Source organism: Psychroflexus curvus (genome assembly GCF_020164585.1).
In the GTDB taxonomy this organism is placed as follows: domain Bacteria; phylum Bacteroidota; class Bacteroidia; order Flavobacteriales; family Flavobacteriaceae; genus Psychroflexus; species Psychroflexus curvus.
Genome location: NZ_JAIQZF010000009.1, coordinates 1 through 104,563, shown reverse-complemented (window position 1 = coordinate 104,563; position 104,563 = coordinate 1). Strand labels below are relative to the sequence as shown.

Annotated in this window: 106 protein-coding genes, 4 tRNA genes and 3 pseudogenes; 48 read left to right on the top strand and 65 right to left on the bottom strand. The window is 37.7% G+C overall.

The window, feature by feature from the left end:
- Positions 1-206: 206 nt before the first annotated feature.
- From LB450_RS13070 to LB450_RS13060, 3 genes are all read right to left on the bottom strand, one after another.
- Positions 207-1,109: a geranylgeranylglycerol-phosphate geranylgeranyltransferase gene (locus LB450_RS13070; protein WP_224489681.1), complete on the bottom strand. Its 903-nt coding sequence runs from the start codon at positions 1,107-1,109 to the stop codon at positions 207-209.
- Between the two features lie 14 nt (positions 1,110-1,123).
- Entirely contained in the window at positions 1,124-2,062 is a 939-nt protein-coding gene (locus tag LB450_RS13065; protein ID WP_224489680.1) for a mevalonate kinase family protein, read from the bottom strand.
- Between the two features lie 156 nt (positions 2,063-2,218).
- Positions 2,219-3,286 (bottom strand): diphosphomevalonate/mevalonate 3,5-bisphosphate decarboxylase family protein, encoded by a 1,068-nt coding sequence (locus LB450_RS13060; RefSeq protein WP_224489678.1) that lies wholly within the window; start codon positions 3,284-3,286, stop codon positions 2,219-2,221.
- Between the two features lie 99 nt (positions 3,287-3,385).
- On the opposite strand from LB450_RS13060, the gene LB450_RS13055 reads away from it, so the two are divergent.
- Entirely contained in the window at positions 3,386-3,862 is a 477-nt protein-coding gene (locus LB450_RS13055; protein WP_224489676.1) for a TspO/MBR family protein, read from the top strand.
- A 3-nt stretch (positions 3,863-3,865) separates the two neighbouring features.
- Here the strand turns inward: LB450_RS13055 and LB450_RS13050 are convergent, their stop codons facing one another.
- Both LB450_RS13050 and LB450_RS13045 read right to left on the bottom strand, forming a co-directional pair.
- Positions 3,866-4,657, bottom strand: coding sequence for an anti-sigma factor (locus LB450_RS13050; RefSeq protein WP_224489674.1), 792 nt, complete (start codon positions 4,655-4,657; stop codon positions 3,866-3,868).
- A 1-nt stretch (position 4,658) separates the two neighbouring features.
- Positions 4,659-5,186 (bottom strand): RNA polymerase sigma factor, encoded by a 528-nt coding sequence (locus LB450_RS13045; RefSeq protein WP_224489672.1) that lies wholly within the window; start codon positions 5,184-5,186, stop codon positions 4,659-4,661.
- Positions 5,187-5,524: 338 nt separating this feature from the next.
- Here LB450_RS13045 and LB450_RS13040 point away from each other — a divergent pair, with 338 nt between their 5' ends.
- From LB450_RS13040 to LB450_RS13030, 3 genes are read left to right on the top strand one after another with little or no spacing between them, the layout of a single operon-like run.
- The gene (locus tag LB450_RS13040; protein WP_224489670.1) at positions 5,525-6,214 is read left to right on the top strand and encodes a glycosyltransferase family 2 protein; all 690 of its coding nucleotides are present in this window, start codon (positions 5,525-5,527) and stop codon (positions 6,212-6,214) included.
- Positions 6,211-7,677, top strand: a complete 1,467-nt coding sequence (locus LB450_RS13035) for a cellulose synthase family protein (protein WP_224489669.1) — start codon at positions 6,211-6,213, stop codon at positions 7,675-7,677. Before LB450_RS13040 ends, LB450_RS13035 begins: the two co-directional genes overlap by 4 nt.
- Positions 7,677-9,041 (top strand): glycosyltransferase ArnT-like protein, encoded by a 1,365-nt coding sequence (locus tag LB450_RS13030; RefSeq protein ID WP_224489667.1) that lies wholly within the window; start codon positions 7,677-7,679, stop codon positions 9,039-9,041. Before LB450_RS13035 ends, LB450_RS13030 begins: the two co-directional genes overlap by 1 nt.
- On the opposite strand, the gene LB450_RS13025 is transcribed toward LB450_RS13030, so the two are convergent.
- Positions 9,025-9,273 carry a hypothetical protein gene (locus LB450_RS13025; protein ID WP_224489665.1) on the bottom strand — a complete coding sequence of 83 codons (249 nt, stop codon included), beginning with the start codon at positions 9,271-9,273 and terminating at the stop codon, positions 9,025-9,027. The genes LB450_RS13030 and LB450_RS13025 overlap by 17 nt on opposite strands.
- A 522-nt stretch (positions 9,274-9,795) precedes the next feature.
- Here LB450_RS13025 and LB450_RS13020 point away from each other — a divergent pair.
- On the top strand, positions 9,796-12,621 hold the full coding sequence (locus LB450_RS13020) for a T9SS type A sorting domain-containing protein (RefSeq protein WP_224489663.1): 2,826 nt from the start codon (positions 9,796-9,798) through the stop codon (positions 12,619-12,621).
- Between the two features lie 45 nt (positions 12,622-12,666).
- Here the strand turns inward: LB450_RS13020 and LB450_RS13015 are convergent, their stop codons facing one another.
- The 3 genes from LB450_RS13015 to LB450_RS13005 are packed head-to-tail and all read right to left on the bottom strand — an operon-like array spanning position 12,667 to position 15,391.
- A complete protein-coding gene (locus LB450_RS13015) occupies positions 12,667-13,662 on the bottom strand; it encodes a metal-dependent hydrolase (RefSeq protein ID WP_224489661.1) in 996 nt (331 codons plus the stop codon).
- Positions 13,662-14,912 carry an aspartate kinase gene (locus LB450_RS13010; RefSeq protein ID WP_224489659.1) on the bottom strand — a complete coding sequence of 417 codons (1,251 nt, stop codon included), beginning with the start codon at positions 14,910-14,912 and terminating at the stop codon, positions 13,662-13,664. Before LB450_RS13010 ends, LB450_RS13015 begins: the two co-directional genes overlap by 1 nt.
- 5 nt (positions 14,913-14,917) lie before the next feature.
- Positions 14,918-15,391 carry a GNAT family N-acetyltransferase gene (locus LB450_RS13005; protein ID WP_224489657.1) on the bottom strand — a complete coding sequence of 158 codons (474 nt, stop codon included), beginning with the start codon at positions 15,389-15,391 and terminating at the stop codon, positions 14,918-14,920.
- A 106-nt stretch (positions 15,392-15,497) separates the two neighbouring features.
- On the opposite strand from LB450_RS13005, the gene fbp reads away from it, so the two are divergent.
- Positions 15,498-16,514: a class 1 fructose-bisphosphatase gene (gene fbp, locus LB450_RS13000; RefSeq protein ID WP_224489655.1), complete on the top strand. Its 1,017-nt coding sequence runs from the start codon at positions 15,498-15,500 to the stop codon at positions 16,512-16,514.
- A 14-nt stretch (positions 16,515-16,528) separates the two neighbouring features.
- On the opposite strand, the gene LB450_RS12995 is transcribed toward fbp, so the two are convergent.
- Positions 16,529-16,960 carry a tellurite resistance TerB family protein gene (locus LB450_RS12995; RefSeq protein ID WP_224489654.1) on the bottom strand — a complete coding sequence of 144 codons (432 nt, stop codon included), beginning with the start codon at positions 16,958-16,960 and terminating at the stop codon, positions 16,529-16,531.
- A gap of 78 nt (positions 16,961-17,038) precedes the next feature.
- Here LB450_RS12995 and LB450_RS12990 point away from each other — a divergent pair, with 78 nt between their 5' ends.
- Genes LB450_RS12990 through LB450_RS12975 form a run of 4 tightly spaced genes read left to right on the top strand, consistent with a single transcriptional unit; the run spans position 17,039 to position 19,862 of the window.
- Positions 17,039-17,470, top strand: coding sequence for an ATP-dependent zinc protease family protein (locus tag LB450_RS12990; protein ID WP_224489647.1), 432 nt, complete (start codon positions 17,039-17,041; stop codon positions 17,468-17,470).
- Positions 17,460-18,332, top strand: a complete 873-nt coding sequence (gene rimK / locus LB450_RS12985) for a 30S ribosomal protein S6--L-glutamate ligase (protein ID WP_224489645.1) — start codon at positions 17,460-17,462, stop codon at positions 18,330-18,332. The genes LB450_RS12990 and rimK overlap by 11 nt, the downstream gene beginning before the upstream one ends.
- Positions 18,332-19,312 carry a succinylglutamate desuccinylase/aspartoacylase family protein gene (locus LB450_RS12980; RefSeq protein WP_224489643.1) on the top strand — a complete coding sequence of 327 codons (981 nt, stop codon included), beginning with the start codon at positions 18,332-18,334 and terminating at the stop codon, positions 19,310-19,312. Before rimK ends, LB450_RS12980 begins: the two co-directional genes overlap by 1 nt.
- Positions 19,305-19,862: a 5-formyltetrahydrofolate cyclo-ligase gene (locus LB450_RS12975; RefSeq protein WP_224489641.1), complete on the top strand. Its 558-nt coding sequence runs from the start codon at positions 19,305-19,307 to the stop codon at positions 19,860-19,862. Before LB450_RS12980 ends, LB450_RS12975 begins: the two co-directional genes overlap by 8 nt.
- A gap of 7 nt (positions 19,863-19,869) precedes the next feature.
- On the opposite strand, the gene LB450_RS13875 is transcribed toward LB450_RS12975, so the two are convergent.
- From LB450_RS13875 to LB450_RS12960, 3 genes are read right to left on the bottom strand one after another with little or no spacing between them, the layout of a single operon-like run.
- On the bottom strand, positions 19,870-19,998 hold the full coding sequence (locus LB450_RS13875; protein WP_224489683.1) for a FeoB-associated Cys-rich membrane protein: 129 nt from the start codon (positions 19,996-19,998) through the stop codon (positions 19,870-19,872).
- A gap of 4 nt (positions 19,999-20,002) precedes the next feature.
- Positions 20,003-22,105, bottom strand: coding sequence for a ferrous iron transport protein B (feoB, locus tag LB450_RS12965; protein ID WP_224489640.1), 2,103 nt, complete (start codon positions 22,103-22,105; stop codon positions 20,003-20,005).
- Positions 22,098-22,331, bottom strand: a complete 234-nt coding sequence (locus LB450_RS12960) for a FeoA family protein (RefSeq protein WP_224489638.1) — start codon at positions 22,329-22,331, stop codon at positions 22,098-22,100. The genes feoB and LB450_RS12960 overlap by 8 nt, the downstream gene beginning before the upstream one ends.
- Before the next feature lie 509 nt (positions 22,332-22,840).
- Between LB450_RS12960 and asnS the strand changes: the two genes are divergently transcribed.
- The 4 genes from asnS (at position 22,841) to LB450_RS12940 (ending at position 27,278) form a co-directional block, all read left to right on the top strand.
- Entirely contained in the window at positions 22,841-24,283 is a 1,443-nt protein-coding gene (gene asnS / locus LB450_RS12955; protein ID WP_224489631.1) for an asparagine--tRNA ligase, read from the top strand.
- Positions 24,270-25,148: an RluA family pseudouridine synthase gene (locus tag LB450_RS12950; protein ID WP_224489629.1), complete on the top strand. Its 879-nt coding sequence runs from the start codon at positions 24,270-24,272 to the stop codon at positions 25,146-25,148. The genes asnS and LB450_RS12950 overlap by 14 nt, the downstream gene beginning before the upstream one ends.
- Before the next feature lie 73 nt (positions 25,149-25,221).
- On the top strand, positions 25,222-26,667 hold the full coding sequence (rpoN, locus tag LB450_RS12945) for an RNA polymerase factor sigma-54 (RefSeq protein WP_224489627.1): 1,446 nt from the start codon (positions 25,222-25,224) through the stop codon (positions 26,665-26,667).
- Positions 26,664-27,278, top strand: coding sequence for a hypothetical protein (locus LB450_RS12940; RefSeq protein ID WP_224489619.1), 615 nt, complete (start codon positions 26,664-26,666; stop codon positions 27,276-27,278). The genes rpoN and LB450_RS12940 overlap by 4 nt, the downstream gene beginning before the upstream one ends.
- Positions 27,279-27,280: 2 nt before the next feature.
- Here the strand turns inward: LB450_RS12940 and LB450_RS12935 are convergent, their stop codons facing one another.
- The 8 genes from LB450_RS12935 to LB450_RS12900 all read right to left on the bottom strand — a co-directional run bounded on the left by LB450_RS12935 (position 27,281) and on the right by LB450_RS12900 (position 32,436).
- Positions 27,281-27,982 (bottom strand): porin family protein, encoded by a 702-nt coding sequence (locus tag LB450_RS12935; RefSeq protein WP_224489617.1) that lies wholly within the window; start codon positions 27,980-27,982, stop codon positions 27,281-27,283.
- A gap of 94 nt (positions 27,983-28,076) precedes the next feature.
- Positions 28,077-28,559, bottom strand: a complete 483-nt coding sequence (locus tag LB450_RS12930) for an ExbD/TolR family protein (RefSeq protein WP_224489615.1) — start codon at positions 28,557-28,559, stop codon at positions 28,077-28,079.
- Positions 28,560-28,572: 13 nt separating this feature from the next.
- Positions 28,573-29,181, bottom strand: coding sequence for an ExbD/TolR family protein (locus tag LB450_RS12925; RefSeq protein WP_224489613.1), 609 nt, complete (start codon positions 29,179-29,181; stop codon positions 28,573-28,575).
- A 2-nt stretch (positions 29,182-29,183) separates the two neighbouring features.
- The gene (locus LB450_RS12920; RefSeq protein WP_224489611.1) at positions 29,184-29,618 is read right to left on the bottom strand and encodes a hypothetical protein; all 435 of its coding nucleotides are present in this window, start codon (positions 29,616-29,618) and stop codon (positions 29,184-29,186) included.
- Positions 29,619-29,623: 5 nt separating this feature from the next.
- Complete coding sequence (locus LB450_RS12915; protein WP_224489609.1) at positions 29,624-30,406, bottom strand: MotA/TolQ/ExbB proton channel family protein; 783 nt, start codon at positions 30,404-30,406, stop codon at positions 29,624-29,626.
- Between the two features lie 60 nt (positions 30,407-30,466).
- A tRNA-Ser gene (locus LB450_RS12910) sits at positions 30,467-30,556 on the bottom strand.
- 79 nt (positions 30,557-30,635) lie between these two features.
- Positions 30,636-31,655 carry an asparaginase gene (locus tag LB450_RS12905; RefSeq protein WP_224489595.1) on the bottom strand — a complete coding sequence of 340 codons (1,020 nt, stop codon included), beginning with the start codon at positions 31,653-31,655 and terminating at the stop codon, positions 30,636-30,638.
- A gap of 13 nt (positions 31,656-31,668) precedes the next feature.
- Positions 31,669-32,436, bottom strand: a complete 768-nt coding sequence (locus LB450_RS12900) for a TatD family hydrolase (protein WP_224489589.1) — start codon at positions 32,434-32,436, stop codon at positions 31,669-31,671.
- Positions 32,437-32,486: 50 nt separating this feature from the next.
- Here LB450_RS12900 and LB450_RS12895 point away from each other — a divergent pair, with 50 nt between their 5' ends.
- On the top strand, positions 32,487-32,924 hold the full coding sequence (locus LB450_RS12895; protein ID WP_224489587.1) for a retropepsin-like aspartic protease: 438 nt from the start codon (positions 32,487-32,489) through the stop codon (positions 32,922-32,924).
- 82 nt (positions 32,925-33,006) lie between these two features.
- Here the strand turns inward: LB450_RS12895 and LB450_RS12890 are convergent, their stop codons facing one another.
- Entirely contained in the window at positions 33,007-33,309 is a 303-nt protein-coding gene (locus LB450_RS12890) for a helix-turn-helix domain-containing protein (protein WP_224489582.1), read from the bottom strand.
- Positions 33,293-33,567, bottom strand: a pseudogene (locus LB450_RS13870) (type II toxin-antitoxin system RelE/ParE family toxin); the annotation flags it as partial. The pseudogene LB450_RS13870 and the gene LB450_RS12890, both read right to left, overlap by 17 nt.
- A gap of 168 nt (positions 33,568-33,735) precedes the next feature.
- On the opposite strand from LB450_RS13870, the pseudogene LB450_RS13865 reads away from it, so the two are divergent.
- Positions 33,736-33,846: pseudogene (locus LB450_RS13865) on the top strand (acid protease); the annotation flags it as partial.
- A 260-nt stretch (positions 33,847-34,106) separates the two neighbouring features.
- Here the strand turns inward: LB450_RS13865 and LB450_RS12875 are convergent.
- From LB450_RS12875 to LB450_RS12860, 4 genes are all read right to left on the bottom strand, one after another.
- The gene (locus LB450_RS12875; protein WP_224489580.1) at positions 34,107-34,466 is read right to left on the bottom strand and encodes a DUF5615 family PIN-like protein; all 360 of its coding nucleotides are present in this window, start codon (positions 34,464-34,466) and stop codon (positions 34,107-34,109) included.
- The gene (locus LB450_RS12870) at positions 34,466-34,696 is read right to left on the bottom strand and encodes a DUF433 domain-containing protein (RefSeq protein WP_224489578.1); all 231 of its coding nucleotides are present in this window, start codon (positions 34,694-34,696) and stop codon (positions 34,466-34,468) included. The genes LB450_RS12875 and LB450_RS12870 overlap by 1 nt, the downstream gene beginning before the upstream one ends.
- A gap of 300 nt (positions 34,697-34,996) precedes the next feature.
- Positions 34,997-36,289, bottom strand: a complete 1,293-nt coding sequence (gene odhB, locus LB450_RS12865) for a 2-oxoglutarate dehydrogenase complex dihydrolipoyllysine-residue succinyltransferase (protein ID WP_224489576.1) — start codon at positions 36,287-36,289, stop codon at positions 34,997-34,999.
- Positions 36,290-36,309: 20 nt separating this feature from the next.
- The gene (locus LB450_RS12860) at positions 36,310-39,132 is read right to left on the bottom strand and encodes a 2-oxoglutarate dehydrogenase E1 component (protein ID WP_224489574.1); all 2,823 of its coding nucleotides are present in this window, start codon (positions 39,130-39,132) and stop codon (positions 36,310-36,312) included.
- Positions 39,133-39,322: 190 nt separating this feature from the next.
- Between LB450_RS12860 and LB450_RS12855 the strand changes: the two genes are divergently transcribed.
- Both LB450_RS12855 and LB450_RS12850 read left to right on the top strand, forming a co-directional pair.
- Positions 39,323-40,297, top strand: a complete 975-nt coding sequence (locus LB450_RS12855) for a polyprenyl synthetase family protein (protein WP_224489572.1) — start codon at positions 39,323-39,325, stop codon at positions 40,295-40,297.
- Positions 40,298-40,648 carry a hypothetical protein gene (locus tag LB450_RS12850; protein WP_224489570.1) on the top strand — a complete coding sequence of 117 codons (351 nt, stop codon included), beginning with the start codon at positions 40,298-40,300 and terminating at the stop codon, positions 40,646-40,648.
- Positions 40,649-40,712: 64 nt separating this feature from the next.
- Here the strand turns inward: LB450_RS12850 and LB450_RS12845 are convergent, their stop codons facing one another.
- Genes LB450_RS12845 through LB450_RS12835 form a run of 3 tightly spaced genes read right to left on the bottom strand, consistent with a single transcriptional unit; the run spans position 40,713 to position 42,098 of the window.
- Positions 40,713-41,030, bottom strand: coding sequence for a type II toxin-antitoxin system RelE/ParE family toxin (locus LB450_RS12845; RefSeq protein ID WP_224489568.1), 318 nt, complete (start codon positions 41,028-41,030; stop codon positions 40,713-40,715).
- Positions 41,021-41,263 carry a hypothetical protein gene (locus LB450_RS12840; RefSeq protein ID WP_224489566.1) on the bottom strand — a complete coding sequence of 81 codons (243 nt, stop codon included), beginning with the start codon at positions 41,261-41,263 and terminating at the stop codon, positions 41,021-41,023. The genes LB450_RS12845 and LB450_RS12840 overlap by 10 nt, the downstream gene beginning before the upstream one ends.
- A gap of 43 nt (positions 41,264-41,306) precedes the next feature.
- Complete coding sequence (locus LB450_RS12835; protein WP_224489565.1) at positions 41,307-42,098, bottom strand: PhzF family phenazine biosynthesis protein; 792 nt, start codon at positions 42,096-42,098, stop codon at positions 41,307-41,309.
- A gap of 721 nt (positions 42,099-42,819) precedes the next feature.
- On the opposite strand from LB450_RS12835, the gene LB450_RS12830 reads away from it, so the two are divergent.
- The 11 genes from LB450_RS12830 to LB450_RS12780 all read left to right on the top strand — a co-directional run bounded on the left by LB450_RS12830 (position 42,820) and on the right by LB450_RS12780 (position 54,525).
- The gene (locus LB450_RS12830; RefSeq protein WP_224489558.1) at positions 42,820-43,182 is read left to right on the top strand and encodes a BlaI/MecI/CopY family transcriptional regulator; all 363 of its coding nucleotides are present in this window, start codon (positions 42,820-42,822) and stop codon (positions 43,180-43,182) included.
- A complete protein-coding gene (locus LB450_RS12825; RefSeq protein ID WP_224489551.1) occupies positions 43,182-44,576 on the top strand; it encodes a M56 family metallopeptidase in 1,395 nt (464 codons plus the stop codon). The genes LB450_RS12830 and LB450_RS12825 overlap by 1 nt, the downstream gene beginning before the upstream one ends.
- 33 nt (positions 44,577-44,609) lie before the next feature.
- Positions 44,610-44,798, top strand: coding sequence for an energy transducer TonB (locus LB450_RS12820; protein ID WP_224489550.1), 189 nt, complete (start codon positions 44,610-44,612; stop codon positions 44,796-44,798).
- 275 nt (positions 44,799-45,073) lie between these two features.
- On the top strand, positions 45,074-45,679 hold the full coding sequence (locus LB450_RS12815; protein WP_224489548.1) for a TetR/AcrR family transcriptional regulator: 606 nt from the start codon (positions 45,074-45,076) through the stop codon (positions 45,677-45,679).
- The gene (locus tag LB450_RS12810; protein WP_224489546.1) at positions 45,676-47,043 is read left to right on the top strand and encodes a TolC family protein; all 1,368 of its coding nucleotides are present in this window, start codon (positions 45,676-45,678) and stop codon (positions 47,041-47,043) included. Before LB450_RS12815 ends, LB450_RS12810 begins: the two co-directional genes overlap by 4 nt.
- A 4-nt stretch (positions 47,044-47,047) precedes the next feature.
- Positions 47,048-48,226 (top strand): efflux RND transporter periplasmic adaptor subunit, encoded by a 1,179-nt coding sequence (locus LB450_RS12805; RefSeq protein ID WP_224489538.1) that lies wholly within the window; start codon positions 47,048-47,050, stop codon positions 48,224-48,226.
- Positions 48,226-51,690, top strand: coding sequence for an efflux RND transporter permease subunit (locus LB450_RS12800; protein WP_224489536.1), 3,465 nt, complete (start codon positions 48,226-48,228; stop codon positions 51,688-51,690). The genes LB450_RS12805 and LB450_RS12800 overlap by 1 nt, the downstream gene beginning before the upstream one ends.
- Positions 51,691-51,743: 53 nt before the next feature.
- Positions 51,744-52,040: a thioredoxin family protein gene (locus LB450_RS12795; protein WP_224489534.1), complete on the top strand. Its 297-nt coding sequence runs from the start codon at positions 51,744-51,746 to the stop codon at positions 52,038-52,040.
- 102 nt (positions 52,041-52,142) lie between these two features.
- Positions 52,143-52,226: transfer RNA gene (locus LB450_RS12790), tRNA-Ser, on the top strand.
- A gap of 161 nt (positions 52,227-52,387) precedes the next feature.
- Positions 52,388-52,465, top strand: a tRNA-Pro gene (locus LB450_RS12785).
- Between the two features lie 872 nt (positions 52,466-53,337).
- The gene (locus LB450_RS12780; RefSeq protein WP_224489532.1) at positions 53,338-54,525 is read left to right on the top strand and encodes a hypothetical protein; all 1,188 of its coding nucleotides are present in this window, start codon (positions 53,338-53,340) and stop codon (positions 54,523-54,525) included.
- 113 nt (positions 54,526-54,638) lie between these two features.
- Here LB450_RS12780 and LB450_RS12775 read toward each other — a convergent pair whose 3' ends face one another.
- From LB450_RS12775 to LB450_RS12765, 3 genes are all read right to left on the bottom strand, one after another.
- On the bottom strand, positions 54,639-55,280 hold the full coding sequence (locus LB450_RS12775; RefSeq protein WP_224489530.1) for a hypothetical protein: 642 nt from the start codon (positions 55,278-55,280) through the stop codon (positions 54,639-54,641).
- An 89-nt stretch (positions 55,281-55,369) separates the two neighbouring features.
- A complete protein-coding gene (locus LB450_RS12770) occupies positions 55,370-57,859 on the bottom strand; it encodes a zinc-dependent metalloprotease (protein WP_224489528.1) in 2,490 nt (829 codons plus the stop codon).
- 362 nt (positions 57,860-58,221) lie between these two features.
- Positions 58,222-58,407, bottom strand: coding sequence for a YgaP family membrane protein (locus LB450_RS12765; RefSeq protein WP_224489526.1), 186 nt, complete (start codon positions 58,405-58,407; stop codon positions 58,222-58,224).
- Positions 58,408-58,564: 157 nt separating this feature from the next.
- Here LB450_RS12765 and LB450_RS12760 point away from each other — a divergent pair, with 157 nt between their 5' ends.
- Both LB450_RS12760 and LB450_RS12755 read left to right on the top strand, forming a co-directional pair.
- Complete coding sequence (locus LB450_RS12760) at positions 58,565-59,203, top strand: porin family protein (protein ID WP_224489511.1); 639 nt, start codon at positions 58,565-58,567, stop codon at positions 59,201-59,203.
- 420 nt (positions 59,204-59,623) lie between these two features.
- Entirely contained in the window at positions 59,624-61,456 is a 1,833-nt protein-coding gene (locus tag LB450_RS12755) for a T9SS type A sorting domain-containing protein (protein ID WP_224489509.1), read from the top strand.
- A 2-nt stretch (positions 61,457-61,458) separates the two neighbouring features.
- On the opposite strand, the gene bioA is transcribed toward LB450_RS12755, so the two are convergent.
- Positions 61,459-62,775, bottom strand: a complete 1,317-nt coding sequence (gene bioA / locus LB450_RS12750; RefSeq protein ID WP_224489507.1) for an adenosylmethionine--8-amino-7-oxononanoate transaminase — start codon at positions 62,773-62,775, stop codon at positions 61,459-61,461.
- 264 nt (positions 62,776-63,039) lie between these two features.
- Here bioA and LB450_RS13940 point away from each other — a divergent pair, with 264 nt between their 5' ends.
- Genes LB450_RS13940 through LB450_RS12740 form a run of 3 tightly spaced genes read left to right on the top strand, consistent with a single transcriptional unit; the run spans position 63,040 to position 63,707 of the window.
- Positions 63,040-63,180 carry a hypothetical protein gene (locus LB450_RS13940; protein WP_322962792.1) on the top strand — a complete coding sequence of 47 codons (141 nt, stop codon included), beginning with the start codon at positions 63,040-63,042 and terminating at the stop codon, positions 63,178-63,180.
- A gap of 8 nt (positions 63,181-63,188) precedes the next feature.
- Positions 63,189-63,371, top strand: coding sequence for a type II toxin-antitoxin system RelE/ParE family toxin (locus tag LB450_RS13935; RefSeq protein WP_407692578.1), 183 nt, complete (start codon positions 63,189-63,191; stop codon positions 63,369-63,371).
- A 9-nt stretch (positions 63,372-63,380) separates the two neighbouring features.
- Complete coding sequence (locus LB450_RS12740) at positions 63,381-63,707, top strand: helix-turn-helix domain-containing protein (RefSeq protein WP_224489505.1); 327 nt, start codon at positions 63,381-63,383, stop codon at positions 63,705-63,707.
- Between the two features lie 20 nt (positions 63,708-63,727).
- Here LB450_RS12740 and bioD read toward each other — a convergent pair whose 3' ends face one another.
- The 12 genes from bioD to thiL form a co-directional block, all read right to left on the bottom strand.
- A complete protein-coding gene (gene bioD / locus LB450_RS12735) occupies positions 63,728-64,351 on the bottom strand; it encodes a dethiobiotin synthase (RefSeq protein WP_224489504.1) in 624 nt (207 codons plus the stop codon).
- A complete protein-coding gene (locus tag LB450_RS12730) occupies positions 64,344-65,519 on the bottom strand; it encodes an aminotransferase class I/II-fold pyridoxal phosphate-dependent enzyme (RefSeq protein ID WP_224489501.1) in 1,176 nt (391 codons plus the stop codon). The genes bioD and LB450_RS12730 overlap by 8 nt, the downstream gene beginning before the upstream one ends.
- Entirely contained in the window at positions 65,491-65,886 is a 396-nt protein-coding gene (gene mnhG / locus LB450_RS12725; RefSeq protein ID WP_224489499.1) for a monovalent cation/H(+) antiporter subunit G, read from the bottom strand. The genes LB450_RS12730 and mnhG overlap by 29 nt, the downstream gene beginning before the upstream one ends.
- Positions 65,879-66,154 (bottom strand): cation:proton antiporter, encoded by a 276-nt coding sequence (locus LB450_RS12720; RefSeq protein WP_224489498.1) that lies wholly within the window; start codon positions 66,152-66,154, stop codon positions 65,879-65,881. Before LB450_RS12720 ends, mnhG begins: the two co-directional genes overlap by 8 nt.
- Positions 66,151-66,633 carry a Na+/H+ antiporter subunit E gene (locus LB450_RS12715; RefSeq protein ID WP_224489496.1) on the bottom strand — a complete coding sequence of 161 codons (483 nt, stop codon included), beginning with the start codon at positions 66,631-66,633 and terminating at the stop codon, positions 66,151-66,153. The genes LB450_RS12720 and LB450_RS12715 overlap by 4 nt, the downstream gene beginning before the upstream one ends.
- A 6-nt stretch (positions 66,634-66,639) precedes the next feature.
- Positions 66,640-68,148: a proton-conducting transporter transmembrane domain-containing protein gene (locus tag LB450_RS12710; RefSeq protein WP_224489494.1), complete on the bottom strand. Its 1,509-nt coding sequence runs from the start codon at positions 68,146-68,148 to the stop codon at positions 66,640-66,642.
- Positions 68,145-68,498, bottom strand: coding sequence for a Na+/H+ antiporter subunit C (locus tag LB450_RS12705; RefSeq protein WP_224489486.1), 354 nt, complete (start codon positions 68,496-68,498; stop codon positions 68,145-68,147). Before LB450_RS12705 ends, LB450_RS12710 begins: the two co-directional genes overlap by 4 nt.
- Positions 68,499-68,912 (bottom strand): Na+/H+ antiporter subunit B, encoded by a 414-nt coding sequence (locus LB450_RS12700; protein ID WP_224489485.1) that lies wholly within the window; start codon positions 68,910-68,912, stop codon positions 68,499-68,501. It lies immediately after the preceding gene.
- A 1-nt stretch (position 68,913) separates the two neighbouring features.
- On the bottom strand, positions 68,914-71,220 hold the full coding sequence (locus tag LB450_RS12695; RefSeq protein ID WP_224489483.1) for a putative monovalent cation/H+ antiporter subunit A: 2,307 nt from the start codon (positions 71,218-71,220) through the stop codon (positions 68,914-68,916).
- A gap of 155 nt (positions 71,221-71,375) precedes the next feature.
- A complete protein-coding gene (locus LB450_RS12690; RefSeq protein WP_224489482.1) occupies positions 71,376-71,786 on the bottom strand; it encodes an OsmC family peroxiredoxin in 411 nt (136 codons plus the stop codon).
- Between the two features lie 83 nt (positions 71,787-71,869).
- Positions 71,870-72,073, bottom strand: coding sequence for a putative signal transducing protein (locus tag LB450_RS12685; RefSeq protein ID WP_224489480.1), 204 nt, complete (start codon positions 72,071-72,073; stop codon positions 71,870-71,872).
- A 13-nt stretch (positions 72,074-72,086) separates the two neighbouring features.
- Entirely contained in the window at positions 72,087-73,136 is a 1,050-nt protein-coding gene (gene thiL, locus LB450_RS12680; protein ID WP_224489479.1) for a thiamine-phosphate kinase, read from the bottom strand.
- 291 nt (positions 73,137-73,427) lie between these two features.
- Here thiL and LB450_RS12675 point away from each other — a divergent pair, with 291 nt between their 5' ends.
- Entirely contained in the window at positions 73,428-74,807 is a 1,380-nt protein-coding gene (locus LB450_RS12675) for a choice-of-anchor B family protein (protein WP_224489477.1), read from the top strand.
- A 15-nt stretch (positions 74,808-74,822) separates the two neighbouring features.
- Here LB450_RS12675 and LB450_RS12670 read toward each other — a convergent pair whose 3' ends face one another.
- Positions 74,823-76,592, bottom strand: a complete 1,770-nt coding sequence (locus LB450_RS12670) for a glycoside hydrolase family 15 protein (protein ID WP_224489469.1) — start codon at positions 76,590-76,592, stop codon at positions 74,823-74,825.
- An 80-nt stretch (positions 76,593-76,672) separates the two neighbouring features.
- Here LB450_RS12670 and LB450_RS12665 point away from each other — a divergent pair, with 80 nt between their 5' ends.
- From LB450_RS12665 to LB450_RS12645, 5 genes and pseudogenes are all read left to right on the top strand, one after another.
- Positions 76,673-78,880, top strand: a complete 2,208-nt coding sequence (locus LB450_RS12665) for a bifunctional alpha,alpha-trehalose-phosphate synthase (UDP-forming)/trehalose-phosphatase (protein WP_224489467.1) — start codon at positions 76,673-76,675, stop codon at positions 78,878-78,880.
- 7 nt (positions 78,881-78,887) lie between these two features.
- A complete protein-coding gene (locus LB450_RS12660) occupies positions 78,888-79,043 on the top strand; it encodes a hypothetical protein (RefSeq protein WP_224489684.1) in 156 nt (51 codons plus the stop codon).
- 85 nt (positions 79,044-79,128) lie between these two features.
- Positions 79,129-79,731: a DUF1016 N-terminal domain-containing protein gene (locus LB450_RS12655; protein WP_224489465.1), complete on the top strand. Its 603-nt coding sequence runs from the start codon at positions 79,129-79,131 to the stop codon at positions 79,729-79,731.
- 18 nt (positions 79,732-79,749) lie between these two features.
- Positions 79,750-80,175 (top strand): annotated as a pseudogene (locus LB450_RS12650) (PDDEXK nuclease domain-containing protein); the annotation flags it as partial.
- 19 nt (positions 80,176-80,194) lie between these two features.
- A complete protein-coding gene (locus LB450_RS12645; protein ID WP_224489463.1) occupies positions 80,195-80,434 on the top strand; it encodes a hypothetical protein in 240 nt (79 codons plus the stop codon).
- 92 nt (positions 80,435-80,526) lie between these two features.
- Here the strand turns inward: LB450_RS12645 and LB450_RS12640 are convergent, their stop codons facing one another.
- From LB450_RS12640 to LB450_RS12575, 14 genes are all read right to left on the bottom strand, one after another.
- Positions 80,527-81,432, bottom strand: a complete 906-nt coding sequence (locus tag LB450_RS12640; RefSeq protein WP_224489462.1) for a DUF3078 domain-containing protein — start codon at positions 81,430-81,432, stop codon at positions 80,527-80,529.
- Positions 81,433-81,512: 80 nt separating this feature from the next.
- A complete protein-coding gene (locus LB450_RS12635; RefSeq protein WP_224489460.1) occupies positions 81,513-82,022 on the bottom strand; it encodes a DUF2480 family protein in 510 nt (169 codons plus the stop codon).
- A gap of 3 nt (positions 82,023-82,025) precedes the next feature.
- Positions 82,026-82,349, bottom strand: a complete 324-nt coding sequence (locus LB450_RS12630; RefSeq protein ID WP_224453401.1) for a DUF59 domain-containing protein — start codon at positions 82,347-82,349, stop codon at positions 82,026-82,028.
- Between the two features lie 4 nt (positions 82,350-82,353).
- Positions 82,354-82,788 (bottom strand): SufE family protein, encoded by a 435-nt coding sequence (locus LB450_RS12625; RefSeq protein WP_224489458.1) that lies wholly within the window; start codon positions 82,786-82,788, stop codon positions 82,354-82,356.
- Between the two features lies 1 nt (position 82,789).
- Entirely contained in the window at positions 82,790-83,212 is a 423-nt protein-coding gene (locus tag LB450_RS12620) for an META domain-containing protein (protein WP_224489456.1), read from the bottom strand.
- Positions 83,209-84,447, bottom strand: a complete 1,239-nt coding sequence (locus LB450_RS12615; RefSeq protein WP_224489454.1) for an aminotransferase class V-fold PLP-dependent enzyme — start codon at positions 84,445-84,447, stop codon at positions 83,209-83,211. Before LB450_RS12615 ends, LB450_RS12620 begins: the two co-directional genes overlap by 4 nt.
- 48 nt (positions 84,448-84,495) lie before the next feature.
- On the bottom strand, positions 84,496-85,809 hold the full coding sequence (gene sufD / locus LB450_RS12610; RefSeq protein WP_224489446.1) for a Fe-S cluster assembly protein SufD: 1,314 nt from the start codon (positions 85,807-85,809) through the stop codon (positions 84,496-84,498).
- Between the two features lie 21 nt (positions 85,810-85,830).
- On the bottom strand, positions 85,831-86,592 hold the full coding sequence (gene sufC / locus LB450_RS12605; RefSeq protein WP_224489444.1) for a Fe-S cluster assembly ATPase SufC: 762 nt from the start codon (positions 86,590-86,592) through the stop codon (positions 85,831-85,833).
- Between the two features lie 3 nt (positions 86,593-86,595).
- The gene (locus LB450_RS12600) at positions 86,596-86,979 is read right to left on the bottom strand and encodes a hypothetical protein (RefSeq protein WP_224489443.1); all 384 of its coding nucleotides are present in this window, start codon (positions 86,977-86,979) and stop codon (positions 86,596-86,598) included.
- A gap of 6 nt (positions 86,980-86,985) precedes the next feature.
- Entirely contained in the window at positions 86,986-88,431 is a 1,446-nt protein-coding gene (gene sufB / locus LB450_RS12595; RefSeq protein WP_224489441.1) for a Fe-S cluster assembly protein SufB, read from the bottom strand.
- 109 nt (positions 88,432-88,540) lie between these two features.
- Positions 88,541-88,870 carry a HesB/IscA family protein gene (locus tag LB450_RS12590; RefSeq protein WP_224489439.1) on the bottom strand — a complete coding sequence of 110 codons (330 nt, stop codon included), beginning with the start codon at positions 88,868-88,870 and terminating at the stop codon, positions 88,541-88,543.
- Positions 88,871-89,027: 157 nt separating this feature from the next.
- A complete protein-coding gene (locus LB450_RS12585; RefSeq protein ID WP_224489437.1) occupies positions 89,028-89,495 on the bottom strand; it encodes a hypothetical protein in 468 nt (155 codons plus the stop codon).
- Between the two features lie 17 nt (positions 89,496-89,512).
- Positions 89,513-90,613: a DNA-processing protein DprA gene (gene dprA, locus LB450_RS12580; RefSeq protein ID WP_224489436.1), complete on the bottom strand. Its 1,101-nt coding sequence runs from the start codon at positions 90,611-90,613 to the stop codon at positions 89,513-89,515.
- Positions 90,614-90,624: 11 nt separating this feature from the next.
- Complete coding sequence (locus tag LB450_RS12575) at positions 90,625-92,649, bottom strand: cation:proton antiporter domain-containing protein (protein WP_224489433.1); 2,025 nt, start codon at positions 92,647-92,649, stop codon at positions 90,625-90,627.
- 96 nt (positions 92,650-92,745) lie between these two features.
- Between LB450_RS12575 and LB450_RS12570 the strand changes: the two genes are divergently transcribed.
- Genes LB450_RS12570 through LB450_RS12560 form a run of 3 tightly spaced genes read left to right on the top strand, consistent with a single transcriptional unit; the run spans position 92,746 to position 97,127 of the window.
- Positions 92,746-93,606: an MBL fold metallo-hydrolase gene (locus tag LB450_RS12570; RefSeq protein WP_224489431.1), complete on the top strand. Its 861-nt coding sequence runs from the start codon at positions 92,746-92,748 to the stop codon at positions 93,604-93,606.
- Between the two features lie 15 nt (positions 93,607-93,621).
- The gene (locus tag LB450_RS12565) at positions 93,622-95,301 is read left to right on the top strand and encodes a S8 family peptidase (protein ID WP_224489429.1); all 1,680 of its coding nucleotides are present in this window, start codon (positions 93,622-93,624) and stop codon (positions 95,299-95,301) included.
- A 2-nt stretch (positions 95,302-95,303) separates the two neighbouring features.
- On the top strand, positions 95,304-97,127 hold the full coding sequence (locus LB450_RS12560; RefSeq protein WP_224489427.1) for a M1 family metallopeptidase: 1,824 nt from the start codon (positions 95,304-95,306) through the stop codon (positions 97,125-97,127).
- 345 nt (positions 97,128-97,472) lie between these two features.
- Here LB450_RS12560 and LB450_RS12555 read toward each other — a convergent pair whose 3' ends face one another.
- Positions 97,473-98,669 carry an ABC transporter permease gene (locus LB450_RS12555; protein WP_224489426.1) on the bottom strand — a complete coding sequence of 399 codons (1,197 nt, stop codon included), beginning with the start codon at positions 98,667-98,669 and terminating at the stop codon, positions 97,473-97,475.
- Positions 98,666-99,058, bottom strand: a complete 393-nt coding sequence (rbfA, locus tag LB450_RS12550; protein WP_224489424.1) for a 30S ribosome-binding factor RbfA — start codon at positions 99,056-99,058, stop codon at positions 98,666-98,668. Before rbfA ends, LB450_RS12555 begins: the two co-directional genes overlap by 4 nt.
- Before the next feature lie 63 nt (positions 99,059-99,121).
- Here rbfA and mce point away from each other — a divergent pair, with 63 nt between their 5' ends.
- The 5 genes from mce (at position 99,122) to LB450_RS12525 (ending at position 102,296) form a co-directional block, all read left to right on the top strand.
- Complete coding sequence (gene mce / locus LB450_RS12545) at positions 99,122-99,532, top strand: methylmalonyl-CoA epimerase (protein ID WP_224489423.1); 411 nt, start codon at positions 99,122-99,124, stop codon at positions 99,530-99,532.
- Between the two features lie 65 nt (positions 99,533-99,597).
- Positions 99,598-99,671, top strand: a tRNA-Ile gene (locus tag LB450_RS12540).
- A 54-nt stretch (positions 99,672-99,725) separates the two neighbouring features.
- Positions 99,726-100,010 carry a GIY-YIG nuclease family protein gene (locus LB450_RS12535; protein WP_224489421.1) on the top strand — a complete coding sequence of 95 codons (285 nt, stop codon included), beginning with the start codon at positions 99,726-99,728 and terminating at the stop codon, positions 100,008-100,010.
- Between the two features lie 102 nt (positions 100,011-100,112).
- On the top strand, positions 100,113-100,232 hold the full coding sequence (locus tag LB450_RS13930) for a GIY-YIG nuclease family protein (protein ID WP_224489419.1): 120 nt from the start codon (positions 100,113-100,115) through the stop codon (positions 100,230-100,232).
- Positions 100,233-100,883: 651 nt separating this feature from the next.
- Positions 100,884-102,296 carry a hypothetical protein gene (locus LB450_RS12525; RefSeq protein ID WP_224489402.1) on the top strand — a complete coding sequence of 471 codons (1,413 nt, stop codon included), beginning with the start codon at positions 100,884-100,886 and terminating at the stop codon, positions 102,294-102,296.
- 91 nt (positions 102,297-102,387) lie between these two features.
- Here the strand turns inward: LB450_RS12525 and LB450_RS12520 are convergent, their stop codons facing one another.
- Both LB450_RS12520 and LB450_RS12515 read right to left on the bottom strand, forming a co-directional pair.
- Positions 102,388-102,993 (bottom strand): DUF4136 domain-containing protein, encoded by a 606-nt coding sequence (locus LB450_RS12520; RefSeq protein ID WP_224489400.1) that lies wholly within the window; start codon positions 102,991-102,993, stop codon positions 102,388-102,390.
- Positions 102,994-103,555: 562 nt separating this feature from the next.
- The gene (locus LB450_RS12515; protein ID WP_224489393.1) at positions 103,556-104,104 is read right to left on the bottom strand and encodes an HNH endonuclease; all 549 of its coding nucleotides are present in this window, start codon (positions 104,102-104,104) and stop codon (positions 103,556-103,558) included.
- Positions 104,105-104,563 lie beyond the last annotated feature (459 nt).

The window sequence follows — 104,563 nt, the reverse complement described above, 5'->3', positions numbered from 1 at the left end:
TCCAACTTATGATTGGACAAAAAAAAGACGAGACCGTAGCCCCGTCGCAGGATAGTCAGATAACTTCCTAAAGAATAAAAATATGAAAAAAACTTAAGATTGCTTGTGTTTTTACACAGTATCTCTAGGGAAGTTAGGTGGGGAACCATCCCTCCCCTTGAAGGTTCCGATCCCGATAAATATCGGATTATCGTATAGGTGGGGCTTCAAAACAACCTCTTAATAACCGCTTCAATATCGATTAACATGATACTGAACACACCAAGAACCAAAACAAATTTGAGGAGATTATGCAATAAGAGGTAGTGTATCCTTTGCTCTGAGCGCCAGAGTTGGAACAGAAAGATGATGAGTAAAACGACACATAGCAGAAAGTAATAATCCATATAGCCTGAGTCGAAGTAAAGAATCAGAATAAGCGCTGGAATAATGGTGGAAATAACCAGTACAGAGATGAGTCGCTTGGTGTATTTAACATTATACTTTACTGGAATAGTTGAATACTCTAAAGTAAAATCACCTTTTAGATTTTCAAGATCCTTAACGAGTTCTCTTATGAGAATAATGAAAAATAAAAACACGGCATGAACAAAAATCACAGACTCAAAATTCCCGTAGTAAACGAAAATGATAAAAAAAGGTAGGATAGCAACCAGACCTGCCGTAAGTGTCCCCAAAAAAGGATAACGTTTCAATTTGTGAGAATATAACCACAATATGAAAATGTAAAAAGAAAAGAAGAGTACAGCTTTAAAACTGACGTAACTGGCGATGATAACACTTAGAAAGTTGAGGGTGAAATACACACCGAGCTTGGTCTTTTGGCTAACGTAATTGTCCAGCAAGGTCTTTTGAGGCCTGTTGATCAAGTCTTTTTCGGAATCGTAGAAGTTATTGATGAGATAGCCCGAAGCAATCGCCAATGCTGTAGAGAGGACAATTAAAAAAAGATTGGTGTCTAAAACTACTTGCCGCACCGGCAAATGGTGAGCCATGATAAATATAGAAGCTAAATATTGAGCAATTACAATAACGAGAATATTGTAACCGCGAATGACGGAGAACAAACTCAAAAATTTGAGCCAAAGGCGTTTGTTCTCTCGAGACATGCTTTAGATTTTTTTTAAAACGTATAAACCACTTCCAACTTGTGATCTTTTAAAGCCTCCTTGGCTTTATCGAAATCCTGGGTAAAGCCTAAAATATAGCCTCCTCCTCCAGAGCCACAAAGCTTGAGGTAATAGTCGTTGGTTTCGATTCCTTTTCTCCACAATTCGTGAAACTGCTTAGGAATCATAGGTTTGAAATTATCTAAAACCACATTGGATAAATGCTTGATATTCCCGAAAAGCGTTTTGAAATCACCTTCCAGAAAGTTGTCAACGCAGGCATCTGTATGCTTTACGAACTTGTCTTTAATGATATTTCTAAAACCTTCCTGCTTCATATTGTCCATGAATATCTGAACCATAGGTGCTGTTTCTCCTACTATACCACTGTCTAGTAAAAAGACCGCCCCATTACCGTTTTGGGTTTGAGAAGGCAAACCAGCCGGCTCTATATTATCTTTGGAATTGATAAGGATGGGTAAGCTTAAATAACTGTTGAGCGGATCTAAGCCGGAAGATTTGCCATGGAAAAACGATTCCATTTTAGAAAAAATAGTCTTTAACTTGAGGAGTTTATCTTTTGACAAATTCTCCAAAACTGTAATTCTATCGAAGGCATACTTATCGTAAATCGCTGCTACCAAAGCACCACTACTTCCTACACCGTAACCTTGCGGGATGCTGCTATCGAAATACATACCTTCTTCAACATCTGAATTAAGAGATTCTAAATCGAAACGCACTGGAGTGCTTTTCTCCTTGTTGAGCTTTTCCAGGTATGAAGAAAATCGCTTTAATTCTGAATTGGATTTAACAGCTTTTTCATCTGGGTGTTCATCAACTTTCAAAGCTCCATTGTAGAAATTGTAAGGAATTGATAGACCCTTAGAATCTTTGATAATGCCGTATTCACCAAACAATAAGATCTTTGAATAAAATAGTGGTCCTTTCATAAGAGTTAATTTAGGATAAAATTAATCATTTGTGCAAATATTACTGATTATTAGGAGATAAACTATCTCTTTTAAGAAAAGATATCTATCCATCAAATTAATAATTTCAAATTTAAAGTATTTTGTTTACTATTTGTTCGAAAACTTAAAACAAAATTAAAATTGAATTTGATCGTGTATGACTTTTTCTCCTTGACAAAATTGAAGTAAGTGTTCGTCGATAAAGACTCTTATCCTTGTTTCTGAAGCTTCCGGGTATAACAAATGCACGTTGGCTCCGGCATCTAAAGTAAATCCGACCGGCACCTTTTCAGATGTTCTGAATTCCCAGATTTTATTGATGACTTCAAGTGTATTGGGTTTCATCAGGATAAAATAAGGCGAACTGGTCATCATCATGGCATGAAGAGACAAGGCTTCTGACTCCACTAATGCAAAAAACTCATCAAAGTTACCTGACGCTAAGATGGGTTTTAGTTTTGTGATGTTTTGATCTGCCTGTTGAAAGCGCTGTTCTGCAAAAGGATGACCGTGCATCAAATCATGTCCCACACTACTACTCACCTGCTTCTGACCTTCATCGATTAATAAAATAGAATCTCTAAAATTCCTGAAATTGTTGTGAACCTCATCACGATAATCGACGCCATAAAAACCTGAGCTGCCTTTTATGTCCTGGTGCTGTCCCCATACCACCAGTTTACCTCCGGTACTTCTACAGGCACTCCCCGACCCTAATCTTGCTAAAAAGGAAGCTTTTTGAGTCTGAAAAGCCTCGGTCATTTCTGGTTGTACTGATGCTTCCATAGCCACGAAGCATTTGGCCAAAGCTGCCATTCCACTGGCAGATGAAGCTATACCACTGCTATGCGGGAAGGTGTTTTTGGTATGAATTTCGAACTGAAAAGACTTCAAAAATGGAGTATAAACTTCTATGCGTTTTAAAAAGGTATCAATTTTAGATTTAAAAGAAGGCTTGGACTCCCCATCCAAAAACACTTCAAAATAAAACTGATCATCAGCTTCGATGCGTTTTTTAAGAATGACTTCGGTCTGCGTTTTGCATTTCTCAAGCGTGTAACTTATAGAGGTGTTTTTAGGCAGTTGCTCCCCGTATTTTCCCCAGTATTTCACCAGTGCAATATTGCTAGGGGCTTCAGAGGTGTAAATAGCGAGGTCTGGTAAAAGCTGCGGTGTTTTGTATATAAAATCTTTTGGATCCATTTTTTTTTGATTTTCAACAAATATAAGCAAAGCCAAATGTTCTCTTATAGATTGTAGATATTGAAAAATATTAATATTTTGCTTGACCGAAAAAAAGGTATGAAAAAGTCGAACATCTTAAAAATAAGTATAGCCATTGCGATTTGCCTTGGAATTGGATTTGTAGGATCCATGGCAACTCAAACAAGCGTTGACACTTGGTTCACAACCTTAGAGAAGCCGAGCTTCAATCCACCCAGCTGGCTCTTTGCCCCTGTCTGGACGCTGCTTTACATTCTGATGGGTGTTGCTGCGGGACTTGTGTGGAGCAGGGGTTTTCATCATGTTTGGGTAAAAACTGCTCTTTATCACTTTGGCTTTCAGCTTGTCCTTAACGCCTCCTGGTCGATTGCCTTTTTTGGCTATCAATCGCCTCTGTTAGCACTATTTATTATTATTGCACTTATCGTCCTGGTATGGATTACTTATAAATGGTTTAAAATCGTCAATAAGCTTGCTGCTTATTTATTGATACCTTACCTCATCTGGATCATTTTTGCTGCAGCGCTTAATTTTGAAATCTGGAGGCTTAATTGAATCTTATATGGTTCCTAACGCATACAACTGTTCCAGGTTTGGAGATTGGCTTCCTCCTGCGGGCTCCAACGTGATTCCAAAGCCTTCCGACCTGGGGATATCTTGTAGCCTGAAAATCTTATTATCAGGAGAACTGGCGTTCGCTAAAATCCCGATACTATTTGGCGTCAATGGCTCAAAGGTGAGTGACCAGGCCTGATAAACCATGCCTTCCGGTGCCTCAGGCAAACGGTTGATGTCTAAAATCAACTCATTGGCTTCATCATCATAAAAGGCGGCAACTGCAGCATTTGGGGCATTGAGGTCATTTCCTGGAAGAGTTAATTTACGCGTGTTTGGTTGAGCCATTTGCAGCAATAAGTCTTCCAGATGTTGTGCTTTTTGAGTTGAATTCGCCACTTGAATTTCTTTAGATTTCAGCTCTGTAGACACCACCTTTAGTTCTTCCTGAATATCCTGATTTAATTTCAACAACCACAGAATTCCTCCTAAAAGTAAAATCGCTGCAGCCCATCCGAAATAAGAATAGTTGGACGTGATGATTTTCACTTTAGGTTTGGACTGAGTGGCTCTCTGATTAATTTTCTGAAGTAGTTCTTTTTTCACAGAAGCACTCAATCCAGCCGAAGTGGCCTTTGAAAGTTTCAAAAGCGAAACTTCTATCGCGTTGACTTCTGCCTGAAGTTCAGGGTCTTTTGCAACGTCTGCTGCAACCTGAGCCTGTTCCTTCTCCGGAAGTGTTCCATACACATAAAGCTCGAGCAATCCAGATTCTATATAGTCTTTAGTCGTCATATTATTCTAAGGTTTCTTTTAGTGAATTTAAACAAGTTCTGTTTCTGGATTTAACCGTCCCTAAAGGAATTTCCAAAGTTTCTGAAGCTTCTTTCTGCGTATACCCTTTAAAAAACAGTAAATCGATCAACTTCACACACATGGGCTTCAGCTTATCCACAAACTTTCTTATACCATAGCCGTCGCTTATACTATCCAGATCTTTATCGTCTTTTATAAAAAACGAAAAATCATCAAAATCTGAATTTTTGCGTTTATTCTTATAGGCTTTTGATCTTACTTTATCAATAGCGGCATTTCTGGAAATATTCAAAAGCCAGGTAAAAAATCGACCTTTCTCACTGGAATAGGATTCAGATTTGTCCCAAACCTTTATAAATACATCCTGCAAGACTTCTTCCGCTATCTCAACATCATTCACTATCGTATTAATGATTCCGAAAATATTTTCAGAATACATGTCATAGATTTGAGAAAAAGCGACCTGATTTTTTTGCTTTAACTGTAAAATAAGTTCGTCTGGCTGCATTTGTAAATTTTTTCTAAATCTACTTATTTTAATCTATTTCGCAAATCTTGTTTAAAAAAGGGAATTGTGATTTTAAACACATCACAATTCCCAATCTATCAACAAAAAACAAACAAAACTTATACAAATAACTTATCTATAGTCATATACGCAAATAAGTCCCCTAAGGTTTACATTTCTTCTGAAATGAAATTCAAAAGAAAACGACTAGTAACAATCAATACCAATTCTACTTTGTAATGAGATTTAAAGAAAAAAGAGCGTTTATTTATCTGTTGAATTCAAGTCTTGGCATAAGGTCGAACTGGTATAAACTATAAAATGTATTTTCGCAAACTATGACCTACACCAGAGTTATTATACCCGCATTTAATGAAGAAGGCTCTATTGCCAAGGTCATCCATGACATACCTTCGCATATTTCTGAAGTTATTGTAGTGGATAATCAATCTACAGACGAAACCTTCAAACAGGCAGAGTCTGCAGGAGCAACGGTTCTTTACGAAGGAAAAATGGGATATGGACACGCCTGTTTAAAAGGGCTTTCCTATCTAAAAGAATTGAGAGAACCGACTGATATTGTTGTTTTTCTAGACGGTGACTACAGCGATTATCCTGAAGAAATGGACAAAATCATGGCTCCTATTATTCAAGATGACATCGACCTGGTGATTGGCGCCAGAGTCAAGTCAAAACGGGAGCCTGGTTCTATGACCTTTCCACAGATTTTCGGAAACTGGTTAGCTACCACCTTAATGCGTTTGTTTTTTAATTCAGGATTTACAGATCTTGGCCCATTTAGAGCCATAAAATATAAAAAGCTTTTAGCTTTGAAGATGGAAGATAAAACCTACGGCTGGACCGTTGAAATGCAACTGAAGGCCTTAAAACAAAAACTGACTTACACGGAAGTTGACATCAACTATAGAAATAGAATAGGCGAATCCAAAGTTTCTGGTACTGTAAAAGGATCGGTGATGGCTGGTGTTAAAATATTAGGTTGGATTTTTAAATACTCGTTTAAATGATTATTGATTATTTCATTATTGGACTTTATACTCTTGCACTTTTTGTCATACTGATTTACAGCCTGTTACAATTACAGCTTGTCCTGAATTATAAAAAAGCTAAGAAGCAGAAAACTAAAGTCGTTCAAAAACCAGCCGACTGGCCTAAAGTCACCGTTCAGCTCCCCTTATACAATGAAAAGTATGTCGTAAAGCGCTTGCTGAACAATATCTCCAGACTGGACTATCCTTCATCAAAACTGGAAATCCAAGTCTTAGATGACTCTACAGATTCTTCCAAAACTTATACAGAACAACTGACTCAGGACTTAATCGACAAAGGAGTTAATGCCCACTATATTCATAGAACCGATCGAAAAAACTTTAAAGCCGGAGCGCTTAAGGAAGGCTTAAAAATAGCTCAAGGTGAGTTTATCGCCGTTTTTGATGCTGACTTTTTACCTCAAACGGATTGGTTGAAAAAAACAATTCCTCACTTTAACCACCCTAATGTGGGCGTGGTTCAAACCCGCTGGGGGCATGTAAATAGAGATTACAGTGTGCTTACCAAGATTCAAGCTTTTGCTTTAGATTTTCATTTCCTTATTGAGCAAGTCGGAAGATCGCTTGGCGGACATTTCATCAACTTCAATGGAACGGCTGGAGTTTGGAGAAAAGCCTGTATTGAGGATGCCGGAAACTGGCAGGGGGACACCTTGACGGAGGATTTGGACTTAAGCTATAGAGCCCAGCTCAAAGGCTGGAAATTTACCTATCTCAAAGATGTGGTCACGCCAGCAGAACTCCCTGTTGTTTTGAGTGCGGCGAGATCTCAGCAATTTCGCTGGAACAAAGGAGCGGCAGAAAATTTCAGAAAAAATTTTAGCGCTGTTTTTCACAGCAAAGCACTGAGCCCTAAGTCAAAACTTCACAGTTTTTTTCACCTGCTTAATTCCAGTATGTTCCTTCTGATTTTGATGGTAGCTATACTTAGTATTCCCATTTTGTACATCAAATTCCAACAGGAATCCTGGGACCTTATTTTTTATATTCTAGCCGCGATGGGTGTCAGTACATTGATTTTCATCTATGGCTACTGGACGAGTTATAAGGACATCTATGGAAGTGGTTTTGTTTCCTTTTTAAAATTTATCGGCTTATTTATTACCTTTTTTTCCATAGCTATGGGATTGTCTGTCCATAATACCTTAGCTATTTTAGAAGGACATTTCAATAAAAAGTCCGCCTTTATTCGGACTCCAAAATTTGATATTTCCTCCAATACAGATACCTGGAAGGGAAAAACCTACATCAATAAAAAGCTTTCGGTTCTAAACGGAATTGAGATTTTGCTGTTTGGTTACTTTATATACGGGCTTTACAGTGCTTACTATACACAGGATTTCGGACTGGTTATTTTCCATTTGATGCTTGTGTTTGGCTTCGGGTTTATATCCTTTAAAACTTTATTTTCCAAAGCCTGATGAATTTTAAAACATGGCAGTTGTGGACCACATCAGCAAGTGTGCTTTTGCTATGCCTTATTTATTACTGTATAGGTTATGAACTGGAACGCTCCCAATTCTGGCTATTATTTTCTTTGTACACTTCAGCATTAGTACTTTCCGCTTATCTCTATAAAAGTGGTCTAAAACTCAAGTATTTAATTGGCTTAAGCTTTCTATTTAAGTTAATTTTTTTGTTTTCTATTCCAGAATTATCTCAGGATGTTTATCGGTTTATCTGGGATGGAATGTTGAATAATTTAGGATTAAATCCTTATCTGCATTTACCAGCAGAACTTATAAAGAGCGATTCAGTTAACCAGGAATCGCTTTCCCCATCGCTTTACGAAAACATGGGGAGCTTAAGTGCTACCAATTATTCTACCTACCCTCCAGTAGCCCAGTTGATGTATGCTTTAACTTATTCTATAGCTGGAAGCAATCTACTTTTGAATGTAGTCTTATTGAGACTCATACACCTGCTCGCAGAAGCAGGATTGGTGGTTTTTGGGCTGAAAATTTTGAAGAGAATGGAGCTACCCAAAACACAAATTCTCTTTTTTATTTTAAATCCACTGGTGATTTTAGAATCGACATTCAGTTTGCATTTTGAAGTTATAATGCTGTTTTTTCTTGCTCTGAGTTTGTACTATTTGTATTCTTCAAAGACCTGCATCTCTGCTCTAAGTTTAGCTGCAGCAGTAGCTTCTAAACTATTACCGCTGATGTTTTTGCCTCTACTGTTTCCTTTTCTAAATAAGAAATCAATCTATTTTAGTAGACGTCAAATCATCACCTATCTGAAATTCGTAACAGTAGTCATTTTAGGTTTAGCAGTAGCCTACAGCTTCTTCTGGGACTTCGAATTGGTTTCAAAAAATTTCAAAACCTTAGCGCTTTACTTTTCTTCTTTTGAATTCAATGCAAGTTTTTATTATGCTTTAAGGTGGATTGGTTATCAGTGGAATGGCTATAATATGATAGGGGTATTTGGAAAACTCTTATCTATAATTACTCTTATCATTATTCTTTATTTAAGCTTTAAGCAGAAAAGGATCAACTTTAAAACGCTCATGATATATATGCTTCTTGCATCAACAACTTATAATTTACTGTCTACCACAGTACACCCGTGGTATATTATGCTACCCCTGTTTATCAGTGTTTTTACAAAATACAAATACATGCTCTTATGGAGTTGGCTGGTGTTTTTGAGCTATTCAGCTTATAAAATTAAAGGTGTTGAGGAAAACCATTGGTTGGTAGGCTTGCAATATTTAGCAGTGATGACGCTACTTATATATGAGGTTATAAGAAGACAGAAGTTTATATACCGGAAGTAGGCTTCTTAGATAAGATAAAGTAGATGCCCAGCCCGAGACCTAAAAGCAAGATTACCCAAAGATGGTCATCTATAGGAGCTACATCATCTACGTTAGAATCACCACCACCAGGGGTGCCAGGTTGAGCTAAAACTGTAACAGTAGTCAGTATAAAAAATGCTAGAAAAATAATTTTTTTCAATTTCATAAAAGGACTCAAAATAGAGTTCATTTTGTAAACAAAATTAATCATTATAAAGGTTTATTTTCATTTTTCTTTAAAATATATCATGTACTGTCAAAAAAAAAGAAAAAATCATCGAGAATAAACCTAAACTAAATTTCAACTAAGCCAGTAATAACGATGTTTGTAACTACTATTTTCTAAACTTCCTTTTAGGGTAAACTGTAAAATTTATAATCTGTATTTAAAACAAACCATACCAAAAAGGTGAAAAATAAGACTAAACAATTACAAAAATTTTTAAAAATCTTATCTCCGTCTTGAATCTCTTTTTCATAAAAATATTTATTGAAGTGCTGTTTCATTTAAAAGTCTTAAATATTTAAAGATTCAACTGATTCTCAGTTTTCATTATCTTGAGGCTGAATTTTTTAAAAAAATAAGCGTTTCATTTTTACGAATATAGCAACTATTAATATTTTATAGCAATAAATATGATATTTTTGTTTAATTTTAGGCTTTTAACCTGTAAGGCATAATTTTAATACAATGAACTCATTTTTAAACATTAACCTAGTTTTTAAGCTTCTAATGCTATGCTTATTAGTTTTGTCAAATTACCTGAGTTTTAGCCAAACTCCTATTAATGAGATTACAGCCAGTTACCAGACCATACCTGAAGATTTAGATAGATATACTGCTGCAGGTAAAGATTATTCGTTTGGTGTTGGCACCAGCAATAATCTTAAAATCAAAAGCTTTACGTTTGGAACTGATGAATTTGCGTTCAAAGGATTGGCGGACGAAGTGGTTATCAACCGAGAAGACAATGCTACTACAACTGGTATTCGAGATATTTTGTTTTTTGAAACCTCATCTACAAGCACTACAGATGTTCAACTGAAGCCAGGTTATAAAGAGAAGATGGAAAAAATGTTCAACAGTAATATTATCAACAGAGGAGCCGACAACATGTTTGTCAATGCTGATGTGGCGAATACTAATAACATAGAACGCATAGACTTTTTATATTACGATGGGTTGACCGTTCCAAGTACACCTGCTAATGAGGGGTTTATGTTTATGGAACGTGGCGGAAATGACAGCTTTAAGGTAGCTTTTATTACGAGTCTGAATGCGAGTAATCAACCAGCCACATTTACTCAGGTAATCACTGTAAACCCTGTTCATTATGGAGCTAGCTCAATAGGTCTTTTAGCCACTGTGTTAAATGATGGTGTGGATGGACCTCTAGTTGAAACTGCAAATCTGGATAGCCAACTCATTCATGGAACATTGATATCTTTTGCTGATTTTAACCTTACCACTGGTGATCAGGTTTTTGGTTATGTGATTATGGGTAATGATGTGACGGCCACTACTGACGCAGAAATTCTCGATACCAAAAATGAAGCTTTATATCCCAGAAACACGAGCAGTAGCGACGGTGGTGCCGATTTGATTGCCGGCGGCTCACTTTATACCAAAGCCTTTATTCACGATTCTGGTGGTTGGATAGACAACCCAAATAACTTCACCTTAACTTGCGATGACTACATTTATATAACTGGAGGTACCGCTTCTATTACCAAAAATATGACAACTGGGTATTTGTATTTTGACAATAATGCATCATTAGATTTAAATAGCAATACACTAAATATCTGTAAAAATCTTATAGTTAAAAACGGCTCATCTACTGCCTTAAACAGTACACTTGTGTTTTCCGGAACTGAACTTCAGAATATCGAGGGAGAAGAGCTTACTGTAGATAATATTGAACTTAACAACTCTACCGGCCTAAGCATTACAGGTGACATCAATTTAAAAGAAACGCTTCTTCTGTCCTCAGGAAATGTTGACATCGATGCAGCTTCTAGGTTCACCTTTAAGAGCACTGCTACAAAAACAGCTGTTCTTTCAGAGACCGCTAACTCTGTCTCTGGTCATGTTATAGTAGAGCGCTACATTCCAAAAAGCAATCGTTCCTTCAGGTATATTTCTCCTTCTGTAAGTACGACGTCCAGTATTCAAGCCAATCTTCAAGAGGGGGGACAAATCACGGATTATAACACCACCCCTGTGGTAGATCCAAATCCAGGTTTTGGGACTCATATCACTGGATCTACCCTTGCAGCAAATGGTTTTGATGCGACAATTACTGGTAACCCCTCTATGTTTTCCTGGGATGAAGCAAATCAACAATGGAATTCCATTACTAATACAAATGAAAAAACTTTAAGCATTGGGGAGTCTTACGCTTTGATGGTACGTGGAGGTCGAGAACTTGATTTGACTGTGAATAATACCCAAATTGGATCAACCACGGTTTTAAGGTTTACTGGTGAGTTATTGACTGGAGATTATTCTAGTTTAAATTTAGCTCAAGGAAAGGATGAGTTCAGTTTAGTAGCCAATCCTTACCAGGCTCAGGTGGACATGAAGGCATTATTATCCAGTGCAAACTCAACTGGCATCAACGATACTTTTATGTATGCTTACGACCCAACACTTGGGACTTATGGAGGATACGTAACTATAGATTTAACGACTGCTAACGGAGACCCTACGCCTTCATCATCAGCAGATAAGTTTTTACAGCCTAACCAATCCGTGTTTATTCAAAACACAGAAGCTACGCCTGGCTTGACGTTTAAAGAAAATTACAAAAAGAGTACCGAGCAAGCCATAACAACTGCCATATTTAAGGCTAATAAAAACACCAGGATAAATATAAGTTTAAAGCGTCTTCATCATAAAAACTTTATTCTTGTTGATGGGGTTACTCTCCACTTAGGTGATAGTTTCGACAACAGCATACTTTACAACGATGCTCTTAAGTTTTGGAATTCTGATGAATCCTTGACCATTAACCATAACGACAACTACTTATCTGTGGAAAGAAGAAAATACCCTGGTTTGGAGGAATCAATCCAGTTGAATCTATTTAATTACAAGGCTACTGATTATCAGCTTACAATAGATGGACAGGATTTAGAAAAAAAAGCTTATTTGAAAGATAATTATACAGGCAACCTTCAAATCATAAAAAGAAACAGTGTTACCACTTACTCCTTTTCCACAGATAAACAAAACCCCAACAGTGTTTTAAGCACAAGATTCGAGATAAAATTTCAGCCTCAGACTTTGGGTACTCATAACTTTGAAAATGAGCAGATAAGACTTTACCCCAATCCAGCATCAAAAATTGTACATATTAAAATCCCAGACAGCAGTGGTGAAGATGCTACTGTGCAGCTGGTAGACATGACTGGAAAAATACTATCAACAGAACAAGTAAGAGTAAAGAACGGCTTAATTTCGACACGAAAAATAAAACATTTAGAAAGAGGGCTTTATTTAATCAAAATTGAGATTAACCAGCAAGAGTACATCAAAAAAATTATGATTAACTAATCGAGTGGCCAGTGCGCTCTGTAAAATCACAGATGTCATCTTAAATTAACTCCCTTTCAACCTGGACCATAGCCCTTCTAGTAATTCTTTTGCATCGTCTGTATTTTTTGGGACTTCAGTAATTACCAGTTGATTGTTTTTTTCTTTCAGATGGTATGAAAACGCAAATTTTTCGGCATTAGGATTTAAACTCACTAAACCAAATCGAAGATCATTTAAATAAAGCTCACCTTGCTTTTCTGTAATGGTATACCAGCCGTTAGTGACAGCTATCAATCTGTTCAAGTTTTCGTAACTTCTAAGATGATCAATTTTTTGATGCTGCTTTGGATAAGCTCTAAAGGCGATAGGTTCAGTATCAAAAACTGAATATTCACCGATTAGAAAATCATCATCCCTCTTAACGTTTGCAGACCAAAGCAAAGTATTGAAAGGGGTAGGTTTGGTTTCTATTTCAGAATATGAAATATTTTGTTGTTCTAAGGCATTTTCAAACTTTGAAAAAGTGATTCCTTTCATGACAAGCGAAACCATTAAATAACTCGAACTCAAGAACAATCCTAATCTATTCAGTTTTCGGCGTTTTAAAGAAGTTCTCTTGTATAGAGAAGCAGCAATCAGGCAGATTAAAAATGGTAAGGTATACAGTGGATCTATCACAAAGATAGATTTGGCTGCGATTCTCAAATCTAACGGCCAGAACAATTGCGTCCCCCAGGTTGTAAAACAATCTAAAAGTGGATGGGTAAACAAGGCCCAAAACATAAGTTTAGACCAGTCTTTCCAACTCGCCTGTTGATGAATCCTTGAAACAAGAACACCGAATATCGGCGCGGCCAGGATTGAAAAAACCAGAGAATGAGAAAATCCTCTGTGAATTTCCAGGGCGGTAACGGTATCGTAAAAATTCCCTACAAAAATATCCAGGTCTGGAATGGTGCCCGCTACAGCTCCATAAATCATGGCTTTGTTCCCCGCCTTTCTTCCTAAAACAACCTCACCTACTGCCGCCCCCAGAACAATCTGACTTAAAGAATCCATTAAGCCGTCACAAATTGGATGGTTTCTTTATGCAGTTGCTTTAATAAAACAGTTTTATCTTTTTCTATGCGTTGTATCGCCTCATCGTCGTAATGTCTAATCGTAAATAAAGACACTCCCTCCTGGTGATCTACTTTGAATTTTGCTTTTAGAATTTCGATGAGTTTATTTACATTCTTGAATTTATTATCCACACATACCGAAAAACTAATCGCCGAGTTCTGAATTAAATCCACTTTGATTTGGTGTTTGTGGAAAAGTGCAAACACCTCACTGATGTTTTCTTCAACAAAAAAGGAAAAGTCCAGGGTTGACAGTGATAAAAACACCAGGTCTTTTTTAACAATAAAACATGGTAACAGTGGGTTCAATAATTTACCCTTTCCGACTTTAGTCCCTTGATCTTTTGGGTTATAAAACGATTTGACAAATAAGGGGATTTCTTTTTGCTGTAATGGCTGCAGCGTTTTGGGGTGAATCACAGAAGCGCCGTAGAAAGCCAATTCAATAGCCTCTTCGTAGGAAATTTGTTCTAAAAGACTCGTGTTTTCAAACACATTTGGATCACCATTCAAAACACCAGGAACATCTTTCCAGATGGTCACATTCTCAGCATTCAGACAGTAAGCAAAAATTCCAGCGGTATAATCGGAACCTTCACGGCCCAGTGTAGTTGTGAAGTTATTGGAATCTGAACCTATAAATCCCTGAGTAATACTTAGCTCATCTTCGTTGATATGATTGAGGATTTTTTGCTGGGTATTTTCCCAGTTCACCTCTGCATCCCGGTAAGTGCTATCGGTATCTACCAGGTTCCTGCAGTCATGCCATACATTTTCTATGCCCACAGACTTCAGGTAATAACTTACAATGCTTGTGCTTATCAATTCTCCAAAACCAACCACCTGGTCATAAACGAAATCGTAGTTTGGTGATTTGTTCCTATCGAAAAAAATAGATAACTCATCAAAAAAGTAATTGGTTTTGGTATAAGCTGGATGAGAAGTGTTATCGAATAACTCATCCAGTATGTGATAGTGGTCTTGTTTTAAAGCTGAAATAGCCACAGAAAGTTCATTGCTTTTATCGAAATAAAGCGAAATGATGTTTTCCAGCTTATTGGTAGTTTTTCCCATTGCAGAAATGACCACCACCTTATTTTTAGGATCTGTGGTTTCTAAAACTTTTACTACATTTCTTACTCCTTTTGCGTCTTTTACAGATGCTCCTCCAAATTTATATACTTGCATTTTTCTTAAGGGTTGAGATGATTGATTTGATCTTCGCCAAGTTGGACTGTTCGCCATTCCTTAAACACAGTGGCACCGTATTTTTCATAGAAATCGATAGCATTGGTATTCCAGTCCAGAACCACCCATTCTACGCGTTTTATCTTACGGGTTTGGGCGTACATAATCACAGATTCGAACAAAGCCTTTCCTAGAGATTTACCCCGCATTGATTTAGTAACAATGAGATCTTCGAGATGAACAGTTTCTCCTTTCCAGGTAGAAAATCTGGAATAAAACAACGCCATTCCCTGCACTTTGGAATCCACTTCTGCTACAAAGCACTTGTAAATTGCCTCCTCTCCAAATCCATAGCGATACAAATCTTCCAGTGTGACCTGGACAGCATCGGGTTCGTTTTCATAAACAGCCAGCTCCTGGATGAGTTCCAGCATATCTTCCAGGTCTTCCGGTGTAGCAAATCTGATCTTAAAATCCATGATTCAAATATTTGAAGCAAAAATAGTCAAGTAGAATTAAATTATATGAATTTGATAACCACATTGTGAATTTTTCTATTTTTGCGCCAACTACAACGTTTTAGTTATGAAAAAAACCAATCAAACTCTAGGCGAGTTTATTATTGAAAACCAAAAATCCTTTAAATATACTTCTGGTGAACTTTCAAGGCTCATCAACTCGATCCGTTTAGCGGCCAAAGTCGTCAATCACAAAGTAAACAAAGCTGGTCTTGTTGATATCGTTGGTGACTATGGAGGTAAAAATATTCAGGGTGAAGACCAAAAAAAACTGGATGTATATGCCAACGAAACCTTCATTCAAACCCTCATCAATCGTGAAATTGTCTGTGGAATAGCTTCAGAAGAAAATGATAATTACATCACTATTCAGGGAAATAACAAAGACCACAAAAACAAGTATGTGGTCTTGATGGATCCTCTGGACGGGAGTTCCAATATTGATGTCAATGTTTCTGTAGGAACCATTTTTTCAATTTATAGACGGGTCACTCCTGTGGGGCAACCTGTAGAAATGGAAGATTTTCTACAACCAGGGAATCAACAGGTTGCTGCTGGTTATATTATTTATGGAACTTCCACTATGCTGGTGTACACTACTGGACATGGGGTAAATGGATTTACGTTGAATCCAGCTATCGGGACTTATTACTTATCGCATCCAAACATTGAGTTTCCAGTAGATGGAAAGATCTATTCCATCAACGAAGGAAACTATATTCACTTTCCTCAGGGGGTAAAAGATTACATTAAGTATTGTCAAGCACAACGTGATAAGGACCCATATACGTCACGTTATATAGGTTCTTTGGTTTCCGACTTTCATAGAAACATGATTAAAGGCGGTATTTATATGTATCCTAAAAGTTCGAGTGCTGAAAACGGCAAACTCAGGTTGCTTTATGAGTGTAACCCCATCGCTTTTATCGCAGAACAGGCTAATGGCAGAGCTTCTGACGGTTTCCAAAGGATTATGGACATCAAACCTACCGAACTGCATGAACGCGTTCCGTTTTTTTGTGGCAGCAAAAACATGGTAGAAAAAGCTGAATCCTTTATGAAGGCTGCTCATCCTGATGAGTAAAAACCTGGTGTGCTCTAATACTTATCAGACTCTATAAAGTGACTATAAAAATCGAAAGAAAATTTATTTTCAAATAATGTTTTGGACTTATTGATGATGGCCAGAGACTGGTGTTCAGAAAAACCTAGTCCCACAGCGTATTTTTTGACTAAAAACTCTTCTGCTTCGTCCATCTCGTTATCCACATAAATAATGCGCAATAAGTCAAACAAAAATTCCAAACGCTGAGTTTTTAAATTGATAGCATGAACAGGAAATGAAGCTGGATTTTCAAGAATTCGGTCATAGTTTTCTTTTGAAACATCAAATTTTCTGGAAAACTGCTTCAATAATTTTTCTTCGATGGGTTTTATTTCGCCATCTATAGCGGCTAGATGCACAAGATTTGCAAAGTGATTGAGTTTGGTTGAATTCCTTATATTTTCGAAAAAATCCTCTCTTGACATAGTATTAGTTTTAAATGATAAATATAATATTAATTTAGCCTAAAATTTCTATTAATATCATTTTTGTAATTTGCATTTATGAAGAAAAAAATTATCGGGAGACTGGACAGGGCTAATTTCCCTGAGTTGAATTTGAAAGACATCTCTATCAAAATAGATACAGGTGCCTATACATCATCCATACATTGCGAAAATATTGAAGAAAAAGAAGACGGTTTGCACTGTACTTTTCTAGACAAAGAACACCCGGAATACGATCATAAACCTTTTGTTTTCAATACTTACAATAAAATACGAGTAAAAAGCAGTAATGGTATTGCGCAATCCAGATATGAAATAAAATCAAAAATTGAAATCTTTGGAAAAGTTTATAAAATTTCACTTTCTTTGAGCAATAGAAAAGAAATGAAGCATCCTGTGCTCTTGGGTCGTAAATTCCTGAATAAAAAGTTTATAGTAGACTCTGAATTAAAAAATTTATCGCATAATATCCACCACCATGAACATTAAAATCTTATCTAGAAACTCAAATCTCTATTCAACCAGACGTCTTGTTGAAGCGGCAAAGAAAAGGAAACACGACGTCCAGGTTATAGATCCCCTTAAGTGTGATTTAGTCATAGAAAAGCGGAATCCCAACATTTACTATAAGGGAGAATACATCCTGGACACCGATGCCATTATTCCAAGAATTGGAGCTTCCGTAACCTTTTATGGAACTGCGGTGGTAAGACAGTTTGAAATGATGGGTGCTTTCAGCACCATAGATTCTGAAGCTTTGGTGAGAAGTAGAGATAAATTGAGAAGTTTACAAGTGCTTTCCAGAGCAAAAATAGGTTTGCCGAAAACAGTATTTACCAATTATTCCAGAGATGTTAATGGTGTGATTCAGCAAGTTGGGGGAACTCCGCTTGTCATCAAGCTCCTTGAAGGTACTCAGGGTCTTGGGGTGGTTTTAGCTGAAACCAAAAATGCAGCAAAATCTGTTATAGAAGCCTTTAATGGCTTGCAGGCAAGAGTTATTGTGCAAGAGTTTATAAAAGAAGCAAAGGGAGCTGACATTCGTGTGTTTGTGGTAGACGGGCATGTTGTTGGCGCTATGAAAAGACAGGGCAAAGAAGGAGAATTCAGATCCAATTTACACCAAGGCGGTTCAGCAGAAGTGATTGAACTTACAGACGAAGAGGAAATTGCAGCTATAAAAGCAGCTAAAGCTATGCGACTAGGGGTTGCCGGGGTTGATCTTTTACAAAGCTCACGAGGTCCGTTAATCTTGGAAGTAAATTCTTCTCCGGGTCTGGAAGGTATTGAAAAAGCAACAGGAAAAGACATCGCAAGGTCTATCATTCAGTACATAGAAAAGAATGTATAATGCCTCACATAGATTCTAAAAATGTTCTGCACATCCTGGAAAGAAAAGTTTTGCCAGGAGAAAAAGCAAGGATAAATTTTAATACCGCAAAACTTTATACTACAACTGTAGTTGAAGTTCCTGTCATTATTCAAAGAGCAAAGAAACCAGGGCCCGTATTATTGGTCACAGCTGGCATACATGGAGACGAAATCAACGGTGTAGAAGCCGTAAGGCAATTTATTTCAAGAGGAATTAATAAGCCCAGTAGAGGAACTGTCATCTGTGTTCCTGTTCTCAATGTTTTTGGTTTCCTGAATATGACTCGGGAATTCCCGGACGGAAGGGATCTGAACAGAATGTTTCCGGGCTCCAAAAAAGGAGCTTTAGCCAGTCGGTTCGCCTATCAATTTGCTTCTGAAATTCTTCCAGTTGCCGATTATTGTTTCGATTTCCATACGGGTGGCGCCAGCAGGTTTAATGCCGCACAAATACGAATAGAAAAAACTGATGAGCGAGGTGAGGAGCTGGCAAGAATCTTTAACGCACCGTTCACGGTTTACTCTTCAACCATAAAAAATTCTTACAGAATGACCTGTTCAAAACAAGGCAAAACTGTATTGTTGTTTGAAGGAGGGAAATCGAAAGACAACAACAAAGAGATTTCAAAACACGGGGTTGACGGGCTTAAGCGTATCATGAAACATTTTGACATGCTGAAATCTGATTTCGATGTTGAAGATCCACCGGAGAACACAAAATTTATTTCCAGTACTTTCTGGATGCGGGCCAAATATAGCGGTCTATTGCATATTAAAATACCTATAGGCAAATTTGTAGAAAAAGGTGAATTTATTGCCACAATTACAGATCCTTACGGTAGTTTCAGGCATAAAGTAAAGGCAACCAATAACGGCTACGTCATCAACGCTAACCAATCCCCCATCGTTTATCAGGGCGATGCCATTTTTCATATTTCTAAGGATGCCACTGATGCATAAAAATGAGCTAAGAGCCAAATACAAAGCATTAAGGGAAGATTTATCAGAGTCTGATATAGAAGAGTTGAGTCTTCAAATTGCGAACCAAAGCCTGACGCTGGACATCTGGAAATTTGAATATTATCATATTTTCCTTAGCATAGCAAAGCATAAAGAAATCAATACAGAATACCTATTACAAATCATCTTTGGTAAAGATGCAAATGTAGTTGTTCCCAAAGTAAAGGATACCGAACTCAAACATTATTTACTTACAGATAGTACCAAACTGAAACTCAGTAAATGGGGAATTCCAGAACCGGAAAAGGGAATAGAGATAGGTGCTGAACACTTGGATGTCGTATTTATGCCTTTACTGGCTTACGACAAAACAGGAAACAGAATTGGTTATGGCAAAGGATTTTATGACAAATTCCTATCCGCCTGCCGACCTGAAACCTTGAAGATTGGCCTGTCCTTTTTTGAACCGGAAGACCAAAATATCGAAGCCTCCAAACACGATATCAAGTTAGATTATTGTGTGTCTCCAAAAAGCATCTACAGGTTCTAGAACCTTGTTAGTCTTTACATCCACACTGACTTGAGCCACAGGCTGAATTTCCTTTTTTGGATTTGAAAAAGAATTTTTTAATCAGATATCCTGAAGCTAGTAGAAAAATAAACAGGACCAGTATCTCTTGTAACATCATTTTATTTTAAAATTTGAAAAGCGATTAAAGCGACCACATACGCAAAACCGGACATCCCAAACAGTTGGATTAAAGGCCATTTCCAGGTGCCAGTTTCTCTTTTTACAATGGCCAGCGTACTCATACATTGCATCGCAAAGGCATAAAACAACAGTAAGCTAATCCCACTTGCAAAGGTAAACAATGGTCCGCCAAGAATGGGATTTGTTTCTGCTGCCATTCTGGTTTTTATGGTTTGCTCGTCTTCATTCCCTACACTGTAAATCGTCGCCAAAGTTCCAACAAACACTTCTCTGGCAGCGAACGAACTGATGATAGCTATGCCTATTTTCCAGTCATAACCCAGGGGTGTTACTGCTGGTTCTATAGCTCTCCCCGCATAACCAATATAAGAATGTTTGAGTTTATAGGAAGAAATTTCCGTTTCGAGTTCTTCCTCAGTAATACTTGAAAGGTCTGTAGATGATTTCACAATTTCATCAGCATTACTGAACTCGTCGGTAGGTCCATAACTTGCAAGTACCCAGAGTATGATTGAAATGGCCAATATGATTTTACCAGCACCAAAAACAAAAGACTTTGTTTTTTCAACAACAGTATACACCACATTTTTGAAAATCGGCAGTTTGTAATTGGGCATTTCGACTACAAAGTAGGTTTTAAAATCAACTTTAAGCATTTTACTGGCTAACCATCCCGATGCAACTGCAGTTCCAAAACCAAGCAAATACAACAACATCAACGTAATGCCCTGATAGTTAAAAACACCAAGCCAACGTTCATCTGGAATGACTAAACTAATAATGATAAGATAGACAGGAAGCCTTGCCGAACAGGTTGTAAATGGCACAACCAAAATGGTGACCAGGCGTTCTTTCCAACTTTCAATATTTCGGGCAGCCATAACAGCCGGTATAGCGCAGGCTGTTCCAGAAACAAGAGGCACAACGCTTTTGCCGCTCATCCCAAATTTTCGCATGACTCTATCCATAAGAAAAACAACCCGGCTCATATAACCCGTTTCTTCCAGAATAGCAATGAACAAAAACAAAAATGCGATTTGAGGTACGAAAATTACAATACCACCTATACCAGGTATTATCCCTTCTGAAATTAAATCTGAAAGCATTCCTGCCGGGAAATTTTGCTTTACAAACTCGCTAAACAACAGAAAACTCTCATCGATAAAATCCATAGGATAGGTTGACCAGTCGTAAATCGTCTGAAAAATCAAAAATAAGATGGCCAAAAAGATGACATACCCCCAAACTTTGTGAATTAAAATTCTGTCGATTTTTGCTCTAAGTCCTGTGGCTAAAGCCAGGTCTTTGGTCAGCGTCTCTTTCAGGGTAGCATTGATAAACTGATAACGCTTTATCGTCTCCTTTTGCTGAAGACGCTTTATTTCTGAATTTGATTTAGGTTTAAATTCGTTTTGAGCAGCTATTTTATTCCTATTGGTTTTACCAAAGTTCACATCCTGAGTGATAACCAGCCAAAGCTTGTACAAATCCTGACGGGGGTAGGCTTTTTTCAAAGACTCAAAATAGGCTGTGTCAATTTCGGAGGCATCAAGACAAGGCACCAAAGAAATCTTCTGATAATCTATAATAGATTGCTTTAAATCATCGAAGCCTTTATTTTTTCTGGCACTTATTAAATTCACCTTCGTATGCAGACGCTTTTCAAGCAAATCTATATCCAACTGAATCCCTTTTCTATCCATTCGATCTGCCATATTGATAGCAAGAATCGTAGGTAAACCCAAATCTTTAATTTGGGTAAAAAGCAAAAGATTTCGTTTTAGATTTTCAATATCACTAACCACAACTACCACATCCGGATAGTCCTTATCGTTTTTATTCAGCAGTAATTCAATAACCACATTTTCATCCAGCGAAGTCGCATTAAGACTATAAGTCCCTGGCAGGTCTAAAGTGTGGGCTTTCAGATTACGGGAAAGCTTGATAACGGCCTCTTTTTTGTCGACAGTAATGCCAGGATAATTCCCCACCTTTTGATTTAGTCCGGTAAGCGTGTTGAAAACAGATGTTTTCCCTGTGTTGGGATTACCGACTAAAGCGACATTTATTTGTTTACTCATCTTCAATAAGATTTACATTGATGAGTTTTGCGGTTTCTTTTCTAATGGACAAAAAAGTATCATTAATATTGAGGTAAAGCGGGTCTCTAAAAGGGGCTATTTGAATTAATTCTACCTGGTTACCAGGCAAACACCCCATCTCCAAAAGCTTAAGAGGTATTTCCTGAGCGTTCATCTCTCCGATAATGGCTTTCTGCCCTTTTTTTAAATCAGCAATAGTTGACATCTATTTAGATTAATTTTAAACAAAAATAAGAAGCTTTCATCTAAATGGATGAGAATAAATACATAAATAAATCTGTTAAAATGAAATAGACTAAAATTGAGATCTTGAATACAGGACAGAAATTCAAATTATAGAAAATTTCTTTCCACATGTCTAATTTAAAAAAAAAATGATACTCAGCTATTAAGCTAAGTTTTTTTCACGCCGAGCCTGCAAAGAAAAAACGCAAAGCCACGCAAAGTTTTTATAATCAACAATTTATAATTTTAAGTCCTTTGCGGAAAGCTTAGCGATCTTTGCGTGAAAATATATGTAAGGTTCTGATAATAAATTATTTATATATAGCAGGAGAAAAAGGTTTTTGATACTGATTAGTTACTTTTTTTACTTGATTGTGTTAGGTTCATATTTTTTGTCGTGTACTAAAGAAATTGAGATTGTATTTTCATAAACCTATTGTAAAGCCTTGAGGAAAAAATTACCTTTGCTACTTTCTAAACATATTGAAAATGCTGACAAAAAAAATAGTTGAACTTCTAGAAACCGATCACATATTACAGGATTATAAAGTCAACGGATGGGTAAGAGCCTTCAGAAGCAATCGGTTTATAGCTCTGAATGACGGATCTTGCTTAGACAATTTGCAATGTGTTGTAGATTTCGAAAATACCGATGAGGCTATTCTGAAAAGCATTTCAACAGGTGCAGCTATCTCTGTGGAAGGAACTTTAAAAGAAAGTGAAGGTAAGGGTCAGCGGGTAGAACTTGAGGTTACTTCTATAGAAATTTTAGGTGCTGCAGATCCGGAAGATGTGAAGAAAACTATCCTGCAACCCAAAAAACACTCCATGGAAAAGCTGCGTGAGCAGGCTCATTTGAGAGTGAGAACCAATACCTTCGGTGCGGTGATGAGAGTGAGATCCAAACTTGCCTTTGCCGTTCATCAATATTTCAATGACAATGGATTTTATTATATCAATACGCCTATTATAACCGGGAGCGATGCTGAAGGTGCTGGCGAAATGTTCAAGGTCTCCAACCTCGATCTCAAAAACATACCTACAACTGAAGAGGGAAAGGTGGACTATTCTAAAGATTTCTTTGGAAAAGAAACCAACTTAACGGTAAGCGGGCAACTGGAAGCCGAAACTTATGCGCTGGGTCTGGGAAAAGTCTATACGTTTGGACCAACGTTCAGAGCTGAGAACTCCAATACTTCACGACACCTTGCCGAATTCTGGATGATAGAGCCAGAGGTTGCTTTTTGTGATTTGGAAGGAAACATCGACTTAGCTGAAGATTTTATACAATATGTACTGAAGTACATCTCAGAACATTGCCAGGCAGATTTGGAGTTTTTGGAAAACAGACTTATACAGGATGAAAAGTCTAAACCTGAAAAAGACAGGTCTCCAATGCCACTGAGAGAAAAAATTGATTTTGTTCTTAAAAACAACTTCAAAAGAGTTTCTTATACTGAAGCTATTGAAATTCTTAGAAACTCAAAGCCCAACAAGAAAAAGAAATTCGATTACATCATCAAAGAATGGGGTGCCGACTTACAAAGTGAGCATGAGCGTTATTTAGTTGAAAAACACTTTGGCTGTCCGGTCGTTTTATATGACTATCCGGCAGATATTAAAGCTTTCTACATGCGCTTGAATGACGATGGTAAAACCGTGAGAGCCATGGATGTTCTGTTTCCTGGCATTGGAGAAATCGTAGGTGGTTCTCAAAGGGAGGAACGTTACGATGTCTTACTTTCAAAAATGAAAGAACTCGGCGTTGACGAAAAAGAACTGTGGTGGTACCTGGAAACCAGAAAACTTGGTACTTGTAAACACTCTGGTTTTGGTCTTGGGTTTGAGCGTTTAGTGCTTTTTGCTACGGGAATGTCCAACATAAGAGACGTGATTCCTTATCCTAGAACTCCTCAAAATGCAGAATTCTAAATCAAACACCTGCATCGAAACCCATAAAGTAGGTAAAGTAGAAGAAAAACTAAGACTCCAGGAGTATGGGGTAACTATTTTCGAATCTGTACCGACAAAAAGTGCGTTAAAAAAAAGTTTGAAAAAAGGGCTTATCACCAGAGATGGGGAATTGGCTCGGACCTCCGACTGGATTGAAGAAGGTCAGGTTTTAAAACTTTATGCTGAGGAACTTCAGCAGGAGAAAAAGATTTTCAAACTCAGGCTTGAAGTGCTTTATGAAGATGAAAGTCTGGCTGTTATCCACAAGCCAAGCGGTTATCCTACCAACGGAAACTATTTCAAGACCATAGAAAATGCGCTGCCATTTAATCTGAAAGCCACTACAGAAAAGGATCAACTCCCCTACCCACAACCTGTTCACAGATTGGATAATCCTACTTCAGGTGTTTTGCTTATTTCAAAAACTCAAAGGGCTAAAACGTTGCTTTCTGTTTTATTTGAGCAGCATGACATTCAAAAAAGCTATGTTGCTATTGTTGAAGGACTCCTGAAATCTAACAGGGGTGAAATAAAATCAGATGTAGAGGAAAAAACTAGCCTGACTCGGTTTCAAGTTGAAAAAACCTTCCAGAAAAAAGATAAAGACTTTAGTTTAGTCCACTTATTTCCGAATACTGGTCGAACTCACCAGCTTAGAATACACCTCTCTTCAATAGGACATCCCATCGTTGGTGATAAGATTTATGGATCTAAATTCAAAAAAGAAAAATTATTACTTCATGCTAGTTCACTTCAATTTCAGCATCCAAAAACTCAAAAAAGCTTAACTATTAAAACTGAGTTCCCACATAAATTCGTTAAATTTATAGATGAGTTGAAGTAATATTTTAGATTTGAATCGTATTACTTAAAGTTAACTGAAATAAAATCCTACATAAAATATTCAATTAATAAGCATGCTTAAACAAAAGCTCAGTTTTAAATTATCCCAGAAGTTATCACCTCAACAAATCCAGTTGATGAAGTTGATACAGCTTCCTACCTTGGCTTTTGAACAAAGGGTGAAACAGGAATACGAAGAAAATCCTGCATTGGATACAGGGAAAGAGAAAGATGAGTTTGAGGATGAATTCAAAAATGAATCTGATGATGACCACGATATTATCGAAACTGAATTTGATGTCGATGATTATTTAAGCGATGATGAAGTCCCTAGTTATAAACTCAAAGCTAATAACTACAGTGCAGATGATGAAGACAAGCAAGTTCCTTATGCTTCCGGAACTTCTTTTTCTCAGTATCTAAAAACTCAATTACAAACCTTCACTTTTAAAGATGATCAGGAAGAAATCGCCTTTTTCCTTGTAGGAAGTGTGGATGATAGTGGTTACATAAGACGCTCTCTTTTGGATATTGTGGATGACCTTGCCTTCACACAAAACATCTATACCGATAAAGAATCGGTTGAAAAAGCATTAAAAATAGTTCAATCTTTAGATCCTGCTGGTGTAGGTGCCAGAGATTTGAGAGAATGTTTACTGATTCAGCTACAACGGAAAGATAAAACTGAAAGTGTAGATTTAGCCTACAGAATTATAGATGAAGCTTTCGACAAATTCAGCAAAAAACATTACGATAAATTACTGCAGAAATTCAGCATTTCTGAAGAGAAATTAAAAAAAGCGGTCGAAGAAATTGAGCACCTCAATCCGAAGCCGGGAGCCTCCTACTCTGGTAACAGCAAGTCTGTAGAACACGTTATCCCAGACTTTGCCATTCATATTAAAAACGGAGAATTAGAGCTTACCTTAAACGGCAGAAACGCCCCTGAAATGCATATTTCGAGAGATTATTCCAATATGCTCAAAGGCTATAAGGAGGCCACAACCAAAACCAAAGAACAAAAAGAAGCCGTATTCTTTATCAAACAGAAGTTGGATTCTGCTAAATGGTTTATTGACGCTATAAAGCAAAGACAGGAAACCTTATATTCTACTATGTATTCTATTATGATGCATCAAAAAGAGTATTTTATGACTGGTGATGAAAGGACTCTTAAACCAATGATTCTAAAGGATATAGCTGAAAAAATTGACATGGATATAAGTACCATTTCCCGTGTGGCAAATAGTAAGTACGTGGAAACGCCTTACGGTACTTTCCTGATTAAAAGTTTCTTTTCTGAATCCATGAAAAACGAAGAAGGCGAAGATGTGTCCACAAGGGAGATCAAGAAGATCTTGGAGATGACTATAGAAGCAGAAGACAAAAAGAAACCTCATACAGATGCGAAGTTAGCTTCCATATTGAAAGAAAAAGGATATCCTATAGCAAGAAGAACCATTGCGAAATACAGAGAACAATTGGACGTCCCGGTAGCTAGATTACGCAAAGAGATATGAAGCTTTTAGAACGATTTTCAAAACTTCTATCTATTTTAGGCCATCCGCTTTGGATGCCAGTACTGGGGTGCATATTTTATTTTTATGCTATCCCCAGTTATTTGGATCAGGAAATTATCACTGCCAAATTGATGGCCGTTTGTATTCTCACCATATTCTTACCCATTGTTTTTTTATTTATCGCAAAGAATTTAAAACTCATTAAGGATTACAAGCTTTCAGATGTTAAAGAAAGGCGATTTTTTTTGATGCTTTTTATCTTATTGATACTTATTCTTCTCAACAAAATACTGGATGTTTATAATTACAGAACTTTATTTTATTTCTTTTCTGGCATTCTGTTTTCAGGAATCATAGCCTTGCTTTTTAGCATGTTCCGGGTTAAAATAAGCTTACATGGATTAGGCATAAGTGGTTTAGTGAGCTTTGTGATTGGTCTAAGCCTATCCTTCCAGGAACCGATGATACTATCGACAAGCGTGCTTGTTGTTTTTTTAGGCTTAGTGAGTTCATCCCGGTTGTTTGAGAGAGCTCACACTTTGCCAGAAATCATTCTGGGAATTCTGGCGGGGTGCCTTCCGCAGCTATATTTTTTAAATTATTGGATATAATTCTAAAGAAAAAAGAAAACGAGACCAGCCTTTATAGGTCTTATACCAACAGGCACGTTGGTGGAATCAAGTGAGGCATCAAAAACAGAATTCAAGCTCATATCGACGAAAAAATTAACCGCCCCATAACCAAATGTAAGTTTTGCATTTGTTCTGAAGTCATTAATAGAGTTGATGGATTTATGACTAAAGTTTTCTTCAGGCCCACGAAAAATAGATTTAGAACTTAAGACATAACCAAACCTGAAGCCTAAATAGATTCTCCAGAAAGACAACTTGTTGATATCAGATGAACGCCACCTAAATTCCAATGGAACTTCAATCAGGTTAGTTGTGAAACGATTGGAATCGTATGCCCTGTCAGAATCGATGGGCACAAATTGATCTTCACCCCCTTCTCCCTCTTTTATAAGGAGCGTTTGACCAAACGTATTTAAATTAAGACCTAGACCGAGACCAATCGACAAATTTCTTCTTTCATTGATAGGCATGTCACGGATAAATCCAAAAACAAGGCCTCCGGAGAAACCTGATTGTTCCACTTTTGAAGGAAGGTCCGAAAGGAAATTAAAACTAAAACCTACATAAAATTGATCTTCTCTGTACAAAGAATCAGAGTCATTTTCTTTTAACCAGGACAGGTTATCCTGAGCTATCACAGAGCTGCAAAAAAATAATAAGAAAAAAAAGTAGACTATTTTCATCAGAGCTTTTAAAAATGGAAAGTTAACTAGGTTGATTCAAATAAAAAAGGCATTCCTAACAAGGAATGCCTTTTCAATATAAATTTAAGTAATACTATTGAAGGTTGAGCATTGCATCGCCTTCTTTAGTCGTATAGTTAATTTTTAGAGCTTCAGCTTGACGCAACTCTTGTTTGATATCTGACACAAGTCCCATATTGGTTTCTTTATCAACCTTAAGGGCTGTGGTCAACTTATCTCTAAGTTCTTCACGTTTAGACTGTCGTTCTTCCTTTATAAATTGTTGAATATCGCCAATTCCAGCATACTTATCATTCAATTGTATTCTAGCTTCGGTTCCATACGTTTCTTGATATCTAGGTGAAGGTTTCCCTGCATAGATATACATAATTAGATTTTTTTTATCCAATTTTTCAACCTGGTCCGCAAAAGGTAAAATATTTTGAACTTTAAGAGAAGAATCTCTCATCACGGTTACAACCATAAAAAAGAACAAAAGCATAAAAACAATATCTGGTAAAGATGCAGTGGAAATTGCTGGTGTACCACTATCTGTTTTCTTTTTAAATTTTGACATAAATGTTCAGTTTTTATCGTTTAGGTTCTGCTTCAGAAAGTTTTTGAGGAAACAATTCCTGAATTTTCTTGATTCTTTCCTTAAGCTTATCTACATCGCCTTGAAATTCAGGATCATTAAAAGCAGCTTCCATATCAGTAAAATCAACTCCGTAAAGCCTGTTAGCCTCTCTGTTTCTCAATTCATTATAAGCAGCTACAAGTTCGTTTTGAACTGCGATATATGTTCCGTATTCTGTTCGTCTGTCATTCTGCAGAGAAATCACAGCTTTAACGGGATTATCTGAAGAATCGGAGTCACCGGGACCCTGGCAGTAATTACATGCCTCATCACCTGTACCACCACCATTATCTAAAAATGTGATAGCTGCATCTCTTAAATCTTCAAATGCCATTGGCTCATCTTCTACAAGCAAGTCACCCTTCGCATTAACAAGAACAATAAAAATATTTTTCTCTTTCAACGGTGGTGGATCTTGTTGTTCATCATCTATAGGAGGTAATTTCCTTGTAATTCCGCTATCTGTTTCTATGGTAGTTGTTACCAAGAAGAAGATAAGCAAAAGGAAAGCTATATCCGCCATGGATCCAGCGTTTACCTCCGGTGCTGGTCTTTTTGCCATAATTATCTAGTTAAAATTTTTCTCACACTGGATAACAACATCGCTAGGACTGCTAAGGCAGCCAGGATATAAAACGCCGTTAATCCAGTACTTACCAATCTTGATCCGGCTGCAGATAATACATCCCCATCTCTTAAAGCAGTCTCAGTTCCACTTGAAACACCGTAAGAAATAACGAGTATTAAAATAAATGCACCTAAGGAGATTAAAGTCTTTTTCACATTTCCAGTAAACAAAGCTTTAATCGAGAAAAATAAAACTACGAGAACTGTTATTCCCAATATAATGTAGGCAACCCACATGAATGGTGCTAAAACACTTGTCTGCAAAGCCGCATTAGCTTCTATCGCATCATCTCCAGTATTGAGGATTCTCGCAAAGAGAATGGCTCCTACAACACCGAAAACAATTTTTATAATATTAATTATTTTGTTCATACTGATTATTTGTTTTTGTGTGCAACTAAGATGTCGATAAGAGTAATCGAAGCATCTTCCATATCATTTACAATACTATCAATTTTTGCAATGATATAATTATAAAATACTTGAAGGATAATAGCTACAATCAAACCGAATACAGTTGTTAATAAAGCCACTTTAATACCTCCGGCTACCAATGATGGCTGCATATCTCCTGCTGCTTCAATTTTATCAAAAGCCTGAATCATACCTATAACAGTACCCATGAAACCAAGCATAGGAGCAACTGCGATAAACAAAGATACCCAAGATACGTTTTTCTCAAGTTGTCCCATCTGAACACCTCCATAAGCCACTACAGCTTTTTCTGATGCTTCTACACCTTCGTGCATTCTATCAAGACCCTGGTAGTAGATAGACGCTACTGGTCCACTCGTGTTTCTACATACTTCCTTAGCAGCTTCTACACCTCCACTCTTCATGGCATCCTCAACATTTTGAGCAAGTTTTTTGGAGTTGGTTGTTGCTAGGTTTAAGTAAATAATTCTTTCAAAAGCAATAGCTAAACCAAGTATTAAACAAAGAAGTACAATCCCCATAAATCCTGGACCACCTTCAATGAAACGCTTCTTTAATTCTTGATGAAAGCCTTGGCTTTCTTCAGCATCAGCTGCTGCGGCATCGTCTTGTACAAAATTCACAGCTACTTCAGTAAAAATTTCAGAAGAATTGGCTGCATTTAAAGTTGTGTTACCAACTGCCATGATGGCTAAAATGGTTAAAATTGAAAATAATCTTTTCATTGTTGTCTGTCTTAGAATTAATAATTAGTGTTTAATGGTTTTTAGTTTGTTTTAGTAAAGCAGAGAGGAAGGGATTCGAACCCTCGGTTCCGATACAATCGGAACATACGCTTTCCAGGCGTACACCTTCGACCGCTCGGTCACCTCTCTTTATATTAATGAACGATAACTAATACTTAGCAAATAAATAAAAAAAAATACTTTTATAAGAAGAAAAGCACGTTAATTTTTAATTCATTTCACCTCGCAAAGAGGTTTCAAATATAGTTTTAAATACTTTGGGTCCTAAATTTTTTGTCAAAAGATACATCATTTTTCCCACAGCTGCCTCCGTAGTGATGTCTCCTCCGCTTATTACCCCTATTTTTTTTAATCGTTCACTTGTGGCATATTTCCCCATAAACACTGAACCTCCAACACATTGCGTCACATTCACAACATGAACTCCCCTGTCTACGATAGTTTTCAAAAGCTCCAGAAACCACGCATCGGTTTTAGCATTTCCACTGCCAAACGTTTCTAAAACGATCCCTTCAATATGTGGGGTGTTAAAAATATGCTCAAGGGTATTGTAATTTATTCCAGGAAATAATTTGAGAACCAGGATATTGTCATTTAAAAATTTATGGACAATCATTTTCTTTCTCATGTTGGGTTTCATGAGCTTCTCGTAATTTATCTTCAGGTTGACACCCGATTCTGCAATAGGAGGAAAATTGGAAGAGGCAAAAGCTTCAAAATGCTCTGCGTTGACTTTGGTAGTCCTGTTAGCCCTGTATAGTTTATACTCAAAGTAAAGACCGACTTCTTTAATTACTGTTTTGCCGTGTTCCTTTAAACCCGCCAATTGTATGCTGGTGATTAAATTTTCTTTAGCATCTGTTCGCAAATCTCCAATTGGGAGTTGTGACCCAGTGAAAATAATTGGCTTTTTCAGGTTCTCAAACATAAATGATATCGCCGATGCTGAGTAAGACATGGTATCACTCCCATGAAGCACCACAAATCCGTCATAGTCCTCAAAATGCTCTTCTATCAGATTGGCTAACCTGACATAATCTGTAGTGTCCATATCTGAAGAATCGATTGGTTCTTCAAAACTAACCGTACTTATGTCGTGTTCGAGAAGCTTTAATTCAGGAATATTAGATAGCAATTCATCAAAATTGAAAGCGGCAAGCGTTCCTGTTTCAGGATTTTTAATCATCCCTATGGTTCCACCCGTATACACTAGTAAGATTCTGGACATAAGTATATCTGTATTAAATTCCGAAGACGTCTTTAGAATTTTGGGTCGTCTGCTTAGCAATTTGCTCAAGACTCAACCCGTAAAGTTCTGATAGTTTCTCTGCTACTTTCAAAACATAAGAACTTTCATTCCGTTTACCGCGATAAGGCTTTGGAGCAAGGTAAGGGGAATCCGTTTCCAAAACAATATGTTTCAAATCGATTTCAGAAAGAAACTGATCTATCTTTCCATTTTTAAAGGTGACAACGCCTCCAATTCCCAGCTTCATATTGTAACCGATAGCCTGTTCGGCCTGAGCTTTGGTTCCTGTAAAACAATGAAAAATGCCGTACAAATCTTCCCCTTTTTCTTCTTCCAAGACCTCAAAAACCTCATCGAAGGCCTCTCTGCAGTGAATTACAATGGGTAACTTATAGTGTTTTGCTAATTGAATCTGATGCTTAAAGGCTTTGCGTTGCGCTTCAAAGAAGCTTTTATCCCAGTATAAATCGATGCCGATTTCACCAACAGCATAGAATTTCCGCTTTGCTAATTCTTCTTCAATGTGTTTCAGTTCTTGTCCTACGGTTTCGGAAACTGAAGTAGGATGTAAACCCATCATAAGAAACATATGCTCTGGAAATTGTTTTTCCAAATCGTACATAGCCTGTGTGGTTTCTGAATCTATGGCGGGAATAAAGAAACGCTTAATGTTATTATCTATGGCTCTTTGGACCACTTCCGTTCTATCTTCGTTAAAAGCTTCAGAATATAAGTGGGTGTGGGTATCTGTTAGTATCATGGAGCAAATTTATTTAAAACGAAACTTTATATTTGCCCAAAATCCCATAAATGTCATCTTTAAAATCATTTCTAAAAGAAAAAAAATACAAAGCCCTAAAAATGAATAGCACGGAGACCAATCATTACGAGTGTAAAGTCGTCATTAATGATGTGGAAGGCAGTTTTATTATAGATACCGGCGCCTCCAGTTCCTGCATCGATTTCACCTACGCCGATCATTTTAATCTGTTTTCTGAAGACAGCAGCATCAAAGCCGCTGGTGCCGGCGCCACCAATATGCTCACCCGAGCCTCCACCAACAATAAAGTAAGCATTGGGAAATGGACCAAAAAGAAGGTGGATCTGATTTTATTTGATTTGTCTCACGTCAATAAAGCTTTGAGCGATCACGATGCTGAACTGGTTCATGGCATCATCGGCGCCGATATTCTTAAAAAAGGTAAGGCTGTTATTGATTATAAGACGGATTATTTGTATTTGAAGTAGGATTGGTTATTGAAATAATCAATGACATAGAAGTAGTTACTTTGAAATACATTTTTGAATTTAAAAATTATATCTGCTGACTTTATACGTTCAATGATAATTTGAGACTTCCACCTAAACCTTCACGAATAATTCGCATCAAAGTTGAAAGCCGAATATCACTAGCATTGTTTTCAATTCTAGAAATATAACTTTTGGTTGTTCCTACTTTTTCAGCCAGCTGTTGCTGAGTAAGGTTTTTACTCTTTCTGGCTTCCTGTATTAAAACGCCAATTCTAAATGCTTCTAATTCCTCTTGAAATTTTTCTCTGGTGTCTGTTCCTATTTTCCCGTACTTAGCCTCAAGATGGTCGTCCCAGTTTGTCGTGTTATTTTTTGTTTTCATAATATTCTTTTTTAAGTCGTTCTGCCCTTTCTATTTCTGATTTCGGAGTCTTTTGCGTTTTCTTTTGAAATCCACTTAACACAACTACTAAGTTTCCTTTGTCAAAAAAAAAATTCTAAAAATCCCTTTGTTTGCTGATACTCGGATTTCCCAAAGTCCATCGGTGTTAGTCAAACGCTTAAAATACTTTTCCGGAACAATTCTGGTCGTCTGCACTAGAGTCACTGTCCAGTCAATTTTATCCTGCACTTTTGCATTTTGCTTATTGTAAAAATCCTAAAAGTGATTTTTATAAATTTGGATATTTCTTTTGAATTTGCTCAAACCAATACCTAAACATAATTAAAGCAAAGTTAGCTAATTAGATAACATTCGTCAAGTAATTTTCAATTTCTAAACTGGTATGTTTAACCCCTTATCAATTAAGCCTTAAGCGATCACGATGCTGAACTGGTTCATGGCATCATTGGTGCCGACATCCTTAAAAAAGAAAAAGCTGTTATTGATTTTAAGACCGATTATTTGTATTTGAAGTAGTCTCAAATTAACGGTGTAAACCATATCTAGGCACAAAATAATTACCTTGGGATACAAACAGATAAACAAATTCGTAAATTGTTAGACCTCACAGTCCCCAAAGCTTTGGGGACTGTGAGGTCTTGTCAATCAGGTTATAGTGATTCCCGTGGCTTTAAACTTTGATTGTCTGGCTGGTCTCGCCATTCGTTTATGATTGTGTTCTGCTTTTCTAGCTAAGGTCGCTTTGAAATGAGATAAACTTCCGTGAGCCATTTTTGCTATAATTCAATCAAGTTAATATGATCTCTATCAATCTCAAGTAGAAAATTCTGTTTTACATATAATTTTTGAATTGATTTAATATTATCATTAAAAATCCCTATTAATTCTTGATTTGATATGTTTCCTAAATTAATTTTAATAAGTTTTTTAGGTGTTTGATTTACAAAAAATGAATCCCTAAAATCAGAGTCTTTGGAAATAATCACATTATCATTTTGGTCTGCATATTTACATAAGTCAGAATCTTTAGTCTCTGATTTATCTAAGATCTCATTAACATGCATAGATTCAAAACCTAAAGAACCCAAGTGTCTAGCCAATTTATAAGATATATGGACATCGCACAGAAACCTCATTAGGCAACATCTATAATGGTATGACCAGATAAGTATAATTTAGCAAAATTTAAACTTGCTAAAATATCTTCTTTTTCAAGTTCGTTATGATCCTCCAGTATTTGTTCAATACTCATACCAGAGCCCAACATGTCAATTATAACTTCAACAGGCCATCTCATACCTCTAATACAAGGCTTCCCGTGACATATTTCAGGATCTATCGTTATTCTATTTTTAAATTTATCCATGTCCATCATTTTCTCAAAGTTAATACTATTTACTATATTCTTACAATTGTCCGTTTTATTCGACTTGTTGGTAAGGTTCTGCAACTAATAGTTGGTTATTATTAAAATTCATTATGCATTTTTTAACCTACCTCCTCACCTTCAGTCAAAATCCCTCACCAGACTGGATGTTTAAGCTTAGTAGAAACCATCAAGAAATGTATCTAAAGACATAAAAGTAAACTAAAGCAAAATCAGCATAAAAAAACCCTGAAGCTTTGAAAAAACTTCAGGGTTATAATTATATAAAAAGCCAGCTGACTAAAGCTCCAAAGCTTTTTCCACATCACCATCCATCAGGAGTTCTTTTGGATCTTCCAGAGCTTCTTTGATCGCCACCAGAAATCCAACCGACTCACGACCATCGATAATTCTATGGTCATAAGACAGCGCCACATACATGATCGGACGTATTTCTACTTTCCCGTCTATAGCCACTGGTCGTTCCACGATATTGTGCATTCCCAAAATACCACTTTGTGGTGGGTTGATGATGGGTGTAGACAACATAGACCCGAACACCCCGCCATTGGAAATCGTAAAAGTTCCTCCTGTCATTTCATCCACAGTGATTTTACCGTCTCTTGCACGCGTGGCCAGGCGTTTTACTTCCTGCTCAACCCCCCTGAAACCAAGATTCTCTGCATTACGCATCACAGGAACCATGAGACCTTTAGGTCCGGATACCGCGATGCTGATGTCTTTATAATCGTAAGTGATCATTTCTTTACCGTCCACCATAGAGTTGACCGATGGAAACTTATCTAAAGCGCGAACCACAGCTAATGTGAAGAAAGACATAAAGCCTAGACTTACCCCGTGGGTCTCTTTGAACTTCTCCTTGTACTGAGATCTCAGGTCAAAAATAGGCTGCATATTGACTTCATTGAAGGTCGTCAACATGGCTGTTTCATTTTTGGCACTCACCAAACGCTCTGCTACTTTTCTGCGCAGCATAGACATTTTGCTTTTAGACTCGCTGCGTTTGCCCGGACCAGGTGAACCCATAGACGGTTTTGCTTCAGCGTTGACAGCATCGTCTTTGGTGATTCTGCCATCTCTTCCAGTACCTTTCACATCTTTAGGATCGATCCCTTTTTCATCCAGGGTTTTCTTAGCTGCCGGAGACGGGCTGCCTGAAGCGTAAGTATCTTTTTTATCCTCTTGAGTAGACTTTTTATCTTCTTTCTTGTCTTCTTTCTTTTCTTCTTTTTCTTCAGATTTCTTATCCTCTGAGGACTTTTTAGATTTATCCTTATCGTCTTTATCTTCAGATTTGGATTTATCGTCTTTATCCTCACCGCCAGATGGCTTTTTGGCATCAGTATCGATTAAGCAAACGACTTCTCCAACCTGGACCACGTCGCCTTCTTCTGCTTTGAGTGTAATAATTCCTGAAGCCTCAGCTGGTAACTCCAAAGTGGCTTTATCGCTATCCACTTCAGCGACTGCCTGATCTTTTTCTACGTAGTCGCCATCTTTTACTAACCATTCTGCGATTTCAACTTCGCTAATTGACTCTCCCGGTGAAGGGACTTTCATTTCTAAAGCCATAATATTATGTGTTTCGTGTCTTAGTTTTTATTTTTATAATCTTTAATGTTATTGTCTTTTGAAGGATCGAATACGTAGTCGATAACCCCTTCATGTCTCTTCTTAAATCTTGCCTGACTACCTGCTGCCGGAGAACCGTAAAAACGTCTACTACACACTCTAAAGTCTTTAGCTTTATCATATTGCAGCAATAAATGCGTATAAGCTCCCATGTTTCTTGGTTCTTCCTGGGCCCAAACTACATCCTCAGCATTTTTATATTTCTTGATTATTTTATTTAATTCGTCTTTTGGGACTGGAAATAATTGTTCCAGTCTTACCAAAGCCACATCGTTCCTTTCTTCCTCTTCTCGTCTTTTCTTAAGATCAAAATAGAATTTACCAGAGCAAAACACCAGGGTTTTAATGTCTTTTACTTTAGCTTTCGAATCATCGATTACCGTTTGAAAACTTCCTTCAGCTAAATCTTCTTTTGGCGAAATCACCTCAGCATGTCTCAACAGGCTTTTTGGAGTAAAAACAATAAGAGGTTTTCTAAAATCGGTTTTCAGCTGTCTTCTCAGCAAGTGAAAATAATTAGCCGGACTTGTACAGTTAGCTACAAACATATTGTCTTTTGCACAAAGCTGAAGATATCTTTCCATTCGTCCTGAAGAATGTTCAGAACCCTGACCTTCATAGCCATGAGGAAGTAATAAAACAAGACCATTCTGTGTTTTCCATTTATCTTCTGCTGAAGAAATGTACTGATCTATCATGATTTGCGCTCCATTGCTAAAGTCTCCAAATTGAGCTTCCCAAATCGTTAGCGTGGAAGGACTCGCCATAGCGTAACCGTAGTCAAAACCAACAACAGCATATTCTGAAAGAAGAGAATTATAAATATAAAATTTACCCTGATCCTCATTTAGATTATTATGAGGCATGTATTCTTCTTCATTATTTTCTGTTTTAATAACAGCATGCCTGTGAGAAAAAGTTCCTCGCTCTACATCCTGACCAGAAATCCGTACATCGTGACCTTCATCAAGCAGAGTGGCATATGCCAAAAGCTCACCCATTGCCCAGTCCAATTCATTTTTTTCAAAATACATCTTGTGACGAGTTTTAGTGAGTTTTGCTATTTTTCTCATAAAACTTTTATCTTCCGGCAATGTAGTGATAGACTCTGCCAGCTTTGATAATTTGTCCAGGTCGAAAGTAGTGTCTACCGGCTCAAGCATTTTATGTTTATCTGCGTAGTTATATCCCTCCCACTCTTCTTGAAGGATTTTAGTGACCCTGGCATTTTCTTCTTTTTTAGAAACCTCGTATTCTTCGTTGAGTTTAGTCTTTATTTTTTCTTCTAATTCATCCAGGTATTCATCATCAATTACTTCTTCTTCAATCAATTTATTGGCATAAATGTCTCTGGGATTATTATGCTCAGAAATAGCTTTATAAAGCTGAGGCTGCGTAAATCTTGGTTCATCACCTTCATTATGACCATATTTCCTATACCCCAGCAAGTCAATGAACACGTCTCTGCCAAATTCCATTCTATACTGAAGTGCAAAATTCATCGCATGAACTACAGCTTCAGCATCATCTGCATTCACGTGAAGCACTGGAGATAAAGTCACCTTAGCAACATCCGTACAATAAGTAGAAGAACGACCATCTGTATAATTGGTTGTAAATCCAATTTGATTATTCACAACAATATGAATGGTTCCCCCGGTTTTGTACCCGTCGAGTTGTGCCATTTGCACGATTTCATAAGCAATACCCTGTCCGGCAATGGCAGCATCTCCATGAACGACGATAGGAAGAACACTTTGTTCTTCACCAACATAATGATCATCTTGTTTTGCTCTGGAAATACCCTGCACTACAGCTCCAACAGTTTCTAAATGAGATGGATTTGGCGCCAGGTTTAAATTGATTTCTTTTCCTGAATCGGTTTGACGACAAGACGTCCAACCCAAATGGTATTTCACGTCACCATCAAATCCGTCTACTTCGTAGTCCTTACCTTCAAATTCATTAAAAATGTCTTTAGCACTTTTTCCGAAAATATTGACTAAGGTGTTTAATCGACCACGGTGAGCCATGCCCATCACAAATTCTTTTACTCCCATATCGGCAGCACCTTCTATAAGTGCATCCAAAGCAGGAATCAGGGACTCATTCCCTTCCAGAGAAAATCGTTTTTGACCCACATAGCTTTTATGTAAAAAGCTTTCAAAAGTCACCGCTTCATTGAGTCGTCTTAAAATGTTTTTTTTCTGATGTTCTGAAAAATCTGTTTTATTCTGATTTTTATAAATAGTGTCTTGGATCCACTTCACCTCTTCAGGCTTTCGAATATAGGCATATTCAACACCGATGGAATCGCAAAACACATTTTCAAGAAAATCTATAATTTGCTGAAGTGTTGCCTTTCCAATACCAATAATCTCACCGGCTTCAAACTCTAACTCGAGATCGGATTTGGATAATCCGAAGTTTTCTATGTCAAGCTTTGGTGAATATTTACGACGTTCCCTTACAGGGTTTGTCTTGGTAAATAAGTGACCTCGATGTCTGTAACCGTCGATAAGATTGACCACCTGAAACTCTTTCTGAACATTTTCCGGCACCTTAACATCTTCTGCCTCTTTGGTTTCAGCATCTTTTAAAGTGACTGTAGTTGACCCATCAGTGGACTCTCCTTCATGATCACCAGATTCTAAACCGAAATCAAACCCTTGAAAGAAGGCTCTCATACTTGGTTCTACAGCATCAGGGTTTTGTAAATATTGATTATAAAGATCTGCTAATTGCGATGGATGTATCGCGTTTAAAAAAGAATATTTGTCCATATTAAAATTACATCTAGTAAAGTGTAAGACAAAATTACGATTTCTATCCAAAACAAGGCTTTTTTGAAATAAATTTATCATTTCATGTTAGACTCCATTAAAACATAAACAAAATTGAAAATCAAGACTTAACAATTTTCAAAAAAAGGGTGTAGATCGCTTTAATAATTTATTTTTACCGAAAAAATTGATGTTGGATTTAGAAGCTTACAAAACGTCTTTCCTTTCTTTTATGGAAGCTCAACTCCCTCAAAAAGAGCCGAGAAACCTATATGAACCTATAGAATACATCTTACAGCTTGGCGGTAAACGCCTAAGACCTGTTTTGGTCTTAATGAGTGCAGATATTTTTGGCGGGGGGCGTGAAAAGGCGATGAATGCAGCTTTGGCGATTGAGATTTTCCATAATTTTTCTTTGGTTCATGATGATATTATGGACGATGCGCCTTTGCGAAGAGGTAAGCAAACCGTCCACGAAAAGTGGGACATCAACACCGGTATTTTATCTGGAGATGCTATGCTGATCAATGCTTATCAGCTGTTTGAAAATTATCCTGCTGAACATTTCAAACCCTTGGCCAAACTCTTTACCAAAACGGCTATGGAGGTTTGCGAAGGTCAGCAGTATGATGTCGATTTTGAAGAGCGCGATGATGTCACTATCGAGGAGTATCTAAAAATGATCGAATATAAAACCGCTGTGCTCGTAGGAGCAGCCTTAAAAATGGGAGCCATTGTAAGCAATGCTTCTGAAGAGGTACAGGATAAAATATATGAGTTCGGAAGGTTGCTCGGTATTGCCTTTCAGATACAGGATGATTATCTGGACAGCTTTGGAGATCAGGCTGTTTTTGGAAAACAAATAGGCGGTGATATTATAGAAAATAAGAAAACTTACCTATATCTAAAAGCACTCGAGCTTGCAGATTCCAGCAGTGCAGACCAACTCAGGCATTTGTATACCATCTCCCCTGAAGAACCTTTAAGCAAAATTGAAACCGCCAAACAAATATTCGAAGACTCCGGCGCCAAAGCAGCAACTACCGAAAAGATAAAAGCCTACACCGAAGAGGCTTTTAAACACCTGGAACAAATGCAGGTGTCTGAGACAGGCAAGAAATTCCTTAAAGAGTTTGGGACTAATCTTATGAACCGTAAAATGTAAATGAGCATTCCTCAGCAACTTTCCGTTATTACCAGTGCACCAGAAAAGTACGCTGAGACCTGGAAACAGTTGATTTTGCAACTCAATAAAGATCTGGCTTTGGTGGGTCTTACCGAAATTGAATTGAATACCAACATCACCCCTGAAGAATTGTGGGAAGGCTTAAATCCGATTTTTTCTGAACTCATGCATCAAAAAACCTCGAGTTTTATTCATTTGCTTTACAGAATCGATATTCATGAGAATGAAATTCAGCGACTGATGGCTCACGAGGATTTCCTGGAACGCCTGATTCAACGCGTGGTCGAACGCAGTTATCAAAAGGTATACTGGCGGTCGGTTTATAAATAGCCCAGAGTTTAAACCGTGGGCTATTATATTACAAATAAAACTCAGCCTTAAACACGGTTTTGCTTTATTTAGTCCTTTTAATCTTTTCAGGAAACTGATGCGTATCAAAGACATCCATTATTTCAATTTGATTTTGATCAATATTTATCCAGTAGATTAGTTTATAAGATTGATGTAATAGATAACGGAATTGGATTTTTCTACCTTTCAACATTGGCTCAAGTTGTCCAATTTCTGGCTGGTCTTTTAATCTTAAGGTCTGAAAAACATTTTTTTTGATTTCATTTTTCGCAACTCTCAGACTCGCATTCTCTTTTAAATATTTAAAGTTTTGCTTGAGTTCAGCCTTTGCAAAATCTGTCCAAATTATTTTTACTCCCACTTTTCAATTTCTGCTAATAAATCATTTGCTTCGGTTAGTTTTCCATTTTTAGAATCTTCCATCGATTTATCAATTCGAGCATTTAATTCAAGGGCTGACATTGATTCAACTTTATTATGAGCTGAATAATCCTTTTCTATTTGTAATATTTTTTCAAATTTTGAAATTGATTGTTCATTCTGAAGTTTTAAAAACTCCCGAATAAATTCTAGTTTCCTTGTTTCTATACTCATTGTAATGCTTTTACCAAATATACTAATTTATTAATTTAAATCTTTACAAATAAAACTCAGCCTTAAACACGGTTTTAGCCTGACCTAAGATGTAGACGCTATCGTTTTTCATCTCTAGCCTCAGCTGACCTTTTCGTTCCGAAATTTGTTCTGACTTTAAAGAGGTTTTGCCTAAAACCTCAGCCCAGTACACCCCAAGCGCACAATGCGCAGAACCCGTTACAGGATCTTCCAAAATATTAAGATTAGGTACAAAACATCTACACACGATATCTCTTTCTTCTGAGGTTGATTTTGCTGTAAAAATGCTTTGTCCCAGACTTAAACTTTGAAGCAGCCTGGCATCGGGCTTGAAATTGACCAGTTCTTCTTCAGATTCTAAAACCAGCATGGTCCAGTCGTTGGTCACTTCAAAAGCCCTATTTACTTGAATACCGAGAGCTTCAGACCAGTTGGAGGTTGAAATCGGATCCAATATATATTCCGGGAATTTCATCTGATAGCCATCCGGAGTAAAACTGATTTCCAATTGATCTTTGGGAGCCTGAAACACAATGGATTCTGATTTTGAAACTAAATCTAATTCATATAAAATGTGAGCCGCCGATAAAGTCGCGTGTCCGCAAAGCGGTACTTCCGCTTTGGGTGTAAAAAAACGAATGTCGAAGTGATTTTCCTTTGGTAACACAAAAGCCACCTCCGACACATTCATTTCCTTTACGATATTCAGCATCAGCTTCTCTTCCAGAAACTCATTTTCCAGTAACATCACTCCTGCCGGATTGCCTTTGAACAGCTCATCGGTAAACGCATCAACCTGATAAATAATAGCCATACTTTGTTTTTATTTTAAACTATAATTGCTTCTTGAAAATTGTCAAATCGAGCGCAGTCGAGATTCTTATCAATCTTTTGACTGCGCTCAAGAAGACAAAAAACACGATTTCTAATCTGAAATTTCTTATTGGATACATAATAACACTTATCCAATCTCTTTTTGACACAAACCTAATGATTTTTTTAAAATGTAAATGTTTATCTACCGAGCTTGTCATTCTGCCTGTCCGCCTTAGGCGTGGAAACTAGCGCAGTGAAGAATCTCATTGTCGAAAAGCATTAAAGCATAACATGACACAGAGATTCCTCCTATCGTCGGAATGACAAGCAACACTGTCATTCAGAAGGAGACTAAAGTCGACTGATGAATCTCATTGTCGAAAAGCATTAAAGCATAACATGACACAGAGATTCCTCCTATCGTCGGAATGACAAGCAACACTGTCATTCAGAAGGAGACTAAAGTCGACTGATGAATCTCAACTGTCGAAAAGCATTGAAGAAATCGATATAAAAAGATTCCTCGTCGTTTCTCTTTCCTCGGAATGACACTCGGCATAGCCATTCTGCCTGCCAGCCTTAGGCGTGGAATCTAGAGTAGCGAAGTAAAAAATCTACGATATAGATAGTCCGTTAGATTAAAAAGATAAAACTTTAACAACTATTATTGTAGTTAAACTATTATTTTAGTTTAACTTGCCTTTATAAAATTTAAGATCATGAGACAATTAACAAGAGCAGAAGAAGAAGTGATGCAGATTTTATGGCAAAAAGGGATAGCCCGCGTTGCAGAACTTATCGAAGACATGCCTGAGCCTAAGCCCGCTTACAACACCACTTCCACTATCGTAAGAATTCTGGAAGATAAAGGATTTGTGGGTCACGAAAAGGAAGGAAGAGGTTTTAAATATTTTGCGTTGATCGATAAAGACACTTATCAAAAAGCAACGATGAAGAAAATGGTCAATTCCTATTTTGAAGGATCGTTTAAAAATATGGTTTCCTTTTTTGTGAAAGAAAAGAACATGAGCACGAAAGATTTGGAAAGCATTTTAAAAGAACTTGATAAAACCAGGGACTAATGTGGTGGTATCTATTAGATGTTATTCTTTTCCAAACCTGCTTTTTGGGGCTGTATTTGCTCTTCAAAACAGAGACCTTTTACACGCAGAATAGAATTTACCTACTCGTCACTGCCGTGCTTTCCTTCCTCATTCCCCTACTCGATTTCAGCTTTTTGGCTTTCAGTTTTGGGGCTGAAGAAACCAGCAGTCCTGCGGTTGCCCAGCTTCAATCTTATTTTATGATGGGTGAAGAAGTGAATTTAATCGCTTCAGGCGCAAACACTGAGCCCCAGACGAGCACATGGAGTCTGGATGCTATGCTTAAGCTTGTCTATCTTACAGGCATTAGTTTTTTCGCTGTCAAATTCAGTATAGGCTATTGGAAACTGAAGCAAATGACACAGAAAGCCCGTTTCGAACGTTATATCGATGACGTGCCCTGCTACAAACTGGAAGCTTCTGAAAACGCGTTTACCTTTTGGAATTCCATTTTTATTGGCGACAAGATTCCTGAAACCCAGCGAGCAAAAGTCATGGCTCACGAGTTGGAGCACGCCCGCTCCCATCATGCGGTAGACTTATTTTTTACTGAATTTCTACGCCTGTTATGCTGGGTAAGTCCCGCTCACCACTGGCTTAAGCAAGAATTAGTGCTAGTTCACGAGCTCCAGGCCGATGCCGTTGCTGCCAAAGACCTCAACAAACGAGATTACGCGCAAAGCTTGCTCAACCAGGCTTTTGGCACCAGGAATTTCGAATTTTCACATTCATTTTTTAATCATTCACAATTAAAACAAAGACTTATGATGTTACAAAAGAAAAACTCACGTCCACAACATTTATTAAAATATCTGCTGATTTTGCCGCTACTAGGCCTGATGCTGACTTACACCGCTTGTAAGGAAGAAACGCAGGAAGACATCCAGCAACTCACAGAAGAAGCTGAAGCTGAAAAGTTACGAACTCAGTATATCGAAGAACTTAAAGAAGCTGTCGCTAAATATGGGATGTTTTCTGATGATATGCCAGCTAAATTCAGACTAACCACTTATAGAGAAATCAACTCCAAAGAAGACTTTTACAGACGAAATGTGTTTATGATTCTCATGGCTGAAAAGATGGACGAAGAAAGTTCTGATGAAAACAAAATGTCCATGACAGATACAGAGGCATTTCGAAAGCTGAAAACTCAAACTTATGAAGAGTACTTGCAGGAACAAAACAACCCTAAAACTGAAATAACAGAAAGAGAAAAAATCGATAATACAGGTAGCGTTCCCTTTTCTGTTATCGAGAACGTGCCTGTCTTTCCAGGCTGTGAAAACTTAGGAACCAATGAAGAGCGTAAAGCATGTATGAGCAAGAAGATTAGCGAATTCGTCAATAAAGATTTTGATATTGGTTTGGCATAAGAGTTAGGTCTCAAAGGAACAAACCGAGTCTATGTGCAATTTAAAATTGATAAGATGGGTAAAGTCGTCAATGTAAGAGCAAGAGCTGCAAAACCTGAACTTGAAGTCGAAGCCAAACGTGTTGTTGGCGAACTTCCTCAAATAAAGCCAGGTGAGCATGAAGGTGAAAAAGTCGGCGTACTTTATTCTTTACCGATTACCTTCCAAATTTCAGGTGAATAAAACTCGGATTTAATTTCATCCTAATTAATAAAGCCAGCTTCAAATAGCTGGCTTTATTTTTTAAAATAGATTTCTTCATCAGAAATCATAATCCGGTATTTTCTCAAGCCCTTTAGCTTCGTTGAAGATAAACTTGAGTAGAAGGGGTATTTGACTAAGTTGATTGAAAAATGGGTTTTGGATTCGGTTTTTAAATAATCCAAAGTTAAATTAAAGTAAAACTTTGGAAACTATTATTGTATTTAAAGTTTCCATGTGTAGTTTTGCGCATTGAAATGAAAGAAGAAATTTTACATAAAGCAGGAGATTTGTTTTTGGAATACGGTTTCAAAAGCGTCACTATGGACCATCTGGCCCAGGAACTCGGCGTGTCCAAAAAAACCATTTACGAGTATTTCAAAAACAAGTCGGACCTGGTGGAGCAGGTCGCCTACTTCATTCGAGACCGCATTCATGCTGAAATTGATTTGGTTCAGTTAAAAAGTCTCGATCCCATCGAAGAAATGATAGAGATTAAGCGCGTGGTGATGAAACGTCTAAAAAACGAAAAAACCTCACCACAGTTTCAGTTTCAGAAATACTATCCCAGGATTTATTCCAAAATGCGAGAGTCTCAAGTTTGTAAAATGGAGGACTGCATTGGCAGAAATATTGAACGAGGCGTTGACGAAGGTTACTATAGAAAAGACATTCATAAAGTCTTCACTTGCAGAATTTACATCGCCGGTATGTTGAACTTGAAAGATGAAGAACTCTTCAAAGACAGCCACCTCACCCCCAAAGAACTTTACGAAGAATTTCTAAAATACCATCTGCGAAGCATCGTAGACACCAAAGGCCACCAACGCCTTATCGAACTTGAAAAACAACTCTTAGAATGAAAAAAATTAGTTTAGGCTTACTCCTATTCACTTTTTTGGGACTATCTGCACAACAGACAGAACCACCCAAAAGTTATGAATTCACGCTTCAGGAGGCGATAGATTTTGCGATTGACAGCAGTTATGCCACCATCAATGCCAGACGTGATGTCGCTATTGCGCTCAAACAAAAATGGGAAACCACGGCCGACGGTTTGCCACAAATAGATGGTGCGCTTAATTATGAATACAATCCCATTATAAGGCAAACACCACTTCCTGGGGAGATAGTTGGCGGCGAACCCGGAACTTTTGTGCCAGTTCAGTTCTCTCCAAAACAAAACATGAATGCTTCTGTCACCTTGAATCAGTTGATTTTTGATGGATCTTATATTGTTGCTTTGCAGGCTGCTAAAACCTTTCTTAAGTATTCTGATAATAACGAAACCAGAACCAAGCTTGACGTGAGAAAAGATGTAGTAAGTGCTTATGGCAACGTTTTACTCACGCAAAATTCCATCGGAATCATAGAAAGCAATCTTAAAACCGCTGAGAAAAACGTATACGAAACTCGTAAGATTTATGAAAATGGCTTAGCCGAAGAAGAAGACGTAGAGCAATTGCAGATTACCTTTCAGCAGCTACAGAGTCAGTTGAAAAATGCCAAACGCATGAGAGATATTTCTACAGAAAGCCTCAATATGGTACTGGGATTACCTGTTTCTACGAAAGTGATTTTATTGGAAGATTTAGAAAGCCTGGCCAACAAAGAGGCACTGCAAGCAGAAAACATGACTGATGACCTTCAGGTAGAAAACACCATTCAATTTAAAATCGCCGACAATTTGGTCAAACAGAGGGAGCTGGAAATGAAGCTGGAGAAAAGCAAAGCTTTACCCAGTCTTTCAGCTTTTGCCAATTACGGGCAAACAAGTTTTGGTGATGATTTTGAATTCTTTTCCTCCCGAGCAGAATGGTATGAATTTTCAACCATCGGAGTAAGTCTGAATGTTCCTATTTTCAGTTCGCTCCAGCGCAGTGCAAGGACACAAAAGGCGAAGATTGAGATGAAAAAGGCTGAAACCCAGAAAACTCAGGCTATCAATCAAATTAAACTTCAGCTGAATACGGCTAAGAGCAATTTTGAATTCGCAGTCGATAATTATGATTTAGCCAAGAAAAATTTAGAACTCGCCGAGCGCATAGAATATAAAAACCAGGTGAAGTTTAAAGAAGGTGTGGCCTCTAGTTTTGAACTAAGACAAGCGCAACAGCAATTATACACAGCACAAAACGAACTTTTACAGTCCATGCTGGACATCATCAATTCCAAAGCAGAAATCGAAAAAATCATCAATACTCCATTTACAAATTTTGAAAAATAATCCCATGAAATATCTATCCTATCTCAGCTTGTTATCCCTATTAGTTCTGATGTCTTGTGGACCTGAAGAAAAATCAATTGACGAAGTCCTTGAAAATGGAACCCAGGCTGAAATCGAGCAGAAGCGAAAAACACTGAATACAAGCATGCTTGATCTTAAAAATAAGCTTAAAAAATTAGATGAAAAGCTATCTGAATTTGAGGAAGACTATACCTATGCTCTGGTAGAAGCCATGGAATTAGAGCCCAAAGCATTTAAACATTACATCAAAATACTTGGCGAAGCGACGACTGATGAAAATATTTTAATTTATCCGGAATTCTCCGGAAATCTCAAAGACATCTACATCGACGAAGGCCAGGAAGTCAAAAAAGGAGATGTGCTGGCCAAGATTGACGATGGTGGAGTGTCCAATCAATTAGCAGAATTGAAAGCCCGTCGAGACTTAGCCAAAACCCGCTTTGAAAGACAGAAACGCCTTTGGGATCAGAATATAGGTTCTGAAATTCAGTTTTTAGAAGCTGAAACCGCTTATGAGCAACTCAACAATTCTGTAGAACAAGTGGAAAATCAGCTTAAGAAATCAGTTATTTATGCCCCTTTCAACGGAAAGATTGATGAAATCATCACCGACCGTGGTCAGGTCGTTTCTCCAGGACAAACTCCTATTTTCAGAATTTTGAATTTAGACCAAATGTATGTAAGCGCAAATGTGCCAGAAAATTACGTAGGGAGTATAAAAGTGGGAAGTGAAGCTATTGTTTCTTTTGGAGCAATCGAGAAAAGATTTATAAGTGAAGTGACTCAAGTGTCTAGTAATATTTCACAAAACAACAGAAACTTCAGAGTGAAAGTTGCTATTCCGGACAGCATAGAATTTGTAAAGCCCAATCTCATTGCCACTTTAGAAATAAACAACTACAAAACAAGCGATGCCATTGTCATTCCTGAAGATATTCTCAGAGAAAACGCTCAAGGGCAATCCTTTACCTACGCGCTCACAATGGAAAATGACAGTCTGGGAGTTGCCGACTTTAGAGAGTTGAAACTCGGTAAACGTTATCAGGGTGAAATCGAAGTTTTGGAGGGATTAAATACCTCTGACATTGTAGTCACTGAAGGCGCAAGAACTATAAAGAAAGGAGAAAAAGTAAAAGTTTTAAACTTTCAAAAGAACAATTAATGGCAAAGAAAAACACCTATAAAGAATTTGGTATATCCTCCTGGGCAATAGATAATAAAATGACGGTTTATGTCATTATTGCCATTATTTTATTCGGAGGCATCATGGCTTATTACACTATGCCAAGAGAAGACTTCCCGGAAGTCGTAGAAACCAAAATATACGTTAGTTCGGTTCAGCCCGGGACTTCAGTTGAAGACATTGAAAAATTCATCACAGAACCTTTGGAGGAAGAGTTTAAGAACGTGAAAGGGGTAAGGGAAATCACCTCCTCTACCATGCAGGACTACTCTATGGTCATTGTGGAGTTTGAAGAAGATATAGAAGTTCAAAATGCGAAGCAACTTATTAAAGACAAGGTAGATCTTGTAAAATCTGAAACAACCTGGCCTACGTTAGACAATGGTGCCAAAGTTGAACCCAATGTCTTTGACCTTAATCTTTCAGAAGAACTTCCTATCCTGAATATTAGTTTTACAGGGAATTTCAACAAACAAGATTTAAAAGATTACGCAGAGCATCTTCAGGAAGAAATTGAACTTCTGCCTCAAATTAAAGAAGCTAAAATACGAGGAATAGATGATAAGGAAGTCGAGGTAGCCGTAGACATTTACAAGATGTCTGCCATGCAGGTAAGTTTCAATGATATTATAACAGCCATCAGAAATGAAAATAAAAATATCTCTGGCGGAAGTATCGTGTCTAAGGGCATTGAAAAAACGATAAGGGTTTTAGGGGAAATTGAGTCTCCAGATGAACTCAACAACATCGTCATCAAAAACGACGGGGGCGAAATCTATCTAAAAGATGTAGCAGATATAAATTTCCACACCAAAGACCCTACCACCTTCGCCAGGGATTATGGGGACCCCGTAGTCATGCTCGACATCAAAAAAAGAGCGGGGAAAAACATGATTGAAGCGGTTGAAGAAATCAAAACTATTGTGGAAAAGGAAAGAAAATCCTACTATCCAGATACTTTGAATATAGGTCTTTCCAACGATCAATCCATCAAAACGGAGAACCAGGTCAATGACTTAGTCAACAATATTATCTTCGGTGTTCTTCTTGTTATTATCGTATTGATGTTCTTTCTGGGACTTAGAAACGCCCTGTTTGTAGGGGTTGCCATTCCTATGTCTATGTTATTGTCACTCATTATTCTTTCCAGTCTAGGGTTTACACTAAACACCATGGTACTTTTTGGATTGGTGATGGGACTCGGCATGCTGGTAGATAATGGTATTGTGGTGGTAGAAAACGTATATTCCCTGATGGATCAGGGCATGAGCAGAACGGCAGCTGCAAAGCAGGGTATTGGAGAAATCGCCTGGCCCATTATCGCTTCTACAGCAACCACTTTAGCGGCTTTTTTCCCTCTGGGATTGTGGCCAGGAACCATTGGTAAGTTTATGATTTATTTCCCCATTACCTTATCTGTGGTTTTAGGTTCTTCTCTTTTTGTTGCTTTGATTATCAACGCCATGTTGACTTCTAAATTTATGAAAGTTGAAGAAAAGAAACTAAAGGACAAACAGGTGATTCGCTGGAGCCTGATTTTACTTATTGTAGGTATTTCATCACTGGTCGCTGGATTTATTCTCGATATTGGAGTTTTAAGAGGTGTGGGGAACCTGGCTATTTTAGCGTCGATTTTGCTTTGGGTTTATAAGCTGTTTCTCCTGAAAGCCATTTACTTTTTTCAATTCAGATCGCTTAAGAGGTTAGAAAATTTCTACGAGAAGTCCTTAAAATACGCCCTTCATAAGAGGAATGCGTATCTGTTCTTCTTCGGAACTCTAGGAATTTTGGCCTTATCATTTGTTGTGGTGTCTATAGTTCAACCTAAAGTCTTGTTCTTTCCCGAAAATCAGCCCAATCAAATCATGGCCTATATAGAATATCCGGAGGGCACTAATATTCACAAAACCAATGCCCTGACCAAAAAGGTGGAACAGCGCATTTTTGAAGTCATAAAAAAATACGAGGATGAAGATGGGTACAACTTCATGGTAGAATCTGCCATTTCTCAGGTAGGTAAAGGCGCTGGAAACCCAATGAACAGCGCTGGTCAGGTCAATGATATGCCCAATCGAGGTAAGGTCACTTTATCTATGCGAGAATTTAAACTGAGGAGGAATGTAAAAAGCAGCAAGGTGTTGAAGGAGGTTCGTAATGCCGTCAAAGGGTTTCCCGGAGTTTCCATTATTGTAGAAAAAGACCAGGCTGGGCCACCTTCAGGATACCCTATCAATATAGAACTAAAAGGTGAAGACTACAATCTTATGCTGGCAGAAGCTAAGCGCATGAGTGAATTCATCAACGAAACAGGAATAGAAGGCATTGAAGAATTGAAAATAGACGTCAACAAATCCAAGCCAGAATTGGACGTGCTGGTAGATAAAGCAAAAGCTGGAAAACTAGGTGTTTCTTCTGCTCAGGTAGGACAGGTCATCAGAAGGTCTGTGTTTGGAGAAGAGGCTTCAACCTATAAAGCCAATGAGGAAGACTATCAAATCAATGTTAGATTTAATGAAGAATTGAGGTATGATGAAAATGCCATTTTCAATCAGCCCGTCACCTTTAGAAACACCAAAGGCCAGATTATCCAAGTGCCTATTTCAGCATTAGTAGAAACCAAACCAGCATCAACATTTTCTGCTATCAAAAGAAAAGACCTGAAGCGTGTGATCACCATATATTCCAACGTACTTGGCGGTTACAACGGCAATGAAATCGTAGGTCAGCTGCAACAGGAGCTGAAATATTTTGATTTGGAAGAAAGTATCGGTTATAAATTTACGGGGGAACAGGAAAAACAGGAAGAAAATTTAAACTTCTTAATCAAAGCCCTTTTACTTGCTGTTGGGGGAATCCTGTTAATACTTGTAGCTCAGTTCAATTCTATTTCAAAGCCTATCATCATTTTAATGGCCGTGGTCTTAAGTTTGGGGGGCGTCTTTTTTGGTTTGAGTATTTTTCAAATGGATTTTGTAATCATCATGACGATGATGGGGATTATATCTTTGGCAGGAATTGTGGTTAATAACGCTATTGTGCTTGTAGATTATACCCAGATTTTAATCGATCGCAGAAAAGAAAAACTGGACATAGAAGATGACAAGATGCTGACTAAACATCAGTATTTTGAAGAAATTGTTGCTGGGGGAAAATCTCGTTTGCGCCCGGTTCTACTTACAGCAATAACAACCGTTTTGGGTTTGATTCCGTTGGCCGTTGGATTAAATGTTGATTTTTTCGAACTTTTCATAAACTATGCGCCCGACATTTATATAGGGGGAGACAATGTCATCTTCTGGGGGCCACTGGCATGGACTGTTATCTTTGGGTTAATTTTCGCGACCTTCTTAACCTTAATTATTGTTCCAGTTATGTTCTATTTGGTGACTCGTGCTAAATTAAAGTTTAGAAAACAAGCCGAACCGGCAAGTGCTACTTCATAAAATATTTGGTAAATGACATATTTTGGATTAATTTTAGATAAATTCAATAACAGATGACCAAATTTGGTGAACTCATTGATGAGCAAAAACCGATTTTGCTCAATTTCTTTGCAGAGTGGAGCGAGGATTGTGAAAATATTCACGATCAGCTTAAAGATGTAAGTGCAGCTGTGGGAGACAGAGCCAAGCTTATAAAAATTGATGCAGAAAAGAATGCCCAGTTAGTTGAGGCTTTGAAGGTCAAAAAACTTCCGACTTACATGCTTTACAAAGCTGGTGAAATGGTGTGGAGACAAAGCGGAAAGCTGGAAGCTAATGACCTTATCATACTTCTGGAAGATAATTCCTAAGTTACTTTAAAGAAACTTGAAAATAATTTGCTTTAACTTTGTCAAAATCAAAAATGGACTTATATTTGCAACCGCTTAAAAGCGCAAGTTCTTAACAACATTGGAGAGGTGGCAGAGTGGTAATGCAGCAGATTGCTAATCTGTCGACGGTCAAACGTCGCCAGGGTTCGAGTCCCTGTCTCTCCGCTGATATATTAGATGAAGCGAGACCCATCTAAACCTATAAAATTCAATCAGCACAGGCCATTTAGAGTGTTGTATCGCATCAAAAGCGACATCAATGACACTGAACTGGTTTCAAGTTTAAAACTTGATTTTGCTTGATTAAAATTAATAAACACACCACTCGGGGTGTAGCGTAGCCCGGTCATCGCGCCTGCTTTGGGAGCAGGAGGTCGCAGGTTCGAATCCTGCCACCCCGACCAAGAAAAGCCAGTAATCTTTTGATTACTGGCTTTTTTATTTATGACATGTTGAAAGTGGTAACTTTCATAAATAAAATAAATTAAAAAGGTATGAGCACCGATAGGTGCTGGCTTTTCCTGAGCAACAACCCTATAATCAGGATCACCGACCAAAGGGAGGTAATCCTGCCACCCCGACCAAGAAAATCCAATCACACAAGTTGTGGTTGGATTTTTTGTTTTAGAGCATCAAATCCAAAGGATTTGAAAGTGATAAAGACAAAAAAGACATACAGGCGATAGCCTGGATTGGATAATCTTGAGCAACACCCCTATAATCAGGATCACCGACCAAAAGGGAGGTAATCCTGCCACCCCGACAAATCCAAGCCTTACACAAACGTGTAGGGCTTTTTTGTTTTAAGGTGGCTTGAGTTTACTCAAAGTCGACTTTAAAACGAAAAAGGTCTAATAGGCGATAGCCTGGATTGGATAATCTTGAGCAACACCCCTATATTCAGGATCACCGACCAAAGGGAGGTCATCCTGAATCTAAAACTTAGCTTACTTCAATCGTTAACTCAAAGTAATTTCAACATATACATGGAAGACGAAGGTTCTTCCGAAGCCTCGGAGCTGCCACCCCGACTTACTTTAAACCACTTGAAAAACTAAGCGTTTTTTTGCTCAACATTCTTAAAAATTGAAGGGCGCAGACTTCTCCACCGGCATTGGAGGTATCAAACCCTTTTTACTTCCTAGTATAGTTGAGATGTTTCCTGCTATTTTTAAACCTTTAATTCTAACTTAAAACATATCACTGATTATCAATACTTTACAATTCGTGGCATAAACTTTGGTTTTAGGTGTATGTAACATTAAAACCCAGTGCCATGAAACGATTTATTTTTTTACTCGCAGGCTTTGTTTTTTTCAGTACATCTGTTTGGGCAAATCATTCAGGTTATGAAAATGACTCAAGGTCCAATAATTGGAACTACAGTCAAAACCAGCCCTTTATTTTTATGGAAAATGGAATAGAATTTTCTGTCTTTCAAGATGGCCAGTTTGATTTTTTTATCCCCGGTTACGGCCCAAATGTATCTGTTGGATTTAACATCGCGAATGTAAATTTTAGTTTCAATTCTGGTTATAATTATAATCCTTACATACAGTATGACGATTATGGGGCTATTATACAGATACAAAATACGCCTGTCTTCTACGACTATTACGGGCGTATACATCAAATAGGAAATATTCTAATCGACTACAATACCTACGGCTTGGTAAGTAGAATTGGAGGTTTACAACTCTTTTATAGAAACAATGCATATTGGAGACAGAGTGGATTTATAAATCATTCGAACAGGAGATATGTGTGGAGACCCTGGCACAGGTATTATGCAGTACCTGCAGCGCAATTTTGTTTAGTGAGTCCTCACCCCTACAGACAATCCTACAGGTCTGTAAGACATACCTACTACAGACCTTATGCCAACAATAGCCGTCATTTTGCTTATAACAGACAGCCGTCTAACTATAGAGCAAAAAGCAATACAAGCAGGGCTCAAAGGTATGTGCAGACCCCAAGAAATAACAGGGAAAGAAGTATAAAGTCAAATGTACAAAGACGCCATAAGGGAGACCAGAAAACGCGAAATTCCAGAATATCGAATAGTAGCAGCTCTACCAGAAGTGAATCCAGATCCATTGCTGAAGAAAAGGTTAGAAGTCGCAGAGATCTTACTTTAAGAGTAAATAAAACAGCTAGGAGAATACATCATACTAACAGGAGAAATCAGATTTCCAGTCGAACGGATAGAAATACAAATAGTAGAGGTATTTCTCAGAACTCCAGAAGAACTGAACAGGCTAGAATCAACAGCAGAAAAACAAATGAGGTTTCTGGAAGATCAATCCATAGAAATACTAAGATGAATAAGAAGGAGAGCAAGAGACATTTGGTTCAACCTAAGCGTTCGTCAAATAACAGAAATGCCTACAAAGCAGAGAGGAGTTCAAGATCCAGAGGAATTCTAAGTCCACGAGGTCGAGAAACCAATAGAGCCAGATTTTAAATTTTGTTTATTTACCCCTTTTCGGATATTCCAAAAAGGGGTTTTTTGATACATGAACTCTGGATGAGACGATGCCTATTGTCTCTGAAAAAGATAGTCAGGAAAAATTACTCCTACTCCTCAACATAGCCTTCCCAACCCCAAGAAGGTTTTGGAGTGTCAATAGGGGATTCTAGATCAAACCCAATTGAAAATTTTACAGGCGAACCAATTCTTCTTAAATTATAAGTGAATAGCTTATCATCAACTGTAATCCACCACAGGTTGGTGGCTGTTCCAGGTAATAAATCCACCGTTTCCTGATCTGCGGGAAACATCGCTATCCCTTCAAGTCCTGTATTGGGTGTCGTACCACCATACATAGTTAATTCATCTTCGCTTCCGTCTTCTTTACGGTGGTCGTGTTTCAATTGAATACCGGCTTTAGTCTTAGTCAATATCCAAGTTCTGGACCTGTTTTCTCCTACATTGAACGGAATATAAATCGTGTCTTTTTTGACATCCAATACATGCATGACTAGTTTTTTCCCTCTAAAATCATCACCTGCCGGAGCTTCTATCACTTCGCCTTGAAACGATTTCCCTTTTAACCGGGAGAGTCTGTTCCAAAACTCTTTATTGATATTTTCTTTCGATATGGATACAGCATCAACTTCAGCTTCAATTTCTGAGGTTTGCTTTTTGTCTTCCTTATCCTCAGGAGTTTGGCAAGCCCAAAGGCTTATGTTAAGAAAGATAATGAATATATATTTCATATTTTTTTTTATAAAAGTAAGTCAATCAAAAATAAAAAAGCCATCCGCCTCAGGCGGATGGCTTTAGTAAAAATGAACTCATTTGAAAATTAGGCGTCAGGATTAAGAATTTTTGCAATTCTTTCCACGCTATCTTCAAGATGATACCTGGTCATGGTATCTCTTGTTCTGTTGATTGCTCTTCTCATATCTGCTTGCAGGATATTCAATTCTGCTCTTACAAGCGGTCTAATATCACTTGTTTCAACATCGATATTACTTCTGCTGATGTAGCTTCTGTATCGAGCGGGGATACTAGATTGTTTTTCTGTCATTAAATGCTGCATTCTGGAAATATAAACTCTCTGAAGATTTCTTCTGCTTCTGCTTATTTCTGAACCAGTTCTTAATTCACTGAAAAGGCCAGCTCTAAGATCTTCCATCATTTCAACAATGGTATAAGCATCTTCATTAAGCTCTTCGTTTTCCATCATTCGGGCAAATCGGCCAAAATCCAATACATTATTTAAAGCTCTTTCCTGGTAAGACTTAATTTTCTCTAAATACCCATCAAATTGGATTTTGTTGAAAATATCCTGATCTATCAACCATTCCGGGGTGTCAAAAAGCTCAGCTTGAAGAAATTCCATTGCTCTTACCTGCTTATCTCTGGGAGCATGTGTGTAAACCGCACCCTCTTGATTATAAGTTTTATAGATTTCATAAACCCCTCCAATATTGGCAGCGACATGTCCCATGTATCTGTTATACTGTCCGTAAACCTGGTTATACAAGTCTTCAAGATCCTCATAATTCTTACCATCCTCTGCAGTCCACTCAATCAAGTTGGGAACAATTCTTTTGAGGTTAGCAATTCCATAAGCGCTTGCTTCCATAGAGTCGTCTCCAAGATCTTCGGTTTGAGAGCTGGGATCGATGACACCTCCAGATTGCTGTTTTCCAAATCTATAAATAGGATTTCCAGCTTTTTCAAGAATCCATTCGTCAAGAATTTGCTTCTCTTCTTCTGGAGTTTTGTCCAAAATAGGTCTGTAACCCCAAGCGATAGAATATTTATCGTAGGGTCCAACGTTTGGCATCAATGACACGTCACCATCTCCAGGTTGTGCGATATAATTGAATCGCGCATAGTCCATGATAGATGGAGCTGTACCGTATTCTTTGGTAAATTCCGGATCTCTTAAATCTTCTACATCATAGGCCACACTACTCCCCATATTATGAGGTAAACCAAGGGTGTGTCCAACTTCGTGAGAAGATACAAAACGAATTAATCGTCCCATCACCTCATCCTTAAACTCTACACCTCTTGCATCTGGGTTGATAGCTGCAGTCTGCACAAAGTACCAGTTACGCAATAAGGTCATCACGTTGTGGTACCAGTTGATATCCGATTCTAAAATTTCTCCAGAACGCGGATCACTCACGTGAGGGCCGTTAGCGTTTGGAATTGGAGAAGCCAAATACCTCACTACAGAATATCTTACATCTTCCGGACTCCAGTCTGGATCTTCTTCCTTTGTTGGAGGATCCATAGCTAAAATGGCGTTCTTAAAACCAGCCGCTTCAAAAGCTACCTGCCAGTCTTCGATACCCTGCTTGATGTATGTTCTCCATTTTTTTGGAGTTGCTCTGTCGATGTAATAAATGATCGGCTCTTTAGGCTCTACCAATTCACCATTTTTGAATTTCTCGATATCTTCGTCTTTAACTTCAAGACGGTATCTGTCCAAATAAGTGATGGTTTCCGATTTTTGATTATCCAGACCATAATCGGTTTGATTGCTTGTAAACCAGCCTACACGTTGATCGAAATAACGTCTTCTCATCGGTACTTTAGGTAAAAGCACCATGGAGTTACTAAACTTTAGAGAAACAGAACCTGTGCTAGAATTAGAGGGTGGATTTCCAGCATTATAGGTTTTGACGTGTCTTATTTCAATGTTTTCTGGGTAACTTCGAATAGTGTCGATATAAGACCGGCTGTCATCTAGACGTGAAATTTTGTAAGATTTTCTTCTTCTACCCTGAAGGCCAATAGCCTCAACATCCTTTTGAAATAAATCTGTAACATCAATAACTGTATTGTTGTTGATCGAGTCTTTTTTATAAGCTTTAACGTCAAAAGAATAAAGAATTGGCTCAAAGTTAGAATTGACAACTGCCTGACTTATTGGTAAAGAATCGGCTGCGGTAATATCATAAGAAACGACTCTCAGGTAAACTTTATCGCCTCTTTTTTGCCAGCGTAAAACTTGTTCGTTTTGTTTTCCTCCGCCAAAACCTAAGCCTTGAGCTGTTTGAGCAATACGAGTCACCATCAACATTTCTCTATTGAAAAGCGAATCTGGAATTTCGAAGAAATAATCCTCTTCTACTTTATGTACCTTGAATAAACCTTCATCTGACTTGGCTTTGTTGGTTATAATTTTACTGTAAGGTTTTATTCCTTTTTTGGATGCCTTTTTAGAGGATTGAGCAGTCGATTTTTCATCATTTTTCCCTTGAAAAATGGAACATGATGACATCGAAACTACCATCCCTGCTACGAACGTGTAGTAAAGTAATTTTTTGAACATATCGAGTTATAGTTTTAAAACAATTGAGACTTATCAATTGCGATTTCAACTAAGACAAAAAAAAGGCTCGATGGTTTAATTGAAAATGAAAAAAGCACCAAAAACACTGAGCTTTTGGTTTTTAAAATACTCTCTGATCAGGAATAGAATAGAAAAATAGGGCAAAAATAGCCAATCAAGAAAGTCAAAATTAACCTTATTTTTATCTGTTAACCTTAAAAAGGCCCTAAAATGGAAAACAATGAAAATTTTAACCAAAAGAGTAAAAGGTGTGTCTGTGCTTTTTTAAAAGAGAGAAAATAAACACTTAGTAGCAATAGAATAATTGGAGGGTGAAGGAGTAACTTTAGCCTCGCTTCAACTTATTTTTTAACACCTATTTTCTTGAGTATATTTTCCAGCAAACACCATTTTGTTAGGGAGGACTGTAACAAATTTACGCCTACGAAGGCAGTAAACCACAACCAGTTGATATTTACATATACCGCCAGCAACAGGCTGATGATTACAAAACTTCCGGCAACACCACGTACAATTCTATTGATCATAATTCTTGTTTTTTAGATTTAAACAGAGGGTACAAATTAAAGCCTTATTCTACATTAGTAGTGTAACAATGGTTACGCAATCAATTTCAAGGTTAAAATTGAATTAAGGAGACTATTAAACCCTTCAAAAAGTCTAATTTTATTAAAAATTTATACAATGAAATTATCTATTATATCACTTTTCGCTTTGTTTATATGTTCCATTTCTTCCTTAAGTGCTCAGCAAGAGTATGTTGAATATGGCTTTAAAGGAGGCATCAATTTAGCTAATGTCAGTGGTGATGTTCCCCCTGGTTATGATTCCAGAACCTCAATGAAAATAGGTGCTTACGGGCTTTATAAAATCTTACCTAAATTTGGTCTCCAAGCTGAGCTGCTTTATTCTGAACAAGGCTTTTCAAACGAATATAATCAGGGAATCAATGAGGCTGAAAAGGTTGAAGAAATCTTGAAAATGCAATATGTCAATCTTCCTGTTCTTGCCAGTTATAATGTTATTGAAAATCTATGGCTGGAAGGTGGAGTCCAATTTGGTTATCTGGTAAGAGCTGAAATGGAGCAAGAAACCGTTACATTAGACCCAATTGGTGAAGTGAATAGCAAAACTGAAACTATAGATCAAAACGATAGATATGAAAGTTTGGACATAGCTTTAGCTGGAGGTTTACGCTATAAACTAAGTCGTAATTTCATGGTTCAGGCAAGGTTTCATCAAAGTCTAAATGATGTCGATAAAAATCTGGAAGGTGACCAGTACCACAGTGTGTATAGCTTTTCTGTGGGGTATGTGTTTTAGCTAATTGATCGCAAGGTTTTGATAGAACTCAGCGATTTCACTTGTAGTACCAGCTCCACCTATGACTAATCTTTGGCCCCAAACCTCAATGGAATCTGTGGGACTTAATTCAACAGAGCTAAATAGTGGACTCACTCGTTAAAGCGGTAAGTCTTTCATGATCGATTTTCACTTTGCTGAAGCAAAATTCACATCTTAGGGTTCAGGCATGAGATTTAATTTTAAGCGAAGTAATTTTTCCATGCACATGTGGTATTTTAAAACTTTACTTATTGAGTAGAATACTACGTCTAACTATTTTATAATTAACTGGTTACAGACAAGACTTTTTATTCAAAATTAACTTCCTGCAATGACTATTATGTTTTATTTATTAAGTCTGCAAGTTTTACCGACATAAAATTTCTTAAATTTGTTCTTATGAGGTTATTTGTATCATTAATATTTTTTGCATTTGTATCAAACATCTTGTTTTCTCAAGTGTTTATAGCTGAAAACCCGAATCTTAAAGTCACTCTTAAAAATAAGGTGAATCTTTCTGTAGCAGGCTATTTCACAAATAACGGTACTATTAAGGGGACTGGATTTCTTGAACTCATTCAGGACAAGACTCAGTCAATTGCTGGAGATGGAATTATGGAAAAATTCAGGGTTAATAAAACTGGAGGACAAGCCAAAATTATAAGCGGAAACCAGGATGTTTTACGATTATTTGAAATTCATGGAGGAACTTTTGTTCCCGATACTCTTTTAACTTTAAAAAGTGTTGATACGCTCACGGCACAAATAGGACAAAACACAGGGGGGATTATAGATGGCGGTTTTGTTATAGAACGCTTTATACCAAGTTCAAACAGGTCCTTCCGTTATATGTCGTCACCTGTCGAAACTTCTGGAACTATAAAAGGTAATCTTCAAGAAGGCGTAAATAATACCAGCCTTAGTTATTCAGACAATAAGAATCCAAATCCAGGCTATGGAACCCACATTACCGGATCTACAACTGGCAGTAATGGTTTTGACGCTTCAGGTACCGGTAATCCAGGTTTTTATAGATGGAATCCCACATCACAATCCTATATAACAGCTACTAATACTGATAAGACAACTTTAGCAAAGGGACAAAACTTTACACTTTTTATACGCGGTAGCCGAGACACCAATATTTATGTTAACAACACTCGGGTGGGACCGCCCACAACACTAAGACTGACAGGAAACCCAACGATTTTAAATTTTTCGAAACCAATTAATTTAAACACAGCTGATAGTTATATCTTATTAGGTAATCCTTATCATGGCGCCATAAATGCCAATTCTTTTTTTGATTCTAATACCGGTTTGAGTCCAACTTATATATACGCTTACGATCCAACTTTAAATCAATTTGGAGGATATGCGACAGTAAAATTATCAGATGGATCTAATCTACAAAACTCTGATGCCAATCAATTTATCCAGGCCTGGCAATCCGTCTTCGTAAAGGCCAGTAACACTGGGGCAACTACTTTAAATCTGACTTTTTCTGAAGCTCACAAGGATATTTCTGAATCTCAGGTTCCAATATTTAAGACAAATACGGAAACTACAATTGTCTTGAGGTTATTAAGCGAGAATGAGCAAATTGATGGTGTTGGCATAAATTTTATACACGGTGCAAACTCGGGAATAGATGATAGAGATGCCGACAAGCTTTCCAACATAGGTGAAAATCTTTCCATCTACTCGAATGGTAAAAACCTGGTCATTGAAGAAAGAGATTTTCCTCAGACTATTGATACTACCCTTATTCGTTTAGTCAACAAAAATAGAGACCACTATCAGTTTAAAATTGATGGTGATGATTTTTCAGAACTCAATGCTGTGTTTAAAGATTTTTATTTAGATGAAGAATATCCTCTTGAAAATAATAAAGATTTATTGATTGATTATCAGGTTGCAGAAGGAGAGCCTGAAATTAGATTTGGATTTATCTATAATCCTGAAAGTTTATCTTCTGAAGAATTTACATCCAGAAAATTCAAAATTTACCCCAATCCTGCCAAAGATGTTTTAAACATTGAAGCTGAAAATAAGTCTTCTCCTAATCTAGAATTTGAAATTTACTCGCTTTTAGGACAAAAAGTTGCTCAGGGTAATTTTGAAGATAAGCTATCTAATTATGACATCTCTTCATTTTCGACAGGCGTATATTTAATCGTTATTACAGACAATAACAATCTGAAAGAAACGCTGAAGTTTATAAAAAATTAAACTTATTTCCCTTTTAGAACCTCTAGATAATCTTCGATAGCAGCATAAATTTTAGCGAGCTGAGCTTCAGTAATCACATAAGGCGGTAGGATATAAATGGTTTTGCCAAGCGGTCTTAGAAAAATGCCTTTACTCATAAAGTAATTGAACATTTCATCTCTTGCGTTCCCGTAGCGTTCCATTTCCACATCTAAATCCAAAGCCAAAATCACGCCTATTTGTCTCACTTCTCTTATCAGTGTGTGCTTCCGCATCTTCTCAGCAAACATCTGATTCAGGCTCATAATATTTTTAATAGACGCTTGGATCTCCTGAGACTGTAGTAGTTCCAAACCGGCTATGGCTGCTGCACAGGCCAGTGGATTTCCGGTATAGGTATGTCCGTGAAAAAGGCCTTTAGCCACCTCATCTGCATAAAACGCCTTATAAATTTTTTTGGTGCAACTTGTTATTCCCATGCCTACCATTCCAGCAGATAAAGCTTTACTAAGACACATCACGTCTGGCTTTTCAGATAAATAATCCGAAGCAAAATGTTTACCTGTTTTGCCAAAACCAGTCATCACCTCATCGGCAATACAAATCACATCCTTGGCTTTACACAGCTTAAGAATATCGTTTAAACCAATAAGATCGTAAGTCTGCATCGCCGCTGCTCCCTGTACCAATGGCTCGTAAATAAATCCGGCAATAGCATTTTCTTTCAAAATCGATTTCAATTGAGCAATCACCTCCGCATTATTATATCCATTGGGTTTCGGCAGTCTTCGTACTTCAATAAAATGATCTTCGAAGGCGCCATTATAGACTGACAGGCTCGAAACTGACATAGCGCCAAACGTATCCCCATGAAATCCATCTTCCAGCGCAAGCATCACTTTTCTGTCATTCCCTAGATTGTGATGGTATTGCAGCGCCATCTTGATGCCGATTTCGGTAGCTGTCGACCCATTGTCATTGAAGAAAAGTTTGTTTTGATTTTGGGGTAAAATCTCCATCAATTTTTCAGATAATTCGACTGCGGGTTCGTGAGTAAACCCACTAAAAACCACCTGATCCAGCGTTTCCATCTGGGCTTTCACCTTTTTGATGATATGCGGATGACAGTGGCCGTACATGCTGGTATACCAGGAAGCAATGGCATCTATATAGGTTTTTCCAGACTCATCTTTAAGGAGTGAGCCTTTAGCCGATTCTATAGCCAAAAGCTCAGAATTCAATTTATGCTGAGTGAGTGGATGCCAGATGTGCTTCTGGTCACGCCTGGAAATAGAAAGTTTTGTAAACGGTAAAGAAATATGCTTGCCAAAAAGTTTCATTCGCTTGTATTTATTGCAAAGTTAAACTTCTTAAAGCTAATAATTATTTCTTCGGAATTTAATCTTGTTAACCTAAAGCTTTTCTAAATTTAGCTTAAGCTGTTCAGCATACTTAGACACGACGTCTTTAGAAAATTCCGTTTCCTCCTCTATTCTTCCTAAACCCAATACCTAAGTCTTTTCTAAAATAATTGACATAAAAATGTTTCCATATAATTCAACTTTTAAAGTTATATTTGTTAGGTAATTTCAAGGAGAAGCTAAATGAATAAAAATTTTGAAGTGGTGTTTCTTGAACAAGCAATTGACTTTTTGCAGAGTTTAGATTTGAAAACGAGAAAGAAAATCTACTATAACATCGACAAAGCTAAACTTGGACTTGATCCAAAACTTTTCAAAAGTTAACTGATGATATTTGGGAGTTCAGAATAAAATACGGTAGATTACAATATAGGCTCTTAGCCTTTTGGGATAAAGCTGACAAAACTGAAACGCTTGTCATATCGACTCATGGGATAGTAAAAAAAGTTGATAAAGTCCCGAAATCAGAAATTGAAAAAGCAAAGAAAATTAGAACTGAGTATTTTGAAAAATAAATCGAAATTATGAAAGCCAAAAAAATGAAAATGATGACCCTTGATGAAATGAAAAGCAAGGACATAGGAGAAATTGGAACGCCAGAGCGAGACAAATATGAATTTGACTTAAGAATGGAACTTTTAGGCGAAATGATAAAATCGGTTCGTAAAGAACGAAAATTGACTCAGGAACAACTGGGCGAATTAATCGGAGTTCAAAAATCGCAAATTTCAAAATTAGAAAGAAATACTAAAAATGTGACTATCGAAACGATTTTAAAGGTATTTAAGGCATTAAAAGCGAATGTAAAGTTTAGTGTAGAAATGAATGAATTTGAATTCAAAGTAGCTTAACTAAGTTTAATCTCATTGCCTTAAAGCTTTTCTAAATTTAGCTTAAGCTGTTCGGCATACTTAGACACGACGTCTTTAGAAAATTCCGCTTCCTCCTCTATTCTTCCTAAACCCATTACCTGAGTTTTTTCCAAAATAATGCTTTCAGTAGTGGGGTGTTCGTCACCGCTGAAAATGATTCCAATGTTTAAAAATCCCCGATTTTTTAAAGCTTCAACAGACAATAAGGTGTGGTTGATACTTCCCAGATAATGCCTGGATACCAAGATGATCTTATCGGTTTTCTCTATCAAATCGATAATACACTCTTTAGAGTTTAGCGGCACCATGAGGCCTCCTGCGCCCTCTATAACCAGGCTATTATCGGTTTCAGGCCTTTTGATGTGTTCAAGTTTTATCTCAACCTTATCGATATCTGCAGCCGCATGTGGACTCATGGGGGTTTTCAAGGCATAGGCATTGTCAAAGAATCTGGATGTTGAATTGCTTACCAAAGCCTTGACTTTATGTGTATCGGAATAGTCAAGATCCCCAGCTTGAACGGGTTTAAAATAATCGGCTTTCAAGGCTTCAGTAACGATAGCCGAAACCATAGTTTTTCCTACTTCGGTTCCGATTCCTGTGATGAAATAAGTCTTATTCATTTTCTTTTTCAATTAAATGGTTTGCTAAAGAGTGGAGAGCAGCTTCAATTTCTTCTTTTTTATTATAACTATGCAAACAAAATCGAAGCCTTTCTTTTCCTTTAGGAACTGTTGGCGATAAAATAGGCCTGACGTCAAATCCATTGCCTTTAAGTTGTTTGGAAATTAACTTTACATTTTCGTTGCCACCGATGACGCAGGATTGAATCGCTGACTGACTTTCAATAAAAAACCCGGAAAGCTGATTGGCTTTAATATGCTTTTGAAAATATTCAACATTCGATCTTAAAGCCTCAAAATCAGTTGAATTAGCTTCTAAATACAGATGCGCTGCCCAGTTTCTGGCAGTGGTTCCCACACTTGGGGCAGTGGTATAAATAAAGCTTTTTGCAAAATTAATCAAATACTGTTTCAACTCATTTGCTCCCAGAACGGCGGCACCATGAGAACCAAAGGATTTTCCAAAGGTGATGATTCTGGCGAACAGTTTTCCATCAAAATGATCGCATCCTTTTCTGGAAATTGTCCCTACAGAATGGGCTTCGTCCAAAATCAGATACACCCCAAATCGCTCACATAATTTAACTATAGCCTCTACATCTGCGTTATCTCCATCCATGGAAAATACGTGTTCTGTGATGACGTAAATCGTTTCGAACTGATCCTTGAACCTGGTTAGCTTTTGCTCTAAATCTTCTAAGTTGTTATGCTGGAATTTGTAGGCTTTGGCTTTGCTCAGGGCTATACCATCTCTTATGGAAGCGTGGCTTAATTCGTCAAACAAAATTAAATCTTGACGTTGCCCTACAGATGAAAGCAAACCTAAATTTGCATCGTATCCGGAGTTAAACACCGTAGCAGCTTCAGTCTTGTAATAGTTCTTAAGGTAAGACTCAAAGTCTTCAATCATATCGTAATTCCCGGTGAGCAGTCTGGAGCCAGTAGCCCCGTGAAGCTGGCTGGAATACGCCTGAAGCTTATCTTGAGCAAAATCAGAAATAAGTCCATTGTTGGAAAAGCCCAAATAATCATTGGAGGAAAAATCTGTGAGTTGAGGGTTTGATTTCCTTAGTGACCTTAAAGCACCTTCCTTGCTACGTAGAGTTAGTTTTTGTTTTAAGGAATCTGGGAAAATAAGTTTAGGATTTTGACTCAACTTCTTCTTCATTTTCCTCCGTTTTATCCAGTCCCTTTAGATCGTGAGTGGTCTTGTTGTATTTCCCCTTTAGGTCATCTATATAAGAGTCTTTCCAAAGTTTATTCCCTATGAAATAGGAGGTTCTCCCTATGAGGTGAGCTCCCACAGGAGCGGTGATAAGAATAAAAATGATAACAGCCAATACTCTTGTCGTCACAGAAGTTTCAAGGAAGAACAGAGCTGCAGCGATGAGTAAAAGACCAACACCAAGTGTGGCTGCCTTGGTATTCACTGAAATTCTCAAGTACTGGTCTGGCATCCTTAGTGTTCCAATTGCTGCCAATAGGACAAAGAGCGCTCCTAATCCTGAAGTGATGTAAACTAAAATATCAATCATTTTTATTTCTTTTTTCGAGATAATAAGCAAAGGCAACTGTTCCTAAAAAGGCAATGAGAGCTAGAACGAGTGAGATGTCCAAAAATGTTGGTTTATTACTTATAATACTGTAAATGGCTATGATACCTATACCTATGGTAATCAATAAATCTAAAGCGACTACGCGATCTACTATGCTGGGTCCTTTGAAAAACCTTATAAACACCATGAGCGATGAAATCGATAAAATGGGTAATATGATATAATATAAAAAGTCGTGTACGTTCATCTCAATATTTCTAGTAAGCGTCTTTCGAAACCTTGTTTAATATCTTCTATAAAATCTTTTTTGTCTACCACATACATAGCATGAACATACAAAACGCTTCGGTCTGTAGATACGTCCAAAGCCAGAGTTCCTGGTGTAAGTGTTATCAAATTCGCCAAAAGCGTAATCTCCAAATCTGTTTTTGCATCTAGAGGCAAAGCAACAATGCCAGGCTTCATATTGAATTTTGGAGTAATCACTTCATACGCCACCTGGATATTTGCTTTTGTTAACTCCCATAAGAAGAACAAGACAAAACTTATCATTTTGGGAACAATCTTGAAGTATTTTTTGGAACTTCTGTCTTCATTCCCGCTTAAAATCCAAAGAATAATAAAACTAAGTCCAAATCCGAATAAAAAATTGTTGAAGTTGTATTCTCCTGTCAGGAATACCCAGATAAGCATCAATAAAATGTTAGAAAGAAATTTAGTTTTCATCTGGATTTATCTTTTTAAAACGGCATTGATGTACAATTCATTATTCATGAGTTCCATGGCGATCCTTTGGGATAACTGCTGAATGTGTTCTGCACCAAATCCAATATATAAAGTTACAAAAGTTAGAAATGCTACAGGAAATACGAAGGTGAACTTTTGTCCAAGTCTAAGTTGATCAAAATAAATGAACTTTTTGGGAAAGTTGATTTTTGGCTGATCTTTCCAAAACACCTCAGACCACAGTTTTGCAATAACAATAAGCGTGATTAAACTTCCGAAGATTAAAGCTCCAAAAAACCAATATTCTTGAGCGTTAAAACTGGCCAGAATAAGTGAAATTTTAGGCCAGTACCCGGAAAGGGGTGGTATACCGACTAAAGAAAACAAAGGAATAGCAATGAGCAAGCTCAGCTTAGGATAATGAGCATATAAGCCTCCAAGCTTCTTCATATTGGTTGTGGCTTTAATTCTGTAAATCAAACCGCTTATCAAAAATAAATTGGTTTTAATAATGATGTCATGAATTAAATAAAAAATTACCCCTGCCATAGCTACTTCTGTAAATAAGGCCAAACCACCTATCATAAAACCAATATGACAAATGATAAAATACATAAACACTTTCTTGATATTATTCTGAATAATAGCACCTATTCCACCACTGAATATCGTCATAATAGCAAGAAAGAGCAAGAGAGTGGTAAGGAAAGAATCTCCACCATAAATCAATGTGAATACACGTATTAAGGCATAAACGCCAACTTTGGTTAGCAACCCGGCAAATATGGCAGACACAGCTGAAGGTGGGGTATGGTAGGAAGCGGGCAACCAAAAATACAAGGGAAATATCGCAGATTTGATACCAAATCCGACTAAGAAAAGAACGGCACTTATTTCAACAAGTGTAGTGTCTTTCACCTCGGCAATTTTCAGGGAAATATCTGCCATATTTAGCGTTCCTACCAGTCCGTAAAGAACTCCTAAAGCAGTCAGGAAGATCATAGAAGCAAAGAAGTTGAGTGCAAAGTACTTAACGGCACCTTCCAGCTGATTTTTCTCTCCTCCAATGCTTATCAACACAAAAGAACTGATAATGATGATCTCAAACCAAACGTAAAGGTTGAAGATATCGCCTGTTAAAAAAGCTCCGTTGAGCCCCAAAAGCAGAAAATGAAAGACACTGAAATACCCGAAGCGCAATCTTGCTTTTATAACAGAAATTGTTGAAAAAACAGATACTGCAAAGCCTGCAATTGCTGTGAGCAAAACGAGGGTGACAGCAAGCATATCGCCTACAAATACAATCCCAAAGGGAGCAGGCCAGTTACCAGATTCAACAATTTGAGTGCCATTATTGTAAACATGAATAAAAGCCCAAATGGCAACGCACAAGGCAATCGCGTTCCCCACCATACTGACGACCTTTTGAAAATTGACCTTATTCCAAAATAACATCAACAGTATGCTAAAAAACAGATGAACTACAAGTGGTAATATGATGATATCGTTTGTCATGAATCTTCGTCTGTGGTGTTAAGTTGATCTAAATCGTCTGTTTTTAAAACTTTGTAAGCTCGTTTTACGAGAATAATGGCAAAGGCCTGTAAACCAAAACTAATGACAATGGCCGTAAGTATTAAAGCCTGAGGAATAGGATCTGCATAGATCCCTTCAAGAGCTTTTTCTGTGGAGTCTATAATTGGTGGCTGTCCTTTAGTAATTCGTCCTAGTAAAAAAATCAATAAATTAACGCCATTTCCTAATAAGATAATGCCCAAAATAAGCTTCACCATACTCCGACGCAAAATCATATATATGCCGGAAGCATAAAGAACACCAGTAATAATTGCCAGTATTATTTCCATTTATACAGATTCTGAAATTGTAAATATAATGGTTAAGGATGCTCCTATAACCACAAGATAAACACCTATATCAAAAAACAAGGGCGAACCGATTGCACCGATAACGGGTATTGGGTTATCTGCCCATATCCCTGTCATCAGTGGTAGACCTGCCAATAGCATAGGAGATATTCCACTTAAGAACGCTATCATTAAACCCACAGGCATAAAAAAGCCGGGGTGAAATTTCAAAATGCCTTTTGTTTTATCCAGACCATTTGAAAAGGCATCCAGCACAAAGGCAATGGCTGCCACAAGACCTCCAACAAAGCCCCCCCCAGGCAAATAATGCCCCCTCAATAATATAAATACTGAAAACAGTAGTAATACTGGCAGGAGGTAACTTGAAGCAGATTTTAAAATAATGGTTCTCATGTTATTTTTTGTCTCGTGTTTTCAATCTTAATTTTAATAATCCAAAAACGCCTAAAGCAGCGACAATCAATACCGAAATTTCTATCATAGTATCAATTCCTCTAAAGTCAACTAAAATGACATTCACCACGTTTTTTCCATGAGCGAGTTTATAAGCATTTTCAGCATAGAATTCTGAAATTTCAGTATTCTTGGGTTCTTTTAAAACTCTTAAAATGAGCAAAGTGATCAACACCCCAAAACTGACGGATAACACACCGTGTTTCATTCTAAGCCATTTATTAGAAAAGTTGAGGTATTTAGGTAATTTATAAAGCACCAATACAAATAAGATGACCGTAAGTGTATCTACAGAAAATTGGGTCATCGCTAAATCTGGAGCACTGTAAAACAGGAATAATAAACTAAAGGATAAGCCAACAACGCCAAGAGCGGCAACGGCGGCTAATCGGGATTTCGTGAAAACGGTATAAAGAACCCCCATCAGGAGCATTAACAAAATAGAGATTTCGTAAATCGTTAAATCCGCTAAGGTTGAAAAATCAGTTTCAAGGGAGAAGTCGGAGAAAATAAGATAGCCTAGAAGTAGAATTAAAAAGGCAACAACAATAGAAATATAATGCCTTAGATAGCCTGTTTGAAAGAAATTGGTCCAGTATTTTGAAAAGACAGCAAAGCCTTCAGACAATTTCAGAAGCAGAACTTCAGGAGCTATAAAATCAAGCTTCGCAATCTTATTTTCAAGAGCATGACTGGGTTTCAATGTAAAATACAACACCACTCCCAGCACTAATGTTATAGCACTTAAACCTAAAATAGTATTGAACCCATGCCAAAGTTTCAAATGAAAATCTTCAAACGCAATGGCCTGAGTCATGGCAATTGGTTTTGCAAATGTCGTTTCTATCAGACTTGGAAATAAACCAAAAACCAGACCTGCTATGGTCATAATCAAAGGTGGAACCCACATCAACGGACTGGGCAAATGAAGCTTTTCAAATTTCTTTGGAAGCTTACCCATAAATGGCTTTACCCCCGCTACAAAGCCCGCATAAAACAATAAAACGTTGGTTGAAATGGCAATTATAGTCAGTAATACAGCATTGTTTTTAAAATGTAAAGTAGACTCGTAAATTAAGTCTTTCCCTACAAAACCTAAAGTTGGCGGCACACCTCCGCTAATTAATGCTGCTATAAATCCAGCGATGGCAACTGGCAGTAAAACCTTACGTAAGCCAGCTAATTGTGTCACATCTCGTGTTCCCGTCTCGTGATCGATGATCCCTGTAATCAAAAACAAGGATGCTTTATATAGTGCGTGAACGACGATAAACACGGCTGCAGCAATAAGGGCTGCCTGAGTACCAATTCCTATTAAAAACACTAATATACCTAAAGCTGAAATCGTGGAATAGGCGAGAATACCTTTTAAGTCGGTTCTGAAAATAATATGAACCGCAGAATAAATCATAGTTATGGCACCAACCACAATTAGAACCGTATGCCAAATATCGCCACCATTCAATACAGGGGTCATCCTAAATAGCAAATAAACACCAGCTTTTACCATGGTAGCAGAGTGCAGATAGGTAGAAACGGGCGTAGGAGCTTTCATTGCTCCAGGCAGCCAGAAATGAAAGGGAAATTGTGCGGATTTTGTAAAAGCAGCACCAAAAATCAAGAGTAAAATAAGCAGATAATTGGAACTGTCTGTAATGGCATCTCTCATCGAGAGCATTTCAGAAATACGATAAGTTCCTACAACATCTCCCAGCAAAACAGCACCACCCAATAACAACAATCCTCCAATTCCTGTAATTCCTAAAGCTACAAGGGCAGACTTTCTTGAATCTGCTTTATCGTTGTTGAATCCGATTAGATAAAAAGAGGAAATACTGGTTAACTCCCAGAAAATGAACAAAGACATCAAATTATCAGAAAGCACCAAACCAAGCATGGCTGCCATGAATAAACTTAAATAGCCATAAAATCGATCCAGATATTTGTGGTCTTTTAAGTATGCAGAAGTATATAAAAAAACCAGAGATCCTACCCCGGTTATCATCAATGCGAAAAGCAAGGCCAAACCATCTAAAGTAAAACTCAGATTGACGCCAAAGCTTGGAATCCATTCGTAGCTCTCATAAATTACCTCACCGCTTGAAATTTCGGGAATGAAAGTTAGAAAATAAACAAAAAGGCTTAAAGGTATAAGTGATGACAGAACAGCTAACTTGCCCCTAAAATAAGAGCCTGCAAATACCAGAAATAAAGAAAATAAAAACCCTAAAAGTACTGCTCCAAGCATGCCTTAATTTATTTTTTACAAATATATTGATATTTTACTAAGAGAATACTTCTTTGAGTACTTAGGTGGTTCGAAGTAAAAATTCTTTGTGATATTTTCTAAAAAGATATGCTGTTGAATATTCAACAGCATAGTTATATATTTAGGACTACGATCTAAATCAGTGTAGCCTCAACTGAAATCTTTGTATCTAAAAGTTTTGAAATCGGACAATTCTTCTCAGCCTTTTCGACCAATTCGTCAAATTTATCTTTTTCGATGTTCTCTATTTTAGCTTTAAGAATAAGGTGGGAATTGGTGATGTTTCCATCTTTTAAAGTGACTTCACCTTTAGTTTCTAAACTTCCTACCTCAAAATCTTCTTCGGTTAAAAAAGCGGATAACTGCATAGCAAAACAACCTGCATGAGCAGCTGCAACCAATTCCTCTGGATTTGTACCTTTCCCCTCTTCAAAACGAGACTTGAATGAATACTGAGTTTTATCTAAAACTCCGCTTTGCGAAGAAATTGATCCGCTTCCCTCTTTTATACTTCCTTTCCAAACTGCTGTGGCGTGTCTTTTCATAATTATTTTTTTTAAATTTAATTATTATTCCTGCTATGGGTTTGATTTTCAAAAAAAATTAACCAAATGCTACACTTTAAGTTTTATTTCGACTCAAATTGATCGATGATTTCTTTAGCCTTTTCTTCATCGCTTTCATCTACCATAAGTTCATAGTTTCCAAAAACCCCAGCATAAGAAGAATCAACTTTATCGACTTCATAGCATTTAATACCCTGAGACTCCAACAGGTTTTTAACCCCCATCAGTTCAACTTTTGATTTTGTGTAAAATACTCTTTTATCCATCACTTTTTATTTTTTAGTCTTCATCTTCCATTCCATTCCAGCCTCTTGCTTTAATTGGAATTTTTGTGTTCATCCTGGAAATAAGATGAATGCCTTCGCTTTGTTCTGCCATATGTCCTATCACAGTCAAATTTGGATTTGCTTTAATCTTATCAAAGTCAGATTGATCTATGGTAAACAACAACTCATAATCTTCACCACCATTGAGCACAACGGTTGTAGAATCCAATTCAAATTCTTCGCAAGTAGAAATGCTCATCGGATCCAACGGCAATTTATCTTCAAATAAATTAGCTCCTACTTTAGAATGTTTGCATAAATGCATCACTTCCGAGGACAAACCATCACTTATATCTATCATAGACGTAGGCTTCACTTCCAAAGCCTTCAGTAATTCTACGATATCCTTTCTGGCTTCCGGCTTCAATTGGCGCTCTACAATATAAGTATATTTTTCTAGATCGGGCTGAGCATTAGGGTTTACTTTAAAGACTTCATTTTCTCTTTGTAGAACTTTCAACCCTAAAAATGCACCGCCCAAATCACCCGAGACTACCAGCAAATCATTTGGTTTTGCTCCGCTTCTGTAGGTGATATCTTCTGCTTGAGCCTGACCAATTGCTGTGATACTTATGGTTAAACCTTTTATGGCTGAGGTGGTATCACCTCCTACTACATCTACATTATAAAGTTCGGCTGCAGTCGTTATCCCGCTGTAAAGCTCTTCTAAAGCTTCTACCGTAAATCTATTGGAACAAGCTATAGAAACTGTGATTTGTTCTGCCTGAGCATTCATGGCATATACATCGGATAAATTGACCATGACCGCTTTGTAACCTAAATGTTTTAAGGGCATATAAGCCAAATCAAAATGAACTCCTTCTACCAAAAGATCTGTGGTGACAACTGTATGTTTATCATGCTTGAGCACAGCTGCATCGTCACCGATACTTTTTATGGTTGAAGTATGTTTCACCTTAAAAAACTGAGTAAGATGATCTATTAAACCAAATTCTCCAAGCTCTGATAATTTAGTCTTACTGTCTTTCGTATTTTGAAACATGTCATTTTTATTTTGAAAGCAAAGTTACTCAAAAGGATTTGTAAAGTTGTAAAGCATATCCTAAGACTACAGCTTTCATGAGATTATAAATTTAATAGAAATAAATCTTTTAAATTTATAGTTAACACATCATCTCAATTATGAATCACAGAAGCCAAAGCTATCAAAGGATCAAAGCTGATTCATATCTCAAGACTGTTCACAAAAGAAGTAGTCCAGTGCATTTTTTCTCTATATTTGAGTTAAATACTGATTTTGAAAAAACTATACCTCAGCACATTAACCCTTTTAATGAGTCTAATAGCATTTACACAGACGCCATGCGAAAATGGTTATGCAGGGATCTATCCTTGTCAGGATTACGATCTGATGTCACATATTGGCTTAAGCACCTTTTCTGCTAGTGCAGGAAATGATTCCTGGGGCTGGACAGACCCTCAGGACGGGAAAGAATACGCGCTGATGGGCTTAACAAATGGAACTGCTTTTATAGATATAACCGATCCTGTAAACCCTGTCTATCTTGGCAAACTCCCAACACATACACAAGCCAGCTCCTGGAGAGATATTAAAGTGTATACTAATTATGCCTTTATCGTTTCGGAGGCTTCAGGTCATGGCATGCAAATTTTTGACCTCACCAGACTTCGCAGTGTCACCAATGCACCGGTGACTTTTAACAGTGATGCCCATTATGATGGATTTGGAGATGCGCATAATATCGTCATTAATGAAGACAAGGCGTATGCCTACGTTGTGGGGACCAAAACCTACGATGGCGGTCCTCATATTGTAGATATCAGCAATCCTCTTCATCCCGTTTTAGCAGGTGGATATGCGGGGAGCTCATATACACATGACGCGCAAGTAGTTACTTATGATGGCACTGATACTGATTATACAGGAAAAGAAATTTTTATCGGTTTTAATGAAGAGGAAGTTGTCATTGTAAATGTCACCAATCCTGGCAGTCCAGATTTGATTTCGACGATTACTTATAGTAATATAGGCTATTCACATCAAGGCTGGTTAACTGATGATCAAAAGTATCTATTCTTTGGTGATGAGCTTGATGAACGCACTTTCGGATTAAATAGCAGGACGCTTATTTTTGATTTACAAGACCTGGACAATCCTATTCAGCACCAGGAATATTTTGGCCCAACTTCTGCAATAGATCACAATGGCTATCTCCATAACAACAGGTTTTACTTGTCCAATTATACGGCCGGAATTAGGGTTTTGGATGCGACAAATGTGGCTGCCCAATCCATTTCAGAAATTGGTTTTTTTGACACTTATCCTGAAAATAATACTGATAACTTTAATGGTTCCTGGAGCAATTATCCTTTTTTTGAAAGCGGGAATATCGTCGTAAGTGATATCGAACGCGGTTTTTTTCTGATTAGAAAATCCGGCGCTTTAGGCGCTTCTGATTTTACTCAGGAAAATTTCTCCATTTTTCCGAATCCGGCAAGCTCTTATGTTCAGATTAAAAATGCGTCTCAACCCATACAAAGCATTGAATTGTACACGCTTTTGGGTCAAAAAGTGTATTCTAAAAGATTCAAAGCAAAGAATAACATTCAAATTAATGTCGAGTCCTTTAAAGCAGGTTTATATATGCTTAGAATCAATAATTCATTCACCAGAAAACTCATCATCAACTAACGTATTTAAACGTATTTATTCTGCTTCAGACAGGTTAATTGCCGTTTCAATTAAAGCCAGATGCGAATAAGCCTGTGGGAAATTCCCCAGTAAACGCTTGGTTTCAAAATCGATATCTTCACTCATAAGACCCAAATGATTTGAATAACCAATTAACCTTTCAAATTGTTGTTTTGCTTCTTTTGCTTCACCAATTTTTATCAAACTATTGATGTACCAGAACGTACAAATGGTGAAGGATGAGCTTGGCAAGCCAAAATCATCTTTGTTTTTATACCTGTAGAGAAGCCCGTCATTGGTAAGATCCCTTCCGATAGCCTTTACTGTACTTACAAACTTCGGGTCTTTAGCATCGATAAACCCGTAGGATTCCATCAGTAACACCGAGGCATCCAGGTCTTTAGAACCATAGGATTGTGTAAAGGCCTGCACGTCTTCGTTCCATGCATTTTCCAAAATATCAGTTTTGATGGCCTGTTCTAAAGTTTTCCAGCGTTCCAGTTTAGAGGTTTTTTCAAACAATTCCGAAATTTTTATTGCCCTGTCAATCGCCACCCAGCACAAGACTTTGGAAAAAGTAAAGTGACGATCTTCGGTCCTGAATTCCCAAATTCCCTTGTCTGCTTCCTGCCAGTGCTTGCCAACCACCCAGGCAATGCCTTTGGTAATCGTCCATAATTCTTCTTTGTTATCGGTATCCGATTTAAACTTCACCAGTTCCTGATAAATCACATCTACCAGGATTCCGTAAATATCGTTTTGTTTTTGAGCGTAGGCAGCATTCCCAACTCTCACGGGTTTAGAATCCATATAACCGGAAAGATGAGTCAGTATTTTCTCGGTGAGTTCCTTCTCTTTGTTGATGCCGTACATGATTTGGAGTTTCTCATTTTTATCGGGAATCAGATCAATGATAAATTGAAGATAACGCTTGGTCATTCTCGTATGGCCCAGTTGTGAAACCACTCTTACGACCATAGACGCATCGCGAATCCAGCAAAACCTATAATCCCAGTTCCTCACTTCACCAATGGTTTCCGGCAGGGAAGTGGTTGCTGCAGCCAGAATGGCCCCGGTCTTTTCATAGCTCAGCAATTTCAAGGTCATCGCACTCCTCAAAATCATAGCATTATAACTCCGAAACTCAGGGGTGTTATCGGTCCAGTTGATCCAGTAAGCCAGTGTCTTTTTATAATCCAGGTTCACAGAGTCCATGCTCGGCAAATCAATTTTCTCATTATAGGACAACAGAAAAAAAGCATCCTGAGTGAGTTCTATCTCTTCGGAATTTACCACTGCTTCTTTTGAAAGTGAGGTGTATAAAAATAAAGTGTCGAATTTATCGGCTTCGGTGAGCGCAACGATAAAGTTATCTTTTATGTAAATTTCGGTATTCCCTAAGGCATATTCAAGTTTGGGGCTGTAGTCAACACTTAGCTTTGGAGTCCCTTTGGTCACTTTTAGATACCTGATGACTTCGGGGGGAGCATGGTAAGATTTGTCCTTTTTGGGATACCGGGGAAGAAAGTCATGAACTTCAAAACTCGCTTTTTCAGACCTGAATTCAGTTTTTAAAATACAGGTGTTTTCAACATAAGTTTGACTAACTGTATAAGCCTCATCCACCTTAAAACCGAACTGCCCCCCTTTTTTATCGTCCAGTAATTTGGCAAAAACAGAAGCAGAGTCAAACTCCGGCAAACAGCACCAATCCAACGACCCCTTGTCCGAAATTAAAGCTGCAGTTCTACAATTACCTATGATACCATAATTCAGATTATTCATCAATTTCGAGTATTTGGAAGATTTAAATCATATTTTTGATTAAATAAAAGGAAATATTCTGAGTAAAACAAAGCTTTCTTATGAATAAAACAATAATTGTTTCCAACAGATTACCGCTTCAAGTGCGTATTGAAAACGATCAGATAGAAGTCACCCCGAGTGTGGGAGGACTTGCAACCGGACTTAAGTCTGTTCACAAAGAAGGCAATGGCCTTTGGGTAGGCTGGAGTGGTATTACCGAGGAAGAATTGACCCCTGAGCTGGAAACCAAAATCTCAAAAGCGGTTACCAAAGCGCAATGTGTTTCAGTAAACCTTACCCAAAGAGATTTGGATCATTATTATTATGGATTTAGCAACCGCACGCTTTGGCCTTTATTCCATTATTTTATAGAATACACAGAATACAATCCGGAATCCTGGGAAGTCTATAAAAGCGTGAACCAAAAGTTTGCTGACAAAGTTTTGGAGCAGGTGGAGGAAGGCGATAACATCTGGATACAGGATTATCAGTTACTACTGGTTCCCGGCATGGTAAAAGCTAAACGACCAGATATTTCCATAGGATTTTTTAACCACATTCCTTTTCCTTCTTATGAGATTTTCAGAACCTTTCCTAAGCGTAAAGAATTGCTGGAAGGCATGCTTGGTGCAGATCTCATCGGTTTTCATACCTATGACTATGAAAGGCATTTTTTAAGTTCGGTCAAACGAATTTTAAGCCTGGATGTCAGCTTTAATAAAATCACCTACCAGAATCGGATTATAAAAGTGGATTCTTTCCCGATGGGAATCGATTATGAGAAGTTTGAAAATGCCGCCCTGGATCACGATAAAATGGCTGAAAGTGAAAAATCTGAAATTCAAAAGCGACTGGACCAGCATTTACAGAATGAAGAAGGTATAAAAATGATACTTTCTATCGACCGAATGGATTATACCAAAGGCATCCCCAACCGTATTAAAGCCTTTGAATATTTCTTGAGAAAATACCCACAGTTCCAGGAGAAAATCCGACTGATCATGCTAGCGGTTCCCTCCCGATCTCAGGTCCCTCAATACCAGAGGCTGAAACAGGAAACCGACGAGCTTGTCGGCAGAATCAATGGCGAATATTCCACAGTAAGCTGGACGCCCATCTGGTATTTTTACAGAGCTTTACCCTTCGAAAATTTAATTGACCTCTACACCTCTTCCGATGTGGCCCTGATCACCCCGGTAAGGGATGGAATGAATCTGGTAGCTAAAGAATATGTAGCCACCAGAACTCGAAAAGACGGAGTCCTGGTTTTAAGTGAAATGGCGGGGGCTTCCATAGAAATGAACGAAGCTTTACTCATCAACCCCTTCAATTTTGAAGAAATTGCAGACAGTATCAAGCAGGCTTTAGAAATGCCTAAAGCCGAACAAAAACAAAGAATGCAGGCCCTGCAAAATCGGGTGTCCCGATATAGTGTAAAAAAATGGGCCAACGAATTTATGAATTCCCTCGACCAGGTGCACAAGGTTTATAATGTCATTGAAGCTGAAAAAGTTGACAAAAACGTCAAAGCCCTTTTTATTGAAAAACTCAGATCCGATGAGAAAAAAATAATGTTTCTGGACTACGACGGGACTTTGGTCAATTTTACAAACAATCCTCAGGATGCAAAGCCAGACAAAGAACTATTTTCAATTTTAGAAAATTTACATGTCATCGAGCACTTAAAACTGGTCCTCATCAGCGGTCGGGATAAGAAAACCCTCAACAAATGGTTTGGACATACACCCTATACTCTGGTCTCGGATCACGGAGTTTCCATGAGAATAGAAAATGAGGAGTGGAAAACTACCGAGCGTTTAAAAACAGACTGGATGGATGATATTCTTCCTGTTTTGGAAACCTTCGTCGACAGAACACCGGGAACTTTGGTGGAAAAAAAGAAATACTCTCTGGCCTGGCATTATAGAAATACCGATATCGAATTAGCAGAAAAAAGACTGGTTGAAATTAAAACGGTACTGACAAGTTTTATATCCAACACAGACCTTACCTTGCTGGAAGGCAATAAAGTCATCGAAATCAAAAGCAGTAAAGTGAACAAAGGCAGAGCCTGTTCCAGCCTTCTCAATCAATTTCCATCAGAGCATGTGTTTGCCTTTGGCGATGACTGGACCGATGAATTTATGTTTGAAGAACTGCCGGAGCGCTCTGAAACCGTAAAAATAGGGGTTCAGAAAACCAAAGCAAGGTATTATGTCAAAACAGTTGAGGAAGTGAGAGCCTTTTTAAAAGCATTAGCTGAATAGAAATTTAATGAGCAGACAAAACAAATTGATCTGGGATTTCCGAGGTCCCAACGCAGAGAAAACAGCAGAACATCATGAAATTCATCTCAAGGATTTTTTGAAGATGAATGCTATGGAAAATCACATTTTAGGCATTGATAAAATTGTAATTTTCAAGTGTTAATCATAAGATTGAATGGTAAGTCTATTTTAACCTCTACGTAATGAAATAAGAAATTACCAAACATTTCATGGATTTATATAAAATCATGAAGAACAAACCTTTAGATACTATATTCTATTCTCAAATTGTAGAATTACTACAATCTGCAAGAAATAAAGTCGTGCAGACTGTAAACCATACCAAGGTTCATACCTACTTCGAAATAGGTAGGTTGATTGTTGAAGAAGAGCAGGAAGGAAAAGACAGAGCTGAATACGGTAAACAAATTTTAAGTGGATTATCCAAAGTTCTTACTAAAGAATTCGGCAAAGGTTTCTCCACCACCAATTTGAAGCAGATGAGGCAGTTTTATCTTGCATATTCAATTGGTCAGACACTGTCTGACAATTCTAAATTTGAAATACAACAGACAGTACCTGCTACTTTCAAATTAAGCTGGTCACATTATCTGAAATTGATGCGTATTGATGATGAAAACGAAAAACAATTTTACGAAATAGAGTCAGTAAAAAACAATTGGAGCGTTAGAGAACTTGATAGACAATACGATTCAGCACTTTATACGAGACTTGTTTTGAGTAGAGATAAAGAAAAAATCAAGGAGTTATCAGAAAAAGGATTGGTCCTTATAAAGCCAAAAGATGCAATTAAAGATCCTTACATTATAGAGTTTATGGGATTGACGTAAAGATCCTCCTATACTGAAAGCGATCTAGAGCAAGGGGTAATCGGTAAACTTGAACACTTTTTACTTGAATTAGGTACTGGATTCACATTTGTTGCTAGGCAAAAAAGGATTTCTTTTGATGATAAACATTTTCATATAGGTTTAGTTTTTTACAATCGGATACTGAAATGTTTAGTACTGGTTGAGCTAAAAATTGGGGAACTTAAACATCAAGACCTTGGGCAAATGCAGATGTATGTAAATTATTATGACAGAGAAGTCCGATTGAAAGATGAAAATAAGACAATAGGAATGGTATTATGCAAAGACAAAAGCAAATCGGTAGTAGAATATACATTACCAGAAAACAATGAACAGATTTTTGCAAGTAAATACAAAACTGTTCTGCCAAGTAAAGACGAATTAAAACTTTTAATAGATGAACACAAAAATCAACGTTCATAACCACCAAGCTTAAATTTCAATGAACAGACAAATCAAATTAATCTGGGACTTCCGAGGTCCTAACGCCAAGAAAACAGCAGAACATCATGAAATTCACCTCCGGGATTTCTTGAAGATGAATGCAATGGAAAATCACATTACCGGGGTAGAACACATCAGCGAGTTTCACTTTATAGCTTTTCTTGTCGTGGAGGAAGAGCAGATTAAAGACCTAAGAGACCGCTTAAAACCTCATCGGGGACAGGTGTATTCTAGTTGAAGCTTAACTAAAGGAAAAGCCTTACAACAGCTTACAACTGTAAAAAAACCGCTAGCGTGTTGTAACGGATAGTAGGTAAGCTCCCAAAAAAATTAAAAATTATAATTGAATCCGACGCCCAACACCTCTCTGACCTGAAAACCCTGTACAGCGTTGTCATCGTAAATGGCCTGAAAGGTGAAGTTGGCTGAAATGTATTTATTCACGCTCATCACCAGATTGAGGGTGTAGTCGATATCGACGTTTTGCAGATCTTCGAGATAATTGGAATACAGTCCTAACACGTTACCAACAGTGATGTTTTCCATCAATTTGAACTTGACAAAGGCATTGACCGAGGCCCCAAATTCTGTACGGATGTTTTCACCTTGATCCAGACCAAAAAAATCGCCGTCCTCGTAACCCTGAGTAGTTGTAAACTTGCTGTTGGCAGTGATGATACGTCCTGTGACCGGCGAAATATTCACCCGTATATCATCACTGTGCTTCCACAACGCTCCCAAACCAAGTTGAGTAAAAGCAGGTGACATCAGTTGCGTCCTGAGCGTTCTGGTCTCATTCCCATCGGCATCTTCACCGAACATATAACCACTATCAAACTGTGTCCTGAAATTCACAAAAGCAGAAGTATACCATTTGGTCTCATCGATTTGTCGACCAACCGTGGAGTTGATTTCCAAACGGTCGTTCGTTTTTCTATTAAATTCCTGGTCTTTGGTTTTATTGATTCCATAATCGCCAAGAAACTTGGTATCCCAGGTGTATTTCCCTTTGTTGTAATTGATATCATAATTGACGACAACATTCGCCGAATAGTTACTGGTTCCACCCCCTTGCCATTCACTATTGAAAGCGGCCTGATTGATTAAAAACTGAAAATTCCCATCAGTGGTCCAGGTTGTATCCTTTTTGGTCGACTTGCTATCATCAGACTGAGCTGAAGCAAAAAGTGTAGCTATGAAAAAAAAAGAGGAACTTAGAAAGTAATGAAGTCTCATTTTTGAGGTTTTTAGAAAACAAATCTATGAAACCAAAAAGAGAACTATTTAAATGTTTGGTTTTTTGTAACTTTTATCAATTAGTTCTTAGGTCTCTTATAAAGCGGCACAGCAGAACAGGCTTCTCCGTACATAATGGATTTAGCCTGGGGCTGAAGCATTTGTAAAGCTAGTAAATACGCATTTTCCGGAACGGGTTTGTTTGAGCAACCTTTAATGATGACCGGCTTATCCTGGTATTCTGTAAAATCCACCTCCTGTAGTGCTTCCTGGTAAAGTAAAGAATTCAGAAATTCCAGATTTCCAAACACCACTTTTTTGGAAAAGCCATGTAAGTAGGAAGTAATTAGCAAGTATGCCCAGCCAGGGATGATGGCATCGCTTGAGCAGCGCAAAGCCACATAAGCATCCTGATACTGAGACCAGTCGTGATGTTTTAAAGCTTCCCTAAAGTCTTTTTCTTTAAGAATAATCCCTTCAAATAACCAGTCTTTGATGTCTATCAATTTTCGTTCACCGACGGGATAATAATCTTCCAGATTGAAGGTTTTAAGAGAACTTAGGGCTACTTTGTTGACGATTTCTGTCATAGATTACAGCATTCCCAATTCTAACTTCGCTTCCTCACTCATCAATTCCTGTGACCAGGCAGGATCGAAAGTCAGTTCTACTTCACACTCATTCACCCAATCCAGAGATGCTGACTTTTCTTTCACCTCTTGAGGTAAAGATTCGGCAACCGGACAGTTAGGTGAGGTTAACGTCATAAGTATTTTCACGTCATTATCTTCGTTGACAAAGACGTCGTAAATAAGACCTAATTCGTAGATATCAACAGGGATTTCCGGATCGTAAATGGTTTTTAAAACTCTTACGATGTCTTCTCCCAGTTCTTCTGTATTTCTTTCTTCAGCCATTTTCTTAAGCTTTATTATTTTGTTGACTATTGTAGGCAATAGCGTACATCTTCATTTGTTTAATCATACTCACCAACCCATTTGCTCGGGTTGGCGACAAGTGTTCTTTAAGTCCAATTTCATCAATAAAATCGGTGTTTGCATGGATGATATCTTCAGGTTTTTGACCAGAAAAAACTCTTATGAGAATAGCAATGATGCCTTTGGTGATGATAGCATCACTATCTGCTGTAAAATCGACCTGATCGTCGTCCATTTCAGCATACACCCATACTCTGCTCTGGCAACCTTTGATTATATTTTCTTCGGTTTTGTGTTCTTCAGCTATCAGCGGTAAAGACTTACCCAATTCTATCATGTACTCATAGCGCTGCATCCAGTCTTCAAACATGCTGAATTCTTCTATGATTTCTTCTTGTCTTTCTTGAATACTACTCACGTTAATCTTTCTTTTTAGCTTTGATTATAATTTCTCCTTGTTTGTTCTTTAGATGAATGGCTTCTTTTGAATTTTCAAATTGGGTCACTGAAGCCATTTTTTGAAAAAATAAATTTTCAAGTTCCATGGAATCATCACAGTACATCTTGGTAGCTCTGGCATAACCTAAATCAACTACTTTATTATCCAGCTTATAACTGTAGGTATAATTATTACATCCTGAAAATCCTGAAATCGTTGAGTTTTCTGGATTTACTTTTAAAGTTAATTTAGAATCTGAAATGTCTCTATCTCCCATTTGAGTTATCTCATAGTTTTGAGTCATCAGCTGATCTGATGTCATTTTTTGAGCTTTACAGGAGCCAAGCATCACTACAAAACCAAATAATATGAGATGGAGGTTGGCACTTATAATTCGTTTCATATTAACATGGATTTTGCTTTCTTCAAAGCAGTTATAAAAGAGTCGATTTCTTCTTTCGTATTGTAAAATGAAAAGGAAGCACGAACGGTTCCTGGTATTTTATAAAATTCCATAATAGGCTGAGCACAATGATGTCCGGTCCTTACAGCTATTCCCATTTTATCTAAAAGCGTACCTATATCATAAGGGTGAACGTCCTTGATATTAAAAGACAAAACTGCTGTTTTTTTATCTGGAGTTGTGCCATAGATTTCAACATCATCTATCTTTTGAATTTCTGAAGTAGCGTAGTTGAGCAATTCCATTTCATAAGCTGCAATCGAATCAAATCCAATTCCGTTCATATAATCCAAAGCAGCTCCGAAAGCGATTCCACCGGAAATATTTGGCGTTCCTGCTTCAAACTTATGGGGTAAACCGGCGTAAGTTGTCTTTTCAAAAGTCACTTCTGAAATCATTTCACCACCACCTTGATAGGGGGGTAACATATTCAAAAGATCTTCTTTTCCGTAAAGCATGCCAACTCCAGTTGGACCACAAATCTTGTGAGCCGAAACCGTATAATAATCGACATCCAGTGCCTGCACATCGGCCTTTAAATGAGGTGCAGCCTGAGCACCGTCTATTAAAACTTTAGCATCCACACCGTGAGCCAACTCGATAATTTCTTCAATAGGATTGATAGTTCCCAAGGCATTAGATACATGATTCACGAAAACTAACTTGGTGTTTTCATTCAAAAGTTCTTTATAGCTATCCATTTCCAATTCGCCTTTATGCGACATTGGAATGACCTTCATTTTAGAGCCTGTCTTCTGACAGAGCATTTGCCAGGGCACAATATTGGAATGGTGTTCCATTGCCGAAACCAGGATTTCATCTTCAGGTTTCAAAATAGACGCATAGCCATTCGCTACCAAATTGATACTGTGCGTGGTTCCTGCCGTTAAAATGATTTCGTGGGCAAATTCAGCATTGAAATGCTTTCTCACGGTCTCCCTTGCCCCTTCATAAGCATCGGTGGCGATTTGAGACAAAGAATGAACGCCTCTGTGAATATTGGCATTTTTAGTTTCGTAATAATCTACGATACAATTAATGACCTGCGTCGGCGTTTGCGAAGTCGCTGCATTATCAAAGTACACCAGGGGTTTTCCATTGATTTCTCTACTCAGTATAGGAAAATCCTTGCGTATTTTTTGTATGTCTAGAAGTTGTTCAGAAGTATTCGTCATGTTTCGTTTCGTTTTGTTTACTTCTAAGCAAGTTGACTGAATTGAAATTTATAAGTTGAATCCAAGTTCAACGCCAAGTTTCAATGCAATTTGTTTAGTTATTCTTTTTTTAATTTCTGGTATTTTGACACTGCTCAGGACATTATTTGCAAAGGCAAACATCAGTAGAGCTCTAGCTTCCTTTTTAGGAATACCCCGTGTTCTCAGGTAGTATAAAGCTTCGTTGTCTAGCTGACCAATAGTACAACCGTGACTACATTTTACATCATCTGCAAAAATTTCCAGCTGTGGTTTTGAGTTACAAGTCGCGGTGTCATCTATCAGGATATTGTTGTTGCTTTGGAAGGCATTCGTTTTCTGAGCAACTCTGTCTACAAGTACATTACCATTGAACACCCCTACAGATTTTTCAGAAAAAACACCCTTATAATCTTGATGACTCTCGCAGTTTGGCTGCGTATGATGAACCAGTGTATTGTGGTCTACATGCTGTTTACCTTCCAGAATAGTCACGCCTTTCAATACAGAATTACAGTTTTCCCCCTGTTGGTAAAACTTCAGATTGTTTCTTGTGATTTTACCACCTAGAGAAAAGGTGTGCATTGAGCATTTACTGTCGCGCTCCTGTTTGATATAAGTATTATCAATTAAGGATGATGTAGTTTTATCATTCTGAATTTTATAATAGTCCACCTCAGCATTTTTTTCAACATAGACCTCTGTTACCGAATTGGTTAGCACAGGATGATCTGTCAAACTTTGATGTCTTTCGATAATTTGAACGTGAGCACCTTCTTCAGCAATGATTAAATTTCTTGGCTGCACCATCAAAGCAGCTTCGTTACTTGTAAAGAAGTTGAGCACCTGAATTGGCTTCTCCGCTACTATGTTTTTCGGAATTCTGATGTAAGCACCTTCTTTGGCGAAAGCCGTATTCAATGAAGACATACTGTCTTCAGGGACAATTTTATTGAAATACTTATCAATGACAGGCTTATATTTATCTTTGTTTAAGGCAGAAGACATTAAACAAGCATCCAGTTTGTCATGCGTTGTTCTTGATAAGTGTGAAGAATAAATACCGTCTACAAACACGATGGTGTAGGTATCGATATCATGAATCAAATATTTTTTGATGTCTTTATAATCGATAGCATCTTCCTTTTTAGGAAAAATACTGTAGTCTTCTTTCAAGATAGAATTGAGCGAAGTGTACTTCCAGGCTTCCTGTTTTTTGGAAGGAAATCCTGATTGCTCAAAAAACTTTATTGCTTTATTTCGTACCTCATGAATATCGTTTTCCAAATCGACCTGCTCTTCAAAAGCAAGGTAGGAGGACATTAATTTATCTTTAAGTTCCATAGTTTTCAATCGTTTTGGTGCTTATGAAGTCATTTCTGCACGTTCCTCTTTCAGCCAGTCGTATCCTTTTTCTTCAAGCTCTTTAGCCAGGTCTTTGCCACCAGTTTTCACTATTTTACCGTCCATCAAGACATGCACTACGTCTGGAATAACATAATCCAACAAACGCTGATAGTGCGTTATCACAAGCGTAGCATTATCTTTAGTCTTCAATCTATTGACGCCGTCGGCAACAATTCGTAAAGCATCGATATCCAGACCAGAATCGGTTTCGTCCAAAATGGCCAATTTTGGCTCTAGCATTGCCATTTGGAAAATTTCATTTCTCTTTTTCTCACCACCCGAAAAACCTTCGTTAAGTGATCTGGAAAGGAATTTTCTATCCATGTCCAGCAAAGCAGATTTCTCTCTGATTTTTTTCAGCATTTCATTGGCTGGCATATCCTTTTGACCTCTGGATTTTCTCACCTGATTTATCGAAGTCTTTATAAAATTGGTCACTGAAACCCCGGGAATCTCTACTGGATACTGAAAAGACAAAAAGATACCCTTATGAGCTCTTTCATCTGGGGATAATTCAGAAATATTTGCTTTTTCAAAAAGGATATCACCCTGAGTCACTTCAAAATCTTCGTTACCTGCAATTACAGATGCAAGGGTGCTTTTTCCGGAGCCGTTAGGTCCCATAATAGCATGAACTTCACCTGGATTGATTTCAAGGTTAATTCCCTTAAGTATTTTCTCACCTTCTACGCTAGCGTGTAAATTTTTTATCTTTAACATAACTTATTCTTGTTTATTTAGTCTCAAGCTATCATCGTTGGACAATGGCTTTACTCTTATTATAGTTTGAATATCAATGACTTGTGGCCAAGCCTCTTTTTCTGGATTATCTTTAATAGCAGCTTTCAAAGTCACATCGAAAGAAGCAAATGGATCTGGATTGATATCACGAGCCTGGGCAATGAGCTGACTGGCTTTTTCATTCATGATTACTCCGTAGATTTCATCTTCCTTATTAAAAACAGCAACAGAATCCGTGTAAATAAATTCTCCTGAAATCGTATTAGATTCCGTTTTGAGAATATTTTCTTCAGCATCAGTTGTTTTTGAATCTGACTTACAAGACCCTAAAATCACTAAACTCATCACTAAAAGAAACTTTCTCATAACTTCTTATCCAACTGAACCTTCTAATGAAATTTCAAGTAATTTTTGAGCTTCAACTGCAAATTCCATCGGCAACTTATTCAATACTTCTTTACTAAATCCATTCACGATAAGTGCAATGGCTTTTTCAGTATCAATCCCCCGTTGATTGCAATAGAAGATTTGATCTTCGCCAATTTTACTGGTCGTTGCCTCATGCTCTACCTGAGCAGTTTTATTTTTAGCTTCTATATAAGGGAAGGTGTGTGCTCCACACTTATTCCCCATCAGCAAAGAATCACACTGAGAGAAATTTCTCGCGTTATCAGCGCGTTTATTGATTTGCACCAAACCTCTGTAACTGTTTTGAGATTTCCCTGCTGAAATACCTTTTGAAATAATTGTACTTTTGGTGTTTTTACCAAGATGAATCATCTTGGTTCCTGTGTCTGCCTGCTGAAAATTGTTGGTTACAGCAATAGAGTAAAATTCACCTGTAGAATTATCTCCTTTTAAAATACAGCTCGGATATTTCCAGGTCACTGCAGATCCTGTCTCAACTTGCGTCCAGCTTATCTTTGCATTTTTCTCGCACAATCCGCGTTTGGTGACAAAATTGTAAACCCCGCCTTTTCCTTCTTTGTTTCCTGGATACCAGTTTTGAACCGTAGAATATTTAATTTCAGCATTATCCATAGCAACAAGTTCTACGACCGCTGCATGCAACTGATTTTCATCACGAGAAGGAGCAGTACAACCTTCCAAATAACTTACATAACTGGAATCTTCAGCAATCACAAGAGTTCTTTCAAACTGACCTGTTCCTGCCTGATTAATTCTAAAATAGGTTGACAATTCCATGGGACATCTCACTCCTTTTGGAATGTAACAGAACGAACCATCACTAAATACTGCTGAATTTAAAGCAGCAAAGTAATTGTCTGAAGTAGGAACGACACTCCCAATGTATTTTTTGACAAGTTCCGGATGTTCCTTAATCGCTTCTGAAATAGAGCAAAAAATAATTCCTTTTTCGGCTAAAGTCTTTTTAAATGTTGTCGTTACAGAAACTGAATCCATAACCACATCCATCGCCACACCTGCTAATTTCTTTTGTTCATCTATGGAAATACCCAGCTTTTTAAAGGTATCCAGCATTTCTGGATCTACCTCATCTAAACTGTCGTACTTAGGTTTTGTACTAGGCGCTGAATAGTATGAAATCGCTTGATAATTTGGTTTTTCATAACCGATATTTGCCCAGTTTGGCTCTTTCATGGTTAGCCAATGCCTGTAAGCCTCCAGCCTCCATTGGGTCATCCAATCTGGTTCTCCTTTCTTTTTTGAAATACCTATAACCACATCTTCGTTCAGTCCGGGAGGAAACGTATCCGCTTCCATCTCTGTATAAAAACCGTACTCGTATTCTTTGTTTTGAAGTTCTTTCTCAAGTTCTTGCTCTGTATAAGCCATAATCTTTTGTTTTAATCCCTCATTGAGGGTCTAAGTTCACGATCTTCTAAATCGAAATTTTAAAATATCTTACCTACCTTCTTCACAGGCTTGCCTCGACACAATTTGATTATAGTGAAAAACTCTCACCACAACCACATGTTCTCTGTGCATTAGGATTGTTAAATACAAATCCTTTACCGTTCAATCCTCCAGAATATTCCAGAGTCGTACCTATTAAATATAAAAAACTACTTTTATTGATGACGAGTTTAACCTCGTTATCCTCGAAAACTTTATCTTCATCCTGTTGAGCTTGATCAAAATTCAGCTCGTAAGACAAACCTGAACATCCACCACTTTTAACTCCAACTCTCACAAAATGATCCCTGGTATTAAAGCCATCTTCAGCCATCAAGTTGACAATCTTTTGCTTTGCTGTATCACTAACTCTGATCATGCTATATAAATTTAATCTAAATTAGAAACAAATATAGGATTAATGAATTATCTGGGCATATCACTTAACAAAATTATTTAGAATAATTATCATTAGTGTTTTTTTAAGCTAAAAAAAACCAGCCGAAGCTGGTTTGAATTTCTGATAATAATATACGTTATTCAGCTAATAGCGCCTGGGCGTTTTCAATAGCATCAGCTATAGCTTTTCGCATTTCCTCAGCAGATTTATACTGAACGTTCAACATTTCCTGCTTAGCCTTAATACTGTCTTTATCTTGAGTTGCTAAACCGGTATTAATTTCAGTTCTTGAAAATGTGGTACTGAAATTTTCCATCCAGGACATCATAAGATCATGAGAATTCTTCAAATCTGCGATGGCTTTGTCATATAACTCAACCTTTTCTGTATTCACTTCTTCAGCCTCCTGCATTTTTTCTTTTTCAGTTTCAAGCCTTGAAATCATACTATTGATTTCACTCAATTTAGGCATCACTTCATCATGAATTTTAATAGTCTCTTTCATTTGAGCATCAAAAGCTTTGGCGTCTTCAGACTGTTCTTGTTGACACGAAGAAGCTATCACTAAAACGGCAAGACTTAAAATTTTAAAAAAGGTTTTCATCGGTTTGTTTTTTGGGTTTAAATTATTTCAAATTGTTTACCTGGTAAGGGCCTCACACATCCAGATAATTCTAAATTCATCAGGATAGACGCCAACTTATAAGTGGGTAAATTACAGGCCAAAGATAAAGTATCAATCTCAGCTTTACCAATTTCCTTAAGTTTTTCAAAAACTAGTTTTTCTTCACCCTGAAGATTTACAAAAAGTTGTGTCTGCTTATTCCCTTTTTTTGTCTCGATATCCCAGTTGAGAAAATAAACCACGTCAGCTGCACTGGTTATCATCTGCGCTTTTTGCTGTTTAATAAGCATATTACAGCCCTTGCTGAATTTATCCTGGGGGCGTCCTGGAATGGCGAAAACTTCTCTGTCGTAAGAATGAGCTATGTCGGCTGTGACGAGAGAACCTCCTTTTTCGGCGCTTTCTATCACTATGGTCGCCTCACTAAGTCCTGCTACGATTCTATTTCTACTTAAAAAATTCTTTCGGTCAAAAGTAGCATCACTGCAAAAATCTGTAAAAAATCCGCCATTATTTTCAATAGCAGCCGCATACTTTTGATGCACTTTGGGGTAAATTTGGTCGAGTCCGTGAGCCAGACAGGCAATAGTTTGCAGGTTATGATCTAAGGCGGCTTTATGCGCGACAATATCGGTTCCGTAAGCCAGGCCAGACACAATCACAGGCTTCAACGGAGCTAGATCACTAATGAGCTGCTCACAAACGGCAATGCCGTGACTGGTGATTTGACGCGTTCCCACAATGCTTAAAATCGGTTTGTTTTTAAGATTGATATTCCCTCTGGAAAAAAGTAAAATCGGGCTATCTATGCACTGCTTGAGTCTGGAAGGATAGTTTTCATCCTGATAGTAATGCACGTCAATATTATTCTTCTGGATGAATTCCAGTTCTTTTTCAGCTTCTTTTAAAAAGGCTGAATTCTTAAGACTTTGTAAGCGTTTTTTACCAATGCCATCTATTTCTGATAACTGCCTGGTGTTAGCTTGAAATAAATTCGTGGCACTCCCAAAATGTTGCAGCAATTTCTTTGCATTGATATGTCCTATGCCCGACAGGTTTTGTAACATCAATAGATTAAGAAATTCCTGTTCCTGCATGTTGAGCTAGATTAAGACCCCTTTTTATCTTCTATATCTTCTTTGCTTTCGCTTTGGTCACTACCTTTTTTGTCTTCAGCTTCTATATTTTCATCTTTTATTTCCTGCTCCTCCCTTTGTTCCTTATCCTCTTTATCTTCATTTTCGTCTCTCTCTATTTTTTTATCTCCGCCTTCCTCTTTAATAGACTGGTCTTCAACCACCATCTTAGAGGGCTCTTTTTCAAAAGACTTTCCGAGATAAACCAATTTAGATTCAGACTCCACTTCAATATCTTTAGTGTTATTTGGCAAGATCTCGAGTTGACCTTCAGAATTTTTGATAAAGAGCGGTATAATTTCAGGCTCCACCTTGCTTATTTCAATCAGGCCTTCAAAATGTTCATGAGAATTAAGCGCTATTTCATGAATTTCAGGATACTTTCTCGTCAGATTTACCAATTTAATGTAGTCATCGGTTTGAGAGAATAAGCCATCATCCGGATTGTTTTCCGGGTCTTCCATTTCTTCTGAAGAAATTACTCGGTAGGTTCCCTGCTCACCAAATTGCTTGGAAAAATTTTCAATAGCTTTTTTATTTACAGCTGTGTTTCCCGTCAATGCCATAAGGTATCCAACATCACTTAGTTCAACATTGTCTATTAAATCATCTGAATAAATATTGGCATTGATAGCGTCCAGCCCCATACTTTTAGCTTTATCAATATTGCTTTTGTTGTTATCAACAATCACGACATGCCTGTCATTATCTTTGAGGTATTTGGCGATTATTCTTGAAAAAGAGGACGAACCTACAATTAAAATACCTTGAGAATCTTTCAAAAACACACCCACTAACTTCGCAAAGGGTCTGGCGGTAGTTGCATTTAACAAAACGGTTCCCAGAACAATTATAAAGACTAGAGGCGTAATTAATTCAGCATTAGGCACATCCTGCTCTACGAGTTTAAGCCCAAAAAGGGATGCCACACCAGCCGCTACAATACCACGAGGTCCTACCCAGCTGATAAAAAGCTTTTCATTGGTTTGTAGGGTAGAGTTATAACTGCTTAAGAAAACACCTAAAGGCCTGACTAAAAATACGACGACCGCAAAAAGAATTAAGGTCTCCCAGTTGATCACCAGTAGTAAATTTTCTAAATTAATATTAGCCGCCAGCAAGATAAAAAGGATTGAAATCAGTAATACACTCAGTGATTCTTTAAAATAAAGCAGGTCTTTTAAATTTGGCAGGTTGGTATTTCCCATGATAATCCCCATGATAACCACAGCAAGAAGTCCACTTTCGTGCGCAAAGTGATCTGCCAGAACAAATACACCTAAAACCGCTGCAAGTGTAACCACATTTAATAAATAATGCGGGATTACTTTGGACTTGATAGCAACGGCTAAGGCTTTGGCAAACGTAAAGCCAAACGTAAATCCAAAAAGCACGATTTTACCAAACTCTATTAATACCGTAGAAGTCACTGCTTCTCCTCCTCCTGCTGAAATAAACTCAAACACCAATACAGCTACCAAAGCACCTATAGGATCGATTAAAATTCCTTCCCATTTTAAAATCGTTGACACATCCTTCTTCAAAGGGATATTCCTCAGAATGGGGGTAATCACTGTTGGACCGGTTACAATGATAAGTCCTGAGAACAGAAGGGAAATTTGCCAGCTCAATCCAAGAATCCAATGTGCTGCCATACCTGCTCCTATAAAAGTGATGACGACAGCAACAGTAATCAATTTGACGATCACTGGCCCCACGTGGAGAATTTCACCGCGCCTTAAAGTAAGCCCCCCTTCAAAAAGAATGATACCTATGGCAAGGGAAACGAAGTAAAACAAACTCTCTCCTGGAAACAACCCAGATTCACCATTCCATATAGGCTCTATCAATTTGGAACCATCTTCGGTATATAAAGTAGCTAAGGGACCTACCAAAAGCCCTATAAGAATGAGAGGCAAAATTGCTGGAATTTTGAATCGCCATGCAAACCATTGAGCCAAAATTCCTAATATTATAATTCCTGCGAGTTCTATCATAAAAGCTTAAATTTGAGTCGTTAAAAATAGTATAATCTAAAAGACTCGAATTCCAAAGTTAAGACTCTTTTAGTATTTTGCTCTAAAATATAATTTATGAATTTATATCCCATCGAAACCGGTCATTTTAAGTTAGACGGCGGAGCCATGTTTGGCGTTGTCCCAAAAACGCTTTGGCAACGCACCAATCCTGCAGATGACAATAACATGATAGACATCGCAGCCACGAGTTTATTGATAGAAAACGGCAAGCAACTCATTCTAATAGATACGGGTTTAGGAAATAAACAAAGTGAGAAATTTTTTAGTCATTATCACAGATGGGGCAAACATTCTATTGACAATTCACTAAAAAAGCATGGATTCCATAGAGATGATATCACAGATGTCTTCCTTACCCATCTGCATTTTGACCACTGCGGAGGAGCGATACAATGGAATAAAGACAAAACTGGCTACGAACCTGCTTTTAAAAACGCAAAGTTTTGGACCAACCGAGAACATTGGGATTGGGCTATAAACCCAAACGCCAGGGAAAAAGCTTCTTTTCTGAAGGAAAACCTGCTCCCAATGCAAGACTCTGGACAGCTGAATTTTCTGGACAGAACAGAATATCGACATTTTTATAAGAACTTAGGTTTTGAAGTTCTCTTTGTAGACGGGCATACCGACAAACAAATGATTCCTATTATAGACTACCAGGATAAGAAATTAGTTTTTGCTGCAGATTTACTGCCAACGGCAGGGCACATTCCACTACCTTATGTGATGGGATTTGACACCCGACCTTTAAAAACCCTGAACGAGAAAAAACTTTTTTTAGAAGAAGCTGTTGACAACGAGTATTATTTATTTCTCGAACACGATGCTCACAATGAAATCATCAATTTGAAAGACACGGAAAAAGGCGCCAAACTCAACTCCACCTTCGCTTTCAATGAACTTTTTACTCATTAAAAATAATTTAATTCTATGAATACTAAATTTTTCAAACCAGGAGGTTTGTGCCTACTGACGTCATTTTTTTTAATCGGTTGTGCCAGCGGGCCTAAAATCAATTCAGAACCCATTCCCAGCTTACAAAATGCAAATGAAAAAACTGTTGAGCTCACAGAAGATGAGCTTCAGTACTGGGGAAGCAAAGATTTGCTTACCGATACTATTCCAGGTATGAGTGTAGATAGAGCCTATCAGGAACTCATCAAAGATTATGAAGGCAAGACTGTAATTGTTGCCATTTTAGACAGCGGTATCGATATTGAACACGAAGACTTAGAAGGGATCATCTGGACCAATATCGATGAAATTCCAGACAACGGAATCGATGATGACGGCAATGGCTTTGTAGATGATATTCACGGCTGGAATTTTCTGGGTGATGTCGTTGAAGAAAACCTTGAATTTACCAGAATTGTAAGAGACTACAAAGATGAATTTGAAGGAAAGCTGGTTAATGAAATAGATGTAGATAATTTAGAAGATTTCAAATTATACAAAGCAGCTAAAGCTAAATATGATGAAGAAATCAATAGCACACAAAACAGCATCAACAGATATGTCATGATGAATAATCAGTTACAGGAAGCAGAAGAGAGCTTGAAAATTGCACTGGACACCAAAGAGCTGACTATTGAAAATGTGACGACCTTTGAACCGGAAGATGACATAGCTGTCAATCAAAAAATGCTTTTGCTTAATGTGATGAATAATATTGATGAAGATCTTCAGAACATTCAAGACCAGCTGGCAGAAGCCATGACCTATTTTGGCGAAAAAACCAAATATCATCTCAATTTAGATTTGAATGCCAGAGCAAGAATACTCGGTGATGATGCTGATGATTTTTCAACCAAAATCTATGGCAACAACCAAGTAAGCGGCCCTACCGAAGATAAAGAAGACGCAAAGCACGGCACACATGTGGCAGGAATTGTAGCTGCCAACAGAGCAAATGACAAAGGCATAAAAGGCGTAGCAAAAAATACGTTAATCATGCCGATAAGAGCTGTACCAGACGGAGATGAGTATGATAAGGATATCGCTTTAGGAATTCGCTATGCAGTAGATAATGGGGCCAGCATCATCAACACCTCCTTTGGAAAGTATTTTTCCACACATCCGGAATGGGTGATGGAGGCTATTGAATATGCTGAAGAAAATGATGTATTGATTGTAAATGCTGCCGGAAACGAAGGCATTGATCTTGACGAGAAACGCGTTTATCCCAACGATGAGACTCCTGAAAACCCGGCTAATTTTGTCGATAATTTTATCAACATCGGCTCTGTCACTTCTGAATACGGAGGTAATCTCGTCTCTGGATTTTCAAATTATGGGGAAAACAGCGTGGATGTTTTTGCACCTGGCTCCTCCATTTATGCCACTACTCCTCTGAATACGTATGAGTTTTTACAAGGCACTTCCATGGCGGCACCAAATGTTACAGGAGTGGCAGCCATGATAAGGTCACTATACCCTAAGCTAAGTGCAGCTCAGGTCAAACAAGTTCTGATGGATTCTGGCCTTAGCACAGATCAAGAAGTTATTCTTGGAGGTAATCCACAAGAGACCAAAGCATTTGATGAGATTTCAGTCTCAGGAAAAATGGTAAATATGTATAATGCTATTATATTAGCTTCTAAAATTAAATAAACATGTTAAAAAACACATTTACATTACTTTTATTGATTTCAATATCAACACTATTCAGTCAAAACAACACGAATTACTGGCAGCAATATGCCAATTACGACATGGATATAGATTTTGACGACACCAACTACCAATATGACGGAGATCAAAAACTGGTTTATTCCAACAATTCTCCAGATACCTTAACCAGGGTTTTTTATCATATGTACTTCAATGCCTTCCAACCTGGAAGTGAAATGGACGTAAGGTCGAGAACCATTCAGGATCCAGATTCCAGAGTGGGAGATCGTATTTCCAAACTCAGTGAAGATGAAATTGGCTTTATGAGAGCTACCTCCTTAACACAGGATGGAGTAGCTTTAGATTATGAGCTTGTAGGTACCGTTTTGGAAGTAGAGCTGAACAAACCCATTTTACCTGGTGACTCCTCAACTTTTTCTATGGAGTTTGAAGGTCAGGTCCCAGTGCAAATCAGAAGATCGGGGAGAAATAATGCCGAAGGTGTGGAATTATCCATGACACAATGGTATCCTAAAATGGCTGAGTACGACTTTGAAGGCTGGCATGCCGATCCTTATATCGGCAGAGAGTTTCACGGCGTTTGGGCAGACTTTGATGTAAAAATCACCATAGATAAAGATTTTATCTTAGGCGGTTCTGGCTACATCCAAAACCCAAATGAAGTAGGCTACGGCTATGAAGATGTAGGCGTAGATGTAAAGCGAAGAGGAAAAAAATTGACCTGGCACTTTATAGCTCCGGATGTTCACGATTTTGCCTGGGCTGCAGATAAAGATTACATCCATGATACGGTCACTGGAAATGACGGAACAACACTTCATTTTTTGTATAAAGACAATGAAAACACTAAAGATAACTGGAAAAATTTACAATCTAAAACCGTAGAGCTTTTAGACTATTTCAACGAGCACATCGGACCCTATCCCTATAATCAATATTCAGTGATTCAAGGTGGAGATGGCGGTATGGAATATGCCATGTGTACTTTGATTACGGGTGAAAGAGAATTTGGAAGCTTAGTAGGCGTTACTGCTCACGAAATGGCACATGCCTGGTTTCAACATATCTTAGCAACCGATGAAGCTCAGCATGAGTGGATGGACGAAGGCTTTACGTCTTATATTTCCGGCCTGGCCATGAATGAAGTGATGGGTCAAAATAGAATAAATCCTACAGCAGGAAGTTACAGAGGCTATGTAAGTCTTGCAAATTCTGGATACGAGCAACCACAGACCACTCACGCCGATCGCTATGAGTACAATCAGGCTTATGGTACGTCTGCCTACTCTAAAGGGGCTGTGTTTTTAGGTCAGCTTGGCTATTTAATCGGTAAAGAAAATTTACAGCAAGTCTTAAACAGATATTTTGATGAATGGAAGTTTAAACATCCGACACCTAATGATTTTATTCGCGTAGCCGAAAAAGTAAGCGGTGCTGAATTGAGCTGGTACCTCAACGACTGGACCAGAACCACCAACACTATCGATTATGGTATAAAAGAGGTCAACACTGCTCAGGGAACAACGAACATCACTCTGGAAAGAATTGGGCTTACGCCAATGCCACTGGAAGTGAAAGTAGATTACAAAGGCGGAACTTCTGAAACCTTTTATATTCCTTTGAGAATCATGAGATGGGAAAAACCTAATGCAGGAACTGTTGTAGAAGACTGGGCCTGGGCCTATCCAACTTATGATTTAGTCATTTCCAGCACACGCTATGGAGTTGAAAAAATTGAAATCGATCCTTCAGGCTACATGGCTGATGTAAATCGAGATAACAACGTTTTAGTTCTGGAAGAATAAGTTCTTTATGCTTTTAAAAAGTAATCCAACTGATGCTGAAAGCTAATTTTCAGCATCAGTTTTTTTTATGGAAATCTTTAGGCTAAATAAGGGATTAAAAATTGACACACCCTCCTTAATCCTCCCTCTAGAGAGGAAATATTAGCTGGGATCATCGCCTTAGAGGGGGGTACAGGGGTTGTTTTTTGGTAAATTCTGAAGTTTGCTTTTTTAGATCTTTAAAATAAAACAATGATTTTAAATGTTTAAAATAGACTGATTAGTTACAAGTATTATAATTATATAGGATAACCATATCAAACCTGCCTGCGTTTACTTGGAAGGCAGAATCAGCAAAAAGGAAACTTAACGAAGGGAGCGTTTTACAGTTTGTGAAGAGATATAGGAAGCCAGGAAACCTAAGCTGGAGATTGTCAAAAAGACAATCAAAACGTTGATGAATTCCAGCTTCACAGGATAAGCTAAACTCGGTGTAATCATAATCCATTCAAAATAAAGCTGAGACAACACCACCAGAACCCCCAGCAAAAGACCTACTACCCCTCCTGCTACACTCATCAGGCCGCCCTGAAAGAAAAATATGCGCTGAATTTCGGTCTTAGTAAGCCCTAAATTCAAAAGGGTTTTAGAATTCTGCTGTTTTTCTAACACCGCCATAATGATAGAGCCAATCACATTGAATAAAGCAATAATGATGACCAGAGTAAAAATTAAATACACCGCCAGATTTTCTGTATTCAGCATTTTATAAAGACTGTCATTCAACTGAATCCTGTCTTTGACCTCTACTTTCTGTTTAAAAATAGCTTCCAAATCATTTCTTACTGAAAATAAATCTGCTGAAGGTGATACCTTCACTTCCAAAGCAGAGACTTCATTTTCACTGAGTTGAAGTAAATTTCGGGCAAAACCGATATCTGTGAACACATATTTTTTGTCCAATTCTTCGTTGATGGAATAAATGCCAACAACCGTGGCATTAGCAGCCCTAAAGGCATCTTTCACGTTCAAAATCTGGCCTTTGCCAGGCTTGGGCACATACAAGCTCAATAGGCCTGAATAATCCCGAACACCCGCAGATAGTTTTCTGGACAAGTCATTACCTAAAACAACCTGGTAGGCGTCTTCTTCCAGCCACTGCCCTAAGAAAACAGCGTTTTTAATCTCAGAGATAGCTGGAAATGTAGTATCGACACCTTTTATAAAAGCAGGTGTGTTTTTGGATTTGAAACTCAACAGGACCCGCTCTTCGATGACTTCGGAATACAAGGCAATGTCTTTGTGTTTTTGAAGCTGTGCCTTCTGAAACGAATCCACCTTAAAATATTTTCCTGACGCAGGAAGTACTTTGAGATCGGGGTCAAATTTATTGGTAAACGAAAGGCTGAATTCTTTGAGACCTGCAAAAGCAGATAAAACGACGAAAAGCGACAAAGCCCCCGCAATAACGCCTACGGAAGCAATCCAGGTAATAATATTTATAGCCGTGTTAGAACTTTTGGAAAAGAGATAACGCTTGGCGATGTAAAAGGAGACGTTCAATTTTTCTTGCGCTTGTCTATCAGGTCAGGGTTTTTAATCGGATCGTTTTTACCTTTAAACGCTTGTTCTAAATCGTTGATGTATTCAATGGAATCATCATTGAAAAACGTCAGCTCAGGCATACGTCGCAGTTGATGCTTGGTTCTTTGAGCAACTTCATGCTTGATTTTAGATTTTTTACCACGTATTTCTTCCACAATCTGTTCTGATTTTTCTGACGGAAAAATACTCAGATGCACTCTGGCCTGAAGTAAATCTGGGGTGACTCTAACTTTGGTCACCGATATGATTAAATTTTGAGTCCCCGCTGCTTTTAGCTCCAGTTGAATAACTTCAGCTAAATCTTTTTGGAGAATTCCTGCAATTTTCTTTTGTCTGTTTGATTCCATACTGCAAAGTTAGAATAAATATATAAATGCTAGTTTTGTGGTAAAACTTTGTGATACGATCTTATGATTAAAAAAATTGAACACATCGGCATAGCGGTTAAGGATCTCGAACACGCCACCAAAACCTATCAAGCCTTGCTCAATGTAGCTCCTTACAAAACAGAAACGGTAGAGCGCGAAGGTGTAAAAACAGTGTTCTTCGAGTGTGGCGACAGCAAAATAGAACTCCTGGGTGCTACTCGTGAAGACAGCCCTGTAGGAAAATATTTGAGCACACAAAAAGAAGGCATCCACCACATCGCTTTTTTTGTAGATGATCTTAAAGCTGAGATGAAACGGCTGCAAAACGAAGGCTTTCAGTTGCTTAGCGAAGAACCCAAAGCTGGAGCAGACGACAAATCCATCGTTTTTCTTCATCCCAAAAGCAATCATGGGGTGCTTGTGGAATTGTGTGAAGACCAAAGTCAATTTTAATTCAAGAATTATTTTGGCTGATAGTAAACTTATACTTATTTTTGCCGTCCTAAACAATCAGCATCGGTCCCATAGCTCAGCTGGTTAGAGCACCTGACTCATAATCAGGTGGCCCTTGGTTCGAGTCCAAGTGGGACCACTAGTAAAGAAAAACCACTTATTTCGTATAGGTGGTTTTTAAGTTTATAACGACATGCATTGGGTTTATATCATACACTCCCCTTCTACTGACAACTATTATATTGGTGAAGCATCAGATTTAAAAAGAAGAATAGAGTGGCACAATAATCATCAATTTAAAAATGCTTCAACTGCTTTTGCATCCGACTGGGAACTCTTCTTCTCAATTACTGTTGAAAATATATCGATTGCTAGAAAAATAGAAGCTCACATCAAAAGAATGAAAAGCAAAAAATACTATCATAATCTTAAAACTTATCCAGATATAGTAAAAAGATTAATTGAAAAATATTCGTAATCAGGTGGCCCATGCCCCGATAGCTATCGGGGCGAGCCAAGTGGGACCACTAATAAAGAAAAACCACTTATCTTGTATAGGTGGTTTTAAGTTTATAACGATATGCATTGGGTTTACATCATACATTCCCCTTCAAAAGACAACTATTATATTGGTGAAGCATCAGATTTAAAAAGAAGAATAGAATGGCACAATAATCATCAATTTAAAAATGACCCATAGCCCCATAGAAGTAAATCCAACAACAAAATCTAAAACTAATTTTACTGATGAACATGTAGAAGATTGCTAAACGCAGGATTTATTAAAATATGAAGTTGGTGTTGAAAATATTTTTTTGACGAAAATTGTAAATCCAACTCAAAATAGTTCGCCTTTAAGCCTATTGACTCAACTCTAGTAAACAAAAGCAACTAACTCTTCCTTCCGAAAACTATCGGAATATCGGAACAGGCAGTCCTTGATTCCCACCCAAATTTTTTAAGAAGTTAATCTTGAGTCTTAAACCCGGAAGGTTGTAAAATGATACAATTTTTTAAAACCCCTTATGAAAAACTTTTTCTTTGTCTAAAGATTGTCCTTTTTGATATGCTGGAAAAAAAACCTCCTGTGGACGAGCTTGTTTTGAGCTTGTAACCTTCTCACCTACACCTTTTAAAGAAAAATTATTTCCTGAAATTTTTCAATTCTAAAATGAAATAACAAGAGAATTCGTTTAAATAATAGTAACTTACATCATCAATTATAATTAGTTTTATTAGGCATTTAAAATTCTCAGATAGCATTCTCTTTTTAACACTGAATATTTTACTGATAATGTTTTATATATGCTCATAAAAAGTACAAATAGGATTACCGTCAATACATAAATTTATGAAATCAATAATAAGTACAGTATTTGTTTTTTTAGGCCTTTTCTTAGGCCAAGCACAGGTTGGCATCGGTACCACCACTCCAGATCTCACCTCTATGTTAGAAATCAAATCGGATACGGCTGGAGTACTGATTCCGAGAATGACATTAACACTTAGAGATGCGATCACAACTCCTGCAGATGGATTACAAATTTACAACACCACCAACAATACCTTAGACATCTATAGCAATAGCAGCTGGAAATCCTTTGCCTATTCTCCAGATTCCAATCTTGTGTATGTGTATTCACTTAGTGATTTGCCTACTCCAGTAAGTGGTGCTATTAATCTCGATGAGACCAAAATGTACGTATTTTCAGGTGCTGTTGATATTACTCCCAATTATATAAACATCAATGGCGCTGGCCTTAGAGGTACCGATCCACAAAAAGATCGGGTAATTTCTGCTGTGTCTGGGGCTGTCTTGAGAAGCAACAATACTGATGTATATATAAAAGAATTAGCCGTAGTCCCTGCAAGTACTGCCACTCAAGCCTATGATTTCACAGGAGGTCCATCAAATTTCTGTAATATCTTTTCAGGATCCTCAGTGGTGGGAGATGGAACATCTCTAGGGGTTGGAACTATTTCAGGGTTCAATGCGATTACAATCCTTCAAAACTATTGGAATACCGCCAATGGCGTAAAAATAGGAGGCACTGTTGGAAAATTTACCTCAGGTTATAATTTTATAGTCGATATAAACAATGGAGCCGGTATAGAACTTTTACCTGGTCTTGATGCTAACGATATAGATATAGCCAATAATTATTTTATTTATACTGGCAAAATTGGCTTAAAAGTAAATTCTACTGCAGATGTGGACAGAGGCCGGTTAACCACCAATATGTTTAGGGGGGTAGGGACGCCTCTAGATGGTATAACCTCTGCCGAAATAGGCTGGAGCATGTTACAAAACACAGATATACCAGACTCGAAAGCGATTGGTTTTGTCTATTTTAATGGTAATACTACACCAACAGAATTTACGAATACCACTGATTTTGTAAAAGTCGCAGGTGCTACCACTGCTGCATTTGAACAAAGGTATACAGCTAGCAACAACAGGCTTACTTATGAAGGCAGGAGACCTATAGTAGCTAACATCATTGCAACTATAAATGCAACATCACCAGCAAATGGTTCCAGTTATACTATTGGAATTTCTAAAAATGGAGGAGCTCCAACTCAAATTATAAATACTTTGTCAGATATAGGAAACAATAATAAGTTTCAACTATCAATAAATACCGAGATAAGTTTAGACAGTAATGATTTAAATCCTAATGATTATATCGAAGTTTTTATTCGTTCAAATGCAGGAACTACTGATTTAATAGTTGATGGGTTACAGTTTAATGCTACCAATTAAACGTAATTTTAAAAAAGGTAACATATTCAGTATTCAAATAAAAAAGACGGCCAATCGAGGCCGTCTTTTTTTGAATGCAATTGGTGAATGCTTAGTTATTTAATGGATAGGCTTGAAAAATATCTCTTATTAATTCCTGGACTACTTCGGTTTTAGATTTATCCATGATAGGCTCAGACGTAATTCCTTTCCAAACCGATTGCTTGGTTTCCCTGTCAATCAGGTCTATAACTACAGTGCCTTTTTTATAGGAGTAAGTATCTGTGGTATAACCTATAACGCCACCGGGGTAATACCAGTCATACCATCCTCTGTAGTAAAAAGGCTGGTAAAAAGGACTTACCGGAGTGCTGGCTACAGCGTCTATATAAGGGTAATTCGCATAAACCGGTTCTGCTTCTCTTCCGGTTTCAAGATCAGTTGTAATGCTAATCAGAACTAGTAAATCCGGGTTGTCCCTGTCTAAAGTATATCCGGTAATTTTCATTTGATCATTAATCGTTTCAATGATAAATGAATTCAGAAAATCGGTTTGCACCGCAGAATTGCGTATTTCTATGGAGGCATTTGGCAAATAAGCGAAGGTTTCATATTGGCTTAAGTCAGCTTTATTTGGTCTTACCGTTTGAACGTTTGATCCGCAACTCACAAGTAACAAACCTAAAATAGCCGGTAATATGGTTTTAAAAAATTTCATAATTAGTGTTTTATTGATTTAAACTTATGCCAATTTAAAAGTTTAAAGTGTAATAAAATCTAACGAGAGAACTTTAAAAGGAGTTTAACGGAGGCTCCCCATATCTTAATATAATTTATGATGTGCTAATAGTATGAACACACAAGAAAATAGATGGGTTGTGATAACTAAACATTTGCAAAGCCTAAAAACTGAAGCTGAATTCAAATATCAACGCTGATTAAGAGGCTACACATGGAGTTCTTCTGTCTCATTTTATTTCTCTGTTGAGAACCTCTCTTTTACCAGGCTAAACTATGCATCAGTAAATCTTGGCAACCAAAACGCTTAACGTTTATGATCGTAGTTGTTCAGGCAGCCGCAGGTGATATAAGCTTTAAGACAGAATCAAGTCAGCTACTGTCTGCTTCACTTTGAAATGTAATCATCAGGTTGCGAACTCAAACCTTTTACAGTTCCGGGAAACACAATTAGTCTGATTCACCAACTTTAAAGTCCTAAAATCTGCGAGAATCCGTTTAGACCACATTCCAGTCTGGGTTGATTTTGAGTTTAAATAAGCTTAATAATCAGTCACAGAGCCCCAGTTCTCTCCGCTTTTGATGCGGTACAGCTGCATTTCTGAAATGCCAAATTGCCTGGCTATCATCTTCATCCGGGTGCGGCGATTGGGATCGTTGATCTTACGCTTAATCAGCCTGACCTGAGGTTCGGTAAGCTTGGAATAGGTTCTTTTTTTAGGACGATTTATATAGTCCGGATTGCTAAACTGGTGTTCCTCTTTTTCTTTTTTGGTAGCCCACTTTAGGTTGTCCACCTTATTGTTGAGCTTATTGTAGTCGAGATGAATCACATAAATTCCCTCTCCTTTTTCCAAAAAATGCTCAGCAACCAGTTTATGCACGTAGCGGCTGGTTGATTTTTTGTTCAGTTCCTGTTTTAAAGGCAACGTCTGGTAGCCATTGATGAAAGATTCATTCACTAACACCTCATCCTTACCTTTGCAGTTGAGCATTCTGCCGTAATTGGAAATTTTATACTTCTCGAAGGTGGCAATTTTGTCGTCAAAGACAACGTCTTTCCATTGTTCATTGTAATAATTACGAATCATGAGCTTTTGATTTTGAGACTTTGTTCAATAGGATGAAGCCGTTCCGAATCAAAATGAATCAGTAAATTATGATACGCAATATAAACGATTTATTTATTTCTTGAAATAAAATCCTATCTTATCCTTATCCCCCTCCTTGGGAGGGCTTAGGGGAGGAAAATCCCGTCTTCCCAAAGGGAAGAAGCTTTTATTCGTTTCCTTTAAGCATGCTGGAGTTGTCCCCCTCCTTGGGAGGGGCTAGGGGAGGAAAATCCCATCCCTCCCGAAGCTTCGGGATTCCCTCATATGTTTGATTTCGTTTTCAAAAAATATTATTTCCACTTGTTTCCCTCGAGATACTGTGTAAAAACACAAGCAATCTTAAGTTTTTTTCATATTTTTATTCTTTAGGAAGTTATCTGACTATCCTGCGACGGGGCTACGGTCTCGTCTTTTTTTTGTCCAATCATAAGTTGGATC

Excerpts from the sequence above, each read along its gene's own strand:
- LB450_RS13875 (WP_224489683.1), bottom strand. The coding sequence starts at position 19,998 with ATGTTACAAGAGATACTGGTCCTGTTTATTTTTCTACTAGCTTCAGGA.
- LB450_RS13930 (WP_224489419.1), top strand. The coding sequence starts at position 100,113 with ATGCATTGGGTTTACATCATACATTCCCCTTCAAAAGACAACTATTAT.
- LB450_RS12830 (WP_224489558.1), top strand. The coding sequence starts at position 42,820 with ATGAGACAATTAACAAGAGCAGAAGAAGAAGTGATGCAGATTTTATGG.
- LB450_RS12850 (WP_224489570.1), top strand. The coding sequence starts at position 40,298 with ATGAGCATTCCTCAGCAACTTTCCGTTATTACCAGTGCACCAGAAAAG.
- LB450_RS12565 (WP_224489429.1), top strand. The coding sequence starts at position 93,622 with ATGAATACTAAATTTTTCAAACCAGGAGGTTTGTGCCTACTGACGTCA.
- LB450_RS13030 (WP_224489667.1), top strand. The coding sequence starts at position 7,677 with ATGAATTTTAAAACATGGCAGTTGTGGACCACATCAGCAAGTGTGCTT.
- thiL (WP_224489479.1), bottom strand. The coding sequence starts at position 73,136 with ATGTTTCAAAATACGAAAGACAGTAAGACTAAATTATCAGAGCTTGGA.
- LB450_RS13040 (WP_224489670.1), top strand. The coding sequence starts at position 5,525 with ATGACCTACACCAGAGTTATTATACCCGCATTTAATGAAGAAGGCTCT.
- LB450_RS13015 (WP_224489661.1), bottom strand. The coding sequence starts at position 13,662 with ATGGATTCTTTAAGTCAGATTGTTCTGGGGGCGGCAGTAGGTGAGGTT.
- LB450_RS13025 (WP_224489665.1), bottom strand. The coding sequence starts at position 9,273 with ATGATTAATTTTGTTTACAAAATGAACTCTATTTTGAGTCCTTTTATG.
- LB450_RS12560 (WP_224489427.1), top strand. The coding sequence starts at position 95,304 with ATGTTAAAAAACACATTTACATTACTTTTATTGATTTCAATATCAACA.
- asnS (WP_224489631.1), top strand. The coding sequence starts at position 22,841 with ATGCTGACAAAAAAAATAGTTGAACTTCTAGAAACCGATCACATATTA.
- LB450_RS13005 (WP_224489657.1), bottom strand. The coding sequence starts at position 15,391 with ATGGATTTTAAGATCAGATTTGCTACACCGGAAGACCTGGAAGATATG.
- LB450_RS12690 (WP_224489482.1), bottom strand. The coding sequence starts at position 71,786 with ATGAAAAGACACGCCACAGCAGTTTGGAAAGGAAGTATAAAAGAGGGA.
- LB450_RS12585 (WP_224489437.1), bottom strand. The coding sequence starts at position 89,495 with ATGAAAACCTTTTTTAAAATTTTAAGTCTTGCCGTTTTAGTGATAGCT.
- fbp (WP_224489655.1), top strand. The coding sequence starts at position 15,498 with ATGAAAAAAACCAATCAAACTCTAGGCGAGTTTATTATTGAAAACCAA.
- LB450_RS12935 (WP_224489617.1), bottom strand. The coding sequence starts at position 27,982 with ATGAAAATAGTCTACTTTTTTTTCTTATTATTTTTTTGCAGCTCTGTG.
- mnhG (WP_224489499.1), bottom strand. The coding sequence starts at position 65,886 with ATGATTGATATTTTAGTTTACATCACTTCAGGATTAGGAGCGCTCTTT.
- sufB (WP_224489441.1), bottom strand. The coding sequence starts at position 88,431 with ATGGCTTATACAGAGCAAGAACTTGAGAAAGAACTTCAAAACAAAGAA.
- LB450_RS12815 (WP_224489548.1), top strand. The coding sequence starts at position 45,074 with ATGAAAGAAGAAATTTTACATAAAGCAGGAGATTTGTTTTTGGAATAC.
- LB450_RS12670 (WP_224489469.1), bottom strand. The coding sequence starts at position 76,592 with ATGAATAATCTGAATTATGGTATCATAGGTAATTGTAGAACTGCAGCT.
- LB450_RS12695 (WP_224489483.1), bottom strand. The coding sequence starts at position 71,220 with ATGCTTGGAGCAGTACTTTTAGGGTTTTTATTTTCTTTATTTCTGGTA.
- LB450_RS12950 (WP_224489629.1), top strand. The coding sequence starts at position 24,270 with ATGCAGAATTCTAAATCAAACACCTGCATCGAAACCCATAAAGTAGGT.
- LB450_RS12925 (WP_224489613.1), bottom strand. The coding sequence starts at position 29,181 with ATGGCAAAAAGACCAGCACCGGAGGTAAACGCTGGATCCATGGCGGAT.
- LB450_RS13060 (WP_224489678.1), bottom strand. The coding sequence starts at position 3,286 with ATGGATCCAAAAGATTTTATATACAAAACACCGCAGCTTTTACCAGAC.
- LB450_RS13010 (WP_224489659.1), bottom strand. The coding sequence starts at position 14,912 with ATGCAAGTATATAAATTTGGAGGAGCATCTGTAAAAGACGCAAAAGGA.
- LB450_RS12685 (WP_224489480.1), bottom strand. The coding sequence starts at position 72,073 with ATGGATAAAAGAGTATTTTACACAAAATCAAAAGTTGAACTGATGGGG.
- LB450_RS12710 (WP_224489494.1), bottom strand. The coding sequence starts at position 68,148 with ATGACAAACGATATCATCATATTACCACTTGTAGTTCATCTGTTTTTT.
- LB450_RS12640 (WP_224489462.1), bottom strand. The coding sequence starts at position 81,432 with ATGAGACTTCATTACTTTCTAAGTTCCTCTTTTTTTTTCATAGCTACA.
- LB450_RS12930 (WP_224489615.1), bottom strand. The coding sequence starts at position 28,559 with ATGTCAAAATTTAAAAAGAAAACAGATAGTGGTACACCAGCAATTTCC.
- odhB (WP_224489576.1), bottom strand. The coding sequence starts at position 36,289 with ATGGCTTTAGAAATGAAAGTCCCTTCACCGGGAGAGTCAATTAGCGAA.
- sufC (WP_224489444.1), bottom strand. The coding sequence starts at position 86,592 with ATGTTAAAGATAAAAAATTTACACGCTAGCGTAGAAGGTGAGAAAATA.
- LB450_RS12520 (WP_224489400.1), bottom strand. The coding sequence starts at position 102,993 with ATGAAATTTTTTAAAACCATATTACCGGCTATTTTAGGTTTGTTACTT.
- LB450_RS12705 (WP_224489486.1), bottom strand. The coding sequence starts at position 68,498 with ATGGAAATAATACTGGCAATTATTACTGGTGTTCTTTATGCTTCCGGC.
- LB450_RS12795 (WP_224489534.1), top strand. The coding sequence starts at position 51,744 with ATGACCAAATTTGGTGAACTCATTGATGAGCAAAAACCGATTTTGCTC.
- rimK (WP_224489645.1), top strand. The coding sequence starts at position 17,460 with ATGAACATTAAAATCTTATCTAGAAACTCAAATCTCTATTCAACCAGA.
- LB450_RS12630 (WP_224453401.1), bottom strand. The coding sequence starts at position 82,349 with ATGGCTGAAGAAAGAAATACAGAAGAACTGGGAGAAGACATCGTAAGA.
- LB450_RS13020 (WP_224489663.1), top strand. The coding sequence starts at position 9,796 with ATGCTATGCTTATTAGTTTTGTCAAATTACCTGAGTTTTAGCCAAACT.
- LB450_RS12960 (WP_224489638.1), bottom strand. The coding sequence starts at position 22,331 with ATGTCAACTATTGCTGATTTAAAAAAAGGGCAGAAAGCCATTATCGGA.
- LB450_RS12890 (WP_224489582.1), bottom strand. The coding sequence starts at position 33,309 with ATGAAAACAAAAAATAACACGACAAACTGGGACGACCATCTTGAGGCT.
- LB450_RS12905 (WP_224489595.1), bottom strand. The coding sequence starts at position 31,655 with ATGTCCAGAATCTTACTAGTGTATACGGGTGGAACCATAGGGATGATT.
- LB450_RS13940 (WP_322962792.1), top strand. The coding sequence starts at position 63,040 with ATGAATAAAAATTTTGAAGTGGTGTTTCTTGAACAAGCAATTGACTTT.
- LB450_RS13050 (WP_224489674.1), bottom strand. The coding sequence starts at position 4,657 with ATGACGACTAAAGACTATATAGAATCTGGATTGCTCGAGCTTTATGTG.
- LB450_RS12940 (WP_224489619.1), top strand. The coding sequence starts at position 26,664 with ATGAAGCTTTTAGAACGATTTTCAAAACTTCTATCTATTTTAGGCCAT.
- LB450_RS12575 (WP_224489433.1), bottom strand. The coding sequence starts at position 92,649 with ATGATAGAACTCGCAGGAATTATAATATTAGGAATTTTGGCTCAATGG.
- LB450_RS12765 (WP_224489526.1), bottom strand. The coding sequence starts at position 58,407 with ATGATCAATAGAATTGTACGTGGTGTTGCCGGAAGTTTTGTAATCATC.
- LB450_RS12700 (WP_224489485.1), bottom strand. The coding sequence starts at position 68,912 with ATGAGAACCATTATTTTAAAATCTGCTTCAAGTTACCTCCTGCCAGTA.
- bioD (WP_224489504.1), bottom strand. The coding sequence starts at position 64,351 with ATGAATAAGACTTATTTCATCACAGGAATCGGAACCGAAGTAGGAAAA.
- LB450_RS12635 (WP_224489460.1), bottom strand. The coding sequence starts at position 82,022 with ATGACAGAAATCGTCAACAAAGTAGCCCTAAGTTCTCTTAAAACCTTC.
- LB450_RS12975 (WP_224489641.1), top strand. The coding sequence starts at position 19,305 with ATGCATAAAAATGAGCTAAGAGCCAAATACAAAGCATTAAGGGAAGAT.
- LB450_RS12755 (WP_224489509.1), top strand. The coding sequence starts at position 59,624 with ATGAGGTTATTTGTATCATTAATATTTTTTGCATTTGTATCAAACATC.
- LB450_RS12860 (WP_224489574.1), bottom strand. The coding sequence starts at position 39,132 with ATGGACAAATATTCTTTTTTAAACGCGATACATCCATCGCAATTAGCA.
- LB450_RS12665 (WP_224489467.1), top strand. The coding sequence starts at position 76,673 with ATGAATAAAACAATAATTGTTTCCAACAGATTACCGCTTCAAGTGCGT.
- LB450_RS12840 (WP_224489566.1), bottom strand. The coding sequence starts at position 41,263 with ATGAGTATAGAAACAAGGAAACTAGAATTTATTCGGGAGTTTTTAAAA.
- LB450_RS13070 (WP_224489681.1), bottom strand. The coding sequence starts at position 1,109 with ATGTCTCGAGAGAACAAACGCCTTTGGCTCAAATTTTTGAGTTTGTTC.
- LB450_RS12915 (WP_224489609.1), bottom strand. The coding sequence starts at position 30,406 with ATGAAAAGATTATTTTCAATTTTAACCATTTTAGCCATCATGGCAGTT.
- LB450_RS12715 (WP_224489496.1), bottom strand. The coding sequence starts at position 66,633 with ATGAAAACTAAATTTCTTTCTAACATTTTATTGATGCTTATCTGGGTA.
- mce (WP_224489423.1), top strand. The coding sequence starts at position 99,122 with ATGATTAAAAAAATTGAACACATCGGCATAGCGGTTAAGGATCTCGAA.
- dprA (WP_224489436.1), bottom strand. The coding sequence starts at position 90,613 with ATGCAGGAACAGGAATTTCTTAATCTATTGATGTTACAAAACCTGTCG.
- LB450_RS13065 (WP_224489680.1), bottom strand. The coding sequence starts at position 2,062 with ATGAAAGGACCACTATTTTATTCAAAGATCTTATTGTTTGGTGAATAC.
- sufD (WP_224489446.1), bottom strand. The coding sequence starts at position 85,809 with ATGGAACTTAAAGATAAATTAATGTCCTCCTACCTTGCTTTTGAAGAG.
- LB450_RS12675 (WP_224489477.1), top strand. The coding sequence starts at position 73,428 with ATGAGTCTAATAGCATTTACACAGACGCCATGCGAAAATGGTTATGCA.
- LB450_RS12620 (WP_224489456.1), bottom strand. The coding sequence starts at position 83,212 with ATGAAACGAATTATAAGTGCCAACCTCCATCTCATATTATTTGGTTTT.
- LB450_RS12805 (WP_224489538.1), top strand. The coding sequence starts at position 47,048 with ATGAAATATCTATCCTATCTCAGCTTGTTATCCCTATTAGTTCTGATG.
- LB450_RS12720 (WP_224489498.1), bottom strand. The coding sequence starts at position 66,154 with ATGAACGTACACGACTTTTTATATTATATCATATTACCCATTTTATCG.
- LB450_RS12995 (WP_224489654.1), bottom strand. The coding sequence starts at position 16,960 with ATGTCAAGAGAGGATTTTTTCGAAAATATAAGGAATTCAACCAAACTC.
- LB450_RS12655 (WP_224489465.1), top strand. The coding sequence starts at position 79,129 with ATGAAGAACAAACCTTTAGATACTATATTCTATTCTCAAATTGTAGAA.
- LB450_RS12660 (WP_224489684.1), top strand. The coding sequence starts at position 78,888 with ATGAGCAGACAAAACAAATTGATCTGGGATTTCCGAGGTCCCAACGCA.
- LB450_RS12835 (WP_224489565.1), bottom strand. The coding sequence starts at position 42,098 with ATGGCTATTATTTATCAGGTTGATGCGTTTACCGATGAGCTGTTCAAA.
- LB450_RS12515 (WP_224489393.1), bottom strand. The coding sequence starts at position 104,104 with ATGATTCGTAATTATTACAATGAACAATGGAAAGACGTTGTCTTTGAC.
- LB450_RS12980 (WP_224489643.1), top strand. The coding sequence starts at position 18,332 with ATGCCTCACATAGATTCTAAAAATGTTCTGCACATCCTGGAAAGAAAA.
- LB450_RS12645 (WP_224489463.1), top strand. The coding sequence starts at position 80,195 with ATGAACAGACAAATCAAATTAATCTGGGACTTCCGAGGTCCTAACGCC.
- feoB (WP_224489640.1), bottom strand. The coding sequence starts at position 22,105 with ATGAGTAAACAAATAAATGTCGCTTTAGTCGGTAATCCCAACACAGGG.
- LB450_RS12990 (WP_224489647.1), top strand. The coding sequence starts at position 17,039 with ATGAAGAAAAAAATTATCGGGAGACTGGACAGGGCTAATTTCCCTGAG.
- LB450_RS12855 (WP_224489572.1), top strand. The coding sequence starts at position 39,323 with ATGTTGGATTTAGAAGCTTACAAAACGTCTTTCCTTTCTTTTATGGAA.
- LB450_RS12760 (WP_224489511.1), top strand. The coding sequence starts at position 58,565 with ATGAAATTATCTATTATATCACTTTTCGCTTTGTTTATATGTTCCATT.
- LB450_RS13055 (WP_224489676.1), top strand. The coding sequence starts at position 3,386 with ATGAAAAAGTCGAACATCTTAAAAATAAGTATAGCCATTGCGATTTGC.
- LB450_RS12525 (WP_224489402.1), top strand. The coding sequence starts at position 100,884 with ATGAAATCAATAATAAGTACAGTATTTGTTTTTTTAGGCCTTTTCTTA.
- LB450_RS12535 (WP_224489421.1), top strand. The coding sequence starts at position 99,726 with ATGCATTGGGTTTATATCATACACTCCCCTTCTACTGACAACTATTAT.
- LB450_RS12590 (WP_224489439.1), bottom strand. The coding sequence starts at position 88,870 with ATGATCAGAGTTAGTGATACAGCAAAGCAAAAGATTGTCAACTTGATG.
- LB450_RS12600 (WP_224489443.1), bottom strand. The coding sequence starts at position 86,979 with ATGAGAAAGTTTCTTTTAGTGATGAGTTTAGTGATTTTAGGGTCTTGT.
- LB450_RS12920 (WP_224489611.1), bottom strand. The coding sequence starts at position 29,618 with ATGAACAAAATAATTAATATTATAAAAATTGTTTTCGGTGTTGTAGGA.
- LB450_RS12770 (WP_224489528.1), bottom strand. The coding sequence starts at position 57,859 with ATGTTCAAAAAATTACTTTACTACACGTTCGTAGCAGGGATGGTAGTT.
- LB450_RS12780 (WP_224489532.1), top strand. The coding sequence starts at position 53,338 with ATGAAACGATTTATTTTTTTACTCGCAGGCTTTGTTTTTTTCAGTACA.
- LB450_RS12875 (WP_224489580.1), bottom strand. The coding sequence starts at position 34,466 with ATGAGGTTTCTGTGCGATGTCCATATATCTTATAAATTGGCTAGACAC.
- rbfA (WP_224489424.1), bottom strand. The coding sequence starts at position 99,058 with ATGGAATCAAACAGACAAAAGAAAATTGCAGGAATTCTCCAAAAAGAT.
- LB450_RS12895 (WP_224489587.1), top strand. The coding sequence starts at position 32,487 with ATGTCATCTTTAAAATCATTTCTAAAAGAAAAAAAATACAAAGCCCTA.
- LB450_RS13035 (WP_224489669.1), top strand. The coding sequence starts at position 6,211 with ATGATTATTGATTATTTCATTATTGGACTTTATACTCTTGCACTTTTT.
- LB450_RS13045 (WP_224489672.1), bottom strand. The coding sequence starts at position 5,186 with ATGCAGCCAGACGAACTTATTTTACAGTTAAAGCAAAAAAATCAGGTC.
- LB450_RS12800 (WP_224489536.1), top strand. The coding sequence starts at position 48,226 with ATGGCAAAGAAAAACACCTATAAAGAATTTGGTATATCCTCCTGGGCA.
- LB450_RS12730 (WP_224489501.1), bottom strand. The coding sequence starts at position 65,519 with ATGAAGAAGAAGTTGAGTCAAAATCCTAAACTTATTTTCCCAGATTCC.
- LB450_RS12740 (WP_224489505.1), top strand. The coding sequence starts at position 63,381 with ATGAAAGCCAAAAAAATGAAAATGATGACCCTTGATGAAATGAAAAGC.
- rpoN (WP_224489627.1), top strand. The coding sequence starts at position 25,222 with ATGCTTAAACAAAAGCTCAGTTTTAAATTATCCCAGAAGTTATCACCT.
- LB450_RS12615 (WP_224489454.1), bottom strand. The coding sequence starts at position 84,447 with ATGACGAATACTTCTGAACAACTTCTAGACATACAAAAAATACGCAAG.
- LB450_RS12775 (WP_224489530.1), bottom strand. The coding sequence starts at position 55,280 with ATGAAATATATATTCATTATCTTTCTTAACATAAGCCTTTGGGCTTGC.
- LB450_RS12810 (WP_224489546.1), top strand. The coding sequence starts at position 45,676 with ATGAAAAAAATTAGTTTAGGCTTACTCCTATTCACTTTTTTGGGACTA.
- LB450_RS12870 (WP_224489578.1), bottom strand. The coding sequence starts at position 34,696 with ATGGATAAATTTAAAAATAGAATAACGATAGATCCTGAAATATGTCAC.
- bioA (WP_224489507.1), bottom strand. The coding sequence starts at position 62,775 with ATGAAACTTTTTGGCAAGCATATTTCTTTACCGTTTACAAAACTTTCT.
- LB450_RS12570 (WP_224489431.1), top strand. The coding sequence starts at position 92,746 with ATGAATTTATATCCCATCGAAACCGGTCATTTTAAGTTAGACGGCGGA.
- LB450_RS12900 (WP_224489589.1), bottom strand. The coding sequence starts at position 32,436 with ATGATACTAACAGATACCCACACCCACTTATATTCTGAAGCTTTTAAC.
- LB450_RS12825 (WP_224489551.1), top strand. The coding sequence starts at position 43,182 with ATGTGGTGGTATCTATTAGATGTTATTCTTTTCCAAACCTGCTTTTTG.